Annotated in this window: 102 protein-coding genes, 5 pseudogenes and 1 riboswitch (1 of these 108 running past the window's edge); of the genes and pseudogenes, 13 read left to right on the top strand and 94 right to left on the bottom strand. The window is 36.8% G+C overall.

Annotated features, from left to right (window positions below; all coding sequences use genetic code 11):
• Positions 1-218, top strand: partial view of an alpha-glucosidase/alpha-galactosidase gene (melA, locus tag BANA01_RS12315; protein ID WP_063253345.1) — the final stretch only. It extends 1,084 nt beyond the left edge of the window; only the last 218 of its 1,302 coding nucleotides appear in the window; its start codon lies beyond the left edge, outside the window; its stop codon occupies positions 216-218.
• A 319-nt stretch (positions 219-537) separates the two neighbouring features.
• On the opposite strand, the gene BANA01_RS12310 is transcribed toward melA, so the two are convergent.
• The 7 genes from BANA01_RS12310 to BANA01_RS12280 all read right to left on the bottom strand — a co-directional run bounded on the left by BANA01_RS12310 (position 538) and on the right by BANA01_RS12280 (position 5,109).
• Entirely contained in the window at positions 538-1,320 is a 783-nt protein-coding gene (locus BANA01_RS12310; protein ID WP_082799502.1) for an alpha/beta fold hydrolase, read from the bottom strand.
• A 95-nt stretch (positions 1,321-1,415) separates the two neighbouring features.
• Positions 1,416-1,940 (bottom strand): AAA family ATPase, encoded by a 525-nt coding sequence (locus BANA01_RS12305; protein ID WP_235847130.1) that lies wholly within the window; start codon positions 1,938-1,940, stop codon positions 1,416-1,418.
• Between the two features lie 226 nt (positions 1,941-2,166).
• A complete protein-coding gene (locus BANA01_RS12300) occupies positions 2,167-2,634 on the bottom strand; it encodes a hypothetical protein (RefSeq protein WP_063253343.1) in 468 nt (155 codons plus the stop codon).
• A gap of 166 nt (positions 2,635-2,800) precedes the next feature.
• Positions 2,801-3,397: a class I SAM-dependent methyltransferase gene (locus BANA01_RS12295; RefSeq protein ID WP_063253342.1), complete on the bottom strand. Its 597-nt coding sequence runs from the start codon at positions 3,395-3,397 to the stop codon at positions 2,801-2,803.
• Between the two features lie 60 nt (positions 3,398-3,457).
• Positions 3,458-3,781, bottom strand: coding sequence for a hypothetical protein (locus tag BANA01_RS12290; RefSeq protein WP_063253341.1), 324 nt, complete (start codon positions 3,779-3,781; stop codon positions 3,458-3,460).
• Positions 3,782-3,851: 70 nt separating this feature from the next.
• On the bottom strand, positions 3,852-4,298 hold the full coding sequence (locus tag BANA01_RS12285) for a GyrI-like domain-containing protein (RefSeq protein ID WP_063253340.1): 447 nt from the start codon (positions 4,296-4,298) through the stop codon (positions 3,852-3,854).
• Positions 4,299-4,785: 487 nt separating this feature from the next.
• Positions 4,786-5,109, bottom strand: a complete 324-nt coding sequence (locus BANA01_RS12280; protein WP_063253339.1) for a hypothetical protein — start codon at positions 5,107-5,109, stop codon at positions 4,786-4,788.
• A 260-nt stretch (positions 5,110-5,369) separates the two neighbouring features.
• On the opposite strand from BANA01_RS12280, the gene BANA01_RS12275 reads away from it, so the two are divergent.
• Positions 5,370-6,041, top strand: coding sequence for a hypothetical protein (locus tag BANA01_RS12275; protein WP_157411775.1), 672 nt, complete (start codon positions 5,370-5,372; stop codon positions 6,039-6,041).
• Between the two features lie 244 nt (positions 6,042-6,285).
• On the opposite strand, the gene BANA01_RS30585 is transcribed toward BANA01_RS12275, so the two are convergent.
• A complete protein-coding gene (locus tag BANA01_RS30585; RefSeq protein ID WP_268875075.1) occupies positions 6,286-6,414 on the bottom strand; it encodes a hypothetical protein in 129 nt (42 codons plus the stop codon).
• Positions 6,415-6,717: 303 nt separating this feature from the next.
• On the opposite strand from BANA01_RS30585, the gene BANA01_RS12270 reads away from it, so the two are divergent.
• Both BANA01_RS12270 and BANA01_RS12265 read left to right on the top strand, forming a co-directional pair.
• Positions 6,718-8,439, top strand: a complete 1,722-nt coding sequence (locus BANA01_RS12270; RefSeq protein WP_305802707.1) for a multicopper oxidase family protein — start codon at positions 6,718-6,720, stop codon at positions 8,437-8,439.
• A 239-nt stretch (positions 8,440-8,678) separates the two neighbouring features.
• A complete protein-coding gene (locus BANA01_RS12265) occupies positions 8,679-9,146 on the top strand; it encodes a low molecular weight protein-tyrosine-phosphatase (RefSeq protein ID WP_063253337.1) in 468 nt (155 codons plus the stop codon).
• Positions 9,147-9,186: 40 nt separating this feature from the next.
• Here BANA01_RS12265 and BANA01_RS12260 read toward each other — a convergent pair whose 3' ends face one another.
• Positions 9,187-9,993: a CBS domain-containing protein gene (locus tag BANA01_RS12260; protein WP_063253336.1), complete on the bottom strand. Its 807-nt coding sequence runs from the start codon at positions 9,991-9,993 to the stop codon at positions 9,187-9,189.
• Between the two features lie 321 nt (positions 9,994-10,314).
• Between BANA01_RS12260 and ppsA the strand changes: the two genes are divergently transcribed.
• Positions 10,315-12,915, top strand: coding sequence for a phosphoenolpyruvate synthase (gene ppsA / locus BANA01_RS12255; protein ID WP_063253335.1), 2,601 nt, complete (start codon positions 10,315-10,317; stop codon positions 12,913-12,915).
• 102 nt (positions 12,916-13,017) lie between these two features.
• On the opposite strand, the gene BANA01_RS12250 is transcribed toward ppsA, so the two are convergent.
• From BANA01_RS12250 to BANA01_RS12145, 22 genes are all read right to left on the bottom strand, one after another.
• Positions 13,018-13,248 carry a hypothetical protein gene (locus BANA01_RS12250; RefSeq protein WP_063253334.1) on the bottom strand — a complete coding sequence of 77 codons (231 nt, stop codon included), beginning with the start codon at positions 13,246-13,248 and terminating at the stop codon, positions 13,018-13,020.
• Between the two features lie 166 nt (positions 13,249-13,414).
• Positions 13,415-13,639 carry a hypothetical protein gene (locus BANA01_RS12245; RefSeq protein WP_082799500.1) on the bottom strand — a complete coding sequence of 75 codons (225 nt, stop codon included), beginning with the start codon at positions 13,637-13,639 and terminating at the stop codon, positions 13,415-13,417.
• Between the two features lie 58 nt (positions 13,640-13,697).
• Complete coding sequence (locus BANA01_RS12240; RefSeq protein ID WP_235847126.1) at positions 13,698-14,153, bottom strand: DinB family protein; 456 nt, start codon at positions 14,151-14,153, stop codon at positions 13,698-13,700.
• Between the two features lie 22 nt (positions 14,154-14,175).
• A complete protein-coding gene (locus tag BANA01_RS12235; protein ID WP_063253332.1) occupies positions 14,176-14,889 on the bottom strand; it encodes an endonuclease/exonuclease/phosphatase family protein in 714 nt (237 codons plus the stop codon).
• Positions 14,890-15,145: 256 nt separating this feature from the next.
• Positions 15,146-15,712: a hypothetical protein gene (locus tag BANA01_RS12230; protein WP_063253331.1), complete on the bottom strand. Its 567-nt coding sequence runs from the start codon at positions 15,710-15,712 to the stop codon at positions 15,146-15,148.
• 127 nt (positions 15,713-15,839) lie between these two features.
• Positions 15,840-16,268 (bottom strand): GDSL-type esterase/lipase family protein, encoded by a 429-nt coding sequence (locus tag BANA01_RS29125; RefSeq protein ID WP_268875078.1) that lies wholly within the window; start codon positions 16,266-16,268, stop codon positions 15,840-15,842.
• Between the two features lie 38 nt (positions 16,269-16,306).
• Positions 16,307-16,582: an SGNH/GDSL hydrolase family protein gene (locus tag BANA01_RS30130; RefSeq protein ID WP_063253329.1), complete on the bottom strand. Its 276-nt coding sequence runs from the start codon at positions 16,580-16,582 to the stop codon at positions 16,307-16,309.
• A gap of 368 nt (positions 16,583-16,950) precedes the next feature.
• Entirely contained in the window at positions 16,951-17,325 is a 375-nt protein-coding gene (locus BANA01_RS12215; protein ID WP_268875077.1) for an acyl-CoA thioesterase, read from the bottom strand.
• 31 nt (positions 17,326-17,356) lie between these two features.
• Positions 17,357-18,121, bottom strand: coding sequence for a carboxymuconolactone decarboxylase family protein (locus BANA01_RS12210; protein ID WP_063253327.1), 765 nt, complete (start codon positions 18,119-18,121; stop codon positions 17,357-17,359).
• A 69-nt stretch (positions 18,122-18,190) separates the two neighbouring features.
• Positions 18,191-19,393 carry an iron-containing alcohol dehydrogenase gene (locus BANA01_RS12205; RefSeq protein WP_063253326.1) on the bottom strand — a complete coding sequence of 401 codons (1,203 nt, stop codon included), beginning with the start codon at positions 19,391-19,393 and terminating at the stop codon, positions 18,191-18,193.
• Positions 19,394-19,419: 26 nt separating this feature from the next.
• Positions 19,420-20,139: an ABC transporter ATP-binding protein gene (locus BANA01_RS12200; RefSeq protein WP_063253325.1), complete on the bottom strand. Its 720-nt coding sequence runs from the start codon at positions 20,137-20,139 to the stop codon at positions 19,420-19,422.
• Positions 20,132-21,952: a branched-chain amino acid ABC transporter ATP-binding protein/permease gene (locus BANA01_RS12195; RefSeq protein ID WP_063253324.1), complete on the bottom strand. Its 1,821-nt coding sequence runs from the start codon at positions 21,950-21,952 to the stop codon at positions 20,132-20,134. Before BANA01_RS12195 ends, BANA01_RS12200 begins: the two co-directional genes overlap by 8 nt.
• Entirely contained in the window at positions 21,949-22,842 is an 894-nt protein-coding gene (locus BANA01_RS12190; RefSeq protein WP_063253323.1) for a branched-chain amino acid ABC transporter permease, read from the bottom strand. The genes BANA01_RS12195 and BANA01_RS12190 overlap by 4 nt, the downstream gene beginning before the upstream one ends.
• A gap of 154 nt (positions 22,843-22,996) precedes the next feature.
• Entirely contained in the window at positions 22,997-24,244 is a 1,248-nt protein-coding gene (locus BANA01_RS12185) for an ABC transporter substrate-binding protein (protein ID WP_218008396.1), read from the bottom strand.
• A gap of 20 nt (positions 24,245-24,264) precedes the next feature.
• Positions 24,265-25,437, bottom strand: coding sequence for an acyl-CoA dehydrogenase family protein (locus BANA01_RS12180; protein ID WP_063253322.1), 1,173 nt, complete (start codon positions 25,435-25,437; stop codon positions 24,265-24,267).
• Positions 25,437-26,984, bottom strand: a complete 1,548-nt coding sequence (gene menE, locus BANA01_RS12175) for an o-succinylbenzoate--CoA ligase (RefSeq protein WP_218008395.1) — start codon at positions 26,982-26,984, stop codon at positions 25,437-25,439. Before menE ends, BANA01_RS12180 begins: the two co-directional genes overlap by 1 nt.
• A 21-nt stretch (positions 26,985-27,005) precedes the next feature.
• Positions 27,006-27,791 (bottom strand): enoyl-CoA hydratase/isomerase family protein, encoded by a 786-nt coding sequence (locus BANA01_RS12170; RefSeq protein ID WP_063253320.1) that lies wholly within the window; start codon positions 27,789-27,791, stop codon positions 27,006-27,008.
• Between the two features lie 15 nt (positions 27,792-27,806).
• Positions 27,807-29,507: a dihydrolipoyl dehydrogenase gene (gene lpdA, locus BANA01_RS12165; RefSeq protein WP_063253319.1), complete on the bottom strand. Its 1,701-nt coding sequence runs from the start codon at positions 29,505-29,507 to the stop codon at positions 27,807-27,809.
• 10 nt (positions 29,508-29,517) lie between these two features.
• A complete protein-coding gene (locus BANA01_RS12160) occupies positions 29,518-30,534 on the bottom strand; it encodes a dihydrolipoamide acetyltransferase family protein (protein WP_063253318.1) in 1,017 nt (338 codons plus the stop codon).
• A 14-nt stretch (positions 30,535-30,548) separates the two neighbouring features.
• Positions 30,549-31,550, bottom strand: a complete 1,002-nt coding sequence (locus tag BANA01_RS12155; RefSeq protein WP_063253317.1) for an alpha-ketoacid dehydrogenase subunit beta — start codon at positions 31,548-31,550, stop codon at positions 30,549-30,551.
• Positions 31,551-31,565: 15 nt separating this feature from the next.
• Positions 31,566-32,483 carry a thiamine pyrophosphate-dependent dehydrogenase E1 component subunit alpha gene (locus tag BANA01_RS12150; RefSeq protein WP_063253349.1) on the bottom strand — a complete coding sequence of 306 codons (918 nt, stop codon included), beginning with the start codon at positions 32,481-32,483 and terminating at the stop codon, positions 31,566-31,568.
• Between the two features lie 68 nt (positions 32,484-32,551).
• Entirely contained in the window at positions 32,552-33,145 is a 594-nt protein-coding gene (locus tag BANA01_RS12145; protein WP_063253316.1) for a TetR/AcrR family transcriptional regulator, read from the bottom strand.
• A gap of 263 nt (positions 33,146-33,408) precedes the next feature.
• Here BANA01_RS12145 and BANA01_RS12140 point away from each other — a divergent pair, with 263 nt between their 5' ends.
• A complete protein-coding gene (locus BANA01_RS12140; protein WP_063253315.1) occupies positions 33,409-34,206 on the top strand; it encodes a Cof-type HAD-IIB family hydrolase in 798 nt (265 codons plus the stop codon).
• 363 nt (positions 34,207-34,569) lie between these two features.
• Here the strand turns inward: BANA01_RS12140 and BANA01_RS12135 are convergent, their stop codons facing one another.
• The 25 genes from BANA01_RS12135 to BANA01_RS12025 form a co-directional block, all read right to left on the bottom strand.
• Positions 34,570-35,025: a GNAT family N-acetyltransferase gene (locus tag BANA01_RS12135; RefSeq protein WP_063253314.1), complete on the bottom strand. Its 456-nt coding sequence runs from the start codon at positions 35,023-35,025 to the stop codon at positions 34,570-34,572.
• Positions 35,026-35,173: 148 nt separating this feature from the next.
• Entirely contained in the window at positions 35,174-36,103 is a 930-nt protein-coding gene (hflC, locus tag BANA01_RS12130; RefSeq protein WP_063253313.1) for a protease modulator HflC, read from the bottom strand.
• Positions 36,096-37,061: an FtsH protease activity modulator HflK gene (gene hflK / locus BANA01_RS12125; RefSeq protein ID WP_063253312.1), complete on the bottom strand. Its 966-nt coding sequence runs from the start codon at positions 37,059-37,061 to the stop codon at positions 36,096-36,098. Before hflK ends, hflC begins: the two co-directional genes overlap by 8 nt.
• 231 nt (positions 37,062-37,292) lie before the next feature.
• Positions 37,293-38,255, bottom strand: coding sequence for an NAD(P)-dependent alcohol dehydrogenase (locus tag BANA01_RS12120; RefSeq protein WP_063253311.1), 963 nt, complete (start codon positions 38,253-38,255; stop codon positions 37,293-37,295).
• Entirely contained in the window at positions 38,252-38,971 is a 720-nt protein-coding gene (locus BANA01_RS12115) for a DUF4386 domain-containing protein (protein ID WP_063253310.1), read from the bottom strand. Before BANA01_RS12115 ends, BANA01_RS12120 begins: the two co-directional genes overlap by 4 nt.
• Positions 38,972-39,022: 51 nt before the next feature.
• Entirely contained in the window at positions 39,023-39,247 is a 225-nt protein-coding gene (locus tag BANA01_RS12110; protein WP_063253309.1) for a helix-turn-helix transcriptional regulator, read from the bottom strand.
• A gap of 2 nt (positions 39,248-39,249) precedes the next feature.
• Complete coding sequence (locus BANA01_RS12105; RefSeq protein WP_063253308.1) at positions 39,250-39,699, bottom strand: hypothetical protein; 450 nt, start codon at positions 39,697-39,699, stop codon at positions 39,250-39,252.
• 349 nt (positions 39,700-40,048) lie between these two features.
• On the bottom strand, positions 40,049-41,263 hold the full coding sequence (locus BANA01_RS12100) for a metallophosphoesterase family protein (RefSeq protein WP_063253307.1): 1,215 nt from the start codon (positions 41,261-41,263) through the stop codon (positions 40,049-40,051).
• Between the two features lie 287 nt (positions 41,264-41,550).
• Complete coding sequence (locus tag BANA01_RS12095) at positions 41,551-43,005, bottom strand: Na+/H+ antiporter NhaC family protein (protein ID WP_063253306.1); 1,455 nt, start codon at positions 43,003-43,005, stop codon at positions 41,551-41,553.
• Between the two features lie 59 nt (positions 43,006-43,064).
• Positions 43,065-44,111, bottom strand: a complete 1,047-nt coding sequence (locus tag BANA01_RS12090) for an aldo/keto reductase (RefSeq protein WP_063253305.1) — start codon at positions 44,109-44,111, stop codon at positions 43,065-43,067.
• A gap of 5 nt (positions 44,112-44,116) precedes the next feature.
• Positions 44,117-44,455, bottom strand: a complete 339-nt coding sequence (locus BANA01_RS12085; RefSeq protein ID WP_063253304.1) for a TIGR04076 family protein — start codon at positions 44,453-44,455, stop codon at positions 44,117-44,119.
• 1,011 nt (positions 44,456-45,466) lie between these two features.
• Positions 45,467-46,684 carry a homoserine dehydrogenase gene (locus tag BANA01_RS12080; protein ID WP_063253303.1) on the bottom strand — a complete coding sequence of 406 codons (1,218 nt, stop codon included), beginning with the start codon at positions 46,682-46,684 and terminating at the stop codon, positions 45,467-45,469.
• Positions 46,685-46,756: 72 nt separating this feature from the next.
• Positions 46,757-46,867: riboswitch (SAM riboswitch) on the bottom strand.
• A gap of 145 nt (positions 46,868-47,012) precedes the next feature.
• Complete coding sequence (locus BANA01_RS12075) at positions 47,013-48,269, bottom strand: trans-sulfuration enzyme family protein (protein ID WP_063253302.1); 1,257 nt, start codon at positions 48,267-48,269, stop codon at positions 47,013-47,015.
• Between the two features lie 27 nt (positions 48,270-48,296).
• Positions 48,297-49,334, bottom strand: a complete 1,038-nt coding sequence (locus BANA01_RS12070; RefSeq protein WP_063253301.1) for an NAD/NADP-dependent octopine/nopaline dehydrogenase family protein — start codon at positions 49,332-49,334, stop codon at positions 48,297-48,299.
• 52 nt (positions 49,335-49,386) lie between these two features.
• Complete coding sequence (locus BANA01_RS12065) at positions 49,387-50,460, bottom strand: uroporphyrinogen decarboxylase family protein (protein WP_063253300.1); 1,074 nt, start codon at positions 50,458-50,460, stop codon at positions 49,387-49,389.
• A 115-nt stretch (positions 50,461-50,575) separates the two neighbouring features.
• Positions 50,576-52,084, bottom strand: a complete 1,509-nt coding sequence (locus BANA01_RS12060) for a tripartite tricarboxylate transporter permease (RefSeq protein ID WP_063253299.1) — start codon at positions 52,082-52,084, stop codon at positions 50,576-50,578.
• 12 nt (positions 52,085-52,096) lie between these two features.
• A complete protein-coding gene (locus BANA01_RS12055) occupies positions 52,097-52,558 on the bottom strand; it encodes a tripartite tricarboxylate transporter TctB family protein (RefSeq protein ID WP_063253298.1) in 462 nt (153 codons plus the stop codon).
• A gap of 125 nt (positions 52,559-52,683) precedes the next feature.
• Complete coding sequence (locus BANA01_RS12050; protein ID WP_063253297.1) at positions 52,684-53,709, bottom strand: tripartite tricarboxylate transporter substrate binding protein; 1,026 nt, start codon at positions 53,707-53,709, stop codon at positions 52,684-52,686.
• A 223-nt stretch (positions 53,710-53,932) separates the two neighbouring features.
• Complete coding sequence (locus BANA01_RS12045; protein WP_063253296.1) at positions 53,933-54,601, bottom strand: GntR family transcriptional regulator; 669 nt, start codon at positions 54,599-54,601, stop codon at positions 53,933-53,935.
• A gap of 328 nt (positions 54,602-54,929) precedes the next feature.
• Positions 54,930-55,061, bottom strand: a complete 132-nt coding sequence (locus BANA01_RS30580) for a hypothetical protein (RefSeq protein WP_268875073.1) — start codon at positions 55,059-55,061, stop codon at positions 54,930-54,932.
• A gap of 350 nt (positions 55,062-55,411) precedes the next feature.
• On the bottom strand, positions 55,412-55,888 hold the full coding sequence (gene rpiB, locus BANA01_RS12040) for a ribose 5-phosphate isomerase B (RefSeq protein WP_063253295.1): 477 nt from the start codon (positions 55,886-55,888) through the stop codon (positions 55,412-55,414).
• Positions 55,889-56,269: 381 nt separating this feature from the next.
• Positions 56,270-56,437 (bottom strand): hypothetical protein, encoded by a 168-nt coding sequence (locus BANA01_RS29515; RefSeq protein ID WP_157411774.1) that lies wholly within the window; start codon positions 56,435-56,437, stop codon positions 56,270-56,272.
• 15 nt (positions 56,438-56,452) lie between these two features.
• Entirely contained in the window at positions 56,453-57,658 is a 1,206-nt protein-coding gene (locus BANA01_RS12035; RefSeq protein ID WP_063253294.1) for a YHYH domain-containing protein, read from the bottom strand.
• Between the two features lie 583 nt (positions 57,659-58,241).
• Positions 58,242-58,853, bottom strand: coding sequence for a DUF1643 domain-containing protein (locus BANA01_RS12030; protein WP_063253293.1), 612 nt, complete (start codon positions 58,851-58,853; stop codon positions 58,242-58,244).
• 87 nt (positions 58,854-58,940) lie between these two features.
• Positions 58,941-59,249, bottom strand: a complete 309-nt coding sequence (locus BANA01_RS12025; protein ID WP_235847123.1) for a hypothetical protein — start codon at positions 59,247-59,249, stop codon at positions 58,941-58,943.
• Between the two features lie 145 nt (positions 59,250-59,394).
• Between BANA01_RS12025 and BANA01_RS12020 the strand changes: the two genes are divergently transcribed.
• Positions 59,395-60,438 (top strand): hypothetical protein, encoded by a 1,044-nt coding sequence (locus tag BANA01_RS12020; protein ID WP_063253291.1) that lies wholly within the window; start codon positions 59,395-59,397, stop codon positions 60,436-60,438.
• Between the two features lie 419 nt (positions 60,439-60,857).
• Here BANA01_RS12020 and BANA01_RS12015 read toward each other — a convergent pair whose 3' ends face one another.
• The 9 genes from BANA01_RS12015 to BANA01_RS11975 all read right to left on the bottom strand — a co-directional run bounded on the left by BANA01_RS12015 (position 60,858) and on the right by BANA01_RS11975 (position 71,457).
• Positions 60,858-62,354: a DUF2357 domain-containing protein gene (locus BANA01_RS12015; RefSeq protein ID WP_034675101.1), complete on the bottom strand. Its 1,497-nt coding sequence runs from the start codon at positions 62,352-62,354 to the stop codon at positions 60,858-60,860.
• Positions 62,329-64,563, bottom strand: a complete 2,235-nt coding sequence (locus BANA01_RS12010) for an McrB family protein (RefSeq protein ID WP_169803688.1) — start codon at positions 64,561-64,563, stop codon at positions 62,329-62,331. The genes BANA01_RS12015 and BANA01_RS12010 overlap by 26 nt, the downstream gene beginning before the upstream one ends.
• A gap of 300 nt (positions 64,564-64,863) precedes the next feature.
• Positions 64,864-65,187, bottom strand: a complete 324-nt coding sequence (locus BANA01_RS12005; protein WP_034675103.1) for a hypothetical protein — start codon at positions 65,185-65,187, stop codon at positions 64,864-64,866.
• A 164-nt stretch (positions 65,188-65,351) separates the two neighbouring features.
• On the bottom strand, positions 65,352-65,984 hold the full coding sequence (locus BANA01_RS12000) for a hypothetical protein (protein ID WP_034675106.1): 633 nt from the start codon (positions 65,982-65,984) through the stop codon (positions 65,352-65,354).
• Between the two features lie 109 nt (positions 65,985-66,093).
• Positions 66,094-66,396: a hypothetical protein gene (locus BANA01_RS11995; RefSeq protein ID WP_052106367.1), complete on the bottom strand. Its 303-nt coding sequence runs from the start codon at positions 66,394-66,396 to the stop codon at positions 66,094-66,096.
• Positions 66,397-66,755: 359 nt separating this feature from the next.
• Positions 66,756-67,751 carry an HNH endonuclease gene (locus BANA01_RS11990; protein WP_034675108.1) on the bottom strand — a complete coding sequence of 332 codons (996 nt, stop codon included), beginning with the start codon at positions 67,749-67,751 and terminating at the stop codon, positions 66,756-66,758.
• A gap of 55 nt (positions 67,752-67,806) precedes the next feature.
• Complete coding sequence (locus BANA01_RS11985) at positions 67,807-68,130, bottom strand: nucleoside triphosphate pyrophosphohydrolase (protein ID WP_034675111.1); 324 nt, start codon at positions 68,128-68,130, stop codon at positions 67,807-67,809.
• A gap of 75 nt (positions 68,131-68,205) precedes the next feature.
• Entirely contained in the window at positions 68,206-69,495 is a 1,290-nt protein-coding gene (locus BANA01_RS11980) for a hypothetical protein (protein WP_034675113.1), read from the bottom strand.
• Positions 69,496-69,498: 3 nt separating this feature from the next.
• Positions 69,499-71,457 carry an AAA family ATPase gene (locus BANA01_RS11975; RefSeq protein WP_052106368.1) on the bottom strand — a complete coding sequence of 653 codons (1,959 nt, stop codon included), beginning with the start codon at positions 71,455-71,457 and terminating at the stop codon, positions 69,499-69,501.
• 403 nt (positions 71,458-71,860) lie between these two features.
• Between BANA01_RS11975 and BANA01_RS11970 the strand changes: the two genes are divergently transcribed.
• Complete coding sequence (locus tag BANA01_RS11970; RefSeq protein WP_235847122.1) at positions 71,861-72,241, top strand: ABC transporter ATP-binding protein; 381 nt, start codon at positions 71,861-71,863, stop codon at positions 72,239-72,241.
• A 272-nt stretch (positions 72,242-72,513) separates the two neighbouring features.
• On the opposite strand, the gene BANA01_RS11965 is transcribed toward BANA01_RS11970, so the two are convergent.
• The 10 genes and pseudogenes from BANA01_RS11965 to BANA01_RS11920 all read right to left on the bottom strand — a co-directional run bounded on the left by BANA01_RS11965 (position 72,514) and on the right by BANA01_RS11920 (position 93,410).
• On the bottom strand, positions 72,514-73,032 hold the full coding sequence (locus BANA01_RS11965) for a hypothetical protein (protein WP_063253290.1): 519 nt from the start codon (positions 73,030-73,032) through the stop codon (positions 72,514-72,516).
• Positions 73,020-76,346: a RecQ family ATP-dependent DNA helicase gene (locus tag BANA01_RS11960; protein ID WP_063253289.1), complete on the bottom strand. Its 3,327-nt coding sequence runs from the start codon at positions 76,344-76,346 to the stop codon at positions 73,020-73,022. The genes BANA01_RS11965 and BANA01_RS11960 overlap by 13 nt, the downstream gene beginning before the upstream one ends.
• A gap of 386 nt (positions 76,347-76,732) precedes the next feature.
• Positions 76,733-79,222 carry a restriction endonuclease-like protein gene (locus BANA01_RS11955; RefSeq protein WP_063253288.1) on the bottom strand — a complete coding sequence of 830 codons (2,490 nt, stop codon included), beginning with the start codon at positions 79,220-79,222 and terminating at the stop codon, positions 76,733-76,735.
• Complete coding sequence (locus BANA01_RS11950; RefSeq protein WP_063253287.1) at positions 79,191-80,735, bottom strand: McrB family protein; 1,545 nt, start codon at positions 80,733-80,735, stop codon at positions 79,191-79,193. The genes BANA01_RS11955 and BANA01_RS11950 overlap by 32 nt, the downstream gene beginning before the upstream one ends.
• 261 nt (positions 80,736-80,996) lie before the next feature.
• Positions 80,997-85,805, bottom strand: a complete 4,809-nt coding sequence (locus BANA01_RS11945) for a DEAD/DEAH box helicase (protein WP_063253286.1) — start codon at positions 85,803-85,805, stop codon at positions 80,997-80,999.
• On the bottom strand, positions 85,796-89,296 hold the full coding sequence (locus tag BANA01_RS11940) for a hypothetical protein (protein ID WP_063253285.1): 3,501 nt from the start codon (positions 89,294-89,296) through the stop codon (positions 85,796-85,798). Before BANA01_RS11940 ends, BANA01_RS11945 begins: the two co-directional genes overlap by 10 nt.
• Before the next feature lie 265 nt (positions 89,297-89,561).
• Positions 89,562-91,985, bottom strand: a pseudogene (locus BANA01_RS11935) (DEAD/DEAH box helicase family protein).
• Positions 91,978-92,303 (bottom strand): annotated as a pseudogene (locus BANA01_RS11930) (nucleoside triphosphate pyrophosphohydrolase). The pseudogenes BANA01_RS11935 and BANA01_RS11930 overlap by 8 nt, the downstream one beginning before the upstream one ends.
• A gap of 295 nt (positions 92,304-92,598) precedes the next feature.
• Positions 92,599-93,174: a hypothetical protein gene (locus tag BANA01_RS11925; protein ID WP_034674401.1), complete on the bottom strand. Its 576-nt coding sequence runs from the start codon at positions 93,172-93,174 to the stop codon at positions 92,599-92,601.
• A gap of 44 nt (positions 93,175-93,218) precedes the next feature.
• The gene (locus BANA01_RS11920) at positions 93,219-93,410 is read right to left on the bottom strand and encodes a hypothetical protein (protein WP_034674398.1); all 192 of its coding nucleotides are present in this window, start codon (positions 93,408-93,410) and stop codon (positions 93,219-93,221) included.
• A gap of 124 nt (positions 93,411-93,534) precedes the next feature.
• Between BANA01_RS11920 and BANA01_RS30355 the strand changes: the two genes are divergently transcribed.
• Both BANA01_RS30355 and BANA01_RS30350 read left to right on the top strand, forming a co-directional pair.
• On the top strand, positions 93,535-94,278 hold the full coding sequence (locus tag BANA01_RS30355) for a hypothetical protein (protein ID WP_052106339.1): 744 nt from the start codon (positions 93,535-93,537) through the stop codon (positions 94,276-94,278).
• On the top strand, positions 94,265-94,849 hold the full coding sequence (locus BANA01_RS30350; RefSeq protein ID WP_052106338.1) for a M20/M25/M40 family metallo-hydrolase: 585 nt from the start codon (positions 94,265-94,267) through the stop codon (positions 94,847-94,849). Before BANA01_RS30355 ends, BANA01_RS30350 begins: the two co-directional genes overlap by 14 nt.
• A 476-nt stretch (positions 94,850-95,325) precedes the next feature.
• Here the strand turns inward: BANA01_RS30350 and BANA01_RS11905 are convergent, their stop codons facing one another.
• The 9 genes from BANA01_RS11905 to BANA01_RS11865 all read right to left on the bottom strand — a co-directional run bounded on the left by BANA01_RS11905 (position 95,326) and on the right by BANA01_RS11865 (position 105,881).
• Positions 95,326-96,804 (bottom strand): hypothetical protein, encoded by a 1,479-nt coding sequence (locus BANA01_RS11905; protein WP_063253284.1) that lies wholly within the window; start codon positions 96,802-96,804, stop codon positions 95,326-95,328.
• A 405-nt stretch (positions 96,805-97,209) separates the two neighbouring features.
• Positions 97,210-98,271, bottom strand: coding sequence for a tetratricopeptide repeat protein (locus tag BANA01_RS11900; protein ID WP_169803687.1), 1,062 nt, complete (start codon positions 98,269-98,271; stop codon positions 97,210-97,212).
• A gap of 924 nt (positions 98,272-99,195) precedes the next feature.
• A complete protein-coding gene (locus BANA01_RS11895) occupies positions 99,196-99,933 on the bottom strand; it encodes an AAC(3) family N-acetyltransferase (RefSeq protein ID WP_034674402.1) in 738 nt (245 codons plus the stop codon).
• 370 nt (positions 99,934-100,303) lie between these two features.
• Positions 100,304-100,624 carry a ribonuclease E inhibitor RraB gene (locus BANA01_RS11890; RefSeq protein ID WP_235847121.1) on the bottom strand — a complete coding sequence of 107 codons (321 nt, stop codon included), beginning with the start codon at positions 100,622-100,624 and terminating at the stop codon, positions 100,304-100,306.
• A gap of 188 nt (positions 100,625-100,812) precedes the next feature.
• Entirely contained in the window at positions 100,813-101,133 is a 321-nt protein-coding gene (locus BANA01_RS11885) for a hypothetical protein (protein WP_235847120.1), read from the bottom strand.
• Between the two features lie 334 nt (positions 101,134-101,467).
• Entirely contained in the window at positions 101,468-102,337 is an 870-nt protein-coding gene (locus tag BANA01_RS11880; protein ID WP_174524420.1) for a hypothetical protein, read from the bottom strand.
• A gap of 565 nt (positions 102,338-102,902) precedes the next feature.
• Complete coding sequence (locus BANA01_RS11875; RefSeq protein WP_034674408.1) at positions 102,903-103,478, bottom strand: hypothetical protein; 576 nt, start codon at positions 103,476-103,478, stop codon at positions 102,903-102,905.
• A gap of 453 nt (positions 103,479-103,931) precedes the next feature.
• Positions 103,932-104,876 carry an aldo/keto reductase family protein gene (locus BANA01_RS11870; RefSeq protein WP_034674406.1) on the bottom strand — a complete coding sequence of 315 codons (945 nt, stop codon included), beginning with the start codon at positions 104,874-104,876 and terminating at the stop codon, positions 103,932-103,934.
• A gap of 102 nt (positions 104,877-104,978) precedes the next feature.
• Positions 104,979-105,881 (bottom strand): LysR family transcriptional regulator, encoded by a 903-nt coding sequence (locus BANA01_RS11865; protein WP_034674404.1) that lies wholly within the window; start codon positions 105,879-105,881, stop codon positions 104,979-104,981.
• A gap of 132 nt (positions 105,882-106,013) precedes the next feature.
• On the opposite strand from BANA01_RS11865, the gene BANA01_RS11860 reads away from it, so the two are divergent.
• Positions 106,014-107,078, top strand: a complete 1,065-nt coding sequence (locus BANA01_RS11860) for a YeiH family protein (protein WP_034674412.1) — start codon at positions 106,014-106,016, stop codon at positions 107,076-107,078.
• Between the two features lie 273 nt (positions 107,079-107,351).
• Here BANA01_RS11860 and BANA01_RS11855 read toward each other — a convergent pair whose 3' ends face one another.
• The 7 genes and pseudogenes from BANA01_RS11855 to BANA01_RS11825 form a co-directional block, all read right to left on the bottom strand.
• The gene (locus BANA01_RS11855; RefSeq protein WP_034674410.1) at positions 107,352-107,555 is read right to left on the bottom strand and encodes a hypothetical protein; all 204 of its coding nucleotides are present in this window, start codon (positions 107,553-107,555) and stop codon (positions 107,352-107,354) included.
• A gap of 264 nt (positions 107,556-107,819) precedes the next feature.
• Positions 107,820-108,200, bottom strand: a complete 381-nt coding sequence (locus tag BANA01_RS11850; RefSeq protein ID WP_063253280.1) for a hypothetical protein — start codon at positions 108,198-108,200, stop codon at positions 107,820-107,822.
• Positions 108,201-108,468: 268 nt separating this feature from the next.
• On the bottom strand, positions 108,469-108,657 hold the full coding sequence (locus BANA01_RS11845) for a hypothetical protein (RefSeq protein ID WP_063253279.1): 189 nt from the start codon (positions 108,655-108,657) through the stop codon (positions 108,469-108,471).
• A gap of 350 nt (positions 108,658-109,007) precedes the next feature.
• Positions 109,008-109,364 carry an MmcQ/YjbR family DNA-binding protein gene (locus BANA01_RS11840; RefSeq protein WP_063253278.1) on the bottom strand — a complete coding sequence of 119 codons (357 nt, stop codon included), beginning with the start codon at positions 109,362-109,364 and terminating at the stop codon, positions 109,008-109,010.
• 207 nt (positions 109,365-109,571) lie between these two features.
• On the bottom strand, positions 109,572-109,856 hold the full coding sequence (locus BANA01_RS11835; RefSeq protein ID WP_034674418.1) for a hypothetical protein: 285 nt from the start codon (positions 109,854-109,856) through the stop codon (positions 109,572-109,574).
• The gene (locus BANA01_RS30345; protein WP_268875076.1) at positions 109,835-110,164 is read right to left on the bottom strand and encodes an MATE family efflux transporter; all 330 of its coding nucleotides are present in this window, start codon (positions 110,162-110,164) and stop codon (positions 109,835-109,837) included. Before BANA01_RS30345 ends, BANA01_RS11835 begins: the two co-directional genes overlap by 22 nt.
• 255 nt (positions 110,165-110,419) lie before the next feature.
• Positions 110,420-110,811: pseudogene (locus BANA01_RS11825) on the bottom strand (MATE family efflux transporter); the annotation flags it as partial.
• 222 nt (positions 110,812-111,033) lie between these two features.
• On the opposite strand from BANA01_RS11825, the pseudogene BANA01_RS11820 reads away from it, so the two are divergent.
• Positions 111,034-111,432: pseudogene (locus BANA01_RS11820) on the top strand (YkvA family protein).
• A 499-nt stretch (positions 111,433-111,931) separates the two neighbouring features.
• Here the strand turns inward: BANA01_RS11820 and BANA01_RS11815 are convergent.
• Together BANA01_RS11815 and BANA01_RS11810 are read right to left on the bottom strand one after the other, a co-directional pair.
• Complete coding sequence (locus tag BANA01_RS11815; RefSeq protein ID WP_034674426.1) at positions 111,932-112,204, bottom strand: DUF2277 domain-containing protein; 273 nt, start codon at positions 112,202-112,204, stop codon at positions 111,932-111,934.
• Positions 112,205-112,570: 366 nt separating this feature from the next.
• Positions 112,571-113,221 (bottom strand): annotated as a pseudogene (locus tag BANA01_RS11810) (RCC1 domain-containing protein); the annotation flags it as partial.
• Positions 113,222-113,552: 331 nt separating this feature from the next.
• On the opposite strand from BANA01_RS11810, the gene BANA01_RS11805 reads away from it, so the two are divergent.
• Positions 113,553-114,941, top strand: a complete 1,389-nt coding sequence (locus BANA01_RS11805) for a M28 family peptidase (protein WP_063253276.1) — start codon at positions 113,553-113,555, stop codon at positions 114,939-114,941.
• A 232-nt stretch (positions 114,942-115,173) separates the two neighbouring features.
• Here BANA01_RS11805 and BANA01_RS29115 read toward each other — a convergent pair.
• On the bottom strand, positions 115,174-115,343 hold a 170-nt coding region (locus tag BANA01_RS29115; RefSeq protein ID WP_157411771.1), incomplete at its 5' end, for a M20/M25/M40 family metallo-hydrolase.

Here is a 115,343-nt window from a genome sequence, read left to right as displayed (position 1 = left end):
TAGGAGATCTTCCGGAACAGCTAGCAGCCCTTAACCGTACAAATATTAATACACAACTTTTAACCATTGAAGCAGCGGTAACGAAAAAGAGAGAACATATCTATCAGGCAGCAATGCTCGATCCTCATACGGCAGCTGAATTATCAATGGATGACATCATTTCGATGTGTGATGATTTAATTGAAGCACACGGTGATTGGATTCCAAAATTTGAATAATCCAAAACAAATTTCGTTCGTAAAACAAGTAGATTATTAACCTCTTAAAATAAAATTGAACTGTACCTCAAATTTAAAAGAGTGATTAACTATTAAGTTGTCACTGACGTTACTCATAAGTTTCGCAAAAAAAGGGACAATACCTTTAAAAATAGGTACTGTCCCTTTTAATCATGAATAATAACAGAAGATAGTATTATGAAAGCAGATACAAGATTTGAAGGTTTGATAGTATCCATTATGATATAAATGTGGAAAGATCCTCTAAATCTTTTTCGTTTCGAAGTCATTAAAGCAAGCCATTAATTGAAGATGTCTCTCAACCAACAAATTGCTTTAATAACTGATTAAACTTGTCACGTTCTTCCCAGAAACAACCATGGCCGCTGTAATGAAATGGAACAAGTTGTGAATTTCTTATATTTTTATTAAGCTCATGAGCTTGTGCAAATGGAATAACTTTGTCGTGAACACCGTGAACAATTAAGGTAGGAACATGTATTTTTTGCAAATCTGCATAAAGCTTCTCATCTCTTAGTGTAATGATAATCGCAGCCGTTGACCAACCTGCTGCTTGTAACCCCAATTGAAAAAACCAATCAGCGAATGAGTTCGTTATATATTGAAAGAAAAAGGAGTCTGTTACTTCTTGCATCAACTTAGGACGGTCATTTAACGTTTGAGTTAGGAATTTAGTTGCCGTTTCATTCGTAAAGCCTATAGGTGCTGCGGCGTCAACAAGGACTAGGTTGGATACTCCGAAACCATTATGCCGGGACATATATCGAATCGCTATTGCTCCACCTGTGGAGTGACCTACAAGAGTAAAATTGTCTAGTTGAAGTACACCAACTAATGCACGAATATCGTCTGCCAATTGATCGAAATTGTAACCACTCATTGGCTTATCCGACTTTCCGAAACCTCTCCAATCAATTCCGATACATCGGTATCCCATTATGGGGAGCACATCAAATTGATACTCAAACTGTTTATAGCTTAACGGCCAACCATGTAAAAACACGATCGTCTTATTTCCCTCTGGATGAATATCTTCTACATATAATCTTACGCCTGGTTCTACCGTAACATAGTATCCCACACCGATTCCCCCTACCATAGCTCTACCTACAAAATATTCATTAAGGATCATTAGGTGAATACCTATGGTTACAGTCATCGATTACTTATCACTCCTTAATGAAAGGAGCGAACCTTTTGGTCTATTTTTTTTACAATATCGTTTATATTTACATCGTCGGTATCTATGAACTGTTCAAAATAAATATCTTTAAATCCATCCATACACTTCCTCGTTTGCTTAAAGCACCAGTTACCTTCCATCTCTCCCCTTTTCCTAAGCCTTTCATGAATAGTTTCTTCATTGGCAGTTAAACAAAAATGATAAGTTTTTTCATCTATTTCTTTGAATCCAGTAAATATGTATTCGAAATAACCTTTATTGAAAATGGTCATTGGAACAATTAAATTCTTGTTATATGTTTTTTTCAAAAGACTGGCAACATTGACCACTAATACCTTCCATAGCTCAAAGTCTTGAAAATTATCTGTTCTTTCGAAAGGATGTGCAATATCCTCCGAAATGATATTGCGTAACATATAGCCAACTTCTTCAGGGTCAAAAATCATACTATTGTTTATGATTTTTTGTAATTCTTTAGCAACAGAAGTTTTTCCAACCCCATAGGCTCCATTAATCATTATTATCAAATATCTCCACCACCTTAAAATTTTTTTGAATTTTGTATTGATTAGGATATTCCTTCTCATAGCTACAAGAAAAAAAGACCGCAGCAGCGATCATCATTCATTGTTTTTCTATTTAGGTGCTATTTTTTAATCGTTACAAATTAACTTTAAGTGTTTTTCGATTATCTTGGTCTATTTTATTTTTTATTGTACAGTCTATAATGACACTTTACAACTCTCATTTAATTGCTTGATTTTCAATTTTACAAACCCATTTATAATAAAGTAAAACTGCGATTAACAAAACTGGATTAACGAGTAATGAATACCATGTGCGCCACCAATTATGCCGAAAATAACCCCAAGGTTCAGGTAATAATGTAATGAGTTCATACAATGTTATAGCTATAACCCAGCACAGTAAATAAAGTAATTGTTTGTATAACAACTGCTTAAATGGATACCAATTTAGAAATATGATATTAACAGGTGGAATTAATACAGTGAAAGCAGGAAGCACCCACCAATTTATTTCTTTAGTAAAGTACCAATAACCATGGTATTTAAAGTCTATATAGGTCTCCGTAACCGCCTGGAAAGCGATTGTAAACGTCCAAATATGCAGCAATTGATTTTTGTTTAGTCGTTTATTGGTTGTAAAAGCCACCAAATTAAACAGAATAATGGCAGTAATAAATCCGATCATCGAAAAGAAAACATCCTTTTTACAATAGCTTTCCAACCACACCACTAATTATTCAGATATATTTTTAACTAACCGACAAACCCAATTCTTTCTGAATTGCCCCCAATTGCTAAGATCAATGGCATATTTAATTTAAGTAAAGCACCAAACTTTTTATTCTTCATCATTACTTTATACTACTGGATATAAATATTGAGGCATCCTGATTCATAAAGATTCGATTCCCATGGTAGAATGTCTTTATTTCAGTTGATTTAAATCCAACTTCGGATAATATTTTTTTCAGTTCTTCATGCGAAAAACCGTTATGAACCTGCGGATGATTTATTTTATCGTTTTTATCAAAATCAATAACAAGGAGTTTGCCGCCATTATTTAAAATGTAGAACAACTCTTGTAAAATCTTTTTAGTATCTGGAATATGTAGAAGGACTAGTGACATTAAAACTATTTCTGCCTTAAGTTCTGGAGTTTCTAGAGTAAAATCTGAGTAAAGTACATTTGAGTTGGTAATTCCTTTGTGAGTAATTTTAGCTTTCGCAACCTCCAACATTTGCTGTGATGAATCTACCAACAAAATAGAATCCACTAATTCTGATAATTCTAAGCTAATTAAGCCAGTACCACTCCCATAGTCGATTAAGGATTTTGATTTACTATTTCGTAATTCTGGTTTTACCTTCTCAATTATAACCTTAGCTAATTCAATTCTTTCTTCTGTATCATACCTGTTTGCCATCTGTTCAAAAACGTTATTTTCCATATTCTACTCCCTAATGTAAATATCAAAACTACATAGTAGAAATTCTTGTTTCATTTAACTTCACTGGGTTAAATTACGTTGTTTTATGAAATTCTTGATTCCCGTAATAATACCGATGATGAAATAGAGTATTCCATTGCCTACGATAATTATGCCTATAAAAGCAGCTCCAAAGGCTGCTCCCACACCGTCACCACCCATACTGTGGTCAACCTTAACTAAAGCAGAGCCGGATATAAAAGCAATGATCGGTCCTAGTATTCCAATGATTAAACCAGATCCCCATAAAGGCATTTTTCTTTTCTTATATAAATGAATAGCAAAGAAATTTAAAAGTAATAGACTCGCTATTAATATGCTCCAGATTGCTCCATCGCCACTCATGTAATTATCTCCTTTAGATAGTTTTTTATTTTTCAGTGAAGCTACCTATGGAATGATTAGTATAGGGATATTAAGTATGGATTGGTAAATAAATTTCGACTTCTTCCTCGCCATTATCCAGTGGATGATAGGTTTCAATAATATAAGATTCTAGATTCCTTTTATGCCCTTGGTCTTCTGACCATTTCAATAAATAATTATGTAGGTTTCCAAGATCTTTCATGCTCCCCCTAGTCGTTACATAATGTTGTTCTGTTTCTGTATAAACCATCCCTATTGGCACATCTGTTAGAGATTCTTGAACTATCACCCCTACTACATAACTACCTTCCAGATGGTTTTCATCCTTTTTGGGCTCAAAAAGGGCTATTTCAGTAATAGAACGAATTTCCAATTCGTCTAACTGATTAAGGAATTTTTGGGCGAGTTTTGGAACATCCGTACCAAAATCAATAAAAGGACCACTTCCTTTTAAACCTACCATTCTAAAATTCCTTTTCACCTTTTTAAATTCCATCTCATATCCCCCAATCTTTACTAGGTACTTACTTTCATTCTCCCCCGCCCCTTATATTTCCTTCTATTGGCACGGTGTTTTTATCAACTAAACTCCCTTCAGCACAATAAGAAAAAGCTGTCACAACGACAGTCCTCTTCCCTAACTCTCGCACTCATTAGTGAAACGCAACGAGTTATATACATATTTTCATTTTACTTTTTGGCTATGTTAAATAAGGCTGTTTGATTTACCCTCTAGTATACAGCGAAGTAAGATAAGCGGAGAATTTCCGGATAAATGCAGAATGGAGCCTTTTTCAGGGTTAATAAGGGGAGGTTTTCCGGTTAAGCAAAGCAATCTTATCCGTTTTACGTATTTCGGGTCAATAGGCGGAATCTCTCCATCTATATAGGTTTCTTTTATGAGTTATTACTAGTTAAGCGAGATTTTTCCGTCTAACTAGATTCTTAAAATTAATAACATCAACATTAAACTTTAACACAGCCTACTTTTTAAAAAAGAAACCTGTCCCATTTTCTTGTGCAACAAACCCTTGTTGAGCTGAACTATTTTCCACAATATTTTGCTCTTTTACCGAAATCATTGTGGTAACATTTTTTCCATTAGTTACATTACCTTCTGCACGATTTTGCTCTTCTACGGATATTACTCTGTATTGGTCCCCTTTAGTAGCGAAACTTTTTTCAACTTTTACTATTGATTGTCCTGATTGTGAAAATACCTTTGTACTTTGCAAGTCCTGCGCAAAACCGATTGACAATGCTAAAGCACCAGCAGACCCTATGGTTATAAGGAATTTCCATTTCATATAAAAAATCCTCCTAATAGTTTTTAGTTCTTCTAATAGCATATTTTACCATATCTGAAATTATGTGGCTTTATAAATTTGTTACTCCTAATTAAGGTACCAGTGACTAAGGTAAAGGAGTAACTGCTCAATTATTAGAAGACTCGCAACAAAAAAGTAATTTATTTGATAGTTTTTTCCCAAATAAAAATACTTTTTTTGGTGACATTAGCACCTATTTTATAAGCGAGAATTGTACAACGGAAAATGATAGAATTCAGTTGCGATTTTCACATGAAGCTTGTCCATTTGCATCCACTACCTTAGTTGAAAACACAGCAAACATTTTCTGCAACTCCGCTTTTAACACCGCTTTAATTAGCGCTTCAGTGAATGTCGATGCTTCCAACAATCAGTTGGACGGCGAATATAACGCAGTCATTTCCTTGAATGAGAATGGGAATATGACGATTTTCTTAGAAAATGAACAAAACCGCCTTCTTTTTAAAATTTCGGGTGCAGTTGTCGATGTGGAAGAGTGCCAAGATGAGGGTCTTGAACCTGCAAACAATTGCGCGTGTTCCGTAACGATCTCAACAAATCAAAATACTGTCATTACAGTCACGGGGGAAAATGTGTTTTTTCCAGCCACAATATCTAATCTTTATATTGATGTTCCGTGTAATTGTAATGCTGCGAATAGCACGATATCCGTCGTTATTAGGGAGGACTTTATACAGATTCTTATTCCAGGAGAGTTTGAAGACGGAACCATTTCTACGGTATGTGATGTAAATGAAGCTGTGATTCAAGCGGGAGTTATACTTGGCGGAGTTTTTTATCGTGTATATATTTTAGCCAATCGTGATGGAACAGTAACAGCAACCTTTGAAGGATCATCTACCTTTACAATCACACTTACTGGAGCCAATGTTGCGATTAGTGGTTGTTAGCAGGTGCCTGGTACTACCAACAATTTGTCGATACCTTCTTCTCGACGTTATTCGGTGGTACCAGGCACTTTTATTGATCCAAAAGAAAACGTTCCTTTTTTAACCAAGAAACGGTCAAACAGACTTTTAAAAATTAGTCACCAGTTTTATCAAAGCTTTTTTCCTGGTGATGATTATCATGAACCACCAATTTTACCTTTCAAATAAATAAGTCAAGAACACCAACGTGGGCGCTCCCAATATTTTATTGTTTTTTCAATTCATTAACTATTTCGTTAATGCGTTTTTCTACTTCATAAAGGTTCTGTTGCATCCGCTCACGCCGACTAGTTAAGACCTGCAATTCCTTTTTTAATTCCTCTGTTTTGCTCATGATTTCCTCCCTGCTGATGATTAGGATATATCATTAGTATGCTAGATGCCGCCGTCCTCAGACACGGAAGAAAATGTCTGCTTTATTGGCAGACATTCTTGGGAACTGCTTCTTTAGCTTAATAAGAGCTGCTGTTTGCCATTTTATCAATCCGGTCAATAATTCCTGTAAAAAGTAAATTGATACGTCAATTCCTCAGTGTTTTTACCCTTTTGTACTCCTGCCTCTTACCTATCCCTTTTTCCCTCATATACTGCTAGTACAACTTAAAAAATATTGTTCCATAGGAAAAGGAGGAACGAAATGCATTTTATGTTAACGAAGTTTGTGGATGCCCTACCTCTCCCTTCAGTGATACAACCTGTTGGACATCGTAATGGAATTCCATATTATGAGGTAACGATGAAGCAGGTGAAACAACAGCTACACAGAGACTTACCGCCAACAACTGTTTGGGGGTACAATGGAACCTATCCTGGTCCAACCTTTGAAACAAGACGAGACCATCCAATCATGGTTAAATGGATAAACGAACTGCCGTTTGAACATCTTTTACCTGTTGATCGCACGATTGAAGGAGCAGAACCAAACCAGCCTTCCGTTCGAACGGTTGTGCATTTACATGGAGGTCGGGTTCGTCCAGAAAATGATGGATTCCCAGAAGCTTGGTTCACACGTAATTTTGAAAAAAAAGGCCCCAAATTTCTGCACGAAGTATATTATTATCCCAACTGTCAACGATCAGCTCCGCTTTGGTACCATGACCATGCTTTAGGGGTCACAAGGCTGAATGTATACGCAGGACTTGCTGGATTATATTTCATTCGTGATTCACAAGAAGAGAGTTTGAATCTTCCGAGTGGCAAGTTTGAAATTCCTTTGGTCATTCAAGACCGTTCATTTTACCCGAATGGGGAGTTATTCTATCCGTCACAGCCTGATCCAGTACCCTCTCCAACACCACAAGTACCATTTTTTCCAAACCCCTCTATTGTACCAGAATTTTTCGGTGACACCATCTTGGTGAATGGTAAAGTCTGGCCATTCCTAGAAGTGGAGCCTCGTAAGTATCGTTTTAGGATTTATAATGGATCGAATGCAAGGTTCTATAATATTCGCTTAAGCTCAGGCCAGCCATTTATCCAAATCGGATCAGAAGGTGGTTTATTTGATCATCCTGTAGTCATGGAAGAGATTTTCCTTGCCCCTGCAGAAAGGGCTGATGTTATTGTTGACTTCTCACAACATAAAGGCGAAAGAATTATTATGACCAATAGTGCTAACTCGCCATTCCCTGGTGGGACCCCGCCTACACCAGATACCGCCCAAATTATGGAGTTTCGAGTTAAGAAACATCTCTCCCATCAAGATAAGAGTGTAATACCAACTACATTAAGCTGTTTAGAACGCTTGAACCCAGATGAAGCTGCTGTGACACGCACAAACACGTTGGATGAATCAGTGGATGAGTTTGGACGTCTGCTCCTTTTACTAAACAATATGAGTTGGAGTGACTTGCCTATTACAGAAACCCCTAAGAACGGTACAATAGAAATATGGCAATTATTTAATCGAACAAATGACACACATCCTATTCACTTGCACCTTGTTCAATTCCAGATCATTGATCGGGCATCTTTCACGGGAGATCCTTTGGATCCTGACAATCCAAAGAATCCACTTATTATTGGTCCTGCGATTCCTCCTGAAGAAAATGAAAAAGGCTGGAAGGACACCGTACGTGCTAACCCAGGTGAAGTCACCCGAATCATCGCACGATTTGGACCGTTTACTGGAATCTATCCATGGCATTGCCATATCCTTGAACACGAGGACCACGATATGATGCGACCGTACGAAGTTCTCCAAAACCACGATTTTGACCCATGCATCCCGATCCCAGACGTATGCCCAGAGGATTCATTTATACAGTGCTGTCATGAGGACCACGAACATTGTGGGTGCATAGGAGGACATGACCATGATGAGTCAAGTTCGCATGATGAATCCAGTTCTCACCACTAAGGAAACGGTAAAAAGAAAGACTAGCTGAAAATCAGAGCTAGTCTTTTCATATTTTTTACTATTCCTTTCTTGATCCATGCACCCGAGGTTTTTTAAAAGAAACCAATTTTCACCTTTTACAATGAAATGTCCCTGTTGCAAAGCCAATGGAAAGAATCACTTTGTTCTTATCAATTTACAATCTTTGTTATAATAACTAGAATGTTCAATATGGAATAAAGATAAAAGGAGTTTATAAGATGATTCATGTATTATTTGTCTGTTTGGGTAACATTTGCCGTTCACCTATGGCCGAGGGAGTGTTTCGTAACCTATTAAAACTAGAAAATTTGTCGAGTAAAGTCAGCGTCGATTCCGCTGCAACCAGCTCTTGGCATATAGGTTCTCCTCCCCACAAAGGAACGCTTGGCATCTTAAAGAAATACAATATTTCCGCAGAAGGTCTTGTCGGGCGCCAATTAACAAAAGAGGACTTTGAAAAATTCGACTATATCATTGGGATGGATGAGAGCAATATCAACAACATTTTCGAAATCACTGGTAAACCGCAACATCCAAAAATCATCCGTCTGCTCGATTTAACGGACCATAACAAAGATGTTCCTGATCCTTATTACACAGGAGATTTTGAAGAAACCTATCAGCTGGTTACAGATGGCTGCCAGGCATTACTAGAAAAAATTCGTAAAGAACATAGCTTAACCTAAAAAAATATCCCACAACGGGATATTTTTTTGCATCGTTCCTTTAAATATTTTCGCATTTCTCTAATAAGGTCTCTGTCTGTTCGATTAGCGTGATCATTTCATTCCAGGAATTTTGCGTATTAAGATCCTGCGAGTGGGCTAGATTATTGCGAAGGTTTTCTAATTTCTTGAAGAAATCCTTCCCTTTGCTTTTTGAATCAATCCCCAAAAGCTCACGTAAAGGCTGTTCGTTTAAAACGATGTCCCTTTTATCACACAGCTGCAAGCAATCACTGAGTTCAATGCCTTCATTTCGAGCTTTCCGCTGTAAAAATAAATCCTCCGCCTGTTGAATCCTTTTTTCACCTAGGTGCTTCTTCCAGCTATCCTCTTTAAAATAATCACGAATGATTTGATATAAATGCATTTCTACCAACGAAATAATACCGAACAAAAGCATCCGAATCGGTGGTTTCTGGAGATCGGCTAGTGTTACGACTTTCGTAATCCGGTTCCCTTCAATAACGAATAGTCTTTCAGTATTTTTAAAAATAAAAAGTGTTTGAAGCAGCGGTGTGGAATCAGAAACAAGATCAGATGGGCTAAAACTGCTGAAATATTCCTTGCAGCTCCCCTCTCTCAAATCCTCTCTAAGTACATATCCAATCACCATACCATTCTCTTCGACTCCGATTACGTCATAATCTTTTGAAGCCATCTGCTCCTTAACCTGCTGGGCTGGATCCCCTATATTGCAGGTAGCTAAAACCTCTGAAATACTATTTACAGTTATATTTTTTTCGAATAAAGAACGAAGACTTTTGTAAGTACTGACATGATCGCGCTGTTGTACTGGGATGAATGGCATAGGAACTCCCTTCTACTTTTACATCACATAATAAAAATTTTTAACAATCTATTTTTAAATTCCAACTATCTGTTCATATGTTCACAGATGATCTGTAAAAAAGTTGATTTAATCTTCGGGTCGAGCTGGGGCCAAGACATTTTTTATGCGAGTTTTTTAAAAAGTTGTACTCTCCCTACTTTAATTATACCACATAAAAAAAGGGCGATATAGACTGTTTATTCTCAAATACTCCTGCTAAAATGCAATAGAACTTACATGTTATGGGTTGAGGAATTACCAGTCCTTTTACCTTAAATGATCCATTAGGAGAGATGTCGAATGAGTTCGTTGGTTCTGAGTTTTCGAGAAATGGAAAAAACACAGATTTCGCTTGTTGGCGGAAAAGGATTGAATTTAAGGGAATTATCAAAAATCCCAGGAATACAAGTACCTGAAGGATTTTGTGTGACAACAGCAGGATATCAGAAAGCCATCGGACAAAACGAAACGTTTCAAGCATTGCTAGAGCAACTAAACAGGCTAACTGTTGACCATCGAAATGAAATTAGTGACATCTGCAGGAAGATTCGACAACTTCTTTTAAAAATAGAAATTCCTGTTGATGTGGTAAAAGCAATTGCTCACTATCTCTCTCAGTTCGGCGAAGAACATGCTTATGCAGTGCGTTCCAGTGCGACTGCTGAAGATTTACCGCATGCCTCCTTTGCTGGTCAGCAAGATACCTATCTAAATATCATCGGAAAAGAAGCCATCTTGCAGCATGTCAGCAAATGCTGGGCTTCCCTTTTTACAGATCGCGCTGTTATCTACCGTATGCAAAACGACTTTGACCACAAGCAGGTATTTATATCTGTTATCATTCAAAAAATGGTCTTTTCACAAGCTTCGGGAGTTTTATTTACCGCTGACCCTATTACCTCTAACCGAAGAATACTATCGATCGACGCCAGTTTTGGACTTGGAGAGGCATTGGTCTCTGGTTTGGTTTCCCCCGATTATTATAAAGTACAGGAAAATAAGATCGTCGATAAAAGGATTGCGACAAAAAAGTTGGCGAGCTGTGGCGTAAACGAAGGCGGTACAGAGACGAAGCAGATTGATCTTGCTCAACAAAACACTCAAACCCTTACAGATCCACAAATTTTACAACTTGCACAGATTGGAAGACAGATTGAAGCTTATTTTGGCTGCCCACAGGATATCGAATGGTGTTTGGTTGATGATACATTTTATATCGTTCAGAGTCGCCCAATCACCACCCTTTTCCCTATACCTGAACAACATGATCAAGAAAGTCACGTCTATATTTCTGTTGGTCATCAACAAATGATGACCGATCCTATAAAACCATTGGGACAGTCGTTTTACCTACAAACGACTCCTGCACCAATGCGGAAAGCCGGAGGAAGGTTGTTTGTGGATGTCACTCATCAACTGGCCTCACCTCTCAGTAGAAACATTTTATTAAATGCCATGGGACAACACGACCCGCTCATGAAAGACGCACTCATGAACCTCATGGAACGTGGAGATTTTATCGTATCGTTACCGGAAGATAAAAAGGCACCAGCTCCCACAAGAGGCAATACAGCTATGCTCGCTCAAATCGAAAACAATCCAACTATCGTTTCTGAACTGATTAAGCGTAATCAAACATCCATAGAAGAGTTAAAACAAAAGATACAAACGAAAACAGGATTGGATTTATTTGATTTTATTCTAGAAGATATCCAGGAATTAAAAAAGTTGCTATTTGACCCCCAAAGTTCGGCTGTGATTCACGGTGGTATGAATGCTGCATCATGGATCAATGAACACATGAACAAGTGGTTAGGTGAAAAAAACGTTGCAGACACACTGTCTCTATCTGTACCGAACAATATTACCTCAGAAATGGGTCTCGCGTTATTGGATGTTGCAGATGTAATTCGTCCTTATCCAGAAGTTATTAAATATTTACAGGATGTTAAAGATGATCAATTTTTGGATGAATTGGTTACATTAAATGGCGGGCAGGAAACTCGGAATGCAATAGTAGCTTACCTCGATAAATACGGAATGCGATGTGCTGGAGAAATCGATTTGACCAATCCACGGTGGAGTGAAAAACCATCGACTCTTGTCCCCTTGATACTCAGTAACATTAAAAACGATGAGCCTAATGCCAGCACACGGAAATTTGAGCAAGGGCTGCAAGAGGCGTTGAAAAAAGAACAAGAGTTACTAGATCGATTAAAGCAACTACCTGATGGAAAACAAAAAGCCATTGAGACAAAACGAATGATCAGTCTGCTGCGGAATTTCATTGGCTATCGTGAATATCCAAAATACGGCATGATTAATCGCTATTTCGTTTATAAGCAGGCTTTACTGAAAGAGGCTGAACAGCTCGTAGAAGCTGAGCTTATTCATGAAATAGAAGATATTTACTATCTTTCATTTGAAGAACTTCGTGAAGCTGTACGTACAAACAAACTGGATTACGAGATCATCAGCAAACGTAAAGCTGAATACAAATTTTATGAAAAACTAACTCCCCCGCGTGTGATTACGTCTGATGGTGAAATCCTTACAGGTAAGTACCATCGGGAAAATATCCCGGACAATGCAATTATAGGTTTGCCTGTTTCTTCCGGAGTCATCGAAGGCCGTGCACGTGTTATGTTAAATATGGAAGAAGCGGATTTAGAGGAAGGAGACATCTTAGTCACCACTTTTACAGACCCTGGCTGGACACCTTTATTTGTATCGATAAAAGGTCTCGTCACTGAAGTGGGTGGCCTGATGACCCACGGAGCTGTGATTGCACGTGAATATGGATTACCCGTAGTGGTTGGTGTGGAAAATGCCACCAAACTGATAAAAGACGGGCAGCGAATCCGCGTAAATGGATCTGAGGGATATATCGAAATACTTTAATGATGGAATACTTTAAATATAAATAATACACCGCTCCTCTTGTAACAGAGCGGTGTTTCACTATGTTTCGTTTCAGTATATTCCTACATTAGCACTATACTTCTAATCTCTTAATGCTTTACTTGCAATTTCAATGAGTTCATTGGATTCTTTCCCATGCATATCTTGTGCGATTGTTCTTAACGATTGTTCATAATTCGCAGCTTTTTCGGCTTGCTCCATTAACCATTTTAGCTCTTTAGTCTGGAAATGGAATTGAGGAATACTGTCATGCCTCCCCTTATCATCCATTTCTACAAATGTCTTCAATTGGCGATATCTTAACTTATCCAATTTATTCCCTCCCTTTGTCACTATTAGCACCTGGGATTTAGAGTACTAATTGATGGTACAATTTGATTAGATTATATTCATCCAATCATGAATATATTTTCAAATCGAATGGGAAAAGAAAAAAGAGTGCCTGGCACCATAAATGAAATGGTGACAGGCACTCTTTTTAATCAATAACTCTTGCCACATTTTTTTCGCAATTTTTACAGTTCCCTTCCAGTACAATTCCGTGAGGTGAATCTTTGACGACATAGTTTACGATTTGGACAACATCCAAACAATTACCACACCAAACATTTCGTTCCAGTTCTCTGCGAGTAGCTTCTGGAATAGCCAGCCATTTTTTATTTGCAGAAAAAGAAATAACTTCTTGATTTACTTTTTTATTCAAACTTCTCGCCCACTTTTTTTAAAATCAGTTGTAATGTTATAAAAAATCCATCACAACTTTATCTTTTAAACGTAATATAGTCAACGTTAATAGGTTCAACATCTGCTTGTCTTAGAAGTTGATTAATTTGTCCTCGATGGTACTGACCATGAAGGGCAACATGGGTTAAAATTTCACGGATGGAATGTTGGAACTCTGTGTTTTTACTATTTTTATAAGTGATTAGTTGATCTAGGTAGGAATGAGATAAATTTGTAAGTAATCCATTAAAGTTATGATGATTTTGTTTTATTCGTTTAACACACTTCTCTAAACTTAGCTCTTTCCAGATCGGTAAATTCGAACTATCTGTTCCTGTTATTCTAGTAAACCAAACGTTTTCTGCGTGCAGAATATGGGAGAAAAGATTAATCGCCTGCTTGTTCTCTTCCCCGTTTTGTAAGGTTTCTAGAATTCGTTGATTGGCCCAATGTAAATGCTTAAACATAGATTGGATTGTTTCCAATAGAACCACCTCCTAAACTATAGAATAATCCTTAAGCTTCATCAAATACAGCGCATAATGGGACGTGGTCGCTGCATTTAATCCATTTTTCGTAGGTTCCAATTTCAAAATGCCTTAATCTAGAGAGAATGGTTTCTGAAGCAAATAAAAAATCTATATGAAAAGGACTTGACTCAGCCTTTCTAAAATAATGAGTCGCAATCGTTTCCTTCCCGTGCTCTTCATTAAAATACGCATGGTAAGCACTTTTAATGCTCTTTTTTTCTAAAAGCTCCACAACCTCTGAATGCGTCCCTACTCTTTTTATAGTATCGAAGATTTTGTTACTGTTCCAATCCCCAACTATGACACAGGGCTGTTTTAGCAAAGATTCATAATAGTTCAAAGCTAAATAGATTTGTCCTATGTAACTATTGAATTGTGGTTTCGTATTTTGAGACCAAATGGCTAATAGAATAAAATCCTCTTTGCCGGTAACGATCAACGGGATGATATAACGGAAATCTTTATTATAATCGGGATGGAGTTCGATGTGATAAGAATTATTTAAGGTCATAATGCCAATCCCCTTGTTTAAATTGTCCCCATACCACAGAAACTGATTGAGGGCTTGTAGATTAGCGCTATTCCTCCATTTTTCAGGTGCTTCACACTCTGGAATGACAATGATATCCGCAATGTAGGGGAATATTTCTTCAATCTTATCTCGAAATCTCATAGCGGCATTCCATGTTACTAGTTTCATTCAATAACCCCCAATATAAAAAACACACCTACTTACATTACTGATTATACGTTAACATCAATTTTTTTTTTGTTTCAAATGCAATTCACGCATTAAAATATGGAAAATTCACAACAACCTAATAGAGGGTGATTCAGTAACAAAAAAACTCTTCTGTGAGACATTTTTAACTTTCACACAAAAGAGATCATTTAGAGATATCTAACGACATGGGAGTTTCTTCAAAAATAGTTTATTAATCCTCTTCTTTGATAATCTAGTTTATTTCTTTTAAGATGATGTTCGATAAATTTTGGCAATGGCTCATGACGGTATCTACGACTACATCGGAAGCATATTCCAAATAGTGGACCATAAATTCTTTATTATTTGGGTGTAGAAAAGTGCCTATGAAATCAATTAGCAGATCGTTTACTAGCCTGCTATTGGAATAAACCAATTCAGCATGAGCTGCTTGCTCTTCTGTAGTGGAACCTTTGTACACCATTTCCTTAAAATGAGGCATATTTTCAGCTAAGTAATTTGACTCGTTCACTTGTCGAGGAACATCTAACATCACCTTGTGAAAAGTTTCTTGGGCAACAAAGGTTTCTTCTTCAATACAATGCTTTAAAAAAGATTTTGCACGGTTCGTATTTGCAAACAAAAAGGTCACGTTTCTAAGTAGTGTCTCTAAATAAGCTTCTTGTGAATCCACGCCTTGTTTTATCTCTTTTAATACTTGAATCATTCTTTGTGAAAGTTCATCTCTATTCCAATGGGGCTGGTTCATGACAGCGCTTAAAACACCTGCGGTTTGTTTGGATAATATTTCTTTAGACAATGTTATTTCTCTCCTATTTGACCGTATTTACTTTTATAGAATATCACAAAACTCAATGAAAAAACGCTAGATTATCCAAGTTTTCGGATAATTCTAGCGCTTTAAGTCTGGCACAAAAAAACCATCTTTACTTATTTTTTTGAATCGCTTTCCAGAACTCTTTTGCAACGGTCTGATATCCTTCTAGATCCAAGTGTATGTCTGCTGGATTCGGAAGGTATTCCTTCTCATGTTTTTCAATAACTTTTGCAGTTGGGACGAAGACATCACCATTCATCGTTGCTGCGGTTTGAATTGTTTCATTTAATGCATCTAATAGCGGTAGTAGCGCTGCTTGTTCATCTACTGGCCGGTGAGGGAATGGATTATAGTAGCCCATAACATATACCTTTGTGTCAGGATTGATTTTATCAATCTCACTTAAAATAAGGTAAAGATTTTCTCCTATTCCTTTTAATACCGATGGAGCTAATGCTGGATTGGGTAGGATGCTGCTTAAATTTGCAAGTAAATCATTTGCTCCAATATCGATGGTAACAAGCTCCGCATTTCCAATTGATTCTCGAAGAATCTTATACTTCGAATTAGCGGGATTTAGAGTTCGTTCACTATATTTGTTGTCCTATAACCCGACACCCCGTAATTGTCTAATTCAACATTGTATTGCGATTGCTCAAAACGACTCGCCAGGTAATCTACATACCCTTTATCTAGTAACCTATTTGGTGTTTGTCCTGCTGCTAGGGAATCACCTAGCGCAACATAATCAAATTGTTCCTTTTTGACATTCTTGGCTGAAGCGGAAAATGGTATGGAAACGAAGAGTGAACTGATAATCAAAGCACTTACTATACTCTTTTTTATTTTCATAGCTACCTCTCCCCTACTGAATTTTTCATACAGTAATACGTTCTCTATTAAGAATTATTTTTCCTTCATTAGTAAAAAATAATTGTTTTAAGGGATGCAATTCTGTAAGTGTGTAGAAAAATTCTCCACAACCCACGACTTGTGAACCTGTGACCAGTATGAGAATACAAGCAATAGTAGCCAGCAATTCCTTATTTCTTCATAAAACACGTATACAGGGTCAAAGAAAATTCATTATTTTTTTCCCAAAATTTTAAACCTTTTTATTATAAAAAATCCTCGAATCCGAAAATAGGACTCGAGGATTTTAACGTAGTATCAAAATTTCTACCAAAGCTATACACTATTCACCGATACGGCTTATTTATTTAAAACTTTTCCAATATATATCTCATCTCATCAGGGATTGGAGAACTTTTTTGTTTTTCAAAATCAAAGTGAACGATAACTGCTTCCCCGTATGCAAGAAGTTCTTCTCTGTCTTGATGGATAAACTCATGGCTTAAGGTAAAACTGCTTCTTCCTATCTCTTTTAAAGAGGAAGTAATAATAATTCTATCATTTACATAAATTTGTTGTTTATAGTCACAATGAGTAGAAACGAGAACAAACGGCCAATTATTCAGGTTTGGAACGATTTCATTATCTAAAAGAAATTCTACTCGAGCTTGTTCTAGATAGATAAAATAACTCACACTATTGATATGACCTAACGCATCCGATTCACAATATCTTGTGACTATTTCTGTACGATGTTGTATGATGACTCCCCCCTTATTTATTGACCATATTTTTCTTCATCACTTCAACTAAGATCGGAACACCCACTGTACAAGTATGAATCCCTAAAACGCTAACCAACTGGAATACTTCCATTATTTCTTCTTTTGTGGCACCATATTTTAAGGCATTTTTGATATGAATTCGTGTACCTGGATCATATAAATGAGTCGTTGCGACATCGATTGCGATATAGATGAACTCTTTTACTTTTGGTTCAAGTGTCCCTTTATTCCATGGCACGGATGAAAACTCAAGGTAAGCCTGGAAAAATTCATCATCTAACAGTAAAAACTGATCCCATAGCTCTGACCAATACCCACGTGCTTCGATAAACTGTTCTTTTAACATTTTCTGTCTCTCTGTTAATTCCTCATTGAGTTCTACCCCGGCGTTTTTCAGCTCTTCAACTAAAATCGGAACACCCGAGGTACATGTATGAATTCCTAATACACTAGTTAACTCAAAAACTTCCATTATTTCTTCTGGCGTTGCCCCGTATCTGAAAGCATTTTGCATATGGGCTTGAATGCCAGGCGCATATAAATGTGTAGTAGAAGCGTCGATTGCCACGTAAATTAACTCCCTCACCTTTGGATCAAGACTTCCTTTTTTCCAAGGGACAGCTGAAAATTTGATGTAGGCTTCAAAAAAGTCTTCGTTTAACCGTAACGTATCATCCCAAAACTCAGCCCAATATCCTCTTTCAGATATAAATTTTTCCTTAAGTGCTTTTTGTCTTTCTGTTAATTGGTTCATATTATCACTCCTGTAATAGATTAGCTCCAACAATCACTTGTTGAAATCGATCTGAAATTTTACAGATTTTTACCATGCCATATTTAACAAATTCATAATCTCTTCCTCGTCATGAACGGCCCTTGGGCTACTTGCTACTACTAGATCTGCCATTGCATCGGCAGCGATAGCATTAAATTGTTCCTTTGAAATGTTAACTTCTCGTAAGCTAGTTGGTAAGTCTAACCTTGTAACCAAGTCTTCCACTAAGAATGAGGCCTGTTTTGCAAGCTCTTCTTCACACTTACCAGCAGGATTGGCGCCCATTGCTTGTGCGATCATAGCTTGCTCCTGCACAGTTTCAGAAAGTGAATACCGCATAACATGTGGCAACATAATGCAGGAAGTAATTCCGTGTGCCACATTCCCATGTGCACCAATTTGGTGACCGATTCCGTGGCTTAATCCCATCATGACGTTTGTCACTCCAAAGAAAGACATCCATGCAGCTTGTTGACATTGTAATCGAGCAAATAAATCATGGGGATCTTCTTTACATTTTGGCAGATTTTCAGTCAATATTTTTATAGCTTCGATTGCCAAAGTGGTTGGTATTAATTGCTTTCCTTTTGAATATACAGTTTCAATAGCATGGTCTAATGCTCTTATTCCTGAAGCCAACCATAGCCAATCGGGTGTATCAACTGTAAATTCAGGGTCTAAAAATACTGTCACTGGCGTTAACTTATCATCAATAAATAATTCTTTTACTTTCCTTCCCTCATCCGTAATTCCAATAATGTTTGAAAATTCTGCTGCTGATAAGGTAGTTGGAATTGCAATATGTGGTATAACAGGATTTTTAATAGATGGGATTTCAACTTCTTTTCCGTACTCATATTTAACTGAATAATTCTTTAGCTGTTCTTTATCCGTTAAAGATTCTCCTAAAATTAAGCTGACAGCTTTAGTGGTATCAATCACTGTTCCTCCACCTAAACTAATAAGCAAATCTACGTTTTGATCATTTATCTTTGAAGCAATATCAAAAACTGATTGACTTAATGTGTGTTGTTTCGTTCCTGACACAACGGAAATCAACTTTTCACCTAATAGACCCTTCACTTTATGAACATAATTTGACTCCAATAAAGAATTACTACAAATGATTACAACTCTATTAGAACCCAACCGCTCAACTTCTAGAGACAATTTATCGATTATGCCCTCCCCATATAACACTTTTTGAATGGGTAAAAATCGATACTCTCCTGTGAAATTACTTTTAGACATTCTTCATACACCCCCTCAACTTTCGACTATCCGAAATAGACAGAAGACATCTCATCTGATTCCATCATGGATTTCAAGTAGTGGATGTCTCCCTTTCCAACAACCTTTCCACGTTCTAGAACGTACCCATAATCCGCAATCCGGATCGCAAGAGCTGCCATTTGTTCGGAAACAATAATGGTAACCCCCTGTGCCTTTAATTCCTCTAAATATTGATAAACTTGATCGACCACAATCGGGGCTAAACCTAAAGATGGTTCATCAAGCAGTAATAATTGCGGTTTAGATAGAATGGCCATAGAGATGATTAACAATTGCTGTTGACCGCCACTTAGCGTTCCAGCAAGCTGCGACTTTTTTTCACCTAAGATTGGAAATCGATCATATACTTCGTTAATTTGTTTCAGCATATTTTTTTTATTTTCTTTTGAATTTCGAAAATAAAAACCTAATAGTAAATTGTCATGAACAGATTGATCCTTAAACAAGCGGCGTCCTTCCATGACATGGGCAATTCCTTGTTTCACTCTTTCCTCTACTGGTTTGGTATGGATGGCGATGTCTTTGTAATAGATTTCACCTTGGTCAGGTATAATCAGACCGCTTATGACACTTAGCATCGTTGATTTTCCAGAACCATTTGCACCGATAATGGCAGTGATATTATTGGGTTCAATATCAATCGAAACACCTTGTAAGGCTTTAATTGGACCGTAGTTCACATGAAGATCAGTCAATTTAAGCATGTTTAGCTACCCCCAGATAGGCTTCAATTACTTGTTTATTTTGTTTCATACCTTTCATATCACCGGTGTAGATTTCTTCTCCAGAATCTAAAACAACGACTCGATCAACTAAACTGGAGACAAAATCCATATGATGGTCGATTAACACAACTGGAATACCTTTGCTCTTCACATATCGAATAAGTTGAATTAACAACTTTAATTCTGTCTCAGAAAGGCCGGCTGCCGGTTCATCCAGCAAGAGAATTTTAGGCTCGGCTAGAATCGCTCTTGCTACTTCAACGATTCTTTGAATGCCATATGGCAGATTGCCTACTTGATCATCGGCGTATTGAGCTAGTTCTGACAAAACCATAATTTGGTCTACTTTTGCCAACATTTCTTGTTCTTCTGCGATACTTCTTTTTAAGTTCAAGGTACAAGAGAGAATCCCAGATTGATATAAGCGGTGATTTCCTAGCAATAAATTTTCGCGAACTGTCATATTTGCGACATTATGGGGATCCTGGAATGTACGGATAATTCCTTTGGTTGCAATAAGATGACTTTGTTTATTCGTAATGTCATCATCTTCAAAAGAAATCGCTCCCGAAGTAATCGGATAGATTCCACTAATTAGATTGACGAGCGTACTTTTCCCTGAGCCGTTAGGACCAATTAAACCTAATATTTCCCCTCGGTAGAGGTTAAAGGATATTCCGTTTAATGCTCTTAAACCAGAAAAGTCTTTAATTACGTTTGTTGTTGTTAGAATCGGTTGATGGCTTCTGTTTGCATCCAAATCGTTAATTTCTCTTTTTGCCACTACAGTCGTTGCAGGTGATGGTGACTTTTCCTTACTTTTAAGATTTTTATAAAGGCTGGTTCTTAACTTCAGCACTCCAGCAAAGCCTTGTGGAATAATTAAAAAGGAAACTACTAATAGCAAGGAATAGATCATCAATTGATATTCTTGGATAAATTGAAGCTTATTAGGGATAAAGGTAAGGAAACCTGCACCCAAAATTGGACCAATGATTGTCCCGAATCCTCCAAGAATTCCCATTACTAGAATTTCGATTGATTGCATCATTCCAAATGAATTCGTTCCGATATAGCCCATTAAGTGCGCATACAAAGCCCCGGCAACCCCTGCCATTAATGCACTTACGGTATAAGCTAATTGTTTCACAAATTGCGGCGAGATCCCGATACTGGCTGCACTTAACTCACTACGGTGAACAGCTAAAAAGGATCTACCGATATAGGATTGAACAAAGTTTTTGAACATCCATAAAAAGAACACAACGATGACTAAAACCACCCAATAGTAATAAGCTAGACCCATTGGAATCCCTAATAGGGTGAATGTACCAAGCTGCGGAGATGGAATGCCGCTTAGACCCATTACGCCACCTGTGACAGAAGACCATTCTTTTGCCACCTCTTGAACAATGAATCCAAATCCTAGTGTCATCATCGCTAAATAAAACTCTTTCACACGTCCAGCTGGGAAAGATAACAAATATCCGACTAATCCATTTAGCAGTGCAGCTAACAAAATCGTCACAACTAACGACAACCCGAATTTCGTCATGAAAATAGCTGATGTATAAGCACCAATGGCATAAAATGCAGCATGTCCTAGAGAGATTTGACCAGCAAAGCCACTCAGTAGGTTGATGCTTTGGGCAAGGAGAATATTAATGCCCCAGAAGATAAATAACTGAACATCATTAACAGCAAAGAAAAATGGGACTAAAGCAAATAATAAAAACAATGCCAGCTTTGTAAATCCACTATTAGAGATTCTTTTGAAAGTACTACTCGTCATACTTTCTGCACCACCTTCACTCCAAAGAATCCATCTGGTTTAAGAGCTAAAATAATAATTAAAATCAAAAATGCTACGCCATGCTCAGCAGAAGTAGAGATATAGCCTCCAACTAATTTTTCAATCACTCCAAGCATGAGTCCGCCAAACAAAGCTCCTTTTGAACTTCCAATTCCGCCTAACACGGCCGCAACAAAGCCTAAAACCATGATATTCATTCCAAATTCCGGAGTGATCGTTCCATAGATGGGAGCAATCAGAATTCCAGCTACACCTGCTAACAAAGCACTAATCATAAAGGACAACGTCATGACCATCTTTGATTTAATCCCCATAACTCTCGCAAAGTTAGGATCAAAAGCAACTGCCTTCATTGCTTTACCCCAAATGGTTTTATTTATAATCACTTCCATTAATAGCATTATGACTAATGCCATCACTAAAACTAGTAAATATTGAGCCGATAATTGAATGCCAAAAATGGAAACATAATCTGTCGCTTGAAAGATGAATGGTGGAAATGCTAATGCTTGAGCCCCCCATATTTTCGAAGCCAAAGCCTGTAAAAACAAACCAAGCCCAAGTGTAGATACAATCCAACCCATACTAGTTGGATATTTTAATAAAGGCCGTATCGAAAATCTTTCGAGTATATATCCCAAGAGAATAATGATTGAAAATCCTAAGGGTATGGAAACAATCCATGGCAATCCTTTCATTAAAAACGACAGCACAAGCATGGAACAAAACATAATAAATGGACCATGACCAAAGTTTACAACCTTTGTGGTCCAAAACGTGATATTAAAACCGTGAGCAATCAGTGAATACACGGCACCGACGCATAATCCAGTAAAAATTAACTCTAATGCAAACTGTAAACTAGACACCGTAACGACCTCCTAACACAATTTCACTTCCAAATAAATCTAACTACTGGTTGAATGCTTACTATGCACCCAACCAGTATAGGATTTCTAACAAACAATCATTACTTATTATCCTGAAGGAAGTGAAGGATCCTCCACTGATAGCCATTTCACCTTACTCATATGGAACGAGTTTAATGTTATCGCCATCCTTAACGTATTCAAATAAATTGAGGGCTTCTTCAGAAATTGCATGATGCTGCTGTTCACTAAATGAATAGGTGGCATTTACCCCTTTAAAGTCTTTGATGGATTCTAAAGATTTGATGATATCTTCTGATTTCGTACTTTCTGCATTTTTAATTGCTTCAAACAGAACATTTGCACCATCATAAGCATTTGCTACGTTTAAAGACATAAATAGCTGTGGATTTTCTTCGTCATTGCCCCAATATCGATCAGCACCGTATTTTTTCTTATACGCATCCGCAAATTTTTGTGCTTCTTTGGATAGTGGTTCTTGCCCTAGAGCCCCAATCATCGAGCCAATAGTCCCTAGAACTAAATCACCCGCTCCTTCTACATATGGATTTGACAGAGCACCATTTGTTGCAACAAGCGGTACATTCAGTCCTAAACGGTCCATTCCTTTTTTAATATTGGCAAGGTCAGCACCCAGTCCAACGACAACGACTACTTCCGCACCAGCATTCTTTATTTTTGATAGTTGAGAGGTCATATCAGAAACGCCTTGATTGTATTCTTCACGAGCAACTGGTTTAACGCTAAAATCCTTTTCTAGCATTTCTGAAATCAAATCAATCCCAGACTTTCCATAAGCCGTACTTTCGTGAAGCAATGCTACCTTTATCCAGTTCTCACCAGCAAATTTCCCTAGAACATTCGCTTCTACGTCATTCTGTAAAGCAAAGGAGAACACATTTTTTCTTGGTGGTTGGTTCGTTCCATTTGGATAGGTTACGGAAACGGTTTGTGGGACAATATTCATATGGACCATCCCTTTGGCTTCCGTAATCGGAACAGTAGCAAGTCCTGGACCGCTTCCTGCAGGGCCAATAAGCGCAACAATCTCTGGATCGGCAATTAATTGTTGAACATTTGTGGCGGCTTTATCAGGAACTAATTGATCGTCTAAGATTTTAACTTCAATTTTCTTACCGTTAATTCCGCCATTTTTATTCCATTCTTCAATGGCTAATTCCACCCCGCGTTTATTCCCTTCACCATATTCACTATAAGGACCTGTAATAGCGGAGGTCATACCGATTTTAATGGTTCCTTTATCAGAATCTTCTTTTTTCCCACCTGAAGAATTCGTTGAAGTATTAATGGCAGAATTACTGCATGCTGTAATAAATAACAAGATTAATCCGAGTGCGATTACTGAAAGCCTTTTCATCATTTTGCGAACCCCCAAAAATTTTAATAGGATCTTGGCATTCCCAAGTTATGTTGAGCAATAAAGTTTAAAATCATCTCTTCTGAAACAGGAGCAATTTTAAAGAGTCGAACATCTCTCCATATCCGTTCAACATGGTATTCTTTTGCATAGCCAAAACCACCCAACACTTGCATGGCTCGATCACATAATCCAAATGCAGCTTTACCAGCAATTAATTTTGCTGTATTCGCTTCTGCGCCATTCGGGAGTGATTGATCGTATAACCAAGCGGCCTTGTAATTCATCAATTGAGCCACATTGATTTCAGCACTTAACTCAGCAAGCGGGAATTGAATTCCTTGGTAAGCACCAATCGGCGTATTGTTGAATACAATTCTCTCTTTTGAATAATCTACCGCTAATTTAAGCGCGAGCTGACCTGTACCTACTAAACCAGCCGTTGTGACAATTCGTTCGGCGTTTAGAGTATCAACGAGATAACGCCAGCCTTTACCCTCTTCGCCTATTAAATTGTCTTTATGAACTTTTAAGTTTTCGATAAACACTTCATCAGATTGGACACAATGTGTTCCGACTTTTTCAATCGCTTGCGTTATAATTGCGGGATCTTTTGCGTCCACCAAAAATAAACTGATGCCATCTGTTTTCCTTTGAACATCTTCCTTTTTTGTTGTCCTTGCTACAAGCAGCATTTTGTCAGCAACATTCACACCGGAAATCCACGTTTTCTGACCATTAATGATATAATGATCACCCTCTTTTTTAGCAAAAGTAGTGATTTCAAGCGAGTTACTTCCCGCGTTCGGTTCTGTTAGAGCCATACAAAAGTTCATTTCACCAGAAGCAATTTTAGGCAAGTATTCTCGTTTTTGAACTTCGCTTCCATGAAGTTCAATGGTGATTCCTCCGAATACAGGGGTCAGCATAAATAACTGACCAACGGTTGAACCTGCACCTGCTTTTGCAAGTTCCTCAATGACCATTGCCATTTCCACTAGACCTAGGCCAACGCCTCCATATTCCTCGGAAATCGCAACACCGATATAGCCGTTTTTCCCTAGTTCACTCCATAATTCATGGACAAATTCATGCTTTGCATCTTTTTCCCGCCAATATTCTAAGCCAAAGTCATTGGCAATTTTTCGAACACCTTCTCTTAACATCAATTGATCTTGGGTAATTTCAAAGTTCATTATGCTCGCTGCCTCCTAGTTTCTCTTAATTGCCTTTTAAGGACTTTTCCTGAAGGGTTTCTTGGTAATTCATCTACGAATTCAATTTCTTGGGGAACCTTGTATTTTGCTAGCTTTTCCTTGCAAAAGGAGAGAAGTTGTGACTCCGTTATGTTCTCGCCTTTCTTTGCAACAATGAACGCTTTTGGAACCTCTCCCCATTTTGGGTGTGGGATCCCAATCACAGCAGCTTCTATCACCAGCGGGTGCTCATATAACACCCTTTCCACCTCAAGGGAAGCAATATTTTCTCCACCGCTGACGATCATATCTTTCTTCCGGTCCGTAATGAACAAATATCCTTCTTCGTCCAAGTAGCCCATATCTCCGGTATGAAACCATCCGTTTCGAATCGCTTTCTTCGTTGACTCCTCATCTCTCCAGTAGCCCTTCGTCACCTTCGGTCCGCGAAAGACAATCTCGCCAATTTCACCTGGCGGGACACTGTTTCCATCGTCGTCGACAACACTCATATCCAAGTGGACGCAAGGTTTGCCTACAGAGCCAAGCTTTTCGAATGTTTTGGAGCGCGGGAGGAAGGTGTCACCAGAAACGGTTTCTGTTAACCCATAGGCATCGCAGAACCAAGCATTTTTAAATAGCTTCTGTACCTTTTCAATTAATGGTTCTGGCATCCGTTCTCCTCCCGCGATAATGAAGCGGATGGAGTCAAGATTATATTGATCTGCTTTTTCAAATTGAAGTAACATATTAATCATGGCTGGTGCTAACCAAATATTGGTCGGCTTTTCTTTCTCAATGGCGGCAAGTACTTTCTCGGGATCAAATTTTCTTAAAATGACAACACTGCCTCCGCGATGTAATACCCCAGTGGAAGGAAGATCCAATCCGCCAACATGGTAAAGGGGACCAACGATTAAGGTTTTATCCTCTGGGCTAATGTTAAAGGTCCAAATGTGACCAATATTTTTCCAATACAAGTTTTCAAAAGAGATCTTCACCCCTTTTGGTCGAGAGGTTGTTCCGGATGTATACATTAAGCGATGTAAATCGTCCATTTCTACATGTGCATCTTGTACGTGTGTACCTAAATTGGAATCTATTAAATTTGGATAAGAAATCCATGAATCATCCTGTGTTACGGATAGAGAAACATAGTGTTCGAGTTCGGGTAAATCTGCGCGAATACTATCAATCTCATTCTGGAAATCGTCCTCGGTGATAATCGCTTTAGCACCAGCATTTCCTAAAATATAAGATAATTCATCAGGAGCTAAGCGAAAGTTAAGTGGCAAAAAGGTTGCTCCAATTCGATTCACAGCGAAGATTATTTCGAAAAATTCAGAACAATTAAACAGTAGAATTCCTACTCGGTCTCCCTGTTCGATGCCCAGAGAGAGAAGTCCTTGTGCTAGGGCATTCACACGATCATTCAGCTCTTTATATGTAATTCGTTTATCACCATAAACGATTACTTCTTTACTAGGACTTTCTTGGGCCCATTTTTTAACGATAGATGAGTAGTTGATATTTCCTTCAAAGCTCAATGTGCTCTCCCTCCAAAACATTTATCTTCCTACATAATTAGGTTTCCTTTTTTCTAAAAATGCACTTAACCCTTCTACACGATCTTCCGTACTAAAGTTAACAAGCCAAGCTTCTGCTTCTAAACTTAAGGCATTATCTAAGGAGATTTCACTTCCTTGGTTAATCGCTTTTTTGGACTGAATCACAGCCATTGGACTATTTACCAATATGCTTTCAGCTAGTTCTACACAGCTGCTCATGAGTTCATCATGTGGGACGATTTTGTTCACAATTCCTAGTTCTTTTGCTTCTTGGACAGGTATACGTCTTCCTGTAAAGACTAACTCTTTCGCTACACCCTTCCCTACTAATCTAACTAACCTTTGAGTTCCTCCCCATCCTGGGTAAAGTCCGATACAAACCTCAGGGAGACCCAATTGTGCCTTATCTGATGCGACGCGAATATCACACGCTAATGCTAATTCGGTTCCGCCACCTAATGCATAGCCATTAATTGCAGCAATCACTACTTTACTGCTGTTCTCTATTTTTCTTAAAACGTTTTGACCTCTATAAACAAAGCGCTCACCTTCAATGACGGTCATTTGTCTCATGGCATCAATATCTCCGCCAGCTACGAATGCTTTCTCACCGCCGCCTGTGATGATGACAACACGAATCTTATCATCCTTTTCGATTGTATTAAAAATGTTTTCTAATTCATCTAGGACCTCATCATTCATCGCATTTAACACTTCTGGACGATCAATAGTGATAGTAGCAATACCATCCCCGATTAGGGTACGAACATATTTTACTTTTTCCATGGATATCTCTCCCTTTTATACATGAATTCCTTTGCCCATACTTGCTAAAGAAGCCTCTAGTAAACCTTCAGATAAGGTAGGGTGCGGGTGGATCGTTGCTGCTATTTCCTCTGGTGTCGCTTCAAGGTTGATAGCTAGGACTCCTTCTGAAATTAATTCAGACGCATTGTGTCCCACGATATGAATCCCAAGGATTTGATTATATTTTTTATCGCGAAGGACTTTGATGAACCCCTCTGCTTTTCCATTTGTGATGGCACGGCCATTACCGTTAAAATGGTACTTACCAATCTGATAATCTATATTTTTTGCGGCTGCCTCTTTTTCTGTAAGACCAACAGACGCAATTTCAGGTGAGGTGTAAATACAACGTGGAACAGAATCGTATTTGATTTCTTTTGCATATCCCATACAATTTTCAGCTGCAACCATTCCCTGTGCTGATGCAACATGTGCTAGATTTTCTTTTCCAGTTACATCTCCGATTGCGTAAATGGAAGGAATATTGGTTCTAAGGTGTTCATCGACCTTGACGCCTCCATTTACTACTTCAAGCCCTATTTCTCCTAGTGATTCAATTCTCGCTTTCCTGCCGGTTGCAACAAGAATCTCTTTCACAACAATTTCTTGATAATGATCTTTGTGCTCCATGTATAAAGTCTTTTCGCCATTTTCTACTTTAATTTCTTTTACTTTTGAAGAGGTATGGATATCGACATTGTCTTTTGTGAGTGACTTCTTTAGGAATTGTGCAACGTCATGATCTGCACCAGGCAGAATTTGGTTTTCGCTCTCAATCAGTACAACTTTCACACCTAATGGAGCATAGATTCCAGCAAATTCACAACCGATAGCCCCGGCACCGATAATCGCAATACTCTCAGGTAATTCTGTAATGGAAAGAGCTTCTTTGCTTGTCAATGGATGGGCATCTCGTAAACCTGGAATGTTCGGAATATTGGCCTCTGAACCTGTAGCTAAAATAATATTTTTAGTAGTAATCCTTTCTCTTTCACCATTGCTCTTGGTAACATTCACCTTATTTGGAGAGACGACCTCACCTACCCCATTTATAACGGTGACCTTACTTTTCTTCAGTAAATGACGAACTCCATTTTGAAGCTGCTGAATGACCGCTTCCTTCTTCTGCAATAGTTTCGAAAAATCTATTGAGGGCTCTGGATAATAGACTCCATATTCAGAGGATAGGGAGTGAAGTTTTGTCAGTTCTGCTCCTTTGAGCAATGTTTTAGTTGGAATACATCCTTCATTTAAACAAACGCCACCGAGCTCATTCCGCTCAATTAAAACTACTCTTCCTCCTAATTGAGCAATACGTATTGCTGCTACATACCCACCGGGGCCACCACCAATGACGACAGCATCATAACTAGGTAAAGCGGTTTCATTTAAAGGATCTTTTAACACTTTCTCTGCTGAAGAAATTACCGTATTCTCGTTTGGCTCCCTCTCTGACGGGGTAGTAAGCAGCGTCGCTAACCTTTCGCCGACGACAACTTCCTCTCCTTCTTGCTTTAAAATACTTCCAATAACGCCACTTTCTGGTGCTTCTACTTCCACTGTCAATTTCTCTGTCATTAATTCGGCAACGGTGTCATTTTTGTTCACTTTATCACCTTCTGCCACTAACCACGTGGTGACAGTTGCCTCCGTCATCGTTAGACCTGCTTTAGGTACAATAATATCCATTTTCATTATTTTTCTCCTAATTTTGAAGTGACAGAATTTCTTCTGGATTCTCAATGAAATGTTTAATTTTCCCCAAAAACTCTGCTGCCGGTGCCCCATCCATCACACGATGGTCAAAAGATAGGGATAGGACCATTGTTTTCCCAATACGAATTTGACTGTTTTCTACAATAATGTCTTCTATCATTCTACCAACGCCAAGAATCGCACTCTCTGGTTGGTTGATCACCGGAGTAAAGGCGTCCACGGCATACATCCCTAAATTACTAATGGTAAATCGACTGTTTTCCATATCGGATGGTTTTAACTTTCCTGCCCGCGCTTTGTTTACTTTATCCTTCAAGTCAACGGAGATTTGTTCAAGCGATTTTTGATTTGCCTGGTGTATGACTGGAACGATTAACCCTTCCTCCTGTGCTACAGCAACCCCAATATTGATATCGCTATAATAGGTGAGCATATCTTCCTCTAACGAAACATTAATCTTAGGATGCTGCTGTAGACTTGCAGCAACCATTTTGATAAGTAAATCGGTAAAACTAATTTTGATAGAATGTTTTTTCATATATTCGTTTCGATAGTTAACGAGATTTGTTACTTCGGTTTTAACTGTCAGGGTCACGTGAGGAGCATTTCTTTTACTTTCCGCCATCCTTGTGGCAATTACTTTTCGAACGCCCGCTAGTCGGATTTTCTTTTTGTCAGTATGGTTATGTAGAGGTTCGATTTGTTTTAAGATATCTGTACTGACAATTTTCCCGTCTTGACCGGTCCCTTGTATTTTTTCAATATCAATATTTTCAATAGTGGCTATATTTTTTGCGAGTGGAGTGATTTTTCTAGGTTGTTTCTTAGGTGGGGTTTGATCCGATATCGGACTATTCAAGTGTTGTGTATAGTAAATGACATCTTCTTCAATAATGCGTCCATTGGGACCACTTCCGTTATAGTGTGATAGATCAATTCCTAATTTCTTTGCTAGGGCTCTTGCTCGCGGAGAGGCAAAGGAAGTTTTCTCTATTAACAAGTTCAAGATTCCCGCCTCCTTTATGAATGACCGGCAATTGAGAATTGGCGCCCAACGCAGATTTTATTAACCGCTTGGATGATATCATTTTCATTTGGCAAATAATAGTTTTCGAGTGGTTTACTGTATGGCACAGGTGTAAATGGTGCAGCAACTCGTTGGATCGGTGCGTCTAGATAATCAAAGACTTCTTCTTGAACCATAGCAGCAATTTCTGCACCGACGCCGCCAATTTTAACCGCTTCGTGCACAATGATAAGTCTGCCAGTCTTTTTAACGGATTGTTTAATGGTCTCTGTGTCTAAAGGTGAAATCGTTCGTGGGTCAATAATCTCAGGAGATATTCCGTTATTTTCGAGCGTTTGTGCCGCAGCCATAGCTTTGTTAACCATTTGGCCTAGAGCAACTATAGTGACATCTTTTCCTTCTTTGACAATTTTTGCTTCCCCAAGTGGAATCGTATAATCTTCTTCTGGTACTTCCCCTTTCATCCCGTACAACGCTTTATTTTCAATGAATACTACAGGATTATTATCGCGAATCGATGCTTTCAATAACCCTTTCGCATCATATGGATTTGACGGCATGACTACTTTTATCCCAGGGATATGAAATAGAAGCGCTTCCAAACTTTGCGAATGTTGAGGACCAGCATTTACTCCTGCTCCACTTTGAGTCCGAATGACTAATGGCAATGTCATTTGTCCCCCAGACATATATCTCATCTTGGCCGCTTGGTTAATAATGGGATCGAAACATACGGCGATAAAGTCCATAAACATGATTTCAATGACCGGTCTCAACCCTGTAGAAGAGGCACCCACTGCCATTCCAACGATTGCAGACTCACTTATCGGTGTGTCGATGACACGTTCAGGACCAAATTCATCCAATAATCCACGTGTAATTCCAAATGAGCCACCTGCATTCGCCACATCTTCTCCGGCAATAAACACAGTCGGATCTTTCTGCATTTCTTCTTTTAGCGCACTATTAATCGCTTTGTTATATCGAATCAGCATAAATCCACCTCCAATTTAAGCGTATACATCTTCTAACGTTGACAATTCATCTGGTAAAGGACTTTCACGTGAAAACTTTTCTGCATCATCTAGTTCACTTCTGATAGCTTCCTCAATTGAAAGTAGTGAACTTTCCTGGATATGATATTCAGATAGTAAGAGAGATCGGAAATTTTTAATCGGATCGTTTTTCTTCCATTCATCAATCTCACCCTCTGGCCGGTACCGTTGTGGATCTCCTTCAAAATGACCACTCCAGCGATTGGTTACACATTCTACTAGGAAAGGACCCTCTCCATTTCTAGTCCGATTGATGATGGTTTTCATTGTTTGATAGACTTCTAAAACATCATTTCCATTTATTAAATAACTCTGAATACCGTAGGCTGCTCCTCTTTCGACGATCGTTTTAACAGGTAAATGTGTTTCCCGAGGAGTAAATTCTGCATATTGATTGCTTTCACAAACAAAGATAATTGGTAGTTTAAGGACAGCGGCCATGTTAACTGCTTCGTGGAAATAGCCAATGCCGGTAGCTCCTTCACCAAAGAAAGGAATTACGACTTGACCGTCGTTGTTCGTTTTGGCTGTAATCCCAGCCCCAACGGCAATCGGCATACCTGCTCCGACAATTCCATTTGCCCCGAGAATCCCTAAATCAACATCGACAACATGCATTGAACCGCCTTTTCCTTTACAATAGCCCGTTTCTTTCCCAAATAACTCGGCCATCATCTTTTTTACATCTGCACCCTTTGCAATACAATGTCCATGTCCCCGGTGCGTACTAGTAATATAATCTTCTTTTGATAAACTTTCACAAATTCCAGACGCCACCGCTTCTTGACCTATGTATAGATGCAGAAAGCCTGGAATCAGTCCATCTGCGAACAAACTAGAAACTCTTTCTTCAAAGCCGCGGATCTTGACCATCGTTTGATAAAGGGACAACAACGTATCATTCGAAAATTGGCTCAACCCTTCTTCCCCCTTTTATAGAGTTAATCATTTAGAATTCCATGCTTGATAATGTTCAAGTATATTTTTGCTATTTCATCCAGTGGTTTTTCGCCATTTGGATTGTACCAGTGATACATAAAGTTACTTGCACCTAAGATAAAGAAGCTAGCAATTCGGCTGTTTTCTACATTAAAAACGCCATTTATTCTTCCTTCTTCCAAAACGTTAATAAAGATGCCTTCATATTCATCTCGATTATTTAACACGATTTGATAATTCTCGGGTGATAGATTATTGTACTCTTTATAAAAAATGGTGATATCATCTTTAAAATCCTTAATAATTTCTAAGTGGACTTTTAATAATTTCACAAGCTTTTCTTCCGTTGGAAGTGTTTCTTCTGCAATTACTTTCAACTTCGAAAGACCTTCCGTTATAAATCGTTCGTGGAGCAAAAAGAGAATTTCTTCTTTTGATTTTAGATAATGATATAATCCACCTTTCGTGATCCCCGCAGCATCTGCAATATCTTGAATGGAAGTTCTATTAAACCCTTTCTTCACAAAAAGCGTTAATGCTTGATCCAAAATTTCTGCTTTTCGATCTTGGTTTTTGCTCTGTACTACATTCGTCATTTTTAAAACCACCTTAACTAGTATCACTACATATTCTAAAACCGACCGGCTGTCCGGTTTTTTTATCTGTTTTTAGCATACCGGCTGTCCGGTTTTTTGTCAACAACAAATTTTTAATCATTTGAATTTTTAGAAAATATTTATTTTAAAGGTTTTAGAGCTTATGGTTCCATAAAACTTTATTGAATCTAAACACGAAGTTTACAATGCTTTAATAATGAATTGGTATGATTGGGCTATCAACGAATGAGGGGGCAACGTAAATGAATGTACGTGCAGTATTTATTGATATGGATGGTACACTACTTAAGGCCTCAAACGATATTTCCCACCGTAATAAAGAAGCTATCTATAAGCTCATTAACCAGGGAGTCAAAGTGTTTCTAGCCACGGGGCGACACTATGAAGTAACGGCTCCCTATCATAAAGAAATTGGATTACGAACTCCGATGATTTGTTTAAATGGTGCTTCTATTCATGAAGCTGACACAGGAAGAGCTGTTCATATGAAAACCGTCAGCTTGAACGAAGATCGCTTCCACCATCTGACATCTGAACATCCTTGCAATGTTATCATCCATACGGTAAATGGACTATACTGCAAGAAGACGGATGAAGAAATTGATTATTGGACAAAAATCGGGCTTATTCCTCCTCGCTATATTGGTGATTTAAGGCTGGCCAATTATCAAGACGTTCTAAAATTTAGCGTTCGAACAGGTGCCCCAAGCCCTGAATTATCCGCTTTTTTTAAACAAGAAGCAGAAGTCATCAATTGGAATGACGGGTTTGAGCTGCTTGCTCCCAATGTTTCTAAATGGTCAGCAATAAAGAGATTGCTTCGTGAATTACGAATGAGTCCAACGGATGTTGTAACAATTGGAGACGGTCCAAATGATATCGAAATGCTTCGTAATGCCGGTACTGGAGTGGCCATGGGGAACGCGAGCAAAGAGATTAAAGCCGTTGCTGATTTTGTTACAGGACATCACGAACAGGATGGAGTTGCTGAGTTTATTGAGCGTTATCTTCTTAAGTCATATAACTCAATGGTGATTTAGGGTATTTTCATTTTGTTTCATAATGTAAAAATACTGCAGCCTAGGAGACTGCAGTATTTTTATATCTGGTATAGGGATTCATTGGCTAATACTTCAACTGCTGCCAAACTCTTAGGCGGAAATTTTCCGGCTATGTATACTGAGGAAGCTTAAGAAGTTGATATAGGCGGAGCTATTCCGATTAACTGCTCTAATAAAGACAAAATCTAACGATTTGGACCAAATAACCGGAAAAACGCCCCTTATTTTTAAGGTTTTATACTAATTTTCCAATTTAGCCGAAATTCTTCCTCTTATTTTTCAATACACATGAAGTCAAGAATCACTATAACGAAGGTGCGCAGTTGAATTTACTGCATACGATCATCCTGAGACCTTTTTAACTAAAAACGCTGAATTCTCCAATACTGAAAATCCATTTTTTTGATAAAAATGATAAGCTGGGACGGTCTTTTCTGTAGCTAATGTTATATGCTGCACATCTTCAGCTCTCAATCTATCATTTATTAGATTAAGAAAAGTACTACCTGCACCTTGACTTTGATTTTTTCTTGAAATAAAGAATTCCTTAATAAAATATTCCCGACCTTCCCACCAGTTAAAAACATATCCTAATGAGCAGCCAATTAACTCTTCTTCTTCTTCTTCTTCATCAAATAAAGCGAATGAGAGCGAGTTATTATTCTCTGTTAAATCCTTCATATATAAGTCTAATTGTTCTCTATTCCACTTATCAAACCAAGGTTCATTTGAGAATACATCTAAGAATAACTTTTTCATTTGCTGGTGATCGCTTGTTTTTAAAATTCTTACCTTCATTTAATTGATCCTCCTACGTCCTTATCATGAATGTGTACTGTTCTTTTTCCCTATACAATAACCGACTTTTAAAGGGAATTATCATAGAAGCCCTGCTACGCAAAAATTAGCAGGGCACTTCATTTATTTTACTATCTGGATTACATTATTAATCTGTATACCCCATCAACAGACGCGCATAGGGAGAATCAGATGGAAGGACGATAACTGCCTTGTCATTGATTGTCTTTTTGTATGATTCTAACGTACGGTACATGGAATAAAAAGCTGGGTCTTTTGAGAACGATTCATTATAGATTCTCGCTGCTTCCGCTTCCCCTTCAGCACGAATGGCTTCTGCCTCAGCTTTTGCCTTTGCTAGCAATTCCTGCACTTCTCGATCCGTATCTGCCTCAATTCTATTCTTTTCTGCATCACCCATAGACAAATATTCCTGTGCCTTCGATTCTCGTTCAGAAATCATTCTTGTGAAAACAGACTGTTCATTCTCTGAAGGAAGATCTGTTCGCTTCATCCTTACATCTGTAACGACGATACCATAGTTATCGTTTCCAAGAAGATCATTTACCTTTTCCGTAATCCTGTCATTTAAAGAACCACGTGAAGATTTTTCATCATTAATAATTTCATCATAGTTTAACTGCCCAAGCTCAGAACGAACGACGGAGTAAATAAATTCCTCCATACGGGATTCCGCTTTTTCAACCGTTCTTGCATTGGTGATCATTTTTTTCGGATCCTCAATTCTCCAAATCGCATAGTTATCGATGAGCATCCGTTTCTTATCCTTAGTGTTAATCTCAGCTTCAGTAACATCATACGTCATTTGATATTTTGGAAGTGTCGTGACACTTTGAATGAACGGAACTTTATAGGTTAGACCAGGGGTTTTCACAATCCGTACTACTTCTCCAAACTGCCGAATCACTTTATATTCGCCTTCTTTAACTACAATGAGATTTGAAATGAATATTGCTAAGAGGATGATGACGATAACGAAAAAGCCGCCAATTTTTGTGTAGTTTTTCCAGTTGAATCCTTTTGAGCCGCGACCGTCCATATTTACTACATTACTCATTTTTGTCACTTCCTTCCCCAGTTGTCTTTGGTTGTTGGTTTTCCAAAGGTCTGATCGGGAAATATTTTAACGTATCACCATTATCCTTCATAATATAGATTTCAGCATCCGGGAGTACCTGTTCAAGCGTTTCCAACATTAACCTCTGACGGGTAATGTCAGGATTTGTTCGGTATTCATCATATAGCTTATTGAATACAGAAACATCCCCTCTTGCTGTTTCAATTCTTGCTGCTTGGTCACCTTGGGCTTTTGACTTGAGAGCAGCCACTTCCCCTTTGGCTTCATTCGTCCGTTTGTTTCGATATTTCCCCGCTTCATTAATCTTTGTGTTCATTGTTTCACGTGCATCTGTTACATTTGTAAAGGCTTTTCTTACCTCGTCATTTGGCAGTTCCACATCCTGAAGCTTAACAGCCAGAATGGAAATACCGATATCATATTTTTCAACCAAAGTGGATAAAAGGTCCCGGACATCAGCTTCGATTTCAGCCTTTCCAGAGGTTAAAGCGTCATCAATTTTAGAGCTTCCAATAATACTTCTTAGAGATGCAGAGGTGGAATTATACAATATTTCTTCTGGGTGCTCCGCACTAAACAAATATTTGGCAGGGTCGGTTATTTTCCATTGGACCACTAAGTCCGCTAGAACAATATTTTCATCACCTGTAATCATTTTCGTTTCCTCTGGGAATTCTTTTACTTTTCCATCTTTCTCTTCATAACCAAATTGCAGACTAAAGGTTTCTTTTGATAGCGTTTCTACGGATTGAATGGGCCATGGCAGCTTAAAATGTAACCCAGGTTCTGTTACTCCTTCTTCAACCTTTCCAAAGGTAATAATAACGGCCTGCTCACTTTCATCAACCGTATACCAAGTGGTAAAACCAACAATAACGAGGATAACGCCTAATAAAACAAGTCCAATGGTTTTATAGATTCTATTGATAGTCCACATGTGTCTCCCCCTCTTTCTATAAGGCTATAACTTTATTACGGCTATTTTACAAAAAAGTTTCAATATTTGGTAAATAAAAGGGCCAAAGTGCCGAAGGTGGCCAGAGGGACGGTTCTCATGGTTTCGAGGAGACGAAAAGCCACTAAAAAATACATATAAAACATAAAAAGAAGTCCATTAACTACTCATGTAGGTAACTTGACTTCTTTTTATGAGAGACATATTTCTTACTTACACTACAGTTATTACAACATTTCCTTTTTTGTGACCCGTTTCAACGTAACGGTGTGCTTCGGCAAGCCGTTCCAGCGGGTATCGTTGATCGATGACACTTTTGATTTTTCCAGCTGTATAAAGCTCGGTTAGAAAATTTAGATTTGCTTGGTTCTGCATTAGACCCGCCGTCACAAAGATGGCTTTCTTTTTACCAAACACCATAGTTTTCATCATGTCAAAAAGAATGGATAAAGAAAGCACTGTAGAAAGATAGATTCCTCTTTGCGTGAGCATGCCTTTACATTCTGCAAAGGACCTCTTGCCGACCGCATCGAAAATCACATCATAGATTTGACCATTTTTCGTAAAATCCTCCCGGGTATAGTCAATCACCCTATCAGCTCCATGGGCTTTTACCAACTTCATATTTGCACCGCTGCATACTCCTGTGACTTCGGCTCCCAAAAATTTCGCAATTTGAATGGCATAAATACCGACCGCTCCAGATGCACCATTAATCAGAACACGTTGTCCGCGCTGAACCTTTGCTTTATCGCGAAGGAACGTCAATGCCGTAGGTGCACCATCACAGATGGCAACACCTTCTTCATGGGACATGGCTGCTGGTTTGATTGCCAGAGGGGTGTTTTCGTGCAGACATTTGTATTCAGCTTGAGCTCCAAACGTCTTAGCACTTAACCCAAATACCTGGTCGCCTACCTTATATCGGGTTACTTTTTTGCCAACGGCATCAATGACGCCTGACAGTTCAGCTCCAAATATCGGATTCTTCGGTCTTCTAAACCCGTATACAAGCTTAACAATGAGCGAACCCTTTCGAAAGGTACAGTCCGATGGTCCGACGGTAGCTGCGTGTATTTTAATCCGAACTTCATGATCTTTGGGGATTGGCGTTTCGACCTCTTGAAGCTGGAAAACATCTGGAGTTCCATAATCTGTGCATATCATGGCTCTCATATAGCTGCTTTCCTTTCACTTTTTGCAGAGAGGGTCGTAATCGCATTTTCATTAAATCCCTTTACGATAAGCCATACGGCTAAAATCATTTCATTCGCTGCTACAGGCACAGCCAAAACAGCACCCCAAAAAGAAATTTGAGGAAAGACACCAAACATTACGAACAAGGAACAAATGAAAACACAAGACGCTCCTGTCATACCTAGGATGGATATAAATCTGGGTACAAGCTTCGTTTTATAAAATATATAACTATACATCACCGTATTGATACCAAGCATGAAAAGTGGACCAAGCATGAATGTCCAGTCATGTATTGCTTTAAGGATGATTCCTGAAGAGTGAAAGGATGAAGGATCTGGGGTTCCTGCTGCTACGAATTCCCGGCTTAGGGTTAGGAGGGACAAGACACTAATGACACCAACTGTAATAATAATTGCTTCCAGAAACCTGAAGCAAACATGCCAAAGGGCTATCGTTTCATTATATTTTCTTAACAATGGGAACATGGTAGTGGCCGTTCCAATTGCTGAAACAACTAGAATTAATTCCATTACAGCTCCGAGTATTATTTGGTTGGCGTGTTCGGAACCTTTTAGTAAATAATCGGGACCGTTTAAGATAGGATCGTATAAATTTAGACCTATCACTGCTGTAACAGCAGCAAGTATAAACAGGACTCCCACAATTTTTGCAGCTTTTCTGTTTGAATTCATTTTTCTATCCCCTCACGTAATAAATTCAAAAACGTTTAGCATTGATTGTTCTTACTCCTTTGTCTGATCCCCATAAAAGAATACTTCCTCTAGTGGTAAGTTAAAGGCATGAGCGATGCGAAAAGCGAGTTCCAATGATGGGGAGTAGTTTCCCTTTTCGAGAGCTACGATGGTTTGTCTCGTTACCCCCACCTTGTCAGCCAACTGCTGCTGTGTCATTTCATCATGGTTGAATCGTAATTTACGGATGTGATTGCCGACAAGATTTTTACCCATTTCTACACCCCTCTCCGATAGTGATAAAGTTTGGTTACCGAGCCGGTGACATCTGAAATGAAACCTGCAGAAATCATAATGATGAACATCACATGTAACGGTTGATAGAAGACTAGCGATCCCATTGCAAATAGAAAACCGACGACAAACACAAAAAATGAATTTCGGAACGCTTTCAGGTCGATTAACTTATCTAATTCATCCGCAAATGCTGGTTCTTTTTCATTGGTTGTCAGTCTAAATACAATGTTAAAAATAATGCTGATGATGATATGTGCGACGATAGAAAATAGTGTCAGATACAGGACAAAGGATCCCCAATAATGAAAAACCTCACTCGGCTCCACACCTTCTCCTCCTGGATACCGCGGGTACATGTACAAACAATACGAGACAAAAATGAGAATAGCACTAACGACCGAAACGATACTTTTCTTTTCTTGATACGTCATGATTCACCTCTCCATGTATGATTATTTTTACAAGAAGTTAAACTTGTTATACTAAATGTAAAGTAAACTATACATCAAGTCAAGTGTAATTTACAAAATAGGCAGAATACTCCATTTTGGGTAATATGTCGCCATGATAAAGTACAGTAATGTAATTATTTCTATAACAAACCAAAGCAAAACCCCTATGATGGATAAAATCATAGGGGGTTACATTTGCTGTTAATCTTTTTGAAACACCATCCAGCAAAAAAATTAGGAAGTCTTGACTGCTTACCTTCCCTCTCCGGTATTGTGTCACCTCGAAAATAAAACGGGTGATAACTGTTACCACCCGTTTTAAGTCAATCTATTTAACTACTTTTTCTTTCTTTTTGCTTTCATCGATTGGTCCTGGAGAAATGCTCTGGTCATTGGCTGTCAGATCGATACCATAGTCCTTTGCAAACACCATATGTGTTTCTACTAGCACATCTGCAGTATTCTCATCCAAATTAAAAACCCTTGCACCGCGTAATCTGTTTCGATCTGCACCCGGAAGACCATATGTACCAAAACCGGTATTTCCTGCATAACCAAGCAGGATTCCATAATAGTTACCCATGTAGGTGTTTACATGATCATGGCCGCAGAAAACTCCTTTGACATCTCCCCTCTCAAGCATAGCTGAGAACATGCCGCTATTGATTGGGCCTGGACATTCCTCTTCATTTCTTTCTCCGACAATATTATGTTTGTTGACAGCATTAGCGTGGTTTTCCTCCGTCCTGCTATCTACACTCGCAAACCACATATATCGATGTTCCCAAAGTGGAATATGAATAAATACAAGTGAAGGAACCTTGTGACCCCATTGCTGTTCTAATTTTTTAGAGGTTTCGTTATACCAGCTTACTTGGTTAAATCGCAGCCAGTCCCAGGTTGGATATCCCTTAAAGTCCTGACCAGCAATAGTATTGGGAGCATACCTTCCACTGTCAAGCAACCAAAGATTAAAAGCAGCGTCCGTACCTTTGGAATTTTTGATAAGGAGATTCATATTTCCTGTTCCCGTAATATCTTTTACACTTGGCTTGTTCAAATTGTATTTGTAAGACATGTAAATTTCGAGCATGTCCTCTTCATTAAGACCACTTTTTGGAGTGGAGTCCTCATCATGATTTCCATATGTAATTGCCCACTTTATCCCTCTCTGCTCCATCGGTTGTGCCACATTATTTATGGCTTGTTTCATCTGAAGAGGTGTATCACAGCCACCTGTAATGTTGTCGCCGTTAAGGACAACAAAATCTGGTTTTTCAGTATCAAGGACTTTTTCCATCAACTCGATCGTACGACGGTCAATGTTTTCATCATCTTGGGTATCGTTAAACTGAACAATCTTGAACTTTCCATCCGGTTTAAATTGAAGCTTGATATCTTCATTTGCTGCGGCATGTACCTTATCTGTGAACATATTAGCCGGAATGCCTGCTGACCCTAGTGTTAATGCCAATGTACTCAACCCGCCGATTTTGATAAAGCGTCGTCTGTCTAATCCCTTTTGCAAATCATAATTACTCATAATTAAATCTCCACATCCCTTTTATAGAAATATAATAGAAAGTAAATCTATAAAAAGAGTAACAGGGAAGTTTTAATTCTGTGTTTATACTATGTAAATTATTAGTGTAAATTTGGTAAAGATTGCATATGTTGAAACATTAGGTAGATCAACCTTTAGAACATCCATTTAAGTCTATAACAAAAAGAGCTCACACGAATGAGCTCTTACACTTAATCTTTTTAACTCCAGAAACGGACTACGTTTTCAGAGTGTATTTGGCAACACATGAGGTACTGGTGAACCTCCTACATGACAGCACTTTTGTTTGTATGTTCTTGATGATTGCTAACGGGTTTTCCTTCTGTGCCTTCAAATTGACGGCCCCACCCGGTTATGATTGAGAACAAAAGAACCAAGAACAGCATCATGCAATAAATCATACCGCTGCTGACTTGTGTAAGGGTTAGCGGCTTTATAAAATCATACCCATCAGACAATAAAGCACCGAGGAAGACAAAAACACTTAAGAACGGGATAACTAACACGATAGCATTCGCAAAACCATCAAGTAGATTGGCACGGCGATAAGGATGGAGACCCACACGTTTGCCAATTTCATTCTGCACTTTTCCGAATGTGGTCATCGATGCACTGGTCACACCCCCGAAGATCAACGTAGTAAACGAGATTCCTAACATCATAGCAATCTCAGCACCACGTACTGTTTGACCCATTTTGCTGTTAAGAATGCCATTGGTGACTTTTTCAAGCACACCCGCACCGTTAAGCACACCCATGATACCGTAAACGGAAATAACCAACGTGACGGTTGCCATCATCGAGCTGATACCGCCTGTTAGGAAACCTGCAGGTGCACCATCTTTAACGGAAATCACATTATCAAACGTTAAAAGGTTAAATGCTAGACCCGTGATGGTTCCTAAAAGGATTCCTACTGTAATCGCTTTATAGATATTGCGGGTTTTAATAGCCACTATTAACATGACAGCTACTGGAACCAGCATGACCAATGTCGTTGGATTCATGTTCTTCTCGAGGATTTCCGCAGCGCCTGTTCCTGCCGTGCCTCCTCCACCGAAGATCCAGAACAAGACAAACGAGATTATGCCCGCGACCAAGGAATACTTCAATCGCGTGGCAACACAACCGCCGATGTCAGCAAAGCCTTGTTTTTTTGTATATTCTTGTGTTCCTGCAGAGATGATGGTGGTATCGGATATCGGTGCCAAGTTATCTCCAAAAATAGAAGCACTCACGATGGCGCCCGCAAGAACACCAGGGTCACATCCCAATAATACTCCTGCTGGATAGAAAATCGGGAAGCAGGTAAACATGGTTCCGATTGATGAACCCGTAGCAGTAGAAATCACACAAACAGCTAAGAAAGTAAACGCGGTGAATAATCCTCCATCCACGCCAAGTAAATCAGCAAGCCATACGAAACCTGCGGAAATATTCGTCTCTTTTATCAGCGTCGAGAACATCCCGATCACAAACAGCAGGATAGTAATCGGTACAGCTTCCTTTACGCCTTCATAGACGGAATCCCAGAAGCGATCGTAATTACCCTTTTTCACCAAAACAGAACCTACCATCAGTGCGACGAAAGCCCCCATGGCAAGTGCGTACATTTCAAATGCTTTAAACACGATAAAATACAAGATACAGAAAAACAGAAAAATCACGACTGGAATAAACGCAGTGCCCCAGCCACCTCTAAATTCAAGTCTTTTATTCATACTAGAACTCTCCTCTTCTATACTAAACTTTCTATTCTAAGCTAAATATCCACTTTCACTTATTCTTCATTTAAATTCATCTTCATAATATTGCGATATTTCGAATCAACCGTCCGCTCTAACTCAAACGGTTCGCCTTCTACGATTGGATAGTTGTCTAAGAACTGTTTTATTTCTTCGATATCGGTACGATCAAGTTCGAATGAAAATATTTGGGTATTCGATTCAACATGCCTGCTATTTCTAACGCCAATAATAGAGGCTCCGACACCTTGTTGACTCAAAATATATTTTGTAGCAATCTGTGAAACCTTAACAGAATGCTTTTTAGCGATTGCTTCCAGCAATACCAACAACTCCTGATAACCATCCCAGCCCAACGTATCTTCAATCACCTGAAAATATTTAACATGTGAGCGCGTTTCGGGTTGAATCGTAGTTTGGCCAATCCATTTTTCAGCTAACAATCCGCCAGATAATGTACCATAGCACAGCAGGGAAATTCCTTTGCTAATACAATAATCTAGTAATTCCTTTTCTGGACGTCGATCAAAAACCGAGTATTGATTTTGACAAGACACAACAGGGATACCGGCATCAACGATTTCGCGCAAATGCTTCGTATCGAAGTTTGTAACCGCAATATTACGGATTTTTCCTTTTTCTTTAAGTTTCAACAGATCCCCAGCTGTCTCTAAATATCCAGGTACACTGTAATCCCACCAATGAAACTGAACAAGATCCAATACATCTCGTTTTTGACGATTGAGGCTTCTGTCAATGATCTTTTCTGTGTAGCTATAATCGACCTCACTAAGCAAATTGATATCCGGTACATACTTGGTATGAATTTGAATATCATGCGGCGAAAGGGTGCTCCCTTCTTTTAATTCCGTTAAAAATTCACCGAGGAGTTCTTCCGTACCCGTATAGATATCTGCACAATCAAAGGTCGTAAATCCTCTTTCCGCCAGCATATGGAATGCCTTCATGACATCTTGCATATCTAACTTTGCCTGTAAGCTATGGCCCTCCGATAACTGCCAACACCCGTTGATCACTCTGCTAATACTATAATCTTTTGCTAATTCTAATCGTTCTGCCATGATGGTTACTCTCCTTTATGTATCGGTTCTATTGTGCATTCTGCATGACTAAAGTCTTGTGTTTCAGTACGAGTTATTTTGAATTTAGCCCCACAGTTTGGATCTGGGCAGGCTATCAAACTATCAGACAACATCCAGTCATTTCTATGTAATGGTCGCTGTTTTGCAGGCAGTAATGGCAAAATAGCGCTTAAGGCATACATGGAAAAAGAATTCGTTTCCGGGAAAATCAGATTTTCCCCTACCACTAAGAAATAGTCACCTTCCTTATGACTGCATACCATTGGTTTATCTGTACCTACCACCTCTACCTTTAAGTTATAGAGCGTAAATTTATCATCCATAGTACCTTTTCCTTTCCATATTTGCTTTTAATATTTATGAGTGAATTTCGCTGTAACGATGATCATCCATAGTCGGAGGATTTCCGGCTAATGTATATAATGGAAGCTTTGAAGCAGATATAAGCGGAGAGATTCCGGGTAACTGCTCTAAATACGGTTGAATAATAGGATTTCGATCATATAACCGGAAAACCTTCCCTTATTATTGATGAAATAAGGCTTTTTTTCGATTTAGTCAGAAATCCTCCGTCTATTTTCAAACACAGTGAAAATCAACCATCAGTTATGAAATTATATAAAAAAACACCTGCCCTCAAATAAAATTCAAGGACAAGTGTTAGCCTGCGGTACCACCTTGTTTGATATGTATCAACATACCCACTCTAGTAGAGTGCTTACACACTCTTAGCCCTTTAACGCTGGCTTTTGCGTCTAAGCTACTAAATCAACGATTTTTCACTTCGCCCTCTGAGGCCCATTTGCTGTTACGTTATCTATCCGGCTTACACCATCCCGGATTCGCTGCGAGAACGTTTAACAGTTTTACTCCCTCGTCTTTGGTTTAAAAAAATGATAACATCCTAGATTTTAAGTGTCAACAGAATAATTCTAATATTAAGATAACTAAACTAATTCTTTCATGTCATCCTAAAAATAAATCTAGCGAATGCCGAGTTCCTAAAAATGAGTAGAATCTTCAATTCCATTAGTGCTGTTTACCTGTCGCGGTAGCTAAAGCTTTAGAATAAATTGCTGTAATTTTCTTCTATAAATATAAAATCCGGCACTTTACTCCACCCGGTTATTTAGGATTGGCTCTGATTCTCAAAATCGTGATTGCATGGGCACGGAAAGGGAAAAGGCAAAAAGCAGGTATTGGTGCTTAAACGAGAGAAACGCTTGGGTTCTATTTGACTAGAAACCAAGCATTTTTTTGTGAACCGATTAAAACAGCCCTTCAAAGCATTTATTATCCGGGTCATCTAACCACGCTTATAAATAAGGAGCCGTTTAAACAGTTACTGAATCAAAATTATTAATGGTAATTTCCCCTACTATTGGATAACAAAGCACCTCTTTATTATTTTTCAGCTGTTCCAAATCCCTTTTCGCTGCTTTAAGGATAAAAATCCCTTCAACTGTTTGATCCACAATGGTTATCCCTTTCGGCACTTTCCACCCCACACCTTGAACGAACCAATACTCTAGTTCCCCTTGCGTTTTCTTGTCGTCCGAAACGAATCCTATGGAATTAGTAATATCACTTAATTGGTTTTGACATACATAAACAAGATCCTCAATTACAGCACTGGAAGTTGGAAACATTCCTGCACCGGGTCCTTGTAAAGTAATGCATCCGACAATATCTGAACAGACATTGACTGCATTTTGCACTCCCTCAACATGATAAAAAGGATGATTTTGATTGACTAAAACTGGTTTAACGACCGCGATGATCTCGCTACCATCACGATTAATTTGGGCGAAATGTTTAAAGCGTAAGCCGTATTTTTCTGCAGCTGCAATTAATTCACTTGTAATAGAGGTTATACCCTGTCTCTGAACCTCTTCCCAATTTGGCTCTTCACCAAACGCAATTCTGCACAATATCATGGTTTTATAAAACGCATCAAATCCTTCAACATCATTTGTTGGGTCTGCTTCTGCATAGCCGTTCTCCTGAGCCTGCAAAAGAGCTTCCGTAAACGACTGCTTTTTCTCACGCATTTCCGTTAAAATAAAATTCGAGGTTCCATTAAGGATTCCTTGAAGTTGAAAGACTCGGTTAACCTTTAACAAAGTCCGGATCGTCTGGATAACCGGGATTCCGCCAGCAACAGTTGCTTCAAATCCAACCGATACATTATTTTTTTCCGCAAGCTTTTGTAATTCCTCCCCATGGTGGGCAAACATCTCTTTATTTGCGGTAATAATATGACATTTTCGTTCTATTGACTTTTTTAAGAAAAGAAATGGGGATTCTTTTCCGACAATTGCTTCTATTACCACATCTAGCTTATCTAGCTTCATAATATCCTCAAAATCAGAGGTAATTAAAATATCGTCTGAAATATTTCTTTTTTTTTCTTGGTCCTTGATAAGAATGGCTGTAACCTCTACTTTTTTACCTAATACCTTCTTAAGTTCAGCTGCGTGAGAATGGATGATTCTGTATACCCCTTCCCCGACTGTCCCAAAGCCTAAAATCGCTATTTTTATTACCGACATCCTCCTACACCCCTTTATAGTAATTGGAAAAAAATAAAAAACCCACTTCATAAGAAGAGGGTTCGCTTCCTCCTCTTATCTTCCAGGTTAAATTTAACCTGCAGGAATTAGCACCTTTTCAAGAATACCTTGAAGGTTGCCGGGCTTCATCGGGCCATGTCCCTCTGCCACTCTGGATAAGAGTATCTATTTACTTGTTAGAATTACCATATTATGACTGTATTCTAAACGAGACCTAAAAAGATGTCAATATATTCAATCAAATTTAAGTATGCTTGTTAATTTCTTCTACTAAACTACCTCCAAGGTTAATTTATCCTTTATTAAATTAAATTTTCCGGATAATCGGCGTTGATTCGTTATAGCTGTGTTGACCTGAGTTCACTTTCACGTGTGCACTACAAAAAGCTAGTGCCTGTTCCAAATCAGCAATAATATCCTTCGAATCCTCCAATCCAACTGAAAGTCTAATTAGACCGTCTGAAATCCCGAACTTCAAACGCTCGTTTTCCGGAATGGAAAAATGAGTCATGGATGCCGGATGTTGCACTAATGTTTCAGGATCGCCCAAACTGAATGAAATCATGGCCAAATTCAATTGATTAATAAACTGCTTTCCGGCTGAAAAACCTCCTCTTACTTCAAACGAAACGATTCCCCCCATACCTTTCATCTGTCTTTTTGCGAGTTGATGTTGCGGGTGGGATCGAAGTCCAGGATAATATACTTTTTGAACAGCCTCATTATTCTCTAAATACTCTGCCACTTTTTGTGCATTGCTGCAATGCTGCTTCATTCTTAAACCCATTGTTTTTAGCCCTCGTAGGATTAAAAAGGACTCCCAAGCATTTAAATTTTGGCCCAAATTACCTGCAATTTTTTCTCGAATAAACGTAATAAGTTTTTTCCTGGCTACCACAAATCCAGCTAGCACATCGCCATGTCCGTTTAAATATTTAGTTGCACTGTGAACCACGATATCCGCTCCAAGCTCCAATGGTTTTTGCAAATACGGAGACATAAAGGTATTGTCAATAATTAGCGGAATCGAATGCAATTTTGAGATTTTCGAGATTGCCTCAATATCCAAAACCGTAAGACATGGATTTGAAGGTGTTTCAATATAGATTGCTTTGGTGTTTTCCTTTATTGAGGCTTGCAAACAATCCAAATTCGTACAATCGACAAAATCAACCGAAATGCCAAAACGGGGTGCCAGTGAGGTTAAAAAATTATACGTTCCGCCATAGACATCTTTGGTTACAACGACATGGTCTCCCCGTGATAAGACAGCCAATAATGCGGAAGAAATAGCGGCCATGCCACTGCTGAGTCCAATACTGTCTTCTCCGCCCTCAAGTTCGGCAATTTTTTGTTCCAATGTTCTCGTTGTTGGATTGCCGTAACGTCCATAATATATTCCCTCTTTTTCACCGGCTACAACCGCCGCCGCCGTCTCTACATCCGGAAATGCATATGCTACGGCCGGAATTACTGCTTGAGATATCGCCCCTGTATTACTATCCGGATATTGAGCCGAATGAATTAATTGTGTGTCCATATCCCAAAAAACTTTTTTTGTCATACATTTTTCGCTCCGTTTCATTTTCTTTTATAGAATTACCGAATCGACCGGATATTTTTTTAGGTCATCTTCCTGTTCAAAGGACACTCCATTAGCTCTAAAGTCTTTACTTAAATACAGTGATGCCATTTCGATCATGCAATCAGTATATGTGGTTTCAATGCCTAATTTTCTTCCCAATTCGGAAATCGCAACGAGCCCATATGGGATATCCTCGGTAATATACCGGTATTCAAATGATTTCGGGGCGATCGATGTCTTGAAGATTGTGCGCAATGCATCTTGTAAATCCAGAAAATCCCTTACGTAATAAGAATTCAAAAGTTCCAAGATACTTACTTCTTTTACCCCCAAGGCTTTCGCAATCAGCAGTCTTTCTTTATCAATATTTTCGATATAGGCAACCGTCAGCCGTGAGGCCCCTTCGTCATAAAATTTAAACTCATCTGCAAAATTTACTCGACTAGCATTAAATAACATAATAGTTGGGTGGATGGTCACATTTGTATTATTTAGTGAGGTCTCCCACACATTTGAGGCAGGTTCCCAACCGGGAAAAAGCCTTCTTAATCGATCAACTAGAGGAATGGCTTGATCTGAGGGAATGGTTCCTAAAGAAATTTTACTTTTAATCCTTCTTACATTGACAATTCCCGTTTCTAGTGACTGACTAACAAACATCATTGCATCTGTTTCCGCAATTACAATATTCTTCATACCTTTAAGAAGATTTTTACATTCGACAGCCCCCCAATACCCAGGGGTAATGATGATCGTCTGTCCATTTACTAAATAAGGTTTCATGCTTTCGAAGACCGGTTTATGCCCGTTCGCAGTGGTACAGATGAAGATGATATCAGCGTCTCTCACAGCTTCAGCCATATCTGTCGTCGCATACACAGAAACCTTTCCGTTCAATTTATTTCTTAACTCAATCCCCTTTTCTAAAAGACACTTCACTTTATCGATATTTCGATCGTACAATTTCACTTCTTCTCCATTCAGCGCAAGATAAGCGGCAAATGTCTGACCGGTATTTCCAGCACCCAAAACTGCAAATTTCACGAATTGTCCGCCTCCATAATGTTTTTTAGTACAATTGTATAATTGTATACAATTAATTAAATGGAAATTGGTTGGTAGAATTTCTTATATTAAAGTTATTATTGTATTTGACTGAGTCAGAATCCAAGAATTTTTTGGAATTCCGAATGATCTCTTTTCTCAGGCTGACTAGCACATTTTTATTGACCGGATAACGAATGACACATCCGGGTGAGAGAATGATTTTGTTTCCGTTGGTGATTCTTGAAACTTCGAGTACTTCGTTTCTTAAATTTGTCATACTTCCATTTGTAATGTGAGCTCTTTGTAAACCACCCACAATCACTTTATCTGGAGCCAATTTAAGCATAGTTTCAATCGTGGGTTCTGTTTCCCAAATATGCCAATTAAGCGCTTGCACTGGATAATTAGCTAAAAGCTTATAAATAATATTAGTACCGTGGATATGCATTACATTAAACCAGGAATGGCTATGAATGGGTTTAAGCACTTTTAAGTCATAAGGGACCCCGAATTCAGCATATTCTTCTTCGGTAAGGAATTCCCTGGTCGCCATCTGATTGGCAAAGTAAACACCGGAGCATCCTTTCCGTAGCGCCTCCAAGGCAAATTCCTTCGTTACATGTGCGATCAAATCCAAGCCAGCCTTGAGTTTCTCCGGATGATGTTTTAGTTGCTGGATGACTTCCGGTCCGCAAAGTTTGTAAGCTGTCGTTAGTGGACTAAATACAGTGGCAATAACTGGAGCTTCTTCTTTTACCATTTTCAAAAGATATTCAAGCGAAAGCAGTTCCCTACCGAACGCTCCTTTTCGAACATCAGGTTCTATCAGATTTCTCCAATCCTCAGGCTTCTGCACCGCATATTTTTTGATTTTTGCAACTCCTCCAAGTGCAATTTCGCTATAATCACATACACAGCCAAAATCTTCAACCGAAAACAACCCATTAGGCATATTTTTTATAAAATCTAGGTCATATGTTTTATAAAATCGAAAGGTTTCCGCAGCTAGTTTTTCGGGTTCCAAATCTACTGACGGCAAATGTGTCCAGAAACTGTATGGAATCCGATCCGCCCTCGCTCCCTGCAGAACCAAACGAATACGCTGCGAGCCTGTTAATGGCATGCTTCTCTCTCCCGTCATAACTTTTTAAATTACCTTATATGTCTTAAAAGCAAGCGGGGCCTTTCGGGACTTTCCGGTAAGCCCCCCGCAATAAACATCAATAAGAGACAAAGAATTACAATTCAAAGTCACCGGTGATAACTGTTCTTTTTTTCTTTTTAATGCCACCAATAATGCTTAAGATCAAGATAATTCCACAAATACTCATTAATACCCCTGAGATAGGTCTCTGAAATAAAATTAATAAACCATTATCAGAGGAAGCGAGCGTTTGTATTAAGGAGAATTCAACCCTTTGACCTAAAATAAACGATAGGATCAGGGCTGCAGTCGGTAATTCCAACTTTTTCATAAAGTAGCCGACAATCCCAAATAGGATCATAATGCCTATATCCCATATACTTCTGTTGACACTGTACACACCAACCAGGGAAATGATGAGTATCAATGGGAAAAGTAATTTATAAGGAATCAAAGCAACCTTTGCCCAAAGTCCTGCCATCGGTAAATTCATAAACAGTAGAATCGCATTGCCTATAAACATGCTGGCAATGACGCCCCATGCAAAATCTGGATTGTTCTGGAACAGAGTTGGGCCTGGTGTTAAACCGTGCATAATGAAAGCGCCTAAAATGACCGCTACCGTTGGAGAACTGGGAATTCCTAATGTAAATAATGGAATAAGTGCTGCGCCGCTAAAGGCGTTGTTGGCGGTTTCGGGTCCAGCAACTCCCTCAATTGCACCTTTTCCAAAACGCGAAGGATCCTTAGCTAGTTTTTTCTCCAAGGAATACGACATAATGGCTGAAATGGATGCACTGGCTCCGGGAATTAAGCCGATCAGCATACCGATCCCTGTTCCCCTGCCAATAGATTTCATAGTAGGTGCCCATTCCTCTCGTGAAGGGAAGAGACCCTTAATTTTTTCTGGCTTATCCAATTTCATTTTACTTTCTGCATTCAACAAAATTTCCGAAATCCCAAATAACCCCATTGCCACCACGACAAATTCAAGCCCATCGAATAATTCCATTTGCCCAAAAGTAAACCTTGGTGCTCCAGATCCGGGATCCATTCCAACAAGGGACAAAAGCAAACCGAGGATGGCGGCAATCAATCCCTTAATTAGCGATTTTCCCATTAGTGCGACTAATAGCAATAAACCAAAAAACATTAAACTAAAGTATTCCGGAGGGCCAAATTGCAATGCGTATTTAGCCAACTTTGGACCCACTAATGCCAGAGCAATAATGGCTACTACTCCTCCGATAAAAGAACCAATTGCAGCCACTCCCAATGCGACACCCGCACGTCCTTTTTTCGCCATTTGGTGTCCATCAATACAGGTGATTACGGAAGCGGTTTCACCGGGAGTATTGATTAATACGGATGTAATTGTTCCTCCATACATACCCCCATAAAAAATTCCGGACAGCATAATAATCGCAGATACAGGTTCCATGCCATAGGTCATTGGTATTAGAATTGCCGTTCCAGCTACCGGCCCTAATCCCGGCAGTACCCCAACAAACATACCAACAGATACACCAATCAAACAGTAAAGAAGATTCTGCAGGGTTAATGCTGTTTCAAACCCTTGAAGAAGTGACATTAGTTCTGCCATGAATACACCTCCTTAAAATCCGAATGCGCTTACAGGTAATTGCACATCTAAAAGACGATCAAATAATCCATACAAGATGATCGATACACCAAAGGAAATAGCTAAATTCACAAACCATCTGTACCCGCTGAATAAAAGTGTGAACAAGAAAATTGTGCTGCTCATAATAAATCCTAAAATTGGAAGTAATATAGTAAATAGTGTCATCGAGATTAAAATTAATAAAATATTTTTTAGTGCTTCTCCCTTAGGTAATCTTTCTTCTTCAGAATCTTCTGAATCTTTATTTTTGAAAGAAACCACAATATACAACAGAGACAGGATCGACAAAATACCAGATAGCCAAACGGGAAAGAAACCTGGTCCTGGTCCAATATCGCTGATGTAGGCCAAATCAAACGAATTAAGTAAAAAAACAAGTGAGAATATCAGGAGAATAACTCCAGCCCAAACGCCTGAATTTATTTTTTTCATAATTTGATTCACCCCTTTTTAGCTAGAATAACACGTTAATAGGAGGGCTAAATAGATCATAAAGACCTTAGCCCCCCATTAAAGAACTACTCAGTTATCCAATCTGGTCTTCTTTAAAATCCGTTTTACCACGGGTTCTTTTTAAACTCTTCCGCAAAGTCTGCAGACATCTTTTCCAATAACGATTTATACTCCTCAGGTCCCATAAAGTCGAGTGGAAGAGCTAATTCTTCGGCTTTTTTCTGGAAATCTGGATCTTCTAAAGTCTTTTTCATTACGTCCGCTAAATATTGAACTTGTTTTGGATCCATATCCTTCGGACCAGCTAAACCTCTCATGGCTATCTGAGTCGTATCGAAGCCGGACTCTTTATACGTAGGAACATCTGGCATCATTTTAATCTTACTTTCTGCTCCTACTGCAAGCACACGTATTGTTTTCTCTTTGTATTGGGTATACACCTCAGAGGCATTTGTAATCTGAATGTCTACGTGTCCACCTAGCAATGCAGTCAATCCAGGGGCAGTCCCTTCGAAAGGTACCTTCTTTAGCTTAACGCCATTCTGTTCCTCCAGCTGTCTCAAGGCAAGATCCTCCGTTGAACCAGGACCGCTGTAGGCAATTTTCAGCTTTTCAGGATTTTTCTTGGCATAATCAACAAATTCTTGGAACGTTTTAAATGGGCTGTTAGGTGCGACAATAAACGTTCCAGGGTCAGTAACAAGGTTGGCAATAGGCGCAAAGTCATCCAGTTTATATTTCACTGCATCTCCGTCTTTTATCGGGTACATGAGGAGCGACGGAGGATTGATCATACCAATTGTATAGCCATCTGTTGGCGCTAGAGCTATTTGTGTAAAACCAATTGCACCACCAGCGCCCGGTTTGTTAACAACAGCAAAACTTGTGCCAGCATATTTTTCAGCGAATTGAAGAACGGTTCTGGCTGCAGTATCCGTCCCCCCTCCAGGGTTGAATGCTACAATCGTTTCAATTGGTTTTTTAGGATAATCCAGTTTCTCTGCGGAAGAGGTCGACGCTTTTTTCGTTCCTTCGCCCGTAGACTTCTGTGTTTGTGCATTACAGCCTGTAAGAATAAGCAAAGTTAAAATGATTACGGCGTTAACAAGTAGCATCAATTTTCTTTTCATTCTAAAAACCCCCTCTTTTTTAATTGCTATTTCTCTTCCAAAATTGCAATCTATCTTTTTTTGTTAACAATGACTCCCCCTTACCTAGTCTGGTAAATTTATAATTAATCCTTCTATTTCAGAAGGAAAAATTCCGAACCTGAATCAAGTCTACATCCCTTTTTTGATAGTTCAGTGTATTTTAATTTGAATTTCGCGTTTGTTTGGCAGTTCATTTTTTTACTTACTCATGTTGTTCTATGTTTTCAATCAAAGTATCTAAGCTGCTAAGGATATGCTTTTGCATTGCAAGCTCTGCACCTTTTACATCCTTTGCAATAATACAATTTAAAATTAGGGCATGTTCTTCTATTACTTTCCCACTTCTATCCTTGCCCCGTTTGGGAAACAATCGCCGGTAACGTAGAATGTGATCGTTAAGCATACTCAATATTTTAACAGTTATTGTATTCTTGCTAATGTCATACAGGCATAAATGAAATTCACTGCCGTAATGCATGATCTCTTGATAATCTCCTTTCTCGGAAGCTTCATTTATCATTTTTAAAACATTCAATAGGTTTTGTACATCCTTTTCCTCTGCTTTTTCGGCTGCTTGTCCCGCTATTAATCCTTCAAGTAAACTTCGAGTGACGAATATCTCCTCTACCTCCTTTTTGGAAATAGGTGCTACTTTCAACCGACCATTTGATTGTCTAACCACCAACTCTTCCATTTCCAACCTTTGCAGTGCCTCACGTAGAGGGGTTCTACTGATTTCTAATTCTTTTGTTAAGGTTTCCTCAACCAAGCTTTGACCTGGTTGTAATTCTCCATTAATAATTTGTTGCTTAATCTCTATATAAGCAAAATCCTTGGAGACCATTCTGGTACGTTGTGACTGTTTATTCATAAAACCACACCTTTTCATATGAAATATCTTAAGTAACTACTAATACATTGAATCCAAATTTAAGAAGTGTATAATTGTATACAATTTAAAGAAAAAAATAAACACAATTAACTTTTCAAATTTATAAGAGTAAGTCCAATTTTAGGAAGTGTATAATTGTATACAATTTAAAGAAAACAAACACAATCAATATTTATTATTTTCTGATTTATAAGAATATTATGTATGATGGCGTTTTCTATGTCAAGAAATAAAAAAATTTTATGATGTTTATATTAATCTTGTTCGGAGGTAGCAGCTGTGACGGTAGTAAAGACATTTTGATGGCTTATGGTGTTGCTAGTCTTTCCCGATGTATCTTGGTTGTTATAGGAAACGATGAAATCGTTAGTTTAATAAAACTAGGGATGAAAATAGCACTAATGACTGAAACGATACTTTTCTTTTCTTGATAAGTCATGATTCACCTCACCGTGTATGATTATTTTTACAGCAAGTTAAACTTGTTATACTAAATGCAAAGTAAACTATACATCAAGTCAAGTACAATTCACAAAAACAGGTAGAATATTGCCTCCATAGGGTATTTCCAGGTCTTGATGAAGTAAGGAAATGAAATTATTTTTACAACAAATCAAAGCAAAGCCCCTTTGATTGGAAATGATCAAAGGGGCTAGGATATCATTCTATAATAAGCTTCAAGTATCTCATTCAAATCACTTCTGACAGTTTCTTCTGTAAAAGAACCGCCGTTAAATATCCCATAAACAGTTGAAAGTCGGTTTATTCCAATAAAATATTTATTTCACCCTATTTTTTATTCATTTCTATTAATTCTTTGGAATATTCCTTTTCCATGATGGCAAGCTTCTCAACTCTTCTTCTAAATTCTACAGCGGTGCTGAACTCAGCCGTTAGAAAAGAATTTATTAATTCTCTCACTAATGCTGGGCCAATAATTTGAGCACCAATGCACATTACATTAACATCATCATGCTCTACACATTGGTGTGATGAATAAATATCATGGCACACAGAGGCACGAATCCCAGGAATTTTATTAGCAGCAATGCTTGCGCCTACTCCCGTTCCGCACACGAGAATTCCTCTTTCCACTTCATTCCTTCGAATCTTTTCACAAACAAGCTTTGTAATATCTGGGAAGTCAACCGGATTCGGATCATAACTGCCACAATCGATTACTTCATGCCCTAACTCTTTTAATACCTCCATTACATACCCTTTCAATGGAAAGCCAGCATGATCTCCTCCAACTGCTATCTTCATTTGTTAACCCATCCTTTTCATTTTTTTAAAATATAGTATTTCGTTTAACTAGAATGTATTTCCTTAAAACACAATTGTCAATAATATTCTGACTATTAGTTAAAATAATATGGGCAATCAAAAGGTGATTCTAATTCTTAGAAATACCATCGCACGGTAATAATTAAAGTCCTGTGTGGTCATACCTATTACTAAGATAGTAAATGTTAATCGGGGTGAAATAGTTCCGTGAACGTCCGTATAAACATATCTCCTCCCTAAATAAAAAAAACAATGCCAATTCTTAGAATAATGGCATTGCTCTTGTTAACATGAATATTATCAATATGAGGTTATATGAAGTGTTATACAGCTCTAGTCGATCAATTATTTAATATAATATTACCAACCTTTTTCAACTGCTTCCATTTTCCTTTGTTTGCGGCTTTTTCCTTGATCGGCGCGATACTTGTCCACTTTCTGCTTTACGAGTGCAGGGTCCTGTTTTTTCGATAACATTTTAATAAACATGTCTTCTACTTTATAACTGATTGTTCGGTAAATGCCCATATTATCCGCCTCCCTTTAACGAATCATTTTTCTTGCTATATAAAATCTTCTGCCCAACCACACTAATGATAGACCCCCAAGGCCTCCAACAGCTGCTTTTTGGGTATCACTCTTTTTTTCTTCGTATTCTTTAAATCCCAACTGATAATTATGTTTAAAAATTACTTCACTGTTTTTGTATTGCGATGGAAGTTTGTAAGGTTCCCCTTCTTTTCCTAAAGCTAATCCATCCGCTTTGATTTGTTGGATTTCAGTATTGGATTCAAACCCTTCTTTATACCAATCTATTAACTTTTTATTCGTTAAATTAGGTTTCGTGTATTCCAACATCACAAAAGCCGCTTCATAACCTTGCTTTATGTACTCTTCTTTCAATTCTTTTTGAGCCATATCATACCCTTCATGATAAGCTGCAACATATACCTCTTCCATATCTTTTGGTACGTTAAGAACATCTTTCTTCCCATCCGCATAGCCTAAGTCTTTAGTTTCTTTTTTCTTAGCCTCTACACGCGCTGTAACAGCTTTACTAAAACCAGATTCAAAAGCTTGTTTTAAACCAGCATGGTTCGCATAAGCAGTCGGAAGGGATATAGTATCTTGTTTTTGTCCAAGTGCATATCCATCATCGGTCGCTTTTGTTTTTTCAGCTGTGACCTTGGCTTTTCCTTCTTCGTAACCTTTGTTATAACCAGTTGCATAGCCAACTTTAAAAGCCTCTGAGTTACTAGTCGAGACATTATTGCTTGCTGCCTCTTGGTAACCATCACTCAATCCTTGTGAATATCCTGCCTTTTCACCGGTGGCCATGTCTTTTTCATCTTGAAGGTGCTGTGCTTGTTCCGCACTATTATTTATCTTCGTTCTATCATACCCACTGGGAACTTCACAGGGTATCCCGTCATCCACTTGACCATTTCCCCATCCGTCTAAATTTTCCGGGTCGTTGGTTGCACTATAACCCTTAGCATTCCAATACGCCACCACTTCATCATAGTTAGCAAAATCTGTACAATCCTTATCTGTATTAACGATTGCAGCACCGCTTGAAGCACCACCGCCTCCGTTATGATAGTGATAACCCGTACAAAGACCTTTTGAAATTGATTTGTCGCTACAATTGTGCCCACCACTGGAATCTGTCCTACCTGAATGTGCCGAGGCAAAGGTACCAAACAGCAACACAAATAATAGAGTAAACAAAAATACTTTCTTATCCATCTTTCTCCCCCTGTATATCTATTTTCCTTATAAAAAAACAATCTCCTAGGAGATTGTTCACAAAAAACACATATTAATATAATTACATATTTACTACCTTGATAACAATAGTTACCTACCAATTTCCATTAAAAAAGAAATAATCTAAAAAAACTATGAACAATTAGCGTTACTTTCTTCTTGATAAAACCAAATACCTATTCTTTCTTACAATCTCTGTAAAAGGAGCCTTGATTAAACCACTAGTAGCTCAACTTTAAGTCTGACTCCTAAGCTGTCTTTTAATGAAGTCTAGTAGAGTTAGAAACATCAGTTGTCCAATTAGAAACCTATAATCTTTGCTTAAAGAGATTACAACTGCATGGATATTTCAATTGCTGGCTTTTATCCAAGCAAAGTTTGTTCTCGATCGAAGCTTGTCTTCCATAGACTTTACAAAATTATCATCTTACGCTCCCACTATCTCTTCGCCCTGCTTTAAAATTAAAATAATGATTGCTAACAAACCAGTAAAAGGGTGAAAATAAAAAGCGAACCTCAGCAACTTTTCTGAAGTTCGCATTCGATTAATAATATATATTTGTTAAACTACAATACCCTCATTATTTAGTAGTTGTGGAATAATCTCGTTATAATAACGTTCTTTATGAACCTGTTTCCGCGGAAATGGATGATAATACATCAACTTCCCCTTTGCTTTTAGACCGAAAACTTTAATACCCATATCATGAATCGCTGAGATCCATTGTTCTTTTAATTGATAAAGTTCAGACCCCTTTTCAGTACTCCATGCAAGTAGCACCCATGGATGGTTTTCTTCATTGAACTGTCGTATTATTGTTTTGTTTGTTTCGTATGATTGGATTAACCATTGTTTTTCCTTAACTGCGTTTTTTGAAGATGTATGTTGAAATGGAAAGAGATTATAAATATGAAAGCGTCCATTAAGAGGTTCTTTTTTTGATTGTTGTAAGATTTCAGCCAGCCTTTTCATTGTTTTATCTGGGATTAGTTCTCCAGTTTTTTCTTCATCATCAAACACATATGATTTATCAACAAAGCTTGCTTCACCAGGATTTAACATAATAATTGATCCAATAGAGGTACTACCGTTTCCGAACTGCAGGAATGTTTCTTTCCTACATATACAATCATTCCATTTATAGAATGTACCAAAGGCTTTATAGCTGTCCAAAACTCTCCCTCATTTGCTAAATAATATGAAATAACAATTTAAATAACTAAAACTTGTATGCTTTAAATCTCCAGAGCAACCCGCACCCTACTCAACTGGTTCGTAGTCATATTGCCTTAAAAGATCTCTCACCTTTTCGACCTCTTCATCTGTAAATAGTTCTTTATATTTCGGATTCAATATTAATGATTCTACAGTAAGGTCTAGTCTCCCTAATTCCCAAAGTGTCGTAAAGCCATCTGTGGGCTGATTTCGATGAATAAATCCTTTTGCTACTGTCAGACCATCCTGATTTACCACCATCTGCAAGAATCGATTGGCATTGTATCCACATTCCCTTTTCGCCTTTTGATAAATGGCAATCATATCCTTGTGAAATTCCTTTTTAAGAGCCACTTTGCTCCCTCCTTTATCTTTCATTTATATATTTCTACAAAATTCTATATTTTTCCTTTTTCACAGTAGACTATTAGAGGATAAAGTACCCAAACATGTTCTAATATATGGTAAATTAAATAGAGAAACAGCAGGGAGTGTTTATATGAAGATTGAAATCGGAGAGTCATTAATGCTGTCCTGGCTCAAACATATAAAGAAGTGCCAAACAGCACAATTAAATTGGAAAGCTTCCACCCATTCATGGGAGATTTATAATGAGGAAAAGATAAAAAAGATCATGAATGCCACCAAGAAGTATTTTATGGAAAAACATAATCTGAATATCTACAAAAATACCACTTCACATTTGCAGCTGTTGCAGCAAGGTGAAATTGATGTACTCGGACTAGAGGTTAAAGAGGGCAGCATTGCCAATATTTATGGTGTAGATGTCGCTTTTCATGAATCCGGTCTGAACTATGGTAGCAGTATCGGAACGATCGAGAGAATTATTAAAAAAATGATCCGTACTGCATTCCTTATCCATGGATACATTAATCTATCAAAAGGAACGATCATTTTTGCTTCTCCTAAAATACATAAAGCAATTTACGATCCCCTCTGTAGCTCCGTTTATTTATTAAATAAGATTTTCAAAGTATTTGAATTAGACTTTACCTTCATCCTTTATGGAAACCAAGACTTTAGAAACGACATATTTGAACCAGTTGTCAGTCTTTCAAAATCGGTAGCAGACACATCTGAACTGTTTTTAGGAAGCAGCCAAATGTACAATCTATTTTCCGATACAAAAATAGAAAATAAATCAACTACTACTGAGATTAAACCACAAAGAACTAGTTCTATAATTTCAACAGAACCAGTTAAAAATGATATCAATCACCTAAAAATTGGGGCATTGGTCCGAAATGAATTTGATAGACTTATTAGAAATAATTTATTATCTGATGAAATGATTAAGCATTTGTTAGACGAGAAGTACTCCAAATTAACCTTTAATGTTAACTATCCAATTTTAAGAAAAATAAATGCTGATCAATCTACTTTCGATCAGAGAATGATCAATGGCTATAGCCGGTACTGGTCTACAATTTATAAAATAAACGGAAAACGATACTTTATATGTAATGACTGGTATGAAAAAAGTAGAACAAAATTTTTAAACTGGGTTGATCGGTTAAAATAAGAAAACAAAAAAGAGTCTATAAAGAATAATTATAGGCTCTTTAAAATGGTTATTCTTAAATAAGATTATTATGTAAACTTTACCCAAATTACCAAATTACACTTAATATACTAGTTAACACATTTAAGCAAAACATTAGCTACCTTAGAAATTTGAAAAGTTACTATCGGACCATCCATGAAGGTGTTTTATTCCTAGCACATCTACCAAATGAATTATTCTATTAATAATCTGCTCTCGGCTAATATTTTTACTTATAATCTTTGACAAGTTAGCATACTCCTTCGGGTGAATTTAGAAGTCTTGGGCATTTATTAAGACGCAATGAGAAATCATGACACTACAATCTGCACAGTTAATAAAAAAACAGCAACCCTCAACACATATTCGTATTGAGGGTTGCTGAACTAGTCTTTGACTTATTTCAGTTCATTTGAATAGTTTATGCTCGCAATACTCTCAACACAAGCCAAAACCTTCTCCTTCAGCATTACATCTCCAACCCCCGGAACAACTTGAATAGCACCCATTTTGTATCTCTGATGGAAATCATCTCGAAAATATCGTAATCCTTCCGCCTGATCGTCTTTGGTAGGCGTTAAAATATATACTTCCTCTACCGCTCTATTTCCGGTGTCTCGATGAATAATTCCATCACGATATTTATGCATTTCACCTTGAGCGGTTCCAAGATTATCGGGTACGCGGTATTTAGGATCAAAGATGACGATGCCACGTTCACCTTCCAAGACAATATCTGGAATCATCCTTTGCGTATACGTGTGGAAGGTCTTGGTATTAAATTGATAGGTTCGCTGATAGTATAAAGAAAGCCCGCCTGCTAATTGAATTTGACTTTCCTTATTTTCTGCCAGCTGCAGAAAAATTCCATCCAGTTTTGTTTGAAATAGACTTCTTGTGTCAAGGACTAGCCCTGCTTCCCTTAAGATTTTCACGATTTTCATAAAACACCACATTTCATACAATTGAAAGGTGTCTTTTAGTGAAATCGGATAATCAAAGCCAATCCCTTCCCGGTTATGTTTATATAGCGTGTCAAACCATTGATACCAGTTGCGGTAAACGGGATGCTTGCGAAATTTTTGCGTAATGGTGTATGGACCTTGATTGGCCGTTATTTCCCTGATAAAGGAACTATTCAGCCAACGTTCTACAACACCCCTATACTTAGAGGATTTACGCGCAACACCTTCAAGCTCCACACTTTCATATTTTTTTAGCAGCCGGGATAAATCCTGCAATTGCTGCTTTAACACTTGATTTTCGTACAGATTTAGTATTTCAAGTGTTTTTTCATTTTGCACATGACTCGGAATATCTCCCCCGTGGCCTTTTACATCCAGCCAGCGTAAGGTGACTTGTTCCGAATGCTTTACTTTTTCTCGTTTCATCATCATTACATGCTTTTCAATCCCTCGAAATGGCTGTTTTTCTATTTTCGAAAACAGTTGTTTTAATTGTGTGAAGGATTGGTCAATATAGCTCCACTGTGTCCAGGTGATATCACGATTTTTGCCGGAAGCATTCACATGAGTTTCTAATCCGCTGAATTGAAAACAGCTGTTGGCCTCATGTAAAATTTCTGCCAGCATTCCATTAAATTGCTCTTCCGTCAGCTTTCGATCATCTGGGTAAATATAGGTTTCATAGTCATGTCCGTTTAAAAACACCTTTAAAGTCCCAAATTGAAACGGTGTGATGAACACAGCGTAATAGGCATTTTGTTCCTGGTAAAAAGGCAAAGGAACTCCCTGCATTCGAACATCCACATGGCTTCCTTTGTACCGAAGCTTATATTCCGTAGCCTCAGTAAGATAAGCATCCAGAAAAGGAGTCCAACCTTGCCTTATATCCCATAGTTCAAGGATGCTATCTCCAGAATTGTGTTGCTCCATAGTACTCCAGCTCCTCTTTCATCCGTTTCACATGCTGAAGTGAGGCAGAATTAGGAAGTAAGTTTCCTTCCATCCACAGTTCCAAACCTGAAAGCATTTCTGCTATCCGCTCATCTCCCCGGATTTTGGTTAATACTTTTTCAGAAATCACGCGGTCCAGAGCATCCATTGGGTCCATCTGATGCTCGTCTGGAAGCTGAAAATTGGCATATAATTTTTGGAGCATTTCCCCCATTGATCGATAGCCAAAGTGCAGTTCAAATCGGGATAGTGTTTGGTGCAATTCTCTAAGGATATGAAATTCTCGGGATAGGGCTGCCTTCAAATCCTGATTGGCTCGCTCCCAATAAGAATCAAAATCCACATCTGAAAGGGTCATCACAAAGGCACGATCAAGAACTTTATCAGATATAGAATGTGTTGTTTCATCAACATTTAGGGTTCCCAATACATAAACATTTGGAGGAATCACAAGTTTTCTCGGAATATCCGTAATCGAATCATCCTGGTGGAGAGGAATTTCTTTTCGTGATTCCACCGCACTCAAATAATCACTTAAGTAATACTCAACACGGGCAAGATTCATCTCATCCAGTAAGATAAAATGAGGTTTTTCCCGCTCCTTTAATGCATTCAAAAGGACATTTAAAAATTCCGTTTTGACATAGCGTTTTTCAAAGGAACTATAATAGCCGAAAAGCGCGCTAGCATCGGTCCAGTCTGGCCGCACAGGGATGATGGTAAAATACGGATTCTCACTTTCATATTCCAGTCCATAAACAGCATTCGCATAAAGACGGCAGAGCTGCGTTTTTCCTGTGCCTGAAATCCCGCTTAACAAGACAAAATGCTTATCGTCGAGCGAGGTTAAATTTAAATGTAAGTCACGAATAATTTCTTTTGAAAAAGTAAATTGACTCGTTGATATCATGTTATTAATTTCATGAAAGGTAAAATTCGGTTCCAGACCCTCTTCATTTTCTATATCACTTTCTCCTTCTGTCTCAGAGAGCAGTTCTTCCGAAGGTAATTCCAGCTTTTTACTAGCATGGGCAAATAAGAGTGCCGATACAATAAATTTCTTCTTTACAATTTCTACCCCTTCAACAAACGATTGTGTTTCATTATTAAAGGCCCCAACACAATAGGAAGTTCCGTCTACATGAAAATCATGTGCTTGTAACAAGCGCATAGCTTCATTCATCACAGCTTGGTTATCAAGGTTGTGTGTCGCAAACACTTTAGTAATCCACCAATCCTTTACGTTTGATCCAATGATTTCTCTTGCATTCGTAAAAATATGGTTATGGCCCTCAAGCTGCACAATAATGGTTTGAAACGGCGAATTCTTATCATGGTATTGAAGATAATAGAGAACCCCTTTGGTGACCAATTGATCTCCGTCATGAATAAAAAACGCTTGACGTTTCCCGTTTGTTTTCTCATTTTCTACTGCTGAAATATCAACGGAATAGTTGCGGCCGAGCAAGCGTATTTCTTGAATGTTCCGAGTGGAAGCCAGTGATAACAATGCATCATATGCTTTTTTCGAAACATCAATCTCTTCATTATAAAATTGACGGAAGCCCCCCAGTTTCTCCCAGGCATCCACGAGTTCAGATTGTAAAGCTTTTTCCTCGATATGCCCTTCTAATGGCAGACTGGTTCCAATTTGAAACCATGGCCTTTTCCTCGGTTTTACACAAGCTTTTATGTATTGGGTAAATTCATCTTTTTCTATGATCGTTTTTTCGGTCCATCCTGTAAAAATGGAATAGTGGGAAGGAATGGCACGTAAAACGTTATGTATTTTGTCATTTCTCACCCATGCCCAAAATGGGATGAAATTTAACTCAGAATGAAACATCATCATACGATTGATACCATCAAACTCAAGTGTCAAAAGGTTATATTCATTTTCATCTACTTTACGATTGAGCTTAATGAAATATTTACGGCCAATATTGGAATCCTTTTTCTTTTCCGCGTAAGTGGGATTCCGAGCATCACTATATGTGGTTGATAGTGTGGTATCATAGCTTTTGATAATAAACTCGGTTCCAAGCGGTACCCCAATCGATTCAATAAACCATTGAAATAAAGGTTTTATTACTGGCGCTATCTCATCCAGTACTTTTCGACAGCGAATTTCTGTATTGTCTTCATTAAACAGAGACTGATAATAGGTAAGATCTAACAAACACGTCACCCAGCTTCCATATTCAAATATATCTATATTATAACGGAAATGGGATTATATAGTATCTAGATAAACCGATTTTACCGTTCCACCGTTTAAAAAACTTTATTATTCTTCACTACTGGAAATTACCTTTGTTTAGGACATTTTAAGGTGTTCTGTATATTAACCAATATTAATTTTAATAGTTTTATAGTAATGCTTGTATTTAATAGCGATAATTGTAAAGAGCGACCATCAATTATTTGGGCCGCTCTTTTACCATAAATCATTCTTATTTTGAATATTTATTTGTGGTAACGAACCACTTTATATTGTTTTATAAGAGATTGCAGCACCAATCCCAAACCCATTTACTATATCCTGTTCCATTCCTTTAATTCTATTAAAGGTATCTTGATTTACCTCTACACCATTAAACCTTTGCCTATTCTTTCCATTTTCTACAATAGTCTCCCATGTTACTGGTTTATAGACACAAACAACTTCTTTATCTAGAATACCTGCCACATATTCAACTTTTTGAGCTCTTGTTTTATTTGCTCTCCAGTTTCCTCTAGTAGCTTCGTAGTAATCTTTTCCATCCTTTTTAACAGCATTCTGTATTTTTACCGCGAGAATCTCATTTTTCATTGACTTTTATCTCCTTCTATAAGTCATCAAAATAGGTAATATCTAATTAGAATTATTAAAATTATCCGATACAATTATTAAATATAATTTAGTAACACAGTAACAACGATTAAACGCTCAGATACAGTAAATTATTTAATAAACCACGTAGAAAAATGTGAAGATTAGTCCTTCTCCCTAACCCATTCAGATATGGCCATTTTGATATAAATACTTTCCTCTTGCAGTCGTTCAATTTCTATAAATTCATTTACTCGTTCTCGTATTTGGAGTTGCAAATTATGAAAAGGTACTTTTTTGGCACCCGTGATCCCAAGTTTTCCACCAATTCTTTCAAGTTTTACTTTATCAATGGTTACCGTATTTAACTCAGGGAATAGTAGAATAAACATCCTGTTAACGTAAGCCAATGGCTTGTTCCCACTAAACTGGTACCGATCTAGATATTCCAGAAGTCCAACCTCTTTAATTTTACTTATCGAAAGATTTTTTTGTACAGCGAGTTCGGTAAGTTGATAGAGTTTATTGTGAGTCTTATCATCTTCAAGGAATTCAATAAAATTACTTTTATTCATTTTTCCTATCCCTACTGAGCTAACAGCTTCTGCTCTTTTTGAAATAAATATCATATTCAGATAATCAACTATTTTAGGTATATCATTTGAGCCTGCGAGTAAACTATCAATTTCCTTATAAAGCTCATTACTCGTTTTCTCATAATAGGAATCTTTCTTCATATCCTCTCTTAGATTTATATACGCATTTTTTAATAGCTGATAGCTTTGTTCATTTAGCAAATTAATAACACCTCATTCAATAGAATTTTTATTTCGGGGCATGAATACCGTTTTTAAAAATATGTATGACAGCAGTGCTTTTGACTTTTTTCCATGGGCTTCTACGAGTTTACAAAGTTGTTCCATTAATTTTTTGACCCTTCTTTGATTCAACTGGTAATTTAATAAACCCTTCTTTCAGGATTTTCTTAGTGTCTACTCCTGTTTTTCTCTTGACCCTATCATACTTTGAAGTGTTCATGTTCTTATAGCCTATGTATTTACTTGGACCTAATACATTTAATTCAGGTATATAATACCAGTGTCTAAACATAGTAAGTTGTGAAATGATTTCAGTGTTATCTTCTAAATCTTTATTAAACTTGGTAATATTATCTACTACTTCTTTCAGTGAGGTAACAAGTTCGTCCATACCATTCCATTCCCGCCATATTTAAGTGTTTAGCTTCTTAGAAATAATCACCACGGTACTATTATACTATAAAATCACCTAAATAATGGTACTTTTAGGGTGGTATTAAAAATTTCGGGATATTATCAACCACCAAATAATGTCCGGCTTAGACCGTGAAGAAATTGAAGAACGAAATAAATAATATAAGTTACTACACACCATACGTTTACTAGTCAGAGAGATAACAAAAAAAATAGAGGGCTTAAGTGCCCTCTATAATTTCAAAGAAATCAACTTCTACATTTTATCCACAGGATGGCACATGTGGCACTTCTCTCTAACAAGTTCACAACTTTACTAAGCTCATAACCAAAGTTTTATATTATGATTTTTTTCGGCATCCATACATCAGTAAACCCATTTTCAACTGAATAATCATACAAATCCTTTAGTTTTGTGTTGGTATAGACTCTCATATCTTCTCTTTTTCTAATTTCCGGAATGGCTATCAAGGTATTGTTACGGTCTATTACCGTCTCTAAAAACAGCTTATTGGCCAATTTATCACTTTTTGACAAATTACAAGCGCTGCACGCGATAACAAGATTCCAAAGCTGGTCTGCCTGCACGAAGCTCCAGGGAATAAAGTGATCCACATGTGCATTTTCTTTCTTAATGGCTTTTCCACAGTAAAAACATTTGCTGCTATAAAAGGCGGAAAGCACATGATAAAACTGGTCTAATGAAGAACGCTTTGAGACGTTTTCAACCTTAAGCAACAGATTTGTGATGTCACCTTTTTCATTAAATTTTTCTAAAAATAAAGCAAGATGATAATTCGTTAAATAATTTAATACTCGCTGGAACCGCTGCATAAAGGAATAAAAAGTACTATTGAGTCTTAGCTGTTCCTTCCCATTATCGAAATCGTAAATGGTGCAGCCTGTGTCTCCGTAGATAGCTCCCATGACATTAATCTTACATCTTTTCGTCACCTTGTTAATGATTTCAATCTGTAATTCAATGGAAAGCCGATCAAAAACGAGCGTATGCGGAATTTGATACTTCGACTGTACTTTCAATAGGATTCTTTGTACCTCCGCCTTTTTATCCGTCATATTTATTTGATTAAGATTATGATGGATAACCAGATTCCAATAAATTTTGGAAAAGCTAGAAAACAAAACGGAATAATTCAACTCCAGCTTTTCATTCACATTGTATAAGTTCTCTAGTAGTGATTTAATCAATACAAATTTATAGGTAGTCGAATTTTTTGATTTTGAAGAGAAAATATAATTAAAATGTGCCCATATTTCTCTATCTGTTAAATAGGAGGCCTTCATTTCTCCCACTTGTAATTTGTAGCTCATGCACCGTCACCTGCTATGCTGAAATGAATTAATTATTTTTCATAAACACTCATTTTTAATCATCAACCTGAATTAAAAAGATTTTTTCTTCGAACCCGCCTCGCTTTTCAGCCTTTTCGAGTCGTACCTTCTCCACCTTTTCAAATGAAGCACCATGACATTTCGCTAATGCATGAATAATTTCAAGTAGATCGGCTAATTCTTCAATAGCATGCTCATCATTTTTGGCATTCAAATATTCGTGTAATTCTTCGTAACTCTTATTTTTTAATTCTTTTATGTATTGTTCTTCACTCAGGATTTTTGTTGAAAACTCTTTACCCGTTTTTTTAATCATTTCCGGTATAAGGTCACGAACAAGTTTGTTATATAAAGGCAAGCTACATACCCCTTTGCTTAATAAGTGAATAGTTGCCTAAAAGTCATCATTTACTCTTTAGGCAACGTGAATGATTTATAATGTTACGTTTAAACTTTGACCATCTCTTTTTAATAAAGAATGTATCTTAACGTGGTCATTCATCGAATCTGTAACTTCTATTTCTCCAATAAATAGTCTTCCTTCAATCATCTCTTCGTCCAGGTAATTGCCATTCTTGTCTTTAACTAATTCCATATAGTCCATAAGTTCACGTAAGCCGGTTATCGCATATTCCGTTCGTTTTGTATCTTTAACTTCACCGATGATGACTTTTTTTAAATCTCCTGTTTCTTTTGTGTAAACCTCCACAATGATATCTGGTCTGCCGCGCCAGTACGTGGTGGTATCGAAATGACCTAGAAAGCTTGTTTCTGCAATTTGTAAGGCACGATTCATCGAAGTCAATTTTTTTCTAATAAAAGGATGTTCATGCTTTCCCACTTCTTCAGTAGAAATATAAAAAGAAAGATTGGATGAGCCTGTTGAATCATGATAAATATGATATTCATGAACATGATCATCCCAGTTTGCCACTTGATTATTCCGCCCATCGATTAGCTGCAATTGGGCATTTTCCGTGCTATTTTTGATTAATTGAATAGTCCAATATAACTCAAATAACACATCTTCCTTTTCAGGAAATATAAACGTTTCTCTTATTAGCTCCTCTAAAACGTCTTTATCCAACTTCGCTTTCATAATTTCACGATAATCCAGTAACAGTTGGGCTGCCTGGCGATACAATGAATGACGATGTGTGAGTGTTTTTTGTATCATTCGTTCTGTAACCTTGGTTTCACCAGATTGTACTTTTGAAAGATAAATATTTTTACGGTACATGTCATCCACAACACCCTTTAATTGCAACCACTCTGAAAAATACTCATAATTTTCAATTCGACTCGTATCAATTTTTATAAACAGTATCTGATAAAGAGTAAAGAGTAATTCCTTTAAGACAAGGTTTTCGGTGATGTCATAGTTCCGTATCGATTCGTTGCAAGAAAAGATAGTTCGATCACGATGATTTATCCTTAATCGTTCTTTGATTGTATTTGACCAATTTATCTGCCCTCGAACTTCTCCGATGTAGGTTTCATTTGTCACCTTTGTAGATGTTTTAAATCGGCGAATCAGAACAGGGAGTTCCCGAACAAACTTTTTAACATCTGAACGTAGTAAATAATGAATCATCAGCATGTGGTCTAGCTGGGAGATGTTCAAGTTTGCTTTTTTAATAAAAGAATTTAGACCAACCCTCCCGGCCTTCAGATAGATAAGGAGAAAGTCACTAACCTCTTCTATAATCTCTGTTCGTTTCATCATTTACTCCTTTATCTGGAAAAAGTCATAGGCGAAATTCAGCAGCCGGTCAACATCTATTTCTTTCATTTCACCAACTCGATGGATAAATTCTAGTATTTTGTGATCCAATAATCCCTCAAACTGCGGCATGACGTATAAGATAATGGCAGAAGTAAAGTCTCCATCTTCTTCTGTGTACATGGCAAGGTCTTCAACAATCGCTGGCCCAATTTGTCTGTATTCGTTAATGAGCTTCCATAATTGTGCTAAAGGACGAGTAAAGCTGTACTGGTAAATCCCCCAATGAGATAGATACGATTCAACTAGTCCCTCTGATATATTTTTAGGTACACCAACTGGAATAAATGCAAAACGTCTCATAAAGGCATAGCTCATTTCATACAGCGTTGCTTTATCAAAGGTATTCATTGTCCCTATTAATCGCCAATCTTGCGGAATCACATATTCGAAATCATTTACGGCAGAGCTACCCTCGTCCGTTTGAGGATGAATCACTACTTGTTCCCCGCTTTCAGCTGTAAAAGGAAGGGTAACCGCATCACCAGTTAATGCTGAAAACAAAGAACCAAACGCTTTATCGATATCGGCACGATTCATTTCATCTATAATCAGCCATTCATTTTGAGATTGATAGGTAGTTGGATGTTTGAAGCAGGATAAAAACAATCCTGGCTTAAACGACAACGTTCCATCTGCTTCTGGACGATAGCCACCAATGGTTTCATAGGTAGACCAATCCGAGGTAGCAGTCGTCATTTGATACTTCACATCAAAGCTGCGGCAAATTTCCTTTGCTAGTTTTGACTTACCAGTTCCAGGTGGTCCAGTTAAAATGATATTTTTTCCATTCTTAAGTGCAGTTTGTGCTTGTTTAATAATGATTTCTAAATCTTCAAAATGCAGATTTTTAATTGTAATCGTTTTAGTGAAATCAATTTCAGGTAATTCTTCATGTTGTTCTATTATTTCTGTATCCTCTATTGCTAGGATTGCCTCGAATTCTTCCTTAGACAGCTCAAATAAACTACCTTGGGCACCATTTTTAATCGGAGAAGAGTCCTCTAGCTCCTCTACATCAAGAATTCGGCTCCAAGAGATAGGTTCTACATCCCGGATATAACGGAAGGAAACACCTTCGACCGGTTCGTCAAAGCCGTCATGAGATTCTGTGTGCAATCCTTCGACAACCTCTCCTAATGCTACAATTTCCTTTCGAGGAGTGGATTCATAAAATAGGATTTTATCTTTTGGCTGTGCAGATTCAAATGCTTTGAAGACCCTTCTCTTGTTGCGCTTTTCGTTATAGGCCGTATAAAAAACCGTCTCACCGTTCTTTATTTTGCTTACATCCCAAATGGAAGGATTGGACGTTAACCAAAAATATCGAATATCTTCATCAATGTTTCCAAGATCTAAACCGTTCAATAAAAGTCCCTCTCTTGCTACCTGATAAAAAATGGCTTGTTCTAAGTTAATCTGATTATGTATACGGTATTGAGACCTCTTCTGCGTTTCAAAAATATTTCTTATGTATTGAATGGTGTCTTCATAATTTTCTTCCATTGAATTTGGAAGCTGCTGAACGTCTTCAAACGGCAGGCAATAAAGTTTTATTCTTCTCTTTTCAATCCCCTTTGCAAAAGGATTATAGGCTTTATAGTTGTTAAGTTCACTGGACTCAGTTAAGGGAAGATACATGGACGGTTGATTTTGCTCGTCTTTGGAAAAAGATAACAACAACCAACTGCAAAAATTAACATGGATTGCTTTACGATCTCTACGATAAGTTATCGCAAGTCTTTCATCTCCTGGTCCCTTTATACCAAGTTGAGTCACCATATCATGAATAAAATCAAATGCCCAATTTGCTTCATTCATGGTATTAAAAATATTTTTCTTCCCTACTAGTTTTTCTAAATCGTTATTTTTAGACGAGTTAAAATTTCTTGGTATTGTCATAAAAAAAATCCTTTCTTAACTACCTAATATATATTATTAAGTAAATTCTACAATAAATAGGAATGATCTCCAATAAATCTTGTAAATTCAAAAGTGATTTATCAAGAAAAAAAGCTCTTTTCCAAATAGGAAAGAGCCTATCAATAATATATAGAAATTCTGATATGAACCATTTTTACTACTGTACCCCTAACTTCCCTTTATTTTGCAATAAACAATTGGTAAACAAATATTTTCTTATTTTAGAATATAATTTCGCGTTTATTTGACTGTTTTCTACCAAAAACTATCAAATTTCCCAAAATAGTATTGTATTTTGATTAACATTCTTCTATTAATAGTAATATAGGAAAATTAGACCAGTTACATAAATATTTAGTATCACAGAGAGCGGAGTGAAAAAATGCTTAAAGGACTCATTAATAAACTATTAAAAACAACTCAACCTTCTAGTACTCCTCATACACATTCAATTAGCCAGGCAGAAGTGGAGGCTTTAGTAGATGCAAAGCTAAAAGAACATGCTGCAGCATTAGAGAACACACTAACCGAACAAGTGAACCAGCAAAGGGGTTCTAGCCAGGATAAAGATCAAACTTTATCAGCAAAGCAAATCGAATATGCACTTTCATTACTTGAAAAAGTTAAAGAAGAATTTGAGCTGGCTATCAATCCATCAGATTTAACTGAAAAAGATTTAAATAGATTAATTGTTTACAATCGTTATAAAAATAAGGGAACGCTTATTAACCTGGTGAAAAAGGGAGTTTTAAAAAGGCATTAATAAGTATAAAAAAGTTCCTTTTTGAAAATCCCCAAACCGGTAATGGTTTGGGGATTTACTTTTTTATATTAGAAAGATTTTCTATACGTACTGATTATTGTTATGATCAGGAGGATTATAATAAAAATTTTCTGCTCACTAATCAACTTTCGGACTACTTGTCCAAAATCAGTACATCTATAATCCCTTGCACCAATAAACTATTACTGATTTGAAACTTTTTGATAGATTAGTAAATAGAGTTTTAGTGAAATATTAATAATGAGGTAATTTCACTTTATAATTAGGTAAACTAAAATACCCAAGATAGAGAAAAAAAACACAGAATTTAACGCAAAAAACATTTTATTAACCCTAATTATTCCATTAAATTGTACCTTCTGTTCTTCGTGTATACGATTTATCTCGCTAATGAGCGCAACTTGGTTTTGATTGACCAATTTGTTAATTTCCTGGAAGGAAGAAATTGTCCCCTTCTCTGTTTTTTCTTGCTGATCCTTCAAGACAATTAAATTAGTATTGATATTAGATTGTGCATGTTCAAGTGACTGCTGTTTAGCTTCTATATTTTTAAAAGTGGTTTGAAATAACTCAAGTTTACTCTCCATAATCTCTTGATACAGCTTAAGCTGATTTTTGGACTGGGTCAATGATATAGATGTTTTTGAAATTTCATCTTGAAATTGTTCAATTAATTTCAGATAATCCGAAGCTTTTTTTACCTTGCCTATTTCTTCACCTAGGTCATTAATATATGTTTCAAGTTGATCAATTTGTTCTATACTTCCCATGGGTAACCTCCATAAGATTTCTCTCTAATTGTTGAATGCAGTGTTTTTATCATACTTCCGTAACTGTATTTATCTTCAAAGTTTGAATATATTTGTTTTAAATCCTCCATCAAATCAAAGCCGTTTGAAATTAAAACTTCACTTAATTGGCCTCTCTGATCGACATTTAAGAAGACATCAGATGTTTCTAAAATAGATCCAAGAATCTCTATACGGACCTCTGAATCCAAGTTGGCAATTTCACGAATCGCTAACGACAACCTTTCCCTGCCATCAATTGAATCAAATTCACCTTCAGCAAGACTAGTCATTCCACTTATCAAGTTAAGACCTATATCATTATTATAACTTTCTAAGAAACGACTAATTGTAATCTTTAAGCTTTTTAACGTACTTATGGCACGCAGTTGTTGGTCCTTACCTTCTTCCTGTACATAGAAGATTTTGAACCAATCCCTCAGTCTATCTTTCTTTGCAACAATCTGCTCGAGGAAATATACATCATCGTTACGCTTAAAATAGACCTCCATTTTTTGTTGCAATGATTTACTATCTGTAAAGTCGTCTGCATATTGTTTCATTAATAACATCGAACGTTTCCTCGAATAGATAACATTATCGTTATACCATTTTAATAACACGAAAAGGACTCTTTTTATAAAGGGATCGCTACTTTTATGAAAATGATTGATTAAGTCAAAATATTGGTCCGATGACTTCTCATTTTGATCCAATGTAAAGGTGTAATCGTATTTTTTAATATGATTAGTTAAGGTATTGACCACTTTCTGCTCAGACCAATCAGCCAATTCTACCTCAATCTCCCTACTTTTCCAATTTATTGTCCAATCCTCAACTATACCCAATAAGGCTAAACGATATACAGATTTTTCTCCTCGTTCTCTATCCTTATCATTACTAAAATTAATGACAACATCTAGCTTATCAGTAGTGAAGTTGTATTGATAAAATGAATAAATTTCTTCAACTTCTTCTTTTATATCTTTTAAATTGTTAGTTAAAAAGAATAATAATGTATTTAAATCACCAGTCATCTTTTTCTTTTCTTGATTTAAGGAGGTTAAATCGGTATTCATTCCAAAGATGGCCAGGTTTTGATATTCACTTAATTGATCGGGGCTGTATAAGATAAGACAATTCGATTTGACTTTGTCTCGTCCAGCACGACCTGCTTCCTGATAAAAGGATTCTAAAGAGCCAGGTATACCATAGTGAATTGTTTGTCGAATATTTCCCTTATCGATTCCCATTCCAAAAGCTTTTGTTGCAACTAATACATCGATTTCATCATCCATAAAAGACTTTTGAATTTGATCCTTATATTTGGAGAAAGAATTATTATCCCATGCTTTAGGTGCACTCCCCGAATAAAACCCAGTTGTTAATCCTGTACTATCATGAATAGAGTGGCTTAACTGAAAACATCCACTCTGGCCATTAACGATAGATGTAAATACTAGAGTAGCACCTTTTTCATTCTTAGAACCTTTAAAACGCTTGTTGCTAGCATTACGTAAATATTCATATAAATACTCTTGTTTTTCCTTTGGATTTACTTTAACAATAGCAAATTCTAATTCTTCACGTGTGAATTTCGGAATGGTAATTACATTATTACTTGTTATCTTCAGTTCTGTCATAATATCTTTTAAAACCTTTGAAGAGGCTGTAGCAGTTAAAGCCAAAAAACGAGCAGAAGGTGCGAACTTTATAATCGAATTTGCTAATGCTAAATATGACGTCCTGAAATCATGCCCCCACTCAGACAAACAGTGAACTTCATCAATAACAGCCATCGATATCGCTTTCGTCCGATTCACCAATGACAGTTCTTCTCTAAACTTTCTCATTTGAAAGCGCTCAGGTGAAATAATTAAAAAGAAATACTTGCCTGCAGCAAAATCTCTAAGACGTTTACTAGACTCTTCAGAAGAAATATCGCTATTAACATAGCTTGCGTGCCCTATGTAATTTTTTTCATTGATATTGGTTATTTGGTCTAACATTAAGGATTTGATCGGTACAACTACAAAGCTTATCGCTGGTTGGAGCATGACGCATATTTGATAAGTAAGAGATTTGCCTCCTCCAGTTGGTAACAAGCCAATTGTGTCTTCCCCATTTAAACTATTAATAATAATTTCTAACTGCCCATCCCTAAACTTTTCATGACCGAATAAATTTTCCAGAATAAATTCTAAAGCCTTTTGATGTGTTTTAGTCTTTAAGGCATAGACCACTGGTTCGTTAACTTTGACAGAAAAATAGTTGGCCTCATCATCAAAATCTGTTCGAATATGATAGACATTCTGTTCTCTAATACAATCATCCCAGCGTTTAAATAAATCAAATTTTATATTGATATAATCATTATTAATTGGACATATTGAATCTTTCTCATAAACAGATATTTTTATATTGGGAATAACTATATTTTTATTAAACAATGTAGCAACATTATTAATCCATAATTCTAAATCCTTTAAAGCAATTTCTAAATAACTTCGCTCTTCAACACTAAATACATTAAAATTCCATGAGGTATCATCAAAAGATATTACACCTCGATCAAGCAGTTCAAGAATAAAAACTTGAAATCTTACTATAGAAGTCAATTTAATTTGAACATCATATTCCTTGGGATTTATATTTAAGTAATTGCGATATTGATTAAATTTATCCTTATTTGCCCAATAAATCTCTCTAAAATTAGCCTTGAATTCTTCATAATTTTTATTTCTAATTTCTTTCGTTTTAATGCGCACCACATTGATTCCGGCACGCTGAAAAGCTTTATCTCTTTTTTTATCAAGATATATTTGATCTCTGTGGCCAATCCCATCCACTTCAATTACGGTTTTAATCAAAGGAATATAAAAATCTACCTGTTGCTTGTTAAAAACTTGATTTACTTCAGGTAGGATTTCAGAAATAGGACATTCGGCAATCGCTAAATTTCTTATAAATCCAAAATTATTTAAAATCGCCGTTAGATGATTATAAAATTGAGCAGCTGGATAATCATTATTACTAATGTCCCCTTTAATAGTCTGGGTCCAGTTTAAGTTCTCCTTTGAAAGAAACTTCACTTCTTTTAAAGTGTCTAAATAGTTTCTTTCTAGCTTGAACTTTCTACGTAAGTATTTCGAAGCAATGGTAGGAGCTCCACGCATGATCATATTTTGAACAATATGTATAATGTTTGTATAAGATGTTATAATCTGTTTGCTCGGTAAATTGGTAATTATGAAATTTGCATTTGAGTGGCAATAGTTTGCTGTGAATTTTTTCATGGTATTTAATCTCCTGCATAGGAACTATTAATATAAATATTATAGGATTAAAGACGGATATTAGGAAGGATTTTTCACAAGTAGTATAATGAAAGTACATACGATTTTTCCTTCATAAGTTAAAAACATAAAAAAATCCCCGTTTTAATAACTTGGGGATTCATAACCTTCTCTGTCAAAGTGATAATAGATCCATTATTCAAGAAACATTATGTCATTTATTAATTTTTTCATTTCTATTTAATTATAATCGAGGATCTCGGACTTGTTTGTTAGAACAGGCTTTTTATTATGTTCCCCAATAATTATTGTACTCAACTCAACCTTTCATAAATATTTAGATTCTTGGTAAGTATTTTACTCAAAGCAATTAGATCTAATGTTAGTTAATACTCTATCATCCCAACTATTTCCTTAAATACCATTGAGGGCTGATCTTCTAAGAGTTTAATATCCAAATTTCTTTTTTCTTTTGAATTTTGGATTTCAAGTTCGTTTCTCGAGTGATCAATATGAATGTCCAAATTCCGTAGGTTTAAGTAAGTGATATTACTAGCTTGATCAATGTTTATATCGTCTAGATGCACTTCTATATTATTAGAAATTCTTCTTAACATCCTCCATAATGCTACTTCTTCTTTTGATTTCATAAAAAGTTCTGGCAGTTCATGAGCGTACATCAATGTGTTTATTGTTGTCATGACATATACACTAATACCATACTGTACTGGTCGTATGACTTGTCCTAATGTAGTCCATGGTTTTAACTTGAAATATGCATATTCATTCTCGTTAGATAAAGGTAAATAAGGAATTTGCTTACCTCTTATAAAAAGTACTTCCTCTATTTCACTGTAGTAATAAATTCCGTTATAATCTTTTGAGATTTCCTTTGAGAGATACAGACCAATGTATTTCGCTTCTTGCCAGCCTTTCTTCAATTGTTTAACTGGTAAAGAGAAAAATCCTCTCTTTTTGAAAATGATATATTCCTTGTGGCTCTTAACATTTGCGACCATAACCTTATCATCTAATGAGGATATCCACTCTTCTTTTGTTCCTTTAGGTAATATTCCTTCTTTCTGAATCTCTTCAGGACCCTTTTCAATTAGATTTTCTATAAATTGTTCAACCAATCTTGTCGTGTTAGGTAAAAAGGGCAGCCCACCAATATTCACTTCGTTTATACTTTTGTAAAAGGAATGCGCTTCATACTCATCCTCATGAAATCCTGGAAATAGGACATAGGCGCCAAATGCTTCTCTTTCATATGGGCCACCACTCTTTACAACTAAAGCATCACGGTAACGATGCATCGTATTAATGTCGTCTTCCAATGGCCCTGGAACAAATTGATTTTTTGCATAATCAAGGCGATACTTGGCATCGAAGATATAGTTATAAGAAAACTCCTTCCCTTTTTTTTCAATACTGAGCATCGTGTCCGGTTTTTGAGATACCGTTGGTAAATTCCTTTCAGCTTTTTGGTAGTAAAGAATAATTTTTTCTCCGGTGATTGGATGTAAAAAAACTCTGCTTGCAGACTTTGTTTGATCTAAGTTTACAAATAAACCATCACGGGTCACTTTAATAATATCTTGTGAAACAGCCTTATATTTCTTGGCTAGAATTTGTCCAAGCTTTAGGAAAGTCCAATATTCATATAGTAATGCAACATCTTTTACTGACATTTGATAAAATTTTCCGTTCAACGTTAGTCCCCTGGATACAATTAAGTAAATTTGAAATGCATCCCGATAACCTGGTGCCATTTGAATTACCAAACTCATTATTGACCTGTCTAATTCACCAATTCCTTGCCAAAAAGTTGACCTAATTCTTGCAAGTAATTGGTTATTCATTCCTGATATTTTATTTAGTAACCAATTATCTTCATTTCCCTTTTCAAATTTACCGCCATTATTATTTATTTGCTTATATAAGCCCTCAAGTTTATGTATAAGTCTTTTCATCATCCACTTCACAAAGCGATTTTCTAACGTGTCAAAGGAAAGGCTCTTTTTAATACTTAACCCTTGTGTTGGCATAATAGATTTGTCATGAATAAGGATACCTTTTTCGACTTCTTGAAATAAATTAGGTCTTTTTCGTAGATAATTACGACCTTTTGAATCTATCCTCCCAAGCTGGTCCCCTCTCTTCTTTTGATAGGTCGTTTTCAGTGCGTGGTGTGGCTGTAGTTCTATCCGAGTGATCGACTGCATAAACCTTTCAAAATGTACATCCAGTAAACGGTAGAACTCTGTCCAGGAGGGTTTTTCACTAGCAACCGAAGTAGCACCTAAATATGTTCTTTTTACAAAGTGATACGCCAGGTTATATACTTCTTCGTTCACTTCGTTTAAGAGTCTTTGGTAGTCCTCTTTGTAGTCAAGCTTTGAAGGGAAAATTTCTAGCATTACTTTTAATAATGGTGTTTTCCCTTCAAGTATTTCAAAGGTAGAATATCCTACCTCATTAGGAAAATGTAAATTCCCCATAAGCAGCTTATTGGATCCATGCCCTACTAGACCAATAGCATTTCTTAATCCAGGGTTTTCATGGTGAAACTTCAACTGTTTCCCTCTTTTGGATGTCACAACGAGTTGATAGATTCCATTTTCAAAAAAGATAGGTCTTGGTTTTATATTTGAATTCATAATTCCTGTATTTACATCAAAAAGTTGAACACTTTCAATACCAATACCCTCATATATAAAATCCATTCGATCTTCTACTTTTATTTTCCGATAGGATAGTAAGTTCTGATAGCGCTCGTGGAATGGTTTTCCCTTGATATATAAACTTATTTCTGATGTTTCAATTACTACAAGCTCAACATCTTCAACCACCGATCCAAAAGGATGTAAAGCCATCGTCCTGATACCTCCTTAACATATCAGCTATTTTTTGGGCACTCCTTGGGTATCGTGAACCCTTAATTTCCTCATACAAAACACCTAGCTGGTCATCTTTAACTTCTTTATTTGTACAATATGTATAAAGGTCTTTTAATACGGAAAATAATCTATAATCACTACCTGATAATCGAGGCAAGATTTTTTGTAATAGTTGATAATCTAAAGCCTCTTTGAAATCCATAAGCTGTCCGTTTGTGTTATACATCATATAAAAACAAATCTCATCGCGAACTCTATATCCCACATGTGCACCTATTCTCTCAAGCACTGTATTGACTTTTAATAACTCATCCGTTACTTGATGGACAAGATTCTTGTTGGTTTGATAGGCATCTTTTAGGTGTATGTATTGTACCCTTAACTGAGAGGTATTTATTTTTAGTGATTCTATCTCTTCTTGTTCTTCTAGAAAGGAAAAGTTATTTAATTCCACTCGATTAAATTCTATTGTATTTGCTCGATCTAATACTTTTTTACTAAAAGGATGTGTTGTTTCATCCATATTAACCGTTCCGATAATAAAGACATTTTCTGGAATACCAAGTTTCTCTCCCATGATTTCTTCTGGGAGCACAGGATGAGTTACCAGCCTTCCATCTAACCATTCGCGGCTTTCAATCACACTCAAGAAATCACTGAAATAATATTCAACCCGAGCTAAATTCATTTCGTCTAACAGGACAAAATATGGATCATTGGGATTTTCAGTTGCTTGTTTTATTACCTTTGTTAATGGTCCCGGAATAAAATCCCCTTTAATATCTCGATATCCTAAGAGGTCTGAACCATCACTCCAATCCGGTCGAACAGGGATGAGATTGAATTGGCTATTTTCTTTCGTTGCTCCAAGACTCTCCGCAAACCATTTTACCATCATCGTTTTCCCAGTTCCTGAAATCCCTGATAAAATAACAAACGGTTTAGTTTTTAAAGATAGATATAAATTAATTACTTCATCCTTTTCATAGTAAAACCCTTTACTCTTTATGTAATCGTGAATATGGGAGGTTAACTCTAAATCATTTAACTTCTCTACTTTATTACGGTATGTAATTAAATTCACCCTATATTTATTGGGTTCACTTGTCTCATAAAACTCGATAAATTCGGCCAAATTCTCAGGGATATTTTTTCTGCCATTTTCTAAAAAATAATCATAACTTGAATGAAAGACCTCTTTAATATATTCCTTTAAGTCTTTAGCGAATTCTAACAGTATAGTGTCGGATTGAACTTTCCTATCAGCATTCCTAAGATGTGCTTTATATATTTTGTTATTAATTAATAACCTTACTTCCTCTCTTTTCCCACTTTCGATCCGTAATCCATTATTAGCATTATAAAAATCCTGATGAAATTCCTGTGGTATAGCAGTACTGCCATGTTCCACAATAGACCAATCCACTTTTTTTCGACCAATTAAATTAGGAGTATTATCCTTTGACCAACTAGCTTTCTCTTTGACCATTACTAACTTTTACCTCTTTTCAATTATTTTCATTATCTCTATTTTAAAATAACAACCACAAAAAACCTATCCATTTTTAGGAAATATCATTTAAATTTATGTAATTTGTGGTTTTTGACAACTATATTCCTTAAAGAAACGGAGGATCAAAAAACCACTTTAAATTTTAAAGTGGTTTTTTGAAAATTTAATCGTTATAACATAGAATGTAATGTAACATACTGTATCGCAATTCTATGGTTTTGCACTTTGTTATCTAAATTAATGAATATTACTAGAATTAGCGCCTTCATATACTACATTGTATTCATTATTTTTCAATAACTCCGTTAAATATTCATGAGAAATACCTCTTTGTAATATCTCATGATAAAACTGATTTTCAAAACCTCTCAAGCAGCCATAGCAACTGGTGTCTTCACCACACCCACAGGATCCAGCCACCTTCATTTTAGCATTTTCCAACACCCCTCTTAGATGCTGTGATATTTTCTTGGCATGCCCTGCACCACCTGGTACATCATCATATAAAATAATCGAGGTATTGGTGACATCCACTCCATCTGCTCTGTATAAACAGCCGCCGATTTCGCTTCTAGCTATTCCCAATTCAATACTTGCTCCTTCCATTACCGCATAAAGCAGCGACGGCCAGAAGCTTTTCTGAATGTACTTCATAGACATTAATGGTAATTTGATTTCTACGACATCGGTGACAAATTCATGTCCTAAATGAATATTATGCAAGTATGTGTTTTCGCACTTTTTACCGAGTTTGGTTTTATGCTCCATACCCCTTTCTTTTGACCTTCTATTCCTTGCTTCTCTAGTTTGGGTAATGTATCCACAGCGCTTACAAAGTGAATATCCCAGCCCTCCACCATTATTAACAATGACCAGCTTACCTCTAGAAGAATATTTAACATCGATTTCATGCGTCCCAATCTTCACAACTTCGTGCACCGTTTCAGTTAGTTCTAAATCTTCATCTACATAGTTATCAAATTTTACTCTTGAAGGCATAGGTTTGGCTTTTCGTTTTTCACCCGGATTTCCTGGTAACTCGTCTGCCTTTGTAGAAAATCCGAATACAGGCTGGAGGTAATAATGATAGTTTAATGGCTCATTACAACAATCCGGTTCCCTTTCTTCATAAGACGTACCCAAATCAACATGATATCCATACAGTCGTCCGCAGTTCTTACAAATAGCATATTGCTGAACTGGCCAGCTTTTCATTCTACTCATGTTTAATGCATATGGTTTCCATACCTTTTTATTTGCTACTATCTCGGATCCTGGAGCAAATTCAGAAATTGCTAGTTTTAAATCCCTTGAAATATTAATTACCTTGGCATTTTCTCCATTGTGAAGAATATCTAGATTAACCACATCCACCGGGAATCCATATTTGGGTAATACGTTGCTTGATGACAAAAAGCTCAAAACATCTTTTTTCAAGTACGTATTTTCAATCTTTAATATATTGTCACTAGGTTTTCGTTCTAAATCTAGTCTTTTTTTCAATTCTTCTAGTTCACCTATTATCTCTTTCACATTTGATTCAGCAATAACTAAGGCTCCCTCATCCTCTTTAACGAGATATTCCACCCATTTCCAATTTTCTATATCTACGAATGCTTGTAGTGTTTTAGAATTCGGAACAATATAGTTCAATGAACTCTTTAAATCTTCCGGATGATCACTTAAAACTTCTTTTAAGACCTCTACTGCACTTTTTCCGCCTTCGCCGGATAGGTTAAGAAAATTATCCACTTTACCATAATAGGTTTGATACTTTCTAAAAAACCATGCAAACACTACGGAGAACATATGCCGCAATACTATTTTTTCATTGTTCATTTCAATATAAGGAGCCTTAATCATTCCACCAATGATATTTTCAGGAAATTGGTAGTACGTAAGGTCATGTGAACGCCTTTTGGCATAGGTTAATGAAAAGGCAGTCGATTCAGTTCGTCTACCTGCACGTCCAGCTCTTTGGATATAATTTGCGGTTTCAGGTGGAACATTGCGCATAAATACTGCTTCAAGTTGTCCAACATCCACACCCATCTCAAAGGTAGTAGAACAGCTTAGTACATTAACCTCTCCCTTTTCAAACCGATTCTGCAATCTGGAGGCGTATTCACTTGTTAACTGTGCCGTATGTTCATTTGCTATTAGCGGTAATGGTTTCATCTTGGTATATAAATCCTTAAAATATGAGAATCTGCTCATTCCTTCTTTGTTTTCGACCAATTTTCCATCACACCTAAATGAAGGGCAAATTCCTCTCAAATTATACGAAACTATACTTCCGCATTTATCGCAAATATATAAATTCTCTGGTTTCAGGACTTGCCACTTTTTATAATTCAGTTTTAACACAGTTCCTTCTCTTGCAAGTGGCGTTTCAGAAATATATCCATCTTTTACCCAAAAGTTTCTATATAGCCTTCCAACAAGTAGTTCTTTTAACAGACTCCTTGCTTTACTAGAAGCTTCTTCCTTCGAATATCCTTTTCCTTTATACATTTTCTGAATATAATCGAGTCTTTTGTTGTTGAAATTTTCCTTCGGTAACCAGCCTAGAATCATATTACCTAGTGCACTTTCTTCTGCTTCCAACTTAAAATATACTTCTTTATTTCGTGGAGCAAAGGTTTGATCAGTAATAGAAACTAAATCTGGAAACGTAATACTGTTCATATCTCGCAAGGAATTAAATAAAACTTTATACAACTCCCATAATTCATCAATGGTAAGGTCTAAGTCCACATCAATCCCAAGACTGTTCATATTCAATTTGGACCACTTGTCGGGTTTTTCAGGGACAAAAGAAATCAAACCCAACCCTTCTAGACCAATCTGACGTTCTGTATTCATAAATTCCTTAATTAAAACTGTTTGTATTTGCTTTTGCTTCTCAATATCGTCCAGACCATTCTCGAATAGGCCTTTTTGTTTTCCATACCTTACTACCGCATTGGCTAGACTATCTATTCGAATATCATCATATTCTTGGAGATTCCCTAGTTCATTGATAATGGCATTTCTCCATAAAATATTGCTATACTTTGTCTGCAAATACGATGCAAAAAAGGCAGCCTCTTGTCGGCTATCTGAAAAAACCAATAGTTTACGACCAATTAATTCTTCATCAATATCTTCAATTTCTCCAAACAAATCATCCTCAATAACCTTTTGCTTATTTGATGGGATACATTGATATAAGGACCTAGTTAATACCTCTGTAGCCGGATCATCAGCTGTTCTAAATTGTTTGACAATGTTTTTCGAATGATTGCCACACTTTAAGCATGTATTGACAGTATGTTCCTGCATTTTTATTTTGAGTACTTTGATAAATTTATCGTTCGGGTAATCGCAGCAATGAAAGGGCTTCATTTTTCCTTCAGGTTCTATATGACCACAACCTGTGCATAAGATGTATTCATCGCTCTCTATTGAAATATTACCGCCTTCAACGATAGATTCATCACCATCTACCAATGAGAAGTCCAGACCTTCTTCAGCCGCACTAAGCATATAATATTCCTGTTTTCTTTTAATCACACCTTCAATATCCACATCTGAATCAGCATGAATAAGTAGTTCATTTTCTGTTCGCCCAGTGATATATTCTTGGCCACATCTTTGACAGTTTGCCAATTCAAATGTAGCAACGGTATTACCGTCATCTAATCTATATGTTTTTCTTCTGTCTAGAAATAATCTTCGTTTTTTGTAAAGTGATACATAAGCGCCTTCTAAGGCTTTTGCGAATACATGATACCTAGCAGGTAATAATGGCATACTTTCATCATCTTCTTTAGCCATTGCACACAGATTAACGACCACTACAATTGCCTCCAACTTTTCATTGCTTGTTATATTTTCGTCTTGGAAGAAAGATTTGGTTAACTCACTAAGCAGCTGTGGCTTCCTTTGAAGACTTTCCTGCAATTGCATGACATTTATATCATCTTTAAGCAATTCATATAACTCTGAGTTAGTCCTGTTTTTTCCTAAGTTAAAATATTCATCACTTCTTCTTTTTAACGCGTGTATTTTCCGCTCTGTTAGATTAACTCTCTTAGATTCAATTATATTTTCTGGATAAAACGGTTCGTGAAATAAATCAGAAGCAAATTGTGCTACTTCATGCAATGCATCTTTACCGCCACCTAGTGTCGCACTTGTAGCAATACAAGTTAATCTCTGTTTCTGATTTTTGGATATTCTTTCTTTCAATTTCTGTAAAAGCATTGATATCTCTGTACCTTTAGCACCATTATAGGTATGAGCTTCATCTAACACAATAAACTTCCAATTTTCTGCATTTCCTTGATCAAAAAACACATTATCATTAGGACGCAATAGTAAATATTCTAACATTGCATAGTTTGTCAGCAAGATATGTGGTGGATTTTCTCTCATTTTTTCCCGAGAAATTAATTCATTTGGAATGGGCTCTATGTCCGGATTTGTTTTGGCGAATAATTCCTCTGCCTTCTTTTGTGATTCCTCTGTTTCACCTGTATATCTGCCAAATGTTATTTCTGGATAATCCTTTAAAATGCCTCTTAATCTAGCAATCTGATCATTTGCGAGGGCATTCATAGGATAAAGCAATAGCGCCCTAATGCCATTATTTAACGTCCCCGCCTCTTTTTCTCTCATTAATTCATTTATAATCGGCAGTAAAAAGCACTCCGTTTTACCACTTCCAGTACCCGTAGCAACGATGATATTTTTCCCTTCAATTACTTTTTTAATGGCGGTTTCTTGGTGTATATACAATGTCCTTTCAAGTGGGAAGTGTTTTTTCAGTGCATTAAACTCCTTGGACATAAGACCCTCGTCCATTAAAGCATGAATGCTTTTCCCAGTTATAAAGGGTTGTGTGATTTCAATAAATGGACCTTTTACAAACTTGCCTTCCTCCCCTAGCTGTTTTTTTGCCTGTTTCATTAAATCCTTGTCTTGAAAGAAAAACATCGAACTTAAATATTCCACATACTCATGTTTAATTTTCTTGGTTGTCTGAATAGGATTTAAACCCATGAAAATCTCCTTTCTAAATGCATATATAGTTCAAGTACAATTGCATCCCGATAATATAATTTCTGACATTTTTCTATTGTATAGTGCAATAAATGACTAAACATTTTTCTTTCGTTCATCAAACCGTTTCTGATAAAAGATGCGTATAATGCAATTAATCCAATATAATATCCTAATTCATCATCAGTTTTCCGTTTAGATAAAGCATCGAAAGCATCTTTAAATTGTTCTCTTACGTTACTATCACAGGGTACCTCAAGAACATATGCTAGTCGTTCTTGTATTTCTATTGAAGCCTTATTATGATCTTTCCATTCTGCCAGTAATTGAAGCCTCGATTTACCAAATATCATAGTCTCCTGAACTACATGTTGTCTTTGAAATTCTCTTAAAAAATCACCGGAGGTTTTATTCATATTTTTAGTTCGCTGCAATGAAGTGTATACATATTGAAAATAATCTGCAATATTGGAAGGTTTCCCTAAATTTTCATCCGAAAGGAATGTAGCAGCTGTATCTCCTTCTCCAAATAAATCTTCTTCTCTCAATACATCAATACCTGATAGCCCCGCCCAATTCAGTCCCCTAGAATTATTATCCGATTGTATTAGATTGATAAAACCAGCCATATCCTCATCAATATCAACAAGTAAGTTATATTGAAATTCATTCAACCTTGGCGTGGAAGTTAAATTATTGCAATAAAATTTATGAAGCAATTCCTTTTTGAATACCGTTGAGAAATCGCTTTCTAAGATATATCTAATTGTTTCACTTCCGTAACTTGAAAACAAATCAAATAAGGATTCAAATATCTTCGCGACTGTAGAAGCATCCTCTTTCTCTAAGAAGAATCTATTATGCAAGATATAAGCATTTGCGAGCAGATTGATATCTTCCGGTACTTTCACACGGATACTACTACTATTTGAATCAATCTGTTGTAATTTTCTCAGAGCGGATTCTCTTTTCAAATATCTACTTCTCAATAGCTGATATAAAACTCTCTCCATATCAGTGGAATAATGGTTTTCCCCTTTTACTACTATGATTCCTTTTTGAAAATCTTTCAATGAACAAATCTCTGCTTCCGAATCTTCAAGGAATAAATCATCTGTTTCTTTTTGTATCAAATATTTATAAATTCCTTCTTCAAGCATCTCGGAATTTATGATTACTTCGCAAGATTTATCTTCAACTTTGAAATGATATGGAGGTAACCACGGTTTAAGGAAATTTTGCAAAACGATTTCTCGGCCGTAACGTGTCCCCCTCTCTTCCCATTTGATATGAATATCATTCTCACTTTGAGTAAACTGTGAATTTTTTACCACTACTTCATCTTGGAAACGTGCTACCAAAAACCTCGAAATCGGTATATCGTTTGAATCGAGTAAGGTTACACGAAGATGATAATCTATCTCAGTGCTTGAATTATTTTGAACTTCTAATAGGTATGAATTCAAAGGAACTCTCAAACCATCCTTGTTTTTTATTGAAATAGTATTACTTAGGACAATATTTTTGTCCGCTCCAATTAACTCAATTCTTAGGTTTTGAATATCATAAAGTGCATCAAAATCAAAGGCATATAATAAGTATGGATCTGTTGCATCTCTAAGTTCCTGTGGGGTCAGCGTATATAATCTGCTAAGTAATTCGATAATTTCATTTTCAAGGCCAATAATTCCCCATGAAACGGGGTAAATGCTCTTTTTAATTGAAGTGGAAAATACCTCACCATTGGAGGTGTATCGGTACTCACCAATTAGGTATCGTTCCTTATCATTCACTTTATATCGATGAAGGGTATAGTCATCGCGTTGGATTTCTGAAACCTTTTCAGCATTATATATATCTAATTCTACTGTATTACTTGTTCGTATTAGTTGTATATGATTTACATACCCTTGGTAGTTAGTCGGCCAGTAATCATTTTTATCTATTTGAAATTTACCAAAAGGCACATATTCTAGACTAAACTTCCCATTCATTCCTGAACGGTTCCATATTTTGATTTCATAATCACCATAACGTTCTTCGTTAATATATTGGCTTAGCAAGATTCTTTCACAGTCAGATGGAGCAACAAAGTTAGATTTTTCAATAACTTCGCTACCTGACTTATGTTTAATATCGATATGCCACTCGCCTTCATTAATTATCGGGACTTTTATGTACGGCAATTTTATATATGCTCTGCAATTTTCCTGATTAAATAAGGTCTCCCCCCCGTCGATAGTAGGTTTATTCTCAGAACTCACACGAATACTCAATCCCGTACATTCAAGTACTTTCAAATTCGACAAGTCCACTTTATATACATTGTAGTTCGTCCACGAAGGGATCTGAGGAAGTTCCATGATGGATAATTCTTCTTTTCTTAAGATATTGATGTTTTTATTCAGCAAAAGAATGACTGAGTTATTAGGCAGATTTTCTGACTTGATGACGTTTCCATTTTGTGAAAATGAAATATAGCTATCTTTCATAACTACATCAAATTCCCATTTGGATATTTGATTATCGTCCACCTTCAGTGAAATAGTATAAGATTGAGAGGGCTTTAAGGTTAAAAGCTTTTCTTCAGAAACCTTAACTCCACTTCTATTAAAAAAATCAGCTTTCACTAGATTTGTAGTTTCATCACTAGAGATTTCCCAGATTAAATAAGAATCATAACATTCCTTAACCACTATTCTTGGAATTTCACAATAAATCCCTATTCCATCTAAATCTATTTTTATTTTTGGTGCAGATATTTGAACATTGCTTCGTGCTTGTAGATTTTTCTTATTCTTTGGTTTTTCCTTCCACAATGACGTCTGTTCTACCATTCGGTTATAGTTACCGCTTTCCATCTCTTCATCACTATCAACAGAATCATTCAGAATTAATTTTCGGGTATTTTGAATGAAGTTGTAAGAATCTCTTTTATTAGCTAACTTAAGATATCTTTTAACTGTTATTTCAGTCTTATTTTTCAAATAAGATAGGTAATCATCTACATCAAAGTCATCATAAAAAGCATCATTAACCGTATTACTAATTGCTGACAAATAACCATCATAGGCATTTATTGGGATACCCGCATGACACAAAATTGGCGTAACATAGGCATACCCTTCTTGACTTTCATTTTCAAATCTATTTAAGTTGAATGTTTCTAATACTCGTGTAAAGACAGAATTCAAATCCATTCTCCGGTTGTACGTTAACTCCCCAATATACTTTTCTATTGGTTTCCAAAATGTTCGATTATCATATTCATAGACAGCACAAAAGACAAGGAATACAGCTATACATTCCTTAAACTTATTAAATACCTGAGGGGATACATCACTTTCATATAAAACCGTGATAATTGATGCTAGATGATTGAAATCTTCTTGGGATAGAGGCAAGTCCCCTATCAAACTATAATGAGGTATCTTTGCACTCAAGACTTCATTCATTGATTTTAGTGAACTATCTTCATGAAATAATTGCATCTACAACTCTCCTAAATTAAAAATGCTGTACTTAACGGGATGTATGGAATAACGATTTCCGAATTTTCATATGTATAAGTATATTTAAATAATAAACTGGCAATATACTTACAATTATTCGTTAAGCTAGGTCGTTTTTCCTTTATTTATTATGAAACTATATTCTCAACGTAGATACAAAGGAATTAAAATTATTATCTTAAATAGTATAAAAAGATAACAGTTAAAAAAGGGCTGCTTATGTTAGCTACCCTTTAAAATTACTCTATAAAGTTAAAGGTAACCGTGCCTTCCGCTCAAAGTGAAAATGCAGGCGGTATTCACAAATCTCCTTTGTCCATTGGAATAATGTTTCCTCATCGTCTATAACAACATCAATGTTAATGTGAAACACATCTTTTTCATAGTTTATTAACCCTTTAGAACTACCACTCCATTTGGTCATAGGCATAGTAGCAATCAATTTGCTGACCCCTTTTTCATCATAGTCCCATAATTTCTTGGCCTCTTTATCGGAAAAATCAATTCTCTTTCGATGTTCTTTTTCCATAAGGTATTGATGAAAGAAAGGTGCCACATCTTTGGAAGATATAGGCTTGTACCAGTTCGATTTTCCACTTTCGAGCATGGCTAATAAAACAACCATTTTATAACTTTTAGCCTTCCTGTTTTTTCTACTTCGACGAACCAATTTTCATATCGGTCAAATATTTCAATCTCTCGTTCCGTTAATTCTTCAGCCCACTTTAGAAAACCAAAATAAGAATTAAATTCCTGTCGATAGTGCGGTGAATCTGCAGCTCCCTTTAAATGTAATTCTAAATATGTAGGTCTTTTTCCTATATCCCTTTTTAAATCCATATAATCTTGGAACAGTTTCTCTCTTCTCGGTTGCCGCTTTCTGATCATTTCTTTAAGAAGGTCAATGACATTAACATCCAAATCAATCTCACAAAAGGCCGGTAATGTTGGTTGGATGTTTCTAGGTTTACCCTCATTAGGTTGTGTATCAAATAAACTTAATTTAATATCCGCATTACGATAATTTCCTATTAAGTCAATAATTACACACTTTTCCTTGTGAGGATGCAAGCGCAGTCCACGGCCAATTTGTTGGGTAAAAACAGTCAATGCTTCTATCGGTCTGACAAATAAAAGCGTGTCTACCGCTGGAATATCTACACCTTCATTGAAAAGGTCAACAGTGAAAATAATATCCATTTCCCCTTTGCCAGCTGCGAAATGGCCTGATTTCTACTGATACCATTCCGCTGAGAATGAAGACTAACGGTATGATAGCCATGGTTATTAAAATAGTTTGATAAATAGTCGGCTTGTCTAATGGAAGAACAAAATCCCAGTGTTCGAGTTTGCTTCTTATCTTCCCAAGCTTGTAGTATCTTTTGAGCTAATTCTTCTCTTAATTGAACTTGTAGTAATTCCTCTTCGGCATATCGATTTCCCAGCCATGTGATTTGACTATAGTCTGTGTCGTCATATACCCCATAATAGGTAAAGGGTGCTAACCATTGGTGGTTAATCGCTTCCAAGAAATCTAATCTGAATGCAACGTTCCCATCACAAAGCGCATATACATCCTTATTGTCATTTCGATCAGGGGTGGCTGTTATCCCTAGTAAAAATTTCGGCTGAAAATAATCTAACGCACGTTTATATGAATCCGCTGCAGCATGATGGAATTCATCCACAATAATTAAATCAAATTCATCCGCCCTAAACTGCTCAAGGTGCTTCTTAATACTTAGTGTATAGATCGAAGCAAATATGGCATCTGCTTCACCTTCTTTTATCTTGCCATTGTAAATACCATACTGCTTTTCAGGCATAATTCTCTTAAAAGAATCTCTTGCTTGATAGAGAATTTCCTCACGATGAGCAATAAAGAGAATCTTCGTAAAGTTTTGTGCAAAAAATCCAGCCAAATAGGTTTTCCCCAGCCCAGTAGCCATCACAACCAGGGCTTTATTTTATTCTTCTTCTAAAGTTTTATTTAACTCTTCAAGTGCTTCAATTTGTGCAAAACGAGGCAGTATCTCTCCATAAGAAACCGACGGTTCCAATACGACTTCGGGCATTTCAGGACTATCCTTTTTTGCAGGAAGCATTAATTCTTGTTCTTCAAGTTCAGTCCATTTTCGAACTAGATTTGGATGTTTTCGCTGATACTCATCATAATTAACCTGATACGCTTCGAGGGTTTCTTTATTTAATGGGACCGTTTGATCCGAGTAGAAAATAGCAATTCCTTTAGTGCTTCATCAAAAACTTCTTTTTCATCACTCACTGAAATATTCCATTCGATGCCTTGATTCAAAGCAGAATTTGAAAGATTGGAAGAGCCAATAAAGAGAACATCATGTTCATTTGATTGAAAAAGATATGCTTTTGGATGAAATGAAACACCATTACTTTTCCATAGGCGAATTCTTATTCGCTCATCTATTGAAAGCAATTCTTCTAAAGCCTCAGGCTGTGTTATGTACAAATAATCACCTGTACAAATCTTAATATCCGCCTCATTTTTTGCTGCTTTCTTCAAGGTATCTTTAATAAAATTGACACCTGATTTCATGACAAAAGAAGACAATACACAGACTGTATCCGCACTTTCAATTTTGTCATTCAAATGTGAACCAAGGTCTCTTGTAATCAGTTGAATCTTACTCATCCTCAACCTCTATTAAAAAGATTTTATCTTTAAATCCACCGCGTTTCTCTGCCTTTTCCAGTCGTACCTGTTCCACCTTTTCAATGCTCGCTCCGTGACATTCAGCAAGAGCATGGATAATTTCCAAGAGGTCTGCTAACTCTTCAACTGCTTCTTTATCATTTTCTGCATTTATGTATTCATTTAGTTCCTCAAAACTTTTTGTTTTTAATTCTTTTATGTATTCTTCATTATCTAAAATTCTTGTAGTAAATTTTTTTCTGTCTTTTCAATTACCTCAGGAATACGATCACGGACTAATTTGTTATAAATCGGCATTAATGTTACCTCCAATATTGATATACCTATATTATAACGATTTAAGTAAATATTTACATTCCTGGTAGATGGTTAATTTCTAAACAGAAAATAGTCATAGTTATTAGAATACAATCAATAAACTTCTTGTAGAACAAGTTGAAATAGAAAATAGCAGAGTACCTTTTCGTTTACTCTGCTCTACAAATACACTGTTTGATACCGGTGGTCGGGGTCGAACTATTCGAAATGTATACACAGATTCTTAATAAAGATATACTTTTATTTATATTGTTGAATTACCTTATCCACCCGTCTAATCAGGTAGATAATCCTCCACCCGACAAGGAACACAAGCCGAAAAACCATCTGCCAGTTTAATAGCTGCTATAGGCCTCCTTGATTCTGAGTGTATGATGGTTGTCGTTTCAATAATATGTCCCCAGTAAGGAAGATCTCTCGAGAGCCGACGGATAATCTGATGGATATAATCGTCGCTTACCTCTTGCCCGCTTCCATACGTAGCAATTTCTTGTAACTCCCTATAAGTCCTAAAACCTTTTGCCGTTACAATTCCATATAAAGTATAAAAAGATTTTGGGTTCAACATGATTGGATTGAAATCTTGAAAATGAATTTCCATTCCGTGATCGGATCTTTTTAATAGTAGTTGGTTTTTATCAGGTTTAAAGTTGATAAATTCATATTCACCAATCTTTTCTTCTGTACCATTTTCAATTTTTCGGTAAAACATTTTGTTAAAGACCTCTTCATCTAGAACAAGAATCTCTTTTTTATACCGCTCTATTCTTTCTATTTCCAGTTTTGTATAAACATTATCCTCGATAAAGTTGATCTCATGAATGGCTTCTTTTGCAATCTGATTCCGCAATTGACAAGAAACATGTTGGCAAGCATTCTTTGCGTATCATTTAATTACTCTTCAACACAGCCGTCCAATGCTCCTTCAAAAAAGGAAACGGCTTTCGTGTATGCCCTTCTTCGGAAATAAAGATAGCCCAAGCGATAATTCGCAGCAGGATGGTCTTGTTGCCATTGCAGTGCCAGTATTTCTTGTAATCTTTTTTCTTCCATCATGGGATGGAAATCATTATCACGATCCCTCATCTTCCTTTCACCTCTCCATGAAAAATTCCCTTTTATTCTGTCAAATACATTCTTTTCTTGCCGTGACAGTCAGTCACAACTGCCTTGCTATACTTCGATTATAACCAAAGAGGAGATGTTGGATATGAAAAACAAAGAAATTTTATTGGCAAGACACGGATTACAAAAAGAAGATTTCATGCGTTCAATGAATGGTGAAGGTTGTAATGTTGGTAAACTACTAAAGGGTACAGAACTGTGGTTTCATGAAGTTGGTGACCAGATTACCGAGGAGAATTTCATTTCTTTCCTGCAGGAATCTGCTAAAACCATCGATTCCCCTGGGCGAGGGATGCTGATTGATCCCGTCCTTGGCGATTTGCCGATTACTGATTTTGACCCCTATATCCGTGGAGTGATCCGCTGGATGAACGAGCTTGGTATTTATACGTATGGCAGCTGTGACGGGCATGGCAGAGGAGAGGCAAGAATTTATCTAAAGAAATATCCGAATGGGAAACAGCTTGAGCTATTGAAGGGCGCCATACCTCCCAGTCTACGGATAAGAATTGAAGGCAAAAACATCCGATTGGTTTATCCAAAGAAATGTCAGTCACTGTTAATTGATTTTGCTGAAAATCTATATCAGGTCTGGAAGAATCCAAGTTTTCTAAAGGATCTTCAGGCACATCATTTTAAAGGTTTGCTTGTAGAGTGTTTAAATGTACCGGGTGTAAGCACCGATGAAAGTAGATTCCGTTCAAGAGTGCGAAATAAATTCCTCTCTTATCGATCACTCCTTTATCGACCGCAAAGGCAATCTTCTCGGGTTTGTGGAACTTGGAGATGGTCCCACTGTTCTCCTATCCGCTCATTTGGATACCGTTGAAGAAATTGTGGAAGGAAGAGAAATAATCGAAGAAAATACTATTCTTAGGAGTTCGGAAGGTATTCTTGGCGCCGATGACCGTGCAGGAGTTGCAGCGATTCTAGAAATTCTATCAAGAGTGAAAAAGACCAACTTTAGGGGAACACTGAAAGTAGCTTTTACCGTGGAAGAAGAAATTGGCTGCCTTGGTTCTCGTGCAATCGACCAGGATTTTATTGAGGATGTTGATGCTGCCATTGTAATTGACCGCCGTGGAAATCGGGATATTGTTACGTCATGGAGCAACTATGTACACTTTTGTCCTGAAGAGTATGGCAGATTATTTGAAAAGGCAGGCACATTAGCTGGAATGGACAATTGGAAGTCAACTCCAGGTGGTATTAGTGACGCGATGGTTTTCGCAGAGTACGGAATCCTTTCTGTCAATCTATCAGCAGGCTACAATAATGAACACAAAGAAACGGAATCAGTAGATTACAAGTCGACCTTTGAAACGGTATTGCTAGTGGAGTCGGTTTTGCATCACCAATTGATCGAACAAAGAATCCTTCTTATTTGTAAAGGATTCTAAAATCTTTATACTGATTTCCACCACAAGAATGTACAATCTCTGCCATGTTTTTTACCAGCAGTTGCCACGAAATTTACCACTTGCTGTCAAGTATTTACCAATAGAAAAACGTCAACAATTTTGAAGTAAAAGCCTAAATATTCCTTATTTTTACCGAGGATTTAGGCTTTTGGTCATCCGCAATCTCGCCGATGGTGGAATATCATTTTCTATTGAATAGAATATTTGTACTGTTCAGCAATCAAAGTTTAATATATTAACTTTTTCGTAATAATACCGATTGCTTAAAATTGAATTCTTCATTTTCTTTACTTGTGATATGGTTCACCATTACGAGTTTAAGTGAGGTTTTTCATTTAATGAACAAGAAAAAACGATTCCTCTTTTCGAAGAATCGTTTTTGTTTATTCCTACTCTATATTTGAGAAAAATAGGAGTGAGGTAAGTTGGTACAATGCTGACTTCATCCATTTTTATCACTTTAGATCTGTACCACTCATATCAAAGCCATCAGTTTGATAATTAATTGTTATCTCCTCTATTTCGTTTATATCTGGATACTGATTCTTAACAAGATCATCTATTTTACCTTTTGCCTCAATTTTTGCTCTTTTTTTGATTTTATCAAAGGTGTCTATTACACTTTTTTTACTTTGATATATTTCTTGAATCTTATCATCTAATCGATCTTTGTATTTCTCTTTTAAAGTCTTATTTTCATTTATATCAAGTAAATTACCCTTTATTATTTCCCAACCATTTGCATTGTTTTTTAGTTTTATTGTAGCTTCAATATGTATATTTCCTTTTTCATCAATATTTTTTACCTTTATTGAAGAACAATCTAAACTTAAGTTCATTGTTACAGACGAAACTTTTCCTGTAATCTTTTCTTTAACGAATTTTATTTCTTCTTCAGGCATAGGTTCATTGGATAGCAAAGGTAAAATGCCTTTCGTTTGTAAATATTTTTCAACATCTTTTTTAGGTGCATGAGATTCATTGATAAGAGTTCCTGATTTAGGCTGATTCAGATTCACTGCAATCGCATCTTGATTATTAATTAAACTATGACTTATAACCACAATTACTAAACTGACTGATAGCATAGTTGAAACAATTTTTAAATACTTATGATTTATTGGTTTTTTTTCTTTTATTTTTTTTACAACTCTTTCAAAAAATTCGTCTAAAATATAGTTGGTAGCAGTTTCTGGTTGGAGATCACTATTTATGAGATTTTTTGTTTCAATTACTATCCTATCTTTATATCCTGAAATTGTTTTACGAACTTTAACATAATACTTAATTAGTTTGTAAAGTGTCGGAATTGAAACACCAGAAAGCAATAATATTATTTTGCCCAATAAATTAAAATCATAATCTATTACTACTTTATAGAACCATCCAATAGTAATTATCCAAATAGCTACTTGAAAGAGATCTACTATTTCTTCTTTCCTGTCCCATTTTTTTGTTTCTTCACTATTGTAAATATCTGGTGATGCTTCAGGTTTTTCAAGTGATACTTCATGTGGGTATAAATACACGTAATTTATCTCGTGTTTGTCCAAAATACCTTTAATATCATTATTGATACTATCAAAAATTGATTTTACGTAATATTTGTAAGTAAGATTATATGCTTTTTCTGAATTTGGCTTTAAAAATTCTAAGCTATCATTATTTACTACATATTTATTTCTGTTAATTATTCCTTTTATTCCTAAGAAAATATCCTTTATCCATGAGAAAACAATTTGTTTGTATCCTATATGCTTATTTATTAGCTCCCAGGGCATTTTCGCTCTTAGTTCATTTTCAGACAGACTTTTCAATTCGTTTAGCTTCAAAATAACTTCATATTTATTTGAGTAATTTATTGTACGTTCATATATTTCCTGTTCAATTATTTTAAATGTTTCGGAATCAATTGACTTATCACACTTATACATAACTTATCACTCTTTTGCTAAGAATATAATATATGATGTACATCAAGTTTACTTAAAGTGAATTCTATGAAACCCCAAACAAAATTCAACGGAGTATAAGATAAAGGAATAATCCATCTTGTATTTCATATTAAATTCCTTAGTACATAACTACATCACATACTATATTTTAACAATCATATTTTTACATGTACATGCAATTTATGACAAAAATTTCAAATAAACTTCTACGTATATTTCAATCTATATTTATAAAAAAGCTATAATGGATACAAAACAACCTTAGGCAAGTAATATCAATGCCCAAGTTGAATTTCCGCACTTATTTTGGTACGGTTCTCCGTGATGTATCTAAATGAGGTTTGAAAAATCATACTCTTTTATTATGTGATTAAAAATATACAATTAAGCTTTTCCTGTTGCTACTTCGTCAGTACTATCTTTTATCATATTAATAATTAGCTCAAGCTTAGGTTTATACTCTTGGTCCAATTCTATCGCCTTTGTATAGTCTTTTATGGCTTCTTCTTGTTTTCCTATACTATTGTAAGCATTTCCTCGATTGTTATATGCCACCGCATAATCTGGGTTAACCTCTATCGCCTTTGTATAATCCTTTATGGCTCCTTCTTGTTTTCCCATAATATTATAAACATTTCCTCGATTGTTATATGCCATCGCATAATCTGGGTTAACCTCTATCGCCTTTGTATAGTCCTTTATGGCTTCTTCTTGTTTTCCCATGCTATTGTAAGCATTTCCTCGATTGTAATATGCCTTCGCATAATTGGGGTTAACATCAATTGCTTTTGTATAATCTTCTATCGCCGCTTCTTGTTTTCCCATACTATTGTAAGCATTTCCTCGGTTGTAATATGCCTTCGCATAATTGGGGTTAACATCAATTGCTTTTGTATAATCTTTTATCGCTTCTTCTTGTTTTCCCATACTTTTATAAACAATTCCTCGACTGTTATATGCCTCCGCATAATCTGGGTTAACCTCTATTGCTTTTGTATAATCTTTTATCGCTTCTTCTTGTTTTCCCATACTTTTATAAACATTTCCTCGTAAAACATATGCAATATGATAGTTAGGATTATATGTTATAGATTTCTCAGCGTCCTCTAGGGCTTTATCTAGTAAATTAATTTCTCTATAACCATTACTACGCATAGCATATGATTTTGACAATATTAATGGGTCTTGCTCACTTTTAATAATTTCTGTGAGCTCATTTATCTGTTCTTCTATCTCTTCAAGTTGGTTAACTTGTTCAAACCTTATTGTCCACTCTTTTTGAATTTGAATTGCTTCATTTAGTCTCTTATTCTCATTGCCAATTTCTTTTATTTCTCGATTTTTGCTCGATAAACTAAATAAAACAAGTCCTAAACTTGCAATCGTTAAAGCATTACTTATCGATGATGAGCTTATTGCAAGCGTGAAAGTATCGTTTATCTTCATCAATATCTCAGTTAAAATTCTATGAATGACTTTCAATTGAAGAATTTGAGGGATTGTTATCGTAAATAATATTCCTAAAAATAACATTAAGCCACTTTTTTTAGTTAACATGTCATATAGAGTGAAAAACACTCCGGAAAAAGCGAACGAAATCAAAAATGAAACATTATTAAATGCTCCAACGAATGCAAATGGAATTAACAAAAAGAAAGAGATAGCTACATAATAAATGAATGTATTAGCCGAGTTATCATTTTCTTTTAAAAGTATTGTATCCTTTAGTATGTTAAAAATATAAATCCCTTCTCCTCGTCTAAAATATGTAAATTTCTAACCCTATCATATTATTTATTATATAATTTGAAAAGCTATCTCCCAAAAAAGTGAATTTTAGTAAACTTTATAGTAAATTATGGTAAAGTATTGAAATTATTTAAGTTAAACATTTCTAAACAATTTACCCAAAACAAATGCCGTTATTTTGACGACATTTGTTTTAAACCTCATTTACTTATGATACGGTTCCTCGTAATTAATGCTAAACTACATCCTCCACAATCTAGCGCGTTTATTGAAGCCAATCAGCTATAAATATAGATACTTCCTCTACTATAAGTAGATTCTTTCACAAAAGAAATTACTGCGTAGTATGTGTCTACTACGTATTATAAGAGTAAATCTGAACCGTTTGCAAAAGACTGTCTTATTGAAATTTATTCAATTTTAGTTTACATGTAATGACTTCAAACAAAATGTATTTTTATAAAAGAAATTCATCTAGCATCCCAAGGCATGGGACTGACCGCGTTAACTGCTTCTGTAAGTACATCACTAGTTAGCGTATAAAGTTGTCCCGCCAGGTTCCCCAGTAATTAACCGTCCATTGCTCGCGTAAGGCCCAGCCTTTGATGTTGTGGTATATAATCAAGAAAATAAATCCGGTTTTTCTTTTAGTAAGTGATTTAGTAAGTCTGTCATTTTCACTGTTTCACACACCCTTACTGTTGCGTCCCCAAATTGTCCTTTGTACATAACTTGATTTTTCAGAAAAACATCTTCAACACGATCATATTTTTCAGAGGTATGACCCATATGTCTTCTTTGCGGTATGGAAATTTCCGTTTTATCCGGTAATATGGTGTAAAGCATTTGATGCTCATCGGTTAAACGACCTGGTATATCAAGCCATTCCTCGACTCCATGAATATATGTGCATTTTCGTAAATCGACCCCGATTAATAAGATGGTTGCCTTCTGATCGAGTAATTTTCCCCAACTTGATTCGCGTGCACAAGGTGTGTCGAAGTGTTCATTTCCTGCAATAAATTCATGTGCTCCTTTTCCCAGGGCAGCTACAGAATGTGTTGGATGCCATGAGCGAACAACACCCGGACGTTTTCGAAACAGTTCCGTTAATAATCCAACACAAGATGGTGAGTCATTGACATAAAATCGAGGATTCTCCGCCTTAATATACAACCATGTATGGGTAGGGAAAACCAAAAGACCATTTTTCATATATTCTGTAAGTGCATCAAGGACAGTATCCGCCCCACCTTTTACTTGTCCAATACTTTTCATGGATGAATGAACAAGTAATGTTCCATTCTCGTCGATTCCCAATTCTTTAAGGTGCTTTAACAAATCTTGTTTCTTGTACATTGCAATCAACCTTTCAATCTTTAAGTACACCAAAAGAATACCATATTAGGAATATTTGTCTATGTTTCCTGGAGATTTCAGGAAATAGAGATAGAATCCTTATATGAAAAATCTGAATTCATTACCCATACACATTTGACCATATAATCAGCAAACTGAATCAATCCTGTCAGTACAGAAATGTGACATTTCTATATAATCCACACTTAATGAGTGAAGGGTTGATTAATAGGAAAATAGCAACTGTCTTCTATCATTCAAATAAAGATGCCAGGTACTGCCCAATTTCTCGGGTGATACCTGGCACTATCTTGCGTATAATATCAAAGGAAGGTTCAAGCACAAGCATCTTTTGATTCCCTCAATCCTTTTATTCTACAAAAACGCCCCAACCGTCAGAGTAACCACCATGTGGTTTACTTATATTGTTTAATTGATTCTGTATTTTTATTAATTCATTATAATTTAATAACATTCTTTTCGAGCAACAACATGCCCACTCTTCCGTTTCGTCGTCTTGCTCTAAGAAACAATTGAATCCTTCTTTCTTTAGTACTTGCGATAATTTTTCACCTGCTGCTTTATCAGGCACGGCAACAAAAAAGTCCACTGATTGTTGTTTTTTAAAATCTAATCCATCTTTATATAAACTATGTAAAGCCTCTCCATCCGCATCATTTGGAAATTTCATTCGTTTTTCCTCCATATTCTAGTACATCATTATTTTTATTATAATTCACTTATATCTTTTCGACTAACCATAAATTTTTATTGTTCAAAAAGATATAATTTTATGTGTATCTACCCCATTAATAATAAACAATTAAATTTAATATGAAATATGTCTTGTATAAAAACTTTCATAATACCGTTCTTGGATCAGTACCTGGTATGCTGCCAATTGTTATCTATTAAAGCACTAAGATAGGATTTGCTCTCGCAAAAGGACTCATTTGAAATGATATCTTTCGAAATCACATAGGTTCCAAATAAATCTCCCTTTGTTATTTCAAAGTAATAGGTTCTTGGCATAATTGGACTTACTCTTCTCTTTAGGTCATCCCGAATGATTTCTATCCACTGATTATTTTGTTGATCTTTGCCTTCATGGTCCACAATCGTGGCCCAGATGGTATGATCGCTTTTTATTATAATGAAAAGATCTTTTTTGTGAATTTCGGTAGGATTTATATGGGCCATAATTGGTTCAGCGTAAATAGCAGTAAAGCCGCCAATGCAATCTACTTTTTCTTTGCTTTGAATTCCTTAATCATAAACTTCCTCCTAAACCAATAAAATTTTCTTTGTTGATTACTTTGTCTCATCCAACTATTTATACGATAAAAGTTGGTAAAAGTTTCAATATTAGGACTCTACCGCCTTGTTATCAAATTACCAAAAAGTAAGCAACTAGACGTCCCCACTGCTCCCAGTTCGTTAGTCTGTTAGAATACTTCTAAACTATTAAAAACTCAAAAAAGTGATGAGCGGTCGTCATACTCCGAGTGAATTTTGACAATGATGCTACATTTTTTTATGAATTGCTTCCTTCCATGTCCTCCGAGGCAATTGGCTGCAACCAATCCCAGTTGGGATCCATGCCATCAATAAAAGAATGGGATATAAGGGTTGTAGTCCCCACTGCAGATACCTTTTCTAAATAGAATGTCATGAAATTGTTCTTTAAAATGCCATAATAGTAGGCGATCGGATTTTTTACAAGATGGGTCCTTTTTATTTTACCTATCAGTTGTCTAAAGGCCTGGATGGAGATGTCTAGTATATCTTCTGTGTCATTCGTACACTCAAAGCGAAAAGCAGTTATTTGCACCATATGCCAATATTCTTCAATGGTTTTTGCATCGCTGAAAAAGCATTTTACCAGGTGGACAAAAGGTTGTGGTACTCTGTTGCTTACATAGGAATAATCTAATGTTGACGGTTCTGCGTAACGTTTATTTATCTTTTGATTATTTGTTTTTAAAAGCTTACTAGTTTTATATTGGTGGTTCATTTTTTCCTCTTTGGGTAGTTCATTCGATGGAAAACGATTAAACTGATATAAATTGCTAGACTGCGAACCGTTTTTCCTTTCTGTTTCAAAGACGGTGATGATCCCGAATTCCTTTGCTTTCAAAATCATTCGTTTAAAGGTAGACCTTGATATCCCATTATCATCGTATTGTGCGTGAATGGATTTTAAGATGGTTCCGATTTTGGCATTGCATACGCCGGGAACCTTGGCTGCAAATCGCACGAGCCTTTTTAATCCGACCAGCTCCCCTTTGGTAAAATCATGCTTATGTTCTAATAACCATTTTTCCGAATGTTGATTAAATTCCTGAAGGGAACTAAATTGCGAAAACTGCTTAAATTCTTCTGTATTACCCGATTTTATACTCACGATAAATAACTTCCTCTCATCCCAAGTTTTACGTTTTCCCTTCGTGAGATCTTTACGTGAATGCTCACAGCCGGCACTTCTACAGTAACGAGATTGGCTGAGTAAATCGAACTGCCCTATTCTACTTTTAAGGGCATTTTTAGGACGAAACGTCAAAAAACGCCTTCAAAAATGATTTTTGAAGGCGTTTTTTGCATTTTGGGTGGATTTTCAATTGAATTTGGTTAAATCGCTCCGGTCGAATCCCGAATACATCAAAATCCATATATTTCATCGCTTCGCGGTGTAATTATAACTTGGTCGGTGTCAGTTTTTTTGGTCTTTAAATGCATGGCTTGCTTCATGCTTTTAGTTTTATAACACATCGAAATGACCTGAAATAATAATTCTGCCCCTTAATAAGGCAGTGATTTAGTGTTCACTGAAAGAAAAAGAAGGAGACCAAATTTTCGGGCCTCCTTCTTTTCGTATTCATGAAGTTTTCTCCTATATCGGTTTCTACTTTTTAAAAAAATGTCGCCAATAGCCCTACTGACACGCTAAGGACTACGCAACAGTTACCTATTTAAAGAACTTCCATTTTCTGAGCACTTTTAATCAGCTTAATCTCTCCATTTTTTGGGATTAATTCACTGATGTTTTCATATTTGTCTTCCCTTTTCGACTGGTTTAAGTCCGCCGCTATATATTCCTTAAAGGAGTAGCAAAAGAGTTTACGGGCCACTCTTCCTTTTTCACCAATTAACTTAAACCAATTTTGCCCTACATAAAAAGGATTCGTTAGAATTCTATCAATAACATATGCTATACGGTCATCTTCTTCCCCTGGATTAAATCTAGTTTTAGTAGAAAGAGCCAAGATAAAATAATTTTTAAATTTATCTATTTCTAGTAATTGAAAATGGTACTTCTCACGCTGCATTTGATTAATATTTCTTAGAACGGTTTTGATACTTTTTTCAATATCAATCTCAAATTTACTCGCATCTCTCCAAGTTGATAAACGAGAATCAAAAATGGAAAGTGTTAGTATATAATATCCTGCATACTTTTTGGGATCAAATACTTCATTATTAACTTGGCTTTCATCTTCTGGTATTACAACAAATTTTTTATAGTCAGCAAAGAAATTTTCAATCATATCGAATCCCTTCTTTCATACCTAGTTTAATTTGCTGAATAAAATGGCTTAATCTTAATCTATTTACAGCTAATTTCAATATGGAAAAGTAACCAGGGTGATCTACTCATTTTCTTTGTTATAGCGCAGTACTTCTCGTAAACTGTCAAAATAACTTATATGGTCCAATGAATCGTGCTTTGTATATAATATATTTCTTTATTCATTTTTAAAGTCCTCCTTATTCTTTCAAAAATCCTCATCTTTCACGGTTTTTAATTAAAAAGTCCTATAAGCGAATTGATATTTGTCGTAACAGGTCTTTTAGCTGAGCCGGTTCCAATACAATGCAGGGATTATTGTAAAAAACAACAAAAATAGAGTGCTAAAACCTTTAAAGATTTAGCACTCTATTATTACTGTTATGTTATTTTCTTCTTAACTTATTTTTCAACGGTCATTCTAAAATGGTATCTATGACAGGATTCCCTCAATTTTTTCAATAACCTCACTCGGTAGTTCAATTTCAACGGCTTTGACATTTTCTTCTACTTGGCTTGGTCTGCTTGCTCCAAATAAAGCGCTTGAAACATTTGGCTGACGTAAAATCCAGGCTAACGCAAGGCTAGGCAGCGTGATTTCTAATTCTTTGGCAATCTTCTCTAACTGCTCTACCTTCTTAAAGGTAGTCTCATTCAACATCCCCTTCATGAAGTTGTTGATTTCTGCATTGGAGGCACGACTATCTTCTGGAATGGAATTTCCTTTATATTTTCCTGTTAAAATCCCCTGAGCAAGAGGAGAAAAGACCACCTGTCCGATCCCATGCTTTGAACTCACCGGAATCACTTCCTTTTCAATATAACGGTTTAACATGTTATATACAGGCTGGTTTACGACAATTCGATCTAAAAGGAATTTATCCGCCACAGAGACGGCCTCTTCAATCTGAGCCGCACTCCATTCACTTACACCCGCATAAAGAATCTTCCCTTGACGAATTAAATCATCAATGGCTCTCAATGTTTCCTCCACTGGCGTTTCTGGATCATAGCGGTGACAGTAGAAAATATCCACATAATCTAAGTTCATTCGCTTCAAGCTCGCATTGGCTTGTTCAATCACATGCTTCCTCGATAATCCGCGGTCATTCGGTCCTTCACCCATTGGCCAGAACGCTTTTGTCGTAATGACATAGGATTCACGTGGATATTCCTTTAAAGCTCCAGCCATCACGCGTTCACCTTCACCACGCTCGTAAACATTGGCAGAATCAAAGAAGTTAATCCCTAGTTCATAGGCTTTATGTATGGTTTTCTCAGCCGTGTTATCTTCAACCGTTTTTCCGTAGGTTAACCAGCTTCCTAAACTTATTTCACTTACCTTTAACCCGCTATTCCCTAAACGTCTGTATTTCATCGACATCAAACCTCCCAGAAAAATTAGAAAACGACCTTCAGATAACACTATATAAAATTTGGACTATTTTTACAATTATGAAATACTGCAGGACATGTATCTCTAAAATCTATTCTTTCTCGGGTCGCTTAAGTATGTTAATAGTATTTCTATAAATGTCTGTAATGCCTTTGTTTGATAGGTAGCAGGGGTTAGGATGGAAAAATTGCGTTTAAAAGGGAGTCCATTTACGTGAATGATGCCAATATAACCGTTTGCCAGCTCCTTCTTAATTGCCCAACTGGATAACAAACTTATGCCTAGACCTGCTTCAACCGATTCCTTGATCACTTGGGTGCTGCCGAATTCCATGACGTTTTTCGGGGTGAAATCATATCTCCGAAACAGATTTTCAGCCGCTTCCCTTGTACCAGAGCCCTCTTCCCTTAGAATCCATGTTTCTTCCGCCAAATCAGATATACTTATTTCCCTCTTTACACTCAGAAGAGGATGAAGAGGTGAGGCCACAATAACCATTTTATCCTTAGAAACCACTTTGGAATGAAGTGCAGCATTTTCATAAAATCCTTCAATGATGCCAATGTCTAACTGATGTTTTTTTACTAGGTCAATGATCTCCTTTGTATTTTGAATCCTGATTGACGGATGAATAAGAGGAAATTGCTCCTTCATTTTGGCAATTATATGCGGCAGGATATACTCGCCAAACGTGTAGCTAGCCCCAATCGCAATGGTCCCGCCTGCCTTATTTGTCAGGTCATCGACCAATGTCTGCATTTTGGTATAAAGTGCACTAATTTCCTTTGCATGGTGAAAAACAATCTCCCCCGCCTTATTTAGGCGGACATACTTATTATTCCTTTCCAGGAGCCTTGTGCCAATGGATTGTTCTAACAGTCTGATATACTGGCTAACCGCAGGCTGGGTCATATGCAGCTCCTCTGCTGCTTTTGAAAAATTCTCCTTCTCCACCACTTTAATAAACACTTCTAACTGTTGGTCCATCTTCTGCCCCCTTATTCAAACTAATCAATGTATATGATTTTACTTATCATAACTATTATATATAATTATTTCCCTTATATACTAATTGAAAGTAGTATTAAATTATAAAATGAATAGATTTAGGTGATGAGAATGGAAAGTCAAAGTGCTAGAGTTTTACCTTTAAGCAAACAGGACCCACAACTGCAAAAAAAATCTGAACCAAAACCTGCTGCTCCTTTATTGTTGCTAGGAGGAATCGCTTTTACCAGTGTCATTGCAGTGTTCGGTTTTGCCCTAGCGAAAGTCTCTGGATTTGATCGTGTAGGACCGCTCGCCTGTGCAATTGTGATTGCGGTTATTTACCGGCAATTTTTCGGTTATCCGGAAAAGATTCGCGCAGGAATTCAATACTCCGCCAAACACTTTTTACGATTTGCAATTATTTTATACGGGTTAAAGTTAAACATTGACGTGGTGCTTCATCAAGGGATAGGGTTGATTGCACGTGATATCGGTGTCATTGCTTTTGCGATATTGTTTACAGTATGGCTAGGAAAATTACTGAAAGCGGAATCCTCCCTTGTACTCATGCTTGGTGTTGGTACCGGCGTTTGCGGAGCTGCAGCGATTGCAGCCGTTTCTCCGATTATCAAGGCAAGACATGAAGATACAGCCATCAGTATAGGAATTATTGCACTGGTGGGGACGATTTTTTCGATAACCTACACCATCTTAAGACCATTTCTACCGTTATCGGCGATTGAATACGGAATCTGGAGCGGAATCAGCCTTCACGAAATCGCTCATGTTGCCTTAGCAGGGGCACCCGCAGGTCCAGATGGCCTGGCCATTGCCCTGCTGGCCAAATTAGGTCGTGTACTCCTACTTGTTCCCTTGTGTTTTATTCTAATGTATTGGGTGAAAAAACGTAGTTCAGGAAAGACAGCAGACACTACTATTGAATTCCCTTGGTTTCTCATCGGCTTTATTTTGATGAGTTTGTTCGGAAGCTATATCCTTGGCAAGTCCATCCCTGTTTCAAAAGTGGCCATGGATGGGATTTCCACTGCAACCACCTTTATCTTAACTTCCGCCATGGTCGGTCTTGGTTTAAATGTCAGCCTTCGCGATCTCCGGACCAAAGCAGGACGGCCGCTGATAGCTATGCTGATTACATCCATCATCCTTTCCATTGTTTCCTATTTTATTGCGTAATGAGTGAAAAATGAAAGTGCAATGTGCATCTTCATTTAAGTTACTATGGATGATGAATTTCCCGCTCAACAAATTGAATATCATATACCATAATGACAACATTTTTACTTAGCGCTCTCAATCGAGTAGAGGGAAAATAAGTTAATTATTTTCGCCCCTCTCACAACACCGTACATACGGTTCTGTATACGGCGGTTCAATTTATATTACAGTGTGTACTTTTAGATAATGTTTTAAAGCAGAGGTAAGTCCCCTCTGCTTTAGTCTTTTGTTCTAGATTGCTCTTTGAAAGACCTTCGATAATCCGATGAACCGGTAACCTCTTCTACAGAAAGTGAATCCTTTCGCCTCTTCCTCAGGAATTCCTAATTGAACAAGCGATTTGGTTTGTTTCTTCGATACCTTCCATTGTTTCCAGATAATAACTCTAATTCTGGAGCAAAGCTTCTTATCTATCTCATTCATCGCGTTTTTCATATTTGAAATTCTAAAGTTGTCTGGGAGCCTTGTCCCTTTGTAGAGCCTTCGTATCAGATTTCAGTTCGTCGAGCCAAGATTTTATTCCACGCTTCCTTAGTGGTTGGACGATGTGTACCCCCACAGTAGACTTACACCACCTAGATAGTTGCCATGCCTGGCACACCAATAAAAAGGACCCATTAAGGTCCTAAAGATAATCTTATTCACCTAAAGCACCCTTTAGTTTAAGTGTAATTGTTTACAAACTTATTAATTAAATAGTTACATCTCTTTTTTTTCAATCGCCATACGCAAGTTTGAGATAACTCCAATAAGCAATACTAACGAACAAACCATTTTTTCAAAAGGTGTTCCAAACAATTGTTGTATAAATCCAAAAGACCAAAGTACAACAAAAAACCAACATATAACGGCTATTCCTCTTTTGTATTTATATAGTTTAATTCTACCAACAATCAACGTAAAAACTACTCCAATAATAGAAATAACGATATTTATAACAGATATTGATAGCTGTTCAGCAAATGATTCAGACCTTCCACCATTAACCCATGTGAATGGAATACTTTTGCTTATAATAAGAAAGTGGATTAAGATAGTCAAAGAGTAAAAAATAATTCCCATAAATACAGCAGTTTTCAAATTAATTTTCCTGAGTTTTTCTAAAATAATATCACCTCATTTTTCTTCCTGTTTCAATTTTATTAATCCAGTAATATACTATTCCTATATCTCTTACCATCTGACAGGTAACTGAAAGTAAGATTTCGAAGAGTTATCAAAAATCACCATTATTCTCAAACAGAGCAAAAAACATCGGCTAGGTATTCTTGTTGAACTAAACTGCTTCGTTAACTTAATAAGAAAAAGCCACCTAGAATGGCAGCTGGGCTATAAAAATCAGTATAAGTTAATTTAATAAATTTAAAAAAATCATTAACAGAATGGATAATAAAATGAAAACAATCATAAAGTATCCAAAGTATTTTAATGGTTTTGGCAACTTTTTCAAATCAGTTTTGGCAAGATTGGCAGCATTTCCTTCAATCTTGTTAAAATGGTCTATTACATCATTAAAAGGTTTATTTTCATCTTTCATTCAACCACCCCTTTACTAAATTTTAACATATTCAGTCCTCGATTTTGGTATTTTTTGTGTTTTTTTCTTGAACTAACCTGCTCCGTTACTTAAAGAAACTAAGCATTGGTAGTCAAGAAATACATTCCTAAGGATAACCATTATCACCAATATTCCAAAAAAAACATGTTTCATTTTTGCTTCCCGCTTTAAATAAATTGCTCCCTTAGCCACTTATAGCTGTAAATTCTCCATTCTACTCGTATTATCCTTCCTCAACTAAACTGCACCTTTACTTTAAGTAGATTATTTCATAATCATAGTAAGTTCCACAGATAAAGGCATTAATCCCTCCTGCTGAATCAATGCCTTCACTTTTTGAAATTAACTTTACTATTACTTTTTTTAGTTAACATATAGCTTTGTTTTATCATTTCGTAAATTTCTTCCTTTGGAACAGTACCGTCAAGAATTATCGAATTCCAGTAGTCCTTATTAAGATGAAATGCCGGAACTACCGAATTGTAAATCTGACGCCAATAATCCAAAAAACCGAGTTCACATTTCACATTAATCCAAATATGTCCATCTTTTTCAAATATCCACGCAAATACTTTCTTGTTATCTATATGTCGAATTAACGTCCAATTCTTATCCCGAAATGGATAATCTTCATATGTATTCCCCATCCCCATACAGTAACCGATAGCTTCCTCTCTATTTTTCATTGTTAACCTCTTCTCTAACACCTTGCTAGTTTTTTAATAAAGCTGCCTCCTTAATTATAACCCTTGGACCCTTTATTGCACTTACCTGCCCCGTTAGTTCAACAAGAAAAATGACCGCTCCAGTGATCATCATCTTTAACTATTGCTACCCGTTTGTTTGAGTACCTTTTTTCACAAACTTTCTCTTAGTTGATTTTTTAATATACATTAAGCCAAATCTCTGATTACTTTTTTCTGTTTGCGATACCATACAAATAATCCTGCTCTAAGTGCATTATCGGCTGCGATGGCAGTCCATACGGCTGGTAATCCAAATCCAAGTTTCCATGCAAAGATATATACGCCTAATGTTCGGATTACCCATATTCCAACGAATGTGACAATCATCGGGAATTTACTGTTCCCGCCAGCTTGGACCACAGAAGTGTCGATGGTAACGGAGGCTAAGAACGGCTGAGAAACCGTATCGATTAATAAGATGATAAATAACAAATGAAGAACTGTTTTATCAGTCGTAAATATTTTATACCCAAGGCAAGAAATGCCGTAACTAAGGTCATGGAAATGGCAGATTGGATATAGCTCCATTTACGATATTCCTGCACATCGGTTTGATTCTTTTCTCCGATTGCTTGACCAATTAAAGAACTGGCTGCCACAGCAAATCCTCCGCCTATTGTCGAAGAGAATGTGGTTAAATTCCCAGCAATGTTATGAGTGGCATAGACTTCTGTTCCCATGCGAACAATTAAGCCAAAATATATGACTTGCCCCAATCTCATCGACAGCCTTTCTACCATGGCAGGTATCGCAAACTTAATCATACTCAAAGCTAACCCCCATACAAGTCTGAGATCACTTAATTTTAACGCAATGGAAGGTATACGTTGGGATATTATCAAGAGTCGAACAAACCCATAAATTCTTGCTAAAATCATGGCAATCGCTGCCCCAGTTAACCCTAGTCCATGTAATGAACCGATTCCGAAAATCAACAGGTAATCGAGTATAACATGGACGATATTCATTTCTATGCCAACCTTTAAAGGGGTCCTTGTATCCCCTATGGCACGAAACGACGCAGATTGAGCCGTAAATAAGGCAATGAAAGGGGTTAATCCAAGAACCACTTTAAAATAAACTGACGCACTCTCTTTTAACGGTGTATTGGCACCAGTCCAGTCTAATAAGGTTGCAGCAAAAACAACGGAAAAAAAGAGAAAACCAAACCCAGAAGAACAGAAAGAAAAAGACCATGAAAAATAACAGACTTGCTTCTCCTTGTGTCCTTTGCTCCAAATGCTCTTGATAAAAAGACAGAAAGTGTGGCAGAGACAGCCATAAAAACGCCAATATAGGTCATGGAATAAATGTTGGTTACACCAACGGAATTAATAGCTAGCAACCCTAATTTGGCAATAAAAAAGGAATCAATTACCTCAAGCAAACTCTGCAAGTAAAATTCCCCGATTGCTGGCAAGGCTATTTTAAAAACTTTTTTGGCTCTAATCGGAAATTGCAATAAGCATCTCTACTTTCTTTATTCCTTTACTAGGTTTTATCTTATCAAAATAATTTTTTTGTTCGCTGAATTGCTCCGATCGTTGAACAAACACTTTCAACTCTCTCCTGCTTTACTTTATAATCATTAATAATAAGGGGGAGTTAGATGGAACAAGAAAATACTTTAACAAAATTAAAAAGCTACGCAAAAAAATTAAAACAAAATTTATTTGTTCTATATTTATCATACAAAGATAATAGAGTGCCTTGGTACGCTAAATTGGTTGCTATTTGTGTTGTTGCTTATGCTTTTAGTCCAATCGATCTGATTCCTGACTTCATTCCTGTATTGGGTTATCTCGACGACTTAATTATTGTTCCGCTGGGCATTTCTCTGGCACTATAATTAATACCACCTTACATTATTGATGAAAACAGAGAAAAGGCTGAAGAAATTAGGAAAAAGGGTAAACCAAAAAACTGGTTTGTTGCAGTACTTTTCATTCTAATTTGGATTTTACTTGTGTTTTGGGTTGGTAAATTATTATTTGGTATATTTCATTAATAGTTATTAAATAACATTTAGGGATATGCTTCTCAAGTTCCAGTAAGGGTTTTTATTGACCAAGCCAACTATGTATTAAAACCAAGTGTTTCCACACTCCACATATCCAGAGTGTATGTGGAAACAAGAGTGGTTCTGGTGATTTTACAAAAAAAACTAACGGAACCAGTATTGTCTGACTCCGTTAGGCATATCTTTCTACTTCATTAAATTGGATGCACACCAGTTTAACGTCTTCCTTTGCATTTACCTTATATTAGAACACTTCTACTGATTGTTTGAGCCAAAGTTATCAAGCAATGTCCAGCACTTCATCTGTTGATACTGGTTGAAGCGGAGACCAAGTCAAGTCATGCATGCTTTTGTTATTGATGCCTGCAGATGTAAGTAGTAATTTCATCATCTCAACTCCTTGTCGTTACAAGCTACTATTTTTTAGTGATTTAATCACTGGTTAAAGTGTCTATCCTATCAAATACTTTTTTCTATTTTTAGTCCTCTAATTTGTTCCATACCTTTTAGCTGCTCTAGTACGAGCACGCTCAGCTTCGACCTCCCGATTCCGTGGCTCTGTACTCGTTTCCAGTGTGTTTAATAGTTCTCTAGAAACCGTTGCAATCTCATTGACTGCACGTATAAACGCCTCCTCATTCACCTTTGAGGGCTTGTTAAAACCCGTTATCTTTCTGACGTACTGAAGAGATGCTGCATGAATCTCTTCTTCGGTAGCTGGTGGGTCGAAATTAAATAATGTTCGAATGTTTCTGCACATAACTTACTCTTACTCCTTTTGTTTTCATAATTGTTGGTTTTGAAAAAAGAATGATTAAATTTAAGGAATATAAAAATTCATCTTTTCGAACAAAAATTGATCAAAACAATGGCTCTTTTCTATTATTAGAATTACCATTGAGGGAAAAGTCCAATTCCTATCTAACACCTACTATTAAATAATTGCTAGGGTATTTATTCTCCATTGTCTTTAACATTACCTTCTTTCACTTACCTGAACCCGTTACTCTAATAAGAAATGCGATCCTTCTTTATGGAAGGATCGCACCATTTATTTGAATAAGGAACTATTATTAGTTGTGGGAAATGTATCCATTATACCAAAAAACTAATCTCCGAGGATTTGGATATCGCACCACCCACTTACGTCGCATTGTCCATATTCGTTACTACCTACGACCACCACCGTACCGTCAGATTTAAGTCCAAGTGTATGAGTGCACCCCGCCGCAACTTCTACAATATCGCACCAGTCACTTACATTGCATTGGCCATACTCATTCCAGCCCACAGCCACAACGGTTCCGTCAGATTTAAGTCCAACGGTATGTTTACTGCCCGCAGCGACTGCCACAATCCCACGCCAGCTACTCACATCGCATTGTCCTACCTTATTTTGACCCACAGCAACCACCGAACCATCCGATTTAAGACCAATGGTACGACGCCAGCCCGCTGCTACCGCTACAATATCGCACCAGTGGTTTACATCGCATTGGTTATGCTTATTCCAACCTGCTGCTACCACAGTACCGTCAGATTTAAGCCCGATGGTATGAGAATTCCCTGTGTTTGTCGCCCTATGAACATTACCAGCAGCTACCGCCACAATATCAAACCAATTACTTACATTACATTGTCCATAGTTATTATCCCCAACAGCCATCACCGTTCCATTAAATTTAAGACCAACTGAATGACGGCGACCCGCTGCTATGGTATTTTTAGCCCACTGTTTCACCTTTAATGCTGATTCATTTGGTGAAATATCATCCATGTTTGTTTTACCTCCTAGAAAACAAGACCCATTTTTATTATTTATCATTTCTACTTGATATACTAACCTGCTTTTTTATGTGTTCAAACTATATAAATGTATTTCGTATTAATTTACCATATTACAGGACTTTCTTACCTGAATTTCCAGAAATAATATATTTTTACGTCGAAACCTGTCTAAATATTAGTAGTTTCCTAACTTCTATTATTTCCAATATTATCCTATCATTTAATGTAATTGTGTCTTGGGCACATGCTAGTTTGCTAGATACATAATTTGAACTGCAGCTATAGTAGAACGGCAAACAATAACTTTTAGGAGGATGGTTATGGTAGTTAAAAGAAAAGGATCAAAGGTATTTGCTTCACTCTTAGCAGTATCCATCGCATTTGGGTCAGTTGGGTATGCATCCGCAGAAAACACAAACGGAAAATCTTCTTATGCACATGATCAAAAGGTAGTGGCAAGAGTCGATGCCAATAGGGCAATTGAACACGTCCGATATTTATCTGAAGAAATAGGGACACGTCCTGGGGGCCTTGAAGCAGAAAAACAATCTGCAGATTATATTGCAAAAACCTTAAAGGGATATGGATACGATGTAGAATATCAGTATTTTCCTGTTGCTGATCAGTATATTGCTAATGTTGCCTTTGCTGATGGAACTACATGGGAAATGGCTGCTGCGCCAAATGGTAATTTAAGTACTGAGGCTGTAAAAGGTCAGGTTATATATGTTGATGGAGGAACGGACCTAAGCGATCTCCCAGCCGAAAGTGAAGGAAAAATTATTGTTATGCCTCGTGCGAGTACTACTGCCGGTTATCGGACGCAGGTGGACAATGCTGTTAAAGCAGGGGCTAAAGGCGTTATTTTGCAAAGCCTTGTCGGTAGTCGTGGTAACTATGGCCAAACCTTTAATCCAAGTTTAGCAACAAAATATGATGTTCCGGTATATGGTGCAGCCTTTATCCAAGGTGAATGGCTAAAGGAACAGGCCGCCAAAGGACCGGTTGAAATCAGCCTTACTGCGCAACGGTATTCCAACCTTCAATCATTAAACGTAATAGCCACAAAGGCTCCTAAAACGAAGACTACAAATACAAAACAAGTAATCCTTGGAGCCCATCATGATAGCGTCGTCGGCGCATTTGGTGCAAATGACAACGCCTCTGGTGTAGGATTAATGCTTGAGATTGCAAGGGTTTATAAAGGGTACAACACAGAAAAAGAGTTGAAATTTATCGCTTTTGGTTCTGAAGAGCGTGGATTACTTGGATCGCGATATTATGTAGATCAATTGACACAGAAACAGAGAGATAGCATTGAAGCTGTATTTGTTCCTGATATGGTAGCTACCAATTATGATAAGGCGAAAAACCTTTATGCGATGACACCAAATGGCAGTACCAATTTGGTTACTGACTCAACTATTGCTGCTGGAGCCCGTTTAGCTAATTCTGATATCCTGCCAGGCACATTTGGCTCAAGTGACCATGTACCTTTCCATAACGCCGGTATACCTGCTGCCTTATTTATTTGGATGGGTGTCGACAGTTGGAGCCCACTTGTTTACCATATTGAGAAAGTATACCATACTCCACAAGATACCATTGCTGATAATATTTCGGCAGAAAGAATGAAGTCAGCATTAGATATTATCGGTGCTGGACTGTTTTCAACCGTAAGAAAAGATGTACCTGCCCTAAATAAGTAAAAAATAAGAAAAATCGCCGCAGAGTTTTGAACTGTTCCCCTTAAAATGGACAGTTTTAAAAAAGAACCTATGCTGCTAACAGACGACCTCGGTTTTCAACATTGAACCGGGGTCATCTGTTTTAATCCCTACTGGTAACGATGATTAAGATTTAAAACAATACGTAACATTTTTAATTTTCGGTAGGTCACGAAACCCGTTATGCTGTGAGGTCCCTCCTCCACCTAACTTTTCAGATTAAATCTAAAAACGAACAAATCGTTAAGATCCCCTTATCAAAGTTTTCTAAGTTAAAATGCTCATTCGGAGCATGGAGATTTTCATCTGGCAACCCGAATCCCATTAAAACAACAGGAGAATTTAGGATATGGTTGAAATCCGAAACAATCGGAATCGAACCCC

The sequence above is a fragment of the Neobacillus niacini NBRC 15566 genome (assembly GCF_001591505.1).
Lineage (GTDB): Bacteria > Bacillota > Bacilli > Bacillales > Cytobacillaceae > Neobacillus > Neobacillus niacini.
This window is presented reverse-complemented; position numbering and strand designations above follow the sequence as displayed.

Bases quoted from the DNA above. Each gene is read 5' to 3' on its own strand.
- BANA01_RS12305 (WP_235847130.1), bottom strand. From the start codon at position 1,940: ATGATTAATGGAGCCTATGGGGTTGGAAAAACTTCTGTTGCTAAAGAA.
- BANA01_RS12300 (WP_063253343.1), bottom strand. From the start codon at position 2,634: ATGATCGGATTTATTACTGCCATTATTCTGTTTAATTTGGTGGCTTTT.
- BANA01_RS12295 (WP_063253342.1), bottom strand. From the start codon at position 3,397: ATGGAAAATAACGTTTTTGAACAGATGGCAAACAGGTATGATACAGAA.
- BANA01_RS12290 (WP_063253341.1), bottom strand. From the start codon at position 3,781: ATGAGTGGCGATGGAGCAATCTGGAGCATATTAATAGCGAGTCTATTA.
- BANA01_RS12285 (WP_063253340.1), bottom strand. From the start codon at position 4,298: ATGGAATTTAAAAAGGTGAAAAGGAATTTTAGAATGGTAGGTTTAAAA.
- BANA01_RS12280 (WP_063253339.1), bottom strand. From the start codon at position 5,109: ATGAAATGGAAATTCCTTATAACCATAGGGTCTGCTGGTGCTTTAGCA.
- BANA01_RS30585 (WP_268875075.1), bottom strand. From the start codon at position 6,414: ATGAGCAAAACAGAGGAATTAAAAAAGGAATTGCAGGTCTTAACTAGT.
- BANA01_RS12270 (WP_305802707.1), top strand. From the start codon at position 6,718: ATGCATTTTATGTTAACGAAGTTTGTGGATGCCCTACCTCTCCCTTCA.
- BANA01_RS12265 (WP_063253337.1), top strand. From the start codon at position 8,679: ATGATTCATGTATTATTTGTCTGTTTGGGTAACATTTGCCGTTCACCT.
- BANA01_RS12260 (WP_063253336.1), bottom strand. From the start codon at position 9,993: ATGCCATTCATCCCAGTACAACAGCGCGATCATGTCAGTACTTACAAA.
- ppsA (WP_063253335.1), top strand. From the start codon at position 10,315: ATGAGTTCGTTGGTTCTGAGTTTTCGAGAAATGGAAAAAACACAGATT.
- BANA01_RS12235 (WP_063253332.1), bottom strand. From the start codon at position 14,889: ATGAAACTAGTAACATGGAATGCCGCTATGAGATTTCGAGATAAGATT.
- BANA01_RS30130 (WP_063253329.1), bottom strand. From the start codon at position 16,582: ATGAAAATAAAAAAGAGTATAGTAAGTGCTTTGATTATCAGTTCACTC.
- BANA01_RS12210 (WP_063253327.1), bottom strand. From the start codon at position 18,121: ATGAACCAATTAACAGAAAGACAAAAAGCACTTAAGGAAAAATTTATA.
- BANA01_RS12205 (WP_063253326.1), bottom strand. From the start codon at position 19,393: ATGTCTAAAAGTAATTTCACAGGAGAGTATCGATTTTTACCCATTCAA.
- BANA01_RS12200 (WP_063253325.1), bottom strand. From the start codon at position 20,139: ATGCTTAAATTGACTGATCTTCATGTGAACTACGGTCCAATTAAAGCC.
- BANA01_RS12195 (WP_063253324.1), bottom strand. From the start codon at position 21,952: ATGACGAGTAGTACTTTCAAAAGAATCTCTAATAGTGGATTTACAAAG.
- BANA01_RS12185 (WP_218008396.1), bottom strand. From the start codon at position 24,244: ATGATGAAAAGGCTTTCAGTAATCGCACTCGGATTAATCTTGTTATTT.
- BANA01_RS12180 (WP_063253322.1), bottom strand. From the start codon at position 25,437: ATGAACTTTGAAATTACCCAAGATCAATTGATGTTAAGAGAAGGTGTT.
- BANA01_RS12170 (WP_063253320.1), bottom strand. From the start codon at position 27,791: ATGGAAAAAGTAAAATATGTTCGTACCCTAATCGGGGATGGTATTGCT.
- lpdA (WP_063253319.1), bottom strand. From the start codon at position 29,507: ATGAAAATGGATATTATTGTACCTAAAGCAGGTCTAACGATGACGGAG.
- BANA01_RS12155 (WP_063253317.1), bottom strand. From the start codon at position 31,550: ATGCTGATTCGATATAACAAAGCGATTAATAGTGCGCTAAAAGAAGAA.
- BANA01_RS12150 (WP_063253349.1), bottom strand. From the start codon at position 32,483: ATGGTCAAGATCCGCGGCTTTGAAGAAAGAGTTTCTAGTTTGTTCGCA.
- BANA01_RS12145 (WP_063253316.1), bottom strand. From the start codon at position 33,145: ATGACGAATGTAGTACAGAGCAAAAACCAAGATCGAAAAGCAGAAATT.
- BANA01_RS12140 (WP_063253315.1), top strand. From the start codon at position 33,409: ATGAATGTACGTGCAGTATTTATTGATATGGATGGTACACTACTTAAG.
- BANA01_RS12135 (WP_063253314.1), bottom strand. From the start codon at position 35,025: ATGAAGGTAAGAATTTTAAAAACAAGCGATCACCAGCAAATGAAAAAG.
- hflC (WP_063253313.1), bottom strand. From the start codon at position 36,103: ATGAGTAATGTAGTAAATATGGACGGTCGCGGCTCAAAAGGATTCAAC.
- hflK (WP_063253312.1), bottom strand. From the start codon at position 37,061: ATGTGGACTATCAATAGAATCTATAAAACCATTGGACTTGTTTTATTA.
- BANA01_RS12120 (WP_063253311.1), bottom strand. From the start codon at position 38,255: ATGAGAGCCATGATATGCACAGATTATGGAACTCCAGATGTTTTCCAG.
- BANA01_RS12115 (WP_063253310.1), bottom strand. From the start codon at position 38,971: ATGAATTCAAACAGAAAAGCTGCAAAAATTGTGGGAGTCCTGTTTATA.
- BANA01_RS12110 (WP_063253309.1), bottom strand. From the start codon at position 39,247: ATGGGTAAAAATCTTGTCGGCAATCACATCCGTAAATTACGATTCAAC.
- BANA01_RS12105 (WP_063253308.1), bottom strand. From the start codon at position 39,699: ATGACGTATCAAGAAAAGAAAAGTATCGTTTCGGTCGTTAGTGCTATT.
- BANA01_RS12100 (WP_063253307.1), bottom strand. From the start codon at position 41,263: ATGAGTAATTATGATTTGCAAAAGGGATTAGACAGACGACGCTTTATC.
- BANA01_RS12095 (WP_063253306.1), bottom strand. From the start codon at position 43,005: ATGAATAAAAGACTTGAATTTAGAGGTGGCTGGGGCACTGCGTTTATT.
- BANA01_RS12090 (WP_063253305.1), bottom strand. From the start codon at position 44,111: ATGGCAGAACGATTAGAATTAGCAAAAGATTATAGTATTAGCAGAGTG.
- BANA01_RS12085 (WP_063253304.1), bottom strand. From the start codon at position 44,455: ATGGATGATAAATTTACGCTCTATAACTTAAAGGTAGAGGTGGTAGGT.
- BANA01_RS12080 (WP_063253303.1), bottom strand. From the start codon at position 46,684: ATGTCGGTAATAAAAATAGCGATTTTAGGCTTTGGGACAGTCGGGGAA.
- BANA01_RS12075 (WP_063253302.1), bottom strand. From the start codon at position 48,269: ATGACAAAAAAAGTTTTTTGGGATATGGACACACAATTAATTCATTCG.
- BANA01_RS12065 (WP_063253300.1), bottom strand. From the start codon at position 50,460: ATGCCATTAACAGGCTCGCAGCGTATTCGTTTGGTTCTGCAGGGAGCG.
- BANA01_RS12060 (WP_063253299.1), bottom strand. From the start codon at position 52,084: ATGGCAGAACTAATGTCACTTCTTCAAGGGTTTGAAACAGCATTAACC.
- BANA01_RS12055 (WP_063253298.1), bottom strand. From the start codon at position 52,558: ATGAAAAAAATAAATTCAGGCGTTTGGGCTGGAGTTATTCTCCTGATA.
- BANA01_RS12050 (WP_063253297.1), bottom strand. From the start codon at position 53,709: ATGAAAAGAAAATTGATGCTACTTGTTAACGCCGTAATCATTTTAACT.
- BANA01_RS12045 (WP_063253296.1), bottom strand. From the start codon at position 54,601: ATGAATAAACAGTCACAACGTACCAGAATGGTCTCCAAGGATTTTGCT.
- BANA01_RS30580 (WP_268875073.1), bottom strand. From the start codon at position 55,061: ATGACTTATCAAGAAAAGAAAAGTATCGTTTCAGTCATTAGTGCTATT.
- rpiB (WP_063253295.1), bottom strand. From the start codon at position 55,888: ATGAAGATAGCAGTTGGAGGAGATCATGCTGGCTTTCCATTGAAAGGG.
- BANA01_RS29515 (WP_157411774.1), bottom strand. From the start codon at position 56,437: ATGGGCATTTACCGAACAATCAGTTATAAAGTAGAAGACATGTTTATT.
- BANA01_RS12035 (WP_063253294.1), bottom strand. From the start codon at position 57,658: ATGGATAAGAAAGTATTTTTGTTTACTCTATTATTTGTGTTGCTGTTT.
- BANA01_RS12020 (WP_063253291.1), top strand. From the start codon at position 59,395: ATGAAGATTGAAATCGGAGAGTCATTAATGCTGTCCTGGCTCAAACAT.
- BANA01_RS12015 (WP_034675101.1), bottom strand. From the start codon at position 62,354: ATGGAGCAACACAATTCTGGAGATAGCATCCTTGAACTATGGGATATA.
- BANA01_RS12005 (WP_034675103.1), bottom strand. From the start codon at position 65,187: ATGAAAAATGAGATTCTCGCGGTAAAAATACAGAATGCTGTTAAAAAG.
- BANA01_RS11995 (WP_052106367.1), bottom strand. From the start codon at position 66,396: ATGGACGAACTTGTTACCTCACTGAAAGAAGTAGTAGATAATATTACC.
- BANA01_RS11990 (WP_034675108.1), bottom strand. From the start codon at position 67,751: ATGAGCTACAAATTACAAGTGGGAGAAATGAAGGCCTCCTATTTAACA.
- BANA01_RS11980 (WP_034675113.1), bottom strand. From the start codon at position 69,495: ATGAAACGAACAGAGATTATAGAAGAGGTTAGTGACTTTCTCCTTATC.
- BANA01_RS11975 (WP_052106368.1), bottom strand. From the start codon at position 71,457: ATGACAATACCAAGAAATTTTAACTCGTCTAAAAATAACGATTTAGAA.
- BANA01_RS11970 (WP_235847122.1), top strand. From the start codon at position 71,861: ATGCTTAAAGGACTCATTAATAAACTATTAAAAACAACTCAACCTTCT.
- BANA01_RS11965 (WP_063253290.1), bottom strand. From the start codon at position 73,032: ATGGGAAGTATAGAACAAATTGATCAACTTGAAACATATATTAATGAC.
- BANA01_RS11960 (WP_063253289.1), bottom strand. From the start codon at position 76,346: ATGAAAAAATTCACAGCAAACTATTGCCACTCAAATGCAAATTTCATA.
- BANA01_RS11955 (WP_063253288.1), bottom strand. From the start codon at position 79,222: ATGGCTTTACATCCTTTTGGATCGGTGGTTGAAGATGTTGAGCTTGTA.
- BANA01_RS11950 (WP_063253287.1), bottom strand. From the start codon at position 80,735: ATGGTCAAAGAGAAAGCTAGTTGGTCAAAGGATAATACTCCTAATTTA.
- BANA01_RS11945 (WP_063253286.1), bottom strand. From the start codon at position 85,805: ATGGGTTTAAATCCTATTCAGACAACCAAGAAAATTAAACATGAGTAT.
- BANA01_RS11940 (WP_063253285.1), bottom strand. From the start codon at position 89,296: ATGCAATTATTTCATGAAGATAGTTCACTAAAATCAATGAATGAAGTC.
- BANA01_RS11920 (WP_034674398.1), bottom strand. From the start codon at position 93,410: ATGAGGGATCGTGATAATGATTTCCATCCCATGATGGAAGAAAAAAGA.
- BANA01_RS30355 (WP_052106339.1), top strand. From the start codon at position 93,535: ATGAAAAACAAAGAAATTTTATTGGCAAGACACGGATTACAAAAAGAA.
- BANA01_RS11905 (WP_063253284.1), bottom strand. From the start codon at position 96,804: ATGTATAAGTGTGATAAGTCAATTGATTCCGAAACATTTAAAATAATT.
- BANA01_RS11900 (WP_169803687.1), bottom strand. From the start codon at position 98,271: ATGAAGATAAACGATACTTTCACGCTTGCAATAAGCTCATCATCGATA.
- BANA01_RS11895 (WP_034674402.1), bottom strand. From the start codon at position 99,933: ATGTACAAGAAACAAGATTTGTTAAAGCACCTTAAAGAATTGGGAATC.
- BANA01_RS11890 (WP_235847121.1), bottom strand. From the start codon at position 100,624: ATGAAATTTCCAAATGATGCGGATGGAGAGGCTTTACATAGTTTATAT.
- BANA01_RS11885 (WP_235847120.1), bottom strand. From the start codon at position 101,133: ATGGCCCATATAAATCCTACCGAAATTCACAAAAAAGATCTTTTCATT.
- BANA01_RS11875 (WP_034674408.1), bottom strand. From the start codon at position 103,478: ATGATTGAAAATTTCTTTGCTGACTATAAAAAATTTGTTGTAATACCA.
- BANA01_RS11870 (WP_034674406.1), bottom strand. From the start codon at position 104,876: ATGAAATACAGACGTTTAGGGAATAGCGGGTTAAAGGTAAGTGAAATA.
- BANA01_RS11865 (WP_034674404.1), bottom strand. From the start codon at position 105,881: ATGGACCAACAGTTAGAAGTGTTTATTAAAGTGGTGGAGAAGGAGAAT.
- BANA01_RS11860 (WP_034674412.1), top strand. From the start codon at position 106,014: ATGGAAAGTCAAAGTGCTAGAGTTTTACCTTTAAGCAAACAGGACCCA.
- BANA01_RS11855 (WP_034674410.1), bottom strand. From the start codon at position 107,555: ATGAAAAACGCGATGAATGAGATAGATAAGAAGCTTTGCTCCAGAATT.
- BANA01_RS11845 (WP_063253279.1), bottom strand. From the start codon at position 108,657: ATGAAAGATGAAAATAAACCTTTTAATGATGTAATAGACCATTTTAAC.
- BANA01_RS11840 (WP_063253278.1), bottom strand. From the start codon at position 109,364: ATGAAAAATAGAGAGGAAGCTATCGGTTACTGTATGGGGATGGGGAAT.
- BANA01_RS30345 (WP_268875076.1), bottom strand. From the start codon at position 110,164: ATGGTAGAAAGGCTGTCGATGAGATTGGGGCAAGTCATATATTTTGGC.
- BANA01_RS11815 (WP_034674426.1), bottom strand. From the start codon at position 112,204: ATGTGCAGAAACATTCGAACATTATTTAATTTCGACCCACCAGCTACC.
- BANA01_RS11805 (WP_063253276.1), top strand. From the start codon at position 113,553: ATGGTAGTTAAAAGAAAAGGATCAAAGGTATTTGCTTCACTCTTAGCA.